This is a genomic window from Kineococcus aurantiacus, assembly GCF_013409345.1.
Classification (GTDB): Bacteria; Actinomycetota; Actinomycetes; order Actinomycetales; family Kineococcaceae; genus Kineococcus; species Kineococcus aurantiacus.
Genome location: NZ_JACCBB010000001.1, coordinates 1,091,241 through 1,204,619, shown reverse-complemented (window position 1 = coordinate 1,204,619; position 113,379 = coordinate 1,091,241). Strand labels below are relative to the sequence as shown.

Annotated in this window: 109 protein-coding genes, 5 tRNA genes, 1 pseudogene and 1 riboswitch (1 of these 116 cut by a window edge); of the genes and pseudogenes, 59 read left to right on the top strand and 56 right to left on the bottom strand. The window is 75.8% G+C overall.

Going from position 1 to position 113,379, the window contains the following annotated elements; all coding sequences use genetic code 11:
* The first annotated feature begins 10 nt into the window (after positions 1-10).
* Positions 11-247, top strand: coding sequence for a hypothetical protein (locus tag BJ968_RS05730; protein ID WP_179750006.1), 237 nt, complete (start codon positions 11-13; stop codon positions 245-247).
* Complete coding sequence (locus tag BJ968_RS05725) at positions 196-1,050, top strand: diguanylate cyclase domain-containing protein (protein ID WP_179750004.1); 855 nt, start codon at positions 196-198, stop codon at positions 1,048-1,050. The genes BJ968_RS05730 and BJ968_RS05725 overlap by 52 nt, the downstream gene beginning before the upstream one ends.
* 60 nt (positions 1,051-1,110) lie before the next feature.
* Here the strand turns inward: BJ968_RS05725 and BJ968_RS05720 are convergent.
* Positions 1,111-1,183 (bottom strand) — tRNA-Lys (locus BJ968_RS05720).
* 190 nt (positions 1,184-1,373) lie between these two features.
* Between BJ968_RS05720 and BJ968_RS05715 the strand changes: the two genes are divergently transcribed.
* Positions 1,374-1,619, top strand: coding sequence for a hypothetical protein (locus BJ968_RS05715; protein WP_179750002.1), 246 nt, complete (start codon positions 1,374-1,376; stop codon positions 1,617-1,619).
* A 110-nt stretch (positions 1,620-1,729) separates the two neighbouring features.
* The gene (locus BJ968_RS05710) at positions 1,730-3,325 is read left to right on the top strand and encodes a methyl-accepting chemotaxis protein (RefSeq protein ID WP_179750000.1); all 1,596 of its coding nucleotides are present in this window, start codon (positions 1,730-1,732) and stop codon (positions 3,323-3,325) included.
* Between the two features lie 167 nt (positions 3,326-3,492).
* On the opposite strand, the gene BJ968_RS05705 is transcribed toward BJ968_RS05710, so the two are convergent.
* The 3 genes from BJ968_RS05705 to BJ968_RS05695 all read right to left on the bottom strand — a co-directional run bounded on the left by BJ968_RS05705 (position 3,493) and on the right by BJ968_RS05695 (position 4,180).
* Positions 3,493-3,565, bottom strand: a tRNA-Lys gene (locus BJ968_RS05705).
* Between the two features lie 124 nt (positions 3,566-3,689).
* Positions 3,690-3,866 (bottom strand): hypothetical protein, encoded by a 177-nt coding sequence (locus tag BJ968_RS05700; protein ID WP_179749998.1) that lies wholly within the window; start codon positions 3,864-3,866, stop codon positions 3,690-3,692.
* A 134-nt stretch (positions 3,867-4,000) separates the two neighbouring features.
* Positions 4,001-4,180 carry a hypothetical protein gene (locus tag BJ968_RS05695; protein WP_179749996.1) on the bottom strand — a complete coding sequence of 60 codons (180 nt, stop codon included), beginning with the start codon at positions 4,178-4,180 and terminating at the stop codon, positions 4,001-4,003.
* Between the two features lie 159 nt (positions 4,181-4,339).
* Between BJ968_RS05695 and BJ968_RS05690 the strand changes: the two genes are divergently transcribed.
* Positions 4,340-4,972 carry a hypothetical protein gene (locus tag BJ968_RS05690; RefSeq protein ID WP_179749994.1) on the top strand — a complete coding sequence of 211 codons (633 nt, stop codon included), beginning with the start codon at positions 4,340-4,342 and terminating at the stop codon, positions 4,970-4,972.
* A gap of 101 nt (positions 4,973-5,073) precedes the next feature.
* Positions 5,074-6,111 (top strand): acyltransferase family protein, encoded by a 1,038-nt coding sequence (locus BJ968_RS05685; protein WP_179749993.1) that lies wholly within the window; start codon positions 5,074-5,076, stop codon positions 6,109-6,111.
* An 88-nt stretch (positions 6,112-6,199) separates the two neighbouring features.
* Here the strand turns inward: BJ968_RS05685 and BJ968_RS05680 are convergent.
* Together BJ968_RS05680 and orn are read right to left on the bottom strand one after the other, a co-directional pair.
* Positions 6,200-6,272 (bottom strand) — tRNA-His (locus BJ968_RS05680).
* 100 nt (positions 6,273-6,372) lie between these two features.
* Entirely contained in the window at positions 6,373-7,002 is a 630-nt protein-coding gene (gene orn / locus BJ968_RS05675) for an oligoribonuclease (RefSeq protein WP_179749991.1), read from the bottom strand.
* Between the two features lie 66 nt (positions 7,003-7,068).
* Between orn and BJ968_RS05670 the strand changes: the two genes are divergently transcribed.
* The 4 genes from BJ968_RS05670 (at position 7,069) to BJ968_RS05655 (ending at position 12,375) form a co-directional block, all read left to right on the top strand.
* A complete protein-coding gene (locus tag BJ968_RS05670) occupies positions 7,069-8,163 on the top strand; it encodes a PrsW family intramembrane metalloprotease (protein ID WP_179749989.1) in 1,095 nt (364 codons plus the stop codon).
* Between the two features lie 149 nt (positions 8,164-8,312).
* The gene (locus BJ968_RS05665; protein ID WP_179749987.1) at positions 8,313-10,337 is read left to right on the top strand and encodes a glycosyltransferase family 39 protein; all 2,025 of its coding nucleotides are present in this window, start codon (positions 8,313-8,315) and stop codon (positions 10,335-10,337) included.
* Positions 10,338-10,442: 105 nt separating this feature from the next.
* The gene (locus tag BJ968_RS05660; protein ID WP_179749985.1) at positions 10,443-11,915 is read left to right on the top strand and encodes a malate:quinone oxidoreductase; all 1,473 of its coding nucleotides are present in this window, start codon (positions 10,443-10,445) and stop codon (positions 11,913-11,915) included.
* 19 nt (positions 11,916-11,934) lie between these two features.
* Positions 11,935-12,375: a DUF1905 domain-containing protein gene (locus tag BJ968_RS05655; protein ID WP_179749983.1), complete on the top strand. Its 441-nt coding sequence runs from the start codon at positions 11,935-11,937 to the stop codon at positions 12,373-12,375.
* 4 nt (positions 12,376-12,379) lie between these two features.
* On the opposite strand, the gene BJ968_RS05650 is transcribed toward BJ968_RS05655, so the two are convergent.
* Complete coding sequence (locus BJ968_RS05650; RefSeq protein WP_179749981.1) at positions 12,380-12,784, bottom strand: TIGR03618 family F420-dependent PPOX class oxidoreductase; 405 nt, start codon at positions 12,782-12,784, stop codon at positions 12,380-12,382.
* Between the two features lie 54 nt (positions 12,785-12,838).
* Between BJ968_RS05650 and BJ968_RS05645 the strand changes: the two genes are divergently transcribed.
* Complete coding sequence (locus BJ968_RS05645; RefSeq protein WP_179749979.1) at positions 12,839-13,330, top strand: methylated-DNA--[protein]-cysteine S-methyltransferase; 492 nt, start codon at positions 12,839-12,841, stop codon at positions 13,328-13,330.
* A 9-nt stretch (positions 13,331-13,339) separates the two neighbouring features.
* Here the strand turns inward: BJ968_RS05645 and BJ968_RS05640 are convergent, their stop codons facing one another.
* The 5 genes from BJ968_RS05640 to BJ968_RS05620 all read right to left on the bottom strand — a co-directional run bounded on the left by BJ968_RS05640 (position 13,340) and on the right by BJ968_RS05620 (position 19,789).
* Positions 13,340-13,831 (bottom strand): low molecular weight protein-tyrosine-phosphatase, encoded by a 492-nt coding sequence (locus tag BJ968_RS05640; protein WP_179756263.1) that lies wholly within the window; start codon positions 13,829-13,831, stop codon positions 13,340-13,342.
* Positions 13,832-13,875: 44 nt separating this feature from the next.
* Entirely contained in the window at positions 13,876-15,555 is a 1,680-nt protein-coding gene (locus BJ968_RS05635) for a sodium:solute symporter family transporter (protein WP_179749976.1), read from the bottom strand.
* Positions 15,552-15,827, bottom strand: a complete 276-nt coding sequence (locus BJ968_RS05630; protein WP_179749975.1) for a hypothetical protein — start codon at positions 15,825-15,827, stop codon at positions 15,552-15,554. Before BJ968_RS05630 ends, BJ968_RS05635 begins: the two co-directional genes overlap by 4 nt.
* A 197-nt stretch (positions 15,828-16,024) precedes the next feature.
* Positions 16,025-18,418 carry a hypothetical protein gene (locus BJ968_RS05625; RefSeq protein ID WP_179749973.1) on the bottom strand — a complete coding sequence of 798 codons (2,394 nt, stop codon included), beginning with the start codon at positions 18,416-18,418 and terminating at the stop codon, positions 16,025-16,027.
* 333 nt (positions 18,419-18,751) lie between these two features.
* A complete protein-coding gene (locus BJ968_RS05620) occupies positions 18,752-19,789 on the bottom strand; it encodes a cell wall-binding repeat-containing protein (protein WP_179749971.1) in 1,038 nt (345 codons plus the stop codon).
* 302 nt (positions 19,790-20,091) lie between these two features.
* On the opposite strand from BJ968_RS05620, the gene BJ968_RS05615 reads away from it, so the two are divergent.
* The gene (locus BJ968_RS05615; protein ID WP_179749969.1) at positions 20,092-20,715 is read left to right on the top strand and encodes an adenylate kinase; all 624 of its coding nucleotides are present in this window, start codon (positions 20,092-20,094) and stop codon (positions 20,713-20,715) included.
* Positions 20,716-20,803: 88 nt separating this feature from the next.
* Here BJ968_RS05615 and BJ968_RS05610 read toward each other — a convergent pair.
* Positions 20,804-20,876: transfer RNA gene (locus tag BJ968_RS05610), tRNA-Arg, on the bottom strand.
* Positions 20,877-21,139: 263 nt separating this feature from the next.
* Between BJ968_RS05610 and BJ968_RS05605 the strand changes: the two genes are divergently transcribed.
* Positions 21,140-21,553: a hypothetical protein gene (locus tag BJ968_RS05605; RefSeq protein ID WP_179749967.1), complete on the top strand. Its 414-nt coding sequence runs from the start codon at positions 21,140-21,142 to the stop codon at positions 21,551-21,553.
* A 26-nt stretch (positions 21,554-21,579) separates the two neighbouring features.
* Here BJ968_RS05605 and BJ968_RS05600 read toward each other — a convergent pair whose 3' ends face one another.
* Both BJ968_RS05600 and BJ968_RS05595 read right to left on the bottom strand, forming a co-directional pair.
* Entirely contained in the window at positions 21,580-22,473 is an 894-nt protein-coding gene (locus tag BJ968_RS05600; RefSeq protein WP_179749965.1) for an NAD(P)H-hydrate dehydratase, read from the bottom strand.
* Entirely contained in the window at positions 22,470-23,237 is a 768-nt protein-coding gene (locus BJ968_RS05595; protein WP_179749963.1) for a histidine phosphatase family protein, read from the bottom strand. Before BJ968_RS05595 ends, BJ968_RS05600 begins: the two co-directional genes overlap by 4 nt.
* Positions 23,238-23,386: 149 nt before the next feature.
* On the opposite strand from BJ968_RS05595, the gene BJ968_RS05590 reads away from it, so the two are divergent.
* From BJ968_RS05590 to BJ968_RS26370, 4 genes are all read left to right on the top strand, one after another.
* Complete coding sequence (locus tag BJ968_RS05590) at positions 23,387-25,045, top strand: SpoIIE family protein phosphatase (RefSeq protein WP_179749961.1); 1,659 nt, start codon at positions 23,387-23,389, stop codon at positions 25,043-25,045.
* A 35-nt stretch (positions 25,046-25,080) separates the two neighbouring features.
* Positions 25,081-28,788 (top strand): hypothetical protein, encoded by a 3,708-nt coding sequence (locus tag BJ968_RS05585; RefSeq protein WP_179749959.1) that lies wholly within the window; start codon positions 25,081-25,083, stop codon positions 28,786-28,788.
* The gene (locus BJ968_RS05580) at positions 28,785-28,949 is read left to right on the top strand and encodes a hypothetical protein (RefSeq protein ID WP_179749957.1); all 165 of its coding nucleotides are present in this window, start codon (positions 28,785-28,787) and stop codon (positions 28,947-28,949) included. Before BJ968_RS05585 ends, BJ968_RS05580 begins: the two co-directional genes overlap by 4 nt.
* A 244-nt stretch (positions 28,950-29,193) precedes the next feature.
* Positions 29,194-31,305 carry an EAL domain-containing protein gene (locus BJ968_RS26370; RefSeq protein WP_179749956.1) on the top strand — a complete coding sequence of 704 codons (2,112 nt, stop codon included), beginning with the start codon at positions 29,194-29,196 and terminating at the stop codon, positions 31,303-31,305.
* Here the strand turns inward: BJ968_RS26370 and BJ968_RS05570 are convergent.
* The 6 genes from BJ968_RS05570 to BJ968_RS05545 form a co-directional block, all read right to left on the bottom strand.
* Positions 31,278-31,949, bottom strand: a complete 672-nt coding sequence (locus BJ968_RS05570) for an SAF domain-containing protein (protein ID WP_179749954.1) — start codon at positions 31,947-31,949, stop codon at positions 31,278-31,280. The two genes, BJ968_RS26370 and BJ968_RS05570, sit on opposite strands and share 28 nt — an antisense overlap.
* Before the next feature lie 104 nt (positions 31,950-32,053).
* Complete coding sequence (locus BJ968_RS05565) at positions 32,054-32,380, bottom strand: FmdB family zinc ribbon protein (protein ID WP_179749952.1); 327 nt, start codon at positions 32,378-32,380, stop codon at positions 32,054-32,056.
* Positions 32,381-32,464: 84 nt separating this feature from the next.
* Positions 32,465-34,618: a phosphodiester glycosidase family protein gene (locus tag BJ968_RS05560; RefSeq protein ID WP_179749950.1), complete on the bottom strand. Its 2,154-nt coding sequence runs from the start codon at positions 34,616-34,618 to the stop codon at positions 32,465-32,467.
* 29 nt (positions 34,619-34,647) lie between these two features.
* Complete coding sequence (locus BJ968_RS05555; RefSeq protein WP_179749949.1) at positions 34,648-36,138, bottom strand: potassium/proton antiporter; 1,491 nt, start codon at positions 36,136-36,138, stop codon at positions 34,648-34,650.
* 99 nt (positions 36,139-36,237) lie between these two features.
* Complete coding sequence (locus BJ968_RS05550; RefSeq protein ID WP_179749947.1) at positions 36,238-37,200, bottom strand: glycosyltransferase family 2 protein; 963 nt, start codon at positions 37,198-37,200, stop codon at positions 36,238-36,240.
* A 109-nt stretch (positions 37,201-37,309) separates the two neighbouring features.
* On the bottom strand, positions 37,310-37,933 hold the full coding sequence (locus tag BJ968_RS05545) for a 5-formyltetrahydrofolate cyclo-ligase (RefSeq protein ID WP_218884834.1): 624 nt from the start codon (positions 37,931-37,933) through the stop codon (positions 37,310-37,312).
* A gap of 161 nt (positions 37,934-38,094) precedes the next feature.
* On the opposite strand from BJ968_RS05545, the gene galU reads away from it, so the two are divergent.
* From galU to BJ968_RS05505, 8 genes are all read left to right on the top strand, one after another.
* Positions 38,095-39,033, top strand: coding sequence for a UTP--glucose-1-phosphate uridylyltransferase GalU (galU, locus tag BJ968_RS05540; RefSeq protein WP_179749945.1), 939 nt, complete (start codon positions 38,095-38,097; stop codon positions 39,031-39,033).
* Positions 39,034-39,052: 19 nt separating this feature from the next.
* Positions 39,053-40,333 carry a molybdotransferase-like divisome protein Glp gene (gene glp / locus BJ968_RS05535; RefSeq protein ID WP_343077848.1) on the top strand — a complete coding sequence of 427 codons (1,281 nt, stop codon included), beginning with the start codon at positions 39,053-39,055 and terminating at the stop codon, positions 40,331-40,333.
* On the top strand, positions 40,330-40,821 hold the full coding sequence (moaC, locus tag BJ968_RS05530) for a cyclic pyranopterin monophosphate synthase MoaC (protein ID WP_179749942.1): 492 nt from the start codon (positions 40,330-40,332) through the stop codon (positions 40,819-40,821). Before glp ends, moaC begins: the two co-directional genes overlap by 4 nt.
* Positions 40,811-41,311 carry a MogA/MoaB family molybdenum cofactor biosynthesis protein gene (locus BJ968_RS05525; protein WP_179749940.1) on the top strand — a complete coding sequence of 167 codons (501 nt, stop codon included), beginning with the start codon at positions 40,811-40,813 and terminating at the stop codon, positions 41,309-41,311. Before moaC ends, BJ968_RS05525 begins: the two co-directional genes overlap by 11 nt.
* The gene (locus BJ968_RS05520; RefSeq protein WP_179749938.1) at positions 41,308-41,907 is read left to right on the top strand and encodes a GNAT family N-acetyltransferase; all 600 of its coding nucleotides are present in this window, start codon (positions 41,308-41,310) and stop codon (positions 41,905-41,907) included. The genes BJ968_RS05525 and BJ968_RS05520 overlap by 4 nt, the downstream gene beginning before the upstream one ends.
* A gap of 67 nt (positions 41,908-41,974) precedes the next feature.
* A complete protein-coding gene (locus tag BJ968_RS05515; protein ID WP_179749936.1) occupies positions 41,975-42,727 on the top strand; it encodes a hypothetical protein in 753 nt (250 codons plus the stop codon).
* 81 nt (positions 42,728-42,808) lie between these two features.
* Positions 42,809-42,881 (top strand) — tRNA-Ala (locus BJ968_RS05510).
* A gap of 217 nt (positions 42,882-43,098) precedes the next feature.
* Positions 43,099-44,652 (top strand): sugar transferase, encoded by a 1,554-nt coding sequence (locus BJ968_RS05505; protein ID WP_179749934.1) that lies wholly within the window; start codon positions 43,099-43,101, stop codon positions 44,650-44,652.
* A gap of 15 nt (positions 44,653-44,667) precedes the next feature.
* On the opposite strand, the gene BJ968_RS05500 is transcribed toward BJ968_RS05505, so the two are convergent.
* The 4 genes from BJ968_RS05500 to BJ968_RS05485 form a co-directional block, all read right to left on the bottom strand.
* The gene (locus tag BJ968_RS05500; protein WP_179749932.1) at positions 44,668-45,888 is read right to left on the bottom strand and encodes a right-handed parallel beta-helix repeat-containing protein; all 1,221 of its coding nucleotides are present in this window, start codon (positions 45,886-45,888) and stop codon (positions 44,668-44,670) included.
* Between the two features lie 124 nt (positions 45,889-46,012).
* On the bottom strand, positions 46,013-46,513 hold the full coding sequence (locus BJ968_RS25485; RefSeq protein ID WP_343077845.1) for an acyltransferase: 501 nt from the start codon (positions 46,511-46,513) through the stop codon (positions 46,013-46,015).
* Between the two features lie 39 nt (positions 46,514-46,552).
* Entirely contained in the window at positions 46,553-47,407 is an 855-nt protein-coding gene (locus tag BJ968_RS05490) for a glycosyltransferase (RefSeq protein ID WP_179749930.1), read from the bottom strand.
* Between the two features lie 44 nt (positions 47,408-47,451).
* On the bottom strand, positions 47,452-48,375 hold the full coding sequence (locus BJ968_RS05485; protein WP_179749928.1) for a right-handed parallel beta-helix repeat-containing protein: 924 nt from the start codon (positions 48,373-48,375) through the stop codon (positions 47,452-47,454).
* 246 nt (positions 48,376-48,621) lie between these two features.
* Between BJ968_RS05485 and BJ968_RS05480 the strand changes: the two genes are divergently transcribed.
* The 5 genes from BJ968_RS05480 to BJ968_RS05460 are packed head-to-tail and all read left to right on the top strand — an operon-like array spanning position 48,622 to position 54,392.
* Complete coding sequence (locus BJ968_RS05480; protein WP_179749926.1) at positions 48,622-49,491, top strand: hypothetical protein; 870 nt, start codon at positions 48,622-48,624, stop codon at positions 49,489-49,491.
* A gap of 7 nt (positions 49,492-49,498) precedes the next feature.
* The gene (locus BJ968_RS05475) at positions 49,499-50,896 is read left to right on the top strand and encodes an O-antigen ligase family protein (RefSeq protein ID WP_179749924.1); all 1,398 of its coding nucleotides are present in this window, start codon (positions 49,499-49,501) and stop codon (positions 50,894-50,896) included.
* Positions 50,893-51,900, top strand: a complete 1,008-nt coding sequence (locus BJ968_RS05470; RefSeq protein ID WP_179749922.1) for a polysaccharide pyruvyl transferase family protein — start codon at positions 50,893-50,895, stop codon at positions 51,898-51,900. The genes BJ968_RS05475 and BJ968_RS05470 overlap by 4 nt, the downstream gene beginning before the upstream one ends.
* Positions 51,901-51,933: 33 nt before the next feature.
* Entirely contained in the window at positions 51,934-53,499 is a 1,566-nt protein-coding gene (locus tag BJ968_RS05465) for an oligosaccharide flippase family protein (protein WP_179749920.1), read from the top strand.
* The gene (locus tag BJ968_RS05460) at positions 53,496-54,392 is read left to right on the top strand and encodes a glycosyltransferase family 2 protein (RefSeq protein WP_218884831.1); all 897 of its coding nucleotides are present in this window, start codon (positions 53,496-53,498) and stop codon (positions 54,390-54,392) included. The genes BJ968_RS05465 and BJ968_RS05460 overlap by 4 nt, the downstream gene beginning before the upstream one ends.
* Here BJ968_RS05460 and BJ968_RS05455 read toward each other — a convergent pair.
* The 3 genes from BJ968_RS05455 to BJ968_RS05445 are packed head-to-tail and all read right to left on the bottom strand — an operon-like array spanning position 54,374 to position 55,933.
* A complete protein-coding gene (locus BJ968_RS05455) occupies positions 54,374-55,561 on the bottom strand; it encodes a nucleotidyltransferase family protein (protein WP_179749916.1) in 1,188 nt (395 codons plus the stop codon). The genes BJ968_RS05460 and BJ968_RS05455 overlap by 19 nt on opposite strands.
* Complete coding sequence (locus BJ968_RS05450) at positions 55,540-55,701, bottom strand: hypothetical protein (RefSeq protein ID WP_179749914.1); 162 nt, start codon at positions 55,699-55,701, stop codon at positions 55,540-55,542. Before BJ968_RS05450 ends, BJ968_RS05455 begins: the two co-directional genes overlap by 22 nt.
* A 22-nt stretch (positions 55,702-55,723) precedes the next feature.
* Positions 55,724-55,933, bottom strand: a complete 210-nt coding sequence (locus BJ968_RS05445) for a lasso RiPP family leader peptide-containing protein (RefSeq protein ID WP_179749912.1) — start codon at positions 55,931-55,933, stop codon at positions 55,724-55,726.
* 124 nt (positions 55,934-56,057) lie between these two features.
* Between BJ968_RS05445 and BJ968_RS05440 the strand changes: the two genes are divergently transcribed.
* The gene (locus BJ968_RS05440) at positions 56,058-56,933 is read left to right on the top strand and encodes a phosphoenolpyruvate carboxykinase (ATP) (RefSeq protein WP_179749910.1); all 876 of its coding nucleotides are present in this window, start codon (positions 56,058-56,060) and stop codon (positions 56,931-56,933) included.
* Between the two features lie 51 nt (positions 56,934-56,984).
* Here the strand turns inward: BJ968_RS05440 and BJ968_RS05435 are convergent, their stop codons facing one another.
* On the bottom strand, positions 56,985-57,485 hold the full coding sequence (locus tag BJ968_RS05435; RefSeq protein ID WP_179749908.1) for a winged helix-turn-helix transcriptional regulator: 501 nt from the start codon (positions 57,483-57,485) through the stop codon (positions 56,985-56,987).
* Between the two features lie 168 nt (positions 57,486-57,653).
* Here BJ968_RS05435 and BJ968_RS05430 point away from each other — a divergent pair, with 168 nt between their 5' ends.
* Positions 57,654-58,553, top strand: coding sequence for an oxidoreductase (locus BJ968_RS05430; protein ID WP_343077843.1), 900 nt, complete (start codon positions 57,654-57,656; stop codon positions 58,551-58,553).
* Positions 58,554-58,559: 6 nt separating this feature from the next.
* On the opposite strand, the gene BJ968_RS05425 is transcribed toward BJ968_RS05430, so the two are convergent.
* From BJ968_RS05425 to BJ968_RS05405, 5 genes are read right to left on the bottom strand one after another with little or no spacing between them, the layout of a single operon-like run.
* Entirely contained in the window at positions 58,560-59,741 is a 1,182-nt protein-coding gene (locus BJ968_RS05425; RefSeq protein ID WP_179749906.1) for an asparagine synthase-related protein, read from the bottom strand.
* Positions 59,738-60,154 carry a transglutaminase-like domain-containing protein gene (locus tag BJ968_RS24155; RefSeq protein WP_179749904.1) on the bottom strand — a complete coding sequence of 139 codons (417 nt, stop codon included), beginning with the start codon at positions 60,152-60,154 and terminating at the stop codon, positions 59,738-59,740. Before BJ968_RS24155 ends, BJ968_RS05425 begins: the two co-directional genes overlap by 4 nt.
* Position 60,155: 1 nt before the next feature.
* Positions 60,156-60,425 carry a PqqD family peptide modification chaperone gene (locus BJ968_RS25480; RefSeq protein WP_179749902.1) on the bottom strand — a complete coding sequence of 90 codons (270 nt, stop codon included), beginning with the start codon at positions 60,423-60,425 and terminating at the stop codon, positions 60,156-60,158.
* 49 nt (positions 60,426-60,474) lie between these two features.
* The gene (locus tag BJ968_RS26365) at positions 60,475-62,439 is read right to left on the bottom strand and encodes an ATP-binding cassette domain-containing protein (protein WP_179749900.1); all 1,965 of its coding nucleotides are present in this window, start codon (positions 62,437-62,439) and stop codon (positions 60,475-60,477) included.
* A 26-nt stretch (positions 62,440-62,465) separates the two neighbouring features.
* Positions 62,466-63,377 (bottom strand): glycosyltransferase, encoded by a 912-nt coding sequence (locus BJ968_RS05405; RefSeq protein ID WP_179749898.1) that lies wholly within the window; start codon positions 63,375-63,377, stop codon positions 62,466-62,468.
* Positions 63,378-63,505: 128 nt separating this feature from the next.
* Between BJ968_RS05405 and BJ968_RS05400 the strand changes: the two genes are divergently transcribed.
* Genes BJ968_RS05400 through BJ968_RS26355 form a run of 4 tightly spaced genes read left to right on the top strand, consistent with a single transcriptional unit; the run spans position 63,506 to position 67,732 of the window.
* On the top strand, positions 63,506-64,492 hold the full coding sequence (locus BJ968_RS05400) for a glycosyltransferase (protein ID WP_179749896.1): 987 nt from the start codon (positions 63,506-63,508) through the stop codon (positions 64,490-64,492).
* Positions 64,489-65,541 (top strand): polysaccharide pyruvyl transferase family protein, encoded by a 1,053-nt coding sequence (locus BJ968_RS05395; protein ID WP_179749894.1) that lies wholly within the window; start codon positions 64,489-64,491, stop codon positions 65,539-65,541. The genes BJ968_RS05400 and BJ968_RS05395 overlap by 4 nt, the downstream gene beginning before the upstream one ends.
* Positions 65,538-66,605, top strand: coding sequence for a glycosyltransferase (locus tag BJ968_RS26360; RefSeq protein ID WP_179749893.1), 1,068 nt, complete (start codon positions 65,538-65,540; stop codon positions 66,603-66,605). Before BJ968_RS05395 ends, BJ968_RS26360 begins: the two co-directional genes overlap by 4 nt.
* Complete coding sequence (locus BJ968_RS26355) at positions 66,602-67,732, top strand: glycosyltransferase (RefSeq protein WP_179749892.1); 1,131 nt, start codon at positions 66,602-66,604, stop codon at positions 67,730-67,732. Before BJ968_RS26360 ends, BJ968_RS26355 begins: the two co-directional genes overlap by 4 nt.
* Here the strand turns inward: BJ968_RS26355 and BJ968_RS05380 are convergent.
* Positions 67,725-68,345, bottom strand: coding sequence for a dTDP-4-dehydrorhamnose 3,5-epimerase family protein (locus BJ968_RS05380; RefSeq protein WP_179749891.1), 621 nt, complete (start codon positions 68,343-68,345; stop codon positions 67,725-67,727). The two genes, BJ968_RS26355 and BJ968_RS05380, sit on opposite strands and share 8 nt — an antisense overlap.
* Positions 68,346-68,438: 93 nt before the next feature.
* Between BJ968_RS05380 and rfbD the strand changes: the two genes are divergently transcribed.
* The 4 genes from rfbD to BJ968_RS05360 all read left to right on the top strand — a co-directional run bounded on the left by rfbD (position 68,439) and on the right by BJ968_RS05360 (position 72,519).
* Positions 68,439-69,296: a dTDP-4-dehydrorhamnose reductase gene (rfbD, locus tag BJ968_RS05375; protein WP_179749890.1), complete on the top strand. Its 858-nt coding sequence runs from the start codon at positions 68,439-68,441 to the stop codon at positions 69,294-69,296.
* Between the two features lie 264 nt (positions 69,297-69,560).
* The gene (locus BJ968_RS05370; protein WP_179749889.1) at positions 69,561-69,980 is read left to right on the top strand and encodes a hypothetical protein; all 420 of its coding nucleotides are present in this window, start codon (positions 69,561-69,563) and stop codon (positions 69,978-69,980) included.
* Positions 69,977-71,071, top strand: coding sequence for an HTTM domain-containing protein (locus tag BJ968_RS24130; RefSeq protein WP_179749888.1), 1,095 nt, complete (start codon positions 69,977-69,979; stop codon positions 71,069-71,071). Before BJ968_RS05370 ends, BJ968_RS24130 begins: the two co-directional genes overlap by 4 nt.
* A complete protein-coding gene (locus BJ968_RS05360) occupies positions 71,068-72,519 on the top strand; it encodes an FAD-dependent oxidoreductase (RefSeq protein ID WP_179749886.1) in 1,452 nt (483 codons plus the stop codon). Before BJ968_RS24130 ends, BJ968_RS05360 begins: the two co-directional genes overlap by 4 nt.
* Positions 72,520-72,561: 42 nt before the next feature.
* On the opposite strand, the gene rfbA is transcribed toward BJ968_RS05360, so the two are convergent.
* Entirely contained in the window at positions 72,562-73,437 is an 876-nt protein-coding gene (rfbA, locus tag BJ968_RS05355; protein WP_179749884.1) for a glucose-1-phosphate thymidylyltransferase RfbA, read from the bottom strand.
* 21 nt (positions 73,438-73,458) lie between these two features.
* Between rfbA and rfbB the strand changes: the two genes are divergently transcribed.
* Entirely contained in the window at positions 73,459-74,448 is a 990-nt protein-coding gene (gene rfbB / locus BJ968_RS05350; protein ID WP_179749882.1) for a dTDP-glucose 4,6-dehydratase, read from the top strand.
* A 104-nt stretch (positions 74,449-74,552) separates the two neighbouring features.
* Here the strand turns inward: rfbB and BJ968_RS05345 are convergent, their stop codons facing one another.
* Together BJ968_RS05345 and BJ968_RS05340 are read right to left on the bottom strand one after the other, a co-directional pair.
* Positions 74,553-75,494, bottom strand: a complete 942-nt coding sequence (locus BJ968_RS05345; protein WP_179749880.1) for a glycosyltransferase — start codon at positions 75,492-75,494, stop codon at positions 74,553-74,555.
* 220 nt (positions 75,495-75,714) lie between these two features.
* Complete coding sequence (locus tag BJ968_RS05340) at positions 75,715-77,340, bottom strand: dolichyl-phosphate-mannose--protein mannosyltransferase (protein WP_343077841.1); 1,626 nt, start codon at positions 77,338-77,340, stop codon at positions 75,715-75,717.
* A 106-nt stretch (positions 77,341-77,446) separates the two neighbouring features.
* Here BJ968_RS05340 and rsmI point away from each other — a divergent pair, with 106 nt between their 5' ends.
* The 4 genes from rsmI to BJ968_RS05320 all read left to right on the top strand — a co-directional run bounded on the left by rsmI (position 77,447) and on the right by BJ968_RS05320 (position 82,155).
* Positions 77,447-78,325, top strand: a complete 879-nt coding sequence (gene rsmI / locus BJ968_RS05335; RefSeq protein ID WP_343077840.1) for a 16S rRNA (cytidine(1402)-2'-O)-methyltransferase — start codon at positions 77,447-77,449, stop codon at positions 78,323-78,325.
* 117 nt (positions 78,326-78,442) lie between these two features.
* Complete coding sequence (locus tag BJ968_RS05330) at positions 78,443-79,651, top strand: right-handed parallel beta-helix repeat-containing protein (RefSeq protein ID WP_179749876.1); 1,209 nt, start codon at positions 78,443-78,445, stop codon at positions 79,649-79,651.
* A 56-nt stretch (positions 79,652-79,707) separates the two neighbouring features.
* Entirely contained in the window at positions 79,708-80,895 is a 1,188-nt protein-coding gene (locus BJ968_RS05325; protein WP_179749874.1) for a glycosyltransferase 61 family protein, read from the top strand.
* 93 nt (positions 80,896-80,988) lie between these two features.
* A complete protein-coding gene (locus BJ968_RS05320; RefSeq protein ID WP_218885521.1) occupies positions 80,989-82,155 on the top strand; it encodes an amidohydrolase in 1,167 nt (388 codons plus the stop codon).
* Between the two features lie 15 nt (positions 82,156-82,170).
* Here BJ968_RS05320 and BJ968_RS05315 read toward each other — a convergent pair whose 3' ends face one another.
* Together BJ968_RS05315 and BJ968_RS05310 are read right to left on the bottom strand one after the other, a co-directional pair.
* Positions 82,171-83,790: a sodium:solute symporter family transporter gene (locus BJ968_RS05315; protein WP_179749870.1), complete on the bottom strand. Its 1,620-nt coding sequence runs from the start codon at positions 83,788-83,790 to the stop codon at positions 82,171-82,173.
* The gene (locus BJ968_RS05310; RefSeq protein WP_179749868.1) at positions 83,787-84,140 is read right to left on the bottom strand and encodes a DUF485 domain-containing protein; all 354 of its coding nucleotides are present in this window, start codon (positions 84,138-84,140) and stop codon (positions 83,787-83,789) included. Before BJ968_RS05310 ends, BJ968_RS05315 begins: the two co-directional genes overlap by 4 nt.
* Before the next feature lie 202 nt (positions 84,141-84,342).
* Between BJ968_RS05310 and BJ968_RS05305 the strand changes: the two genes are divergently transcribed.
* A complete protein-coding gene (locus tag BJ968_RS05305; protein WP_179749866.1) occupies positions 84,343-85,242 on the top strand; it encodes a diacylglycerol kinase family protein in 900 nt (299 codons plus the stop codon).
* Positions 85,243-85,255: 13 nt separating this feature from the next.
* On the opposite strand, the gene BJ968_RS05300 is transcribed toward BJ968_RS05305, so the two are convergent.
* The 5 genes from BJ968_RS05300 to BJ968_RS05280 all read right to left on the bottom strand — a co-directional run bounded on the left by BJ968_RS05300 (position 85,256) and on the right by BJ968_RS05280 (position 88,952).
* Complete coding sequence (locus BJ968_RS05300; RefSeq protein WP_179749863.1) at positions 85,256-85,921, bottom strand: methionine ABC transporter permease; 666 nt, start codon at positions 85,919-85,921, stop codon at positions 85,256-85,258.
* Between the two features lie 2 nt (positions 85,922-85,923).
* Positions 85,924-86,943, bottom strand: a complete 1,020-nt coding sequence (locus tag BJ968_RS05295) for an ATP-binding cassette domain-containing protein (RefSeq protein ID WP_179749861.1) — start codon at positions 86,941-86,943, stop codon at positions 85,924-85,926.
* Complete coding sequence (locus tag BJ968_RS05290; protein ID WP_179749859.1) at positions 86,940-87,887, bottom strand: MetQ/NlpA family ABC transporter substrate-binding protein; 948 nt, start codon at positions 87,885-87,887, stop codon at positions 86,940-86,942. Before BJ968_RS05290 ends, BJ968_RS05295 begins: the two co-directional genes overlap by 4 nt.
* Before the next feature lie 67 nt (positions 87,888-87,954).
* A riboswitch (SAM riboswitch) is annotated at positions 87,955-88,065 on the bottom strand.
* Between the two features lie 84 nt (positions 88,066-88,149).
* Entirely contained in the window at positions 88,150-88,341 is a 192-nt protein-coding gene (locus BJ968_RS05285; protein WP_179749857.1) for a DUF1737 domain-containing protein, read from the bottom strand.
* A complete protein-coding gene (locus BJ968_RS05280) occupies positions 88,338-88,952 on the bottom strand; it encodes a DUF7711 family protein (protein WP_179749855.1) in 615 nt (204 codons plus the stop codon). The genes BJ968_RS05285 and BJ968_RS05280 overlap by 4 nt, the downstream gene beginning before the upstream one ends.
* 56 nt (positions 88,953-89,008) lie before the next feature.
* On the opposite strand from BJ968_RS05280, the gene BJ968_RS05275 reads away from it, so the two are divergent.
* Positions 89,009-89,512 carry an OsmC family protein gene (locus BJ968_RS05275; RefSeq protein WP_179749853.1) on the top strand — a complete coding sequence of 168 codons (504 nt, stop codon included), beginning with the start codon at positions 89,009-89,011 and terminating at the stop codon, positions 89,510-89,512.
* Between the two features lie 4 nt (positions 89,513-89,516).
* On the opposite strand, the gene BJ968_RS05270 is transcribed toward BJ968_RS05275, so the two are convergent.
* The 3 genes from BJ968_RS05270 to add are packed head-to-tail and all read right to left on the bottom strand — an operon-like array spanning position 89,517 to position 93,414.
* Positions 89,517-91,028, bottom strand: coding sequence for a cytosine permease (locus BJ968_RS05270; protein WP_179749850.1), 1,512 nt, complete (start codon positions 91,026-91,028; stop codon positions 89,517-89,519).
* The gene (locus BJ968_RS05265) at positions 91,025-92,410 is read right to left on the bottom strand and encodes an NtaA/DmoA family FMN-dependent monooxygenase (protein ID WP_179749848.1); all 1,386 of its coding nucleotides are present in this window, start codon (positions 92,408-92,410) and stop codon (positions 91,025-91,027) included. The genes BJ968_RS05270 and BJ968_RS05265 overlap by 4 nt, the downstream gene beginning before the upstream one ends.
* On the bottom strand, positions 92,407-93,414 hold the full coding sequence (gene add / locus BJ968_RS05260; protein WP_179749846.1) for an adenosine deaminase: 1,008 nt from the start codon (positions 93,412-93,414) through the stop codon (positions 92,407-92,409). Before add ends, BJ968_RS05265 begins: the two co-directional genes overlap by 4 nt.
* A gap of 90 nt (positions 93,415-93,504) precedes the next feature.
* Here add and BJ968_RS05255 point away from each other — a divergent pair, with 90 nt between their 5' ends.
* The 4 genes from BJ968_RS05255 to BJ968_RS05240 all read left to right on the top strand — a co-directional run bounded on the left by BJ968_RS05255 (position 93,505) and on the right by BJ968_RS05240 (position 97,445).
* Positions 93,505-94,392 carry a LysR family transcriptional regulator gene (locus BJ968_RS05255; RefSeq protein WP_179749844.1) on the top strand — a complete coding sequence of 296 codons (888 nt, stop codon included), beginning with the start codon at positions 93,505-93,507 and terminating at the stop codon, positions 94,390-94,392.
* A 41-nt stretch (positions 94,393-94,433) separates the two neighbouring features.
* Positions 94,434-95,141 carry an FCD domain-containing protein gene (locus BJ968_RS05250; RefSeq protein ID WP_179749842.1) on the top strand — a complete coding sequence of 236 codons (708 nt, stop codon included), beginning with the start codon at positions 94,434-94,436 and terminating at the stop codon, positions 95,139-95,141.
* 163 nt (positions 95,142-95,304) lie between these two features.
* Positions 95,305-96,642 (top strand): MFS transporter, encoded by a 1,338-nt coding sequence (locus BJ968_RS05245; RefSeq protein ID WP_179749839.1) that lies wholly within the window; start codon positions 95,305-95,307, stop codon positions 96,640-96,642.
* A 41-nt stretch (positions 96,643-96,683) separates the two neighbouring features.
* Positions 96,684-97,445: an SDR family NAD(P)-dependent oxidoreductase gene (locus BJ968_RS05240; protein WP_179749837.1), complete on the top strand. Its 762-nt coding sequence runs from the start codon at positions 96,684-96,686 to the stop codon at positions 97,443-97,445.
* Between the two features lie 75 nt (positions 97,446-97,520).
* On the opposite strand, the gene BJ968_RS05235 is transcribed toward BJ968_RS05240, so the two are convergent.
* Together BJ968_RS05235 and BJ968_RS05230 are read right to left on the bottom strand one after the other, a co-directional pair.
* Positions 97,521-98,591 (bottom strand): aldose epimerase family protein, encoded by a 1,071-nt coding sequence (locus BJ968_RS05235; RefSeq protein ID WP_179749835.1) that lies wholly within the window; start codon positions 98,589-98,591, stop codon positions 97,521-97,523.
* A gap of 64 nt (positions 98,592-98,655) precedes the next feature.
* The gene (locus BJ968_RS05230) at positions 98,656-99,312 is read right to left on the bottom strand and encodes a uracil-DNA glycosylase (protein ID WP_218885515.1); all 657 of its coding nucleotides are present in this window, start codon (positions 99,310-99,312) and stop codon (positions 98,656-98,658) included.
* A 245-nt stretch (positions 99,313-99,557) separates the two neighbouring features.
* On the opposite strand from BJ968_RS05230, the gene BJ968_RS05225 reads away from it, so the two are divergent.
* Positions 99,558-99,815 carry a DUF3263 domain-containing protein gene (locus BJ968_RS05225; RefSeq protein ID WP_179756251.1) on the top strand — a complete coding sequence of 86 codons (258 nt, stop codon included), beginning with the start codon at positions 99,558-99,560 and terminating at the stop codon, positions 99,813-99,815.
* A 415-nt stretch (positions 99,816-100,230) separates the two neighbouring features.
* Positions 100,231-100,434, top strand: a complete 204-nt coding sequence (locus tag BJ968_RS05220; protein WP_179749831.1) for a cold-shock protein — start codon at positions 100,231-100,233, stop codon at positions 100,432-100,434.
* 54 nt (positions 100,435-100,488) lie between these two features.
* Here BJ968_RS05220 and BJ968_RS05215 read toward each other — a convergent pair whose 3' ends face one another.
* On the bottom strand, positions 100,489-102,282 hold the full coding sequence (locus tag BJ968_RS05215; protein ID WP_179749829.1) for a hypothetical protein: 1,794 nt from the start codon (positions 102,280-102,282) through the stop codon (positions 100,489-100,491).
* 835 nt (positions 102,283-103,117) lie between these two features.
* Between BJ968_RS05215 and groL the strand changes: the two genes are divergently transcribed.
* A complete protein-coding gene (gene groL, locus BJ968_RS05210) occupies positions 103,118-104,743 on the top strand; it encodes a chaperonin GroEL (RefSeq protein WP_179749827.1) in 1,626 nt (541 codons plus the stop codon).
* Between the two features lie 193 nt (positions 104,744-104,936).
* Here groL and BJ968_RS05205 read toward each other — a convergent pair whose 3' ends face one another.
* The 3 genes and pseudogenes from BJ968_RS05205 to cofC all read right to left on the bottom strand — a co-directional run bounded on the left by BJ968_RS05205 (position 104,937) and on the right by cofC (position 107,480).
* Positions 104,937-105,527, bottom strand: coding sequence for a suppressor of fused domain protein (locus BJ968_RS05205; protein WP_179749825.1), 591 nt, complete (start codon positions 105,525-105,527; stop codon positions 104,937-104,939).
* A gap of 14 nt (positions 105,528-105,541) precedes the next feature.
* A pseudogene (cofG, locus tag BJ968_RS05200) lies at positions 105,542-106,807 on the bottom strand (7,8-didemethyl-8-hydroxy-5-deazariboflavin synthase CofG); the annotation flags it as partial.
* A 31-nt stretch (positions 106,808-106,838) separates the two neighbouring features.
* On the bottom strand, positions 106,839-107,480 hold the full coding sequence (cofC, locus tag BJ968_RS05195) for a 2-phospho-L-lactate guanylyltransferase (RefSeq protein WP_179749822.1): 642 nt from the start codon (positions 107,478-107,480) through the stop codon (positions 106,839-106,841).
* Between the two features lie 51 nt (positions 107,481-107,531).
* Here cofC and BJ968_RS05190 point away from each other — a divergent pair, with 51 nt between their 5' ends.
* From BJ968_RS05190 to BJ968_RS05170, 5 genes are read left to right on the top strand one after another with little or no spacing between them, the layout of a single operon-like run.
* Entirely contained in the window at positions 107,532-107,996 is a 465-nt protein-coding gene (locus BJ968_RS05190; protein WP_343077834.1) for a molybdenum cofactor biosynthesis protein MoaE, read from the top strand.
* Between the two features lie 16 nt (positions 107,997-108,012).
* On the top strand, positions 108,013-109,020 hold the full coding sequence (locus BJ968_RS05185; RefSeq protein WP_343077832.1) for an FO synthase: 1,008 nt from the start codon (positions 108,013-108,015) through the stop codon (positions 109,018-109,020).
* Entirely contained in the window at positions 109,017-110,477 is a 1,461-nt protein-coding gene (locus BJ968_RS25475; RefSeq protein WP_179749820.1) for an FAD-dependent oxidoreductase, read from the top strand. Before BJ968_RS05185 ends, BJ968_RS25475 begins: the two co-directional genes overlap by 4 nt.
* 22 nt (positions 110,478-110,499) lie before the next feature.
* Positions 110,500-111,630, top strand: a complete 1,131-nt coding sequence (locus BJ968_RS05175; protein WP_179749818.1) for an L-talarate/galactarate dehydratase — start codon at positions 110,500-110,502, stop codon at positions 111,628-111,630.
* Positions 111,627-112,304: an FCD domain-containing protein gene (locus BJ968_RS05170; RefSeq protein ID WP_179749816.1), complete on the top strand. Its 678-nt coding sequence runs from the start codon at positions 111,627-111,629 to the stop codon at positions 112,302-112,304. Before BJ968_RS05175 ends, BJ968_RS05170 begins: the two co-directional genes overlap by 4 nt.
* Before the next feature lie 7 nt (positions 112,305-112,311).
* Here BJ968_RS05170 and BJ968_RS05165 read toward each other — a convergent pair whose 3' ends face one another.
* Entirely contained in the window at positions 112,312-112,596 is a 285-nt protein-coding gene (locus tag BJ968_RS05165) for a MoaD/ThiS family protein (RefSeq protein WP_179749814.1), read from the bottom strand.
* Positions 112,593-113,379, bottom strand: partial view of a GTP 3',8-cyclase MoaA gene (moaA, locus tag BJ968_RS05160; RefSeq protein WP_179749812.1) — the 3' portion only. Its footprint extends 311 nt past the window's final position; the window shows 787 of its 1,098 coding nt (coding positions 312-1,098); its start codon lies beyond the right edge, outside the window — the gene reads right to left on this strand; it ends in the stop codon at positions 112,593-112,595. Before moaA ends, BJ968_RS05165 begins: the two co-directional genes overlap by 4 nt.

Here is a 113,379-nt window from a genome sequence, read left to right as displayed (position 1 = left end):
GGAGGGCCCTGTGACGTCCGTGAACGAGGGCGTCCCGGACGGCGTGCCCCCGCAGCGCCGGGCCCCGGGAGCCGACGTGCCCGCGGGTGAGGACCTCGCCGACGACGAGCGCCTGGCGGCCCTGGCCCGTCACGGCATCACCGCCCGCCCCCTGGGGGAGGACTTCGACGACGTCGTCGGGGCCGCCGCGGCCCTGTGCCGGACCCCCTGGCGGCGATCAACGTGCTGGGCCGGCACCACCAGGTGACCCTGGCCACCGTCGGGGGTGACCTCGGGCCCGGGCCCGGGCTCGAGGAGTCCTGGTGCGCCCGGGTCGTCGCGACGGGCCGCGAGGTGCTCGTGCCGGACGTGGGGCACGACCCCGAGTTCAGCCGCAGCCGGGCCCACCTCGACGCCGGGCTGTCCTTCTACCTCGGGGTCCCGGTCGTCGCGGCCGACGGCGTGGGCGTCGGGTCCCTGTGCGTGGCCGACCGCCACCCCCGGTCGCTGCTGCCCGAGCAGGTGCGCGGCGTGGCGATGCTGGGGCGCGTGGTGGGCAGGCTGCTCGACGCCCGCCGGCAGCTCCTGGCGCTCGCGGCGGTCTCCAGCCAGTTCGAGCGGGCGGCCGTCACCGACCCGCTGACGGGGCTGCCGAACCGGCGCGGGATGCGGTCGCTGCTGGTCGCCGTCCCGCCGGGCACGGCGGTGGCGCTGCTCGACCTCGACGGGTTCAAGGGCGTCAACGACCAGCGCGGTCACGCCGCCGGGGACGAGCTGCTGCGCGGGTTCGCCGGGGTGCTGCGACGCGCGTGCCGGCACACCGACCGCCCGGCGCGCTGGGGAGGGGAGGAGTTCCTCCTGCTGCTGCCGGGCACCGACGCCGAGCGGGCCGCCGTGGTGCTCGAGCACGTGCGGGCGACGTGGGCGCAGGTCTCGGACGTGACGTTCTCGGCGGGGATCGCCTGCGTGCGGGAGTGGGAGAGCGCCGAGGAGGTGCTGGACCGGGCCGACGCGGCGCTGTACGCCGCCAAGCGCGGGGGCCGGGACCAGGTCGTCGTCGCCGCCGGGTGAGCCGGCCGGGGAACGAGGAGACCCCCGGACCAGGACTGGCCGGGGGTCTGCTCGATCGGGTGCGCCACCATGGACTCGAACCATGAACCCGCTGATTAAGAGTCAGCTGCTCTGCCAATTGAGCTAGTAGCGCTTGTGAGGACAACGGTAGCAGAGCTGGGGTGCCGTCCCGACCACCGCGAGCGGCGGGCGGCCGCGGCTGGGGGGTGTGGTGTCGGTCACCCCGGGCACCCACGGGTTGAGCCCGCGCCCGCGCGGGACGATAATTAGTGGGCGAAGTGTTGGTGAACGAAGTGAGTGGTGGAGTGAACAGGAGCAGCACCATGGCCCTCGACGTCACGCGCGGCCTGCCGAAGAACCTGCAACGGCCCCGGTCCCGCAACCGGTTCCTCGACCTCTTCCTGGACGCCGCGTTCTCCTTCACCGGCCCGGCCCAGGTCGGCGCGTACGAGGGCCCCCAGCGGGGCCCGCGCACCCCCGAGGAGGCCAGCACCGGGTACGGCCAGTGGGAACGGGTGACCGTCGGCGGGCACACGTACCTCGTGGAGAAGCGCGCCGAGCAGCAGTAGGCCCCGGATCCCCGGACCGCGCGGGCTCAAGCCGGGCGGCCCCGGAGCCGAACTCCCCGGCGAGTGCGGCGCGTGCGGCACACGAGGGGAGAACACCGATGGTGGCACTGGTGCGCCGCGCCCGTGTCGGGGCACGGCTGGCGATGGCTTTCGGGGTGGTGCTCGCGCTGCTCGTCGGCACGGGCGTCACCGCGCTGCTCGGTGGGCGGGAGCAGTCCCGGGCCCTGGAACGGGCCGAGGACCTGGCCGTCCTGTCCCGGTACGTCGCCGACCAGCGCTACTACGACGCCGACGTCAGCGGGTGGCAGGCCGCCTACGCCTGGGACACCTACCGCGTCGGGCCCGTCGCCGCCGTCCAGCCCGACTCGGCGAACCGGGCGGGTTTCCTCGCCGACCAGGAGGCGCTGCGCGCGTTGCTGGCCGCCGCCCCCGTGCACCTCATGACCGCCGAGGAACGCCGGCTCGACGACACCATCGGCGCCCAGTGGGCCGAGTACTTCGCCGACGACGAGGAGGCCGTGGCGCGCTACCGGGCCGGTGACGTCGCCGGCGCCGAGGACGCCATCGAGAACGGCAGCTGGGTCACCTACGCGAAGATCCTCGACAGCACCCAGCAGCTCGCGGAGTCCGTGCAGGCGCGCTCGGCCGCCGCCGCCGTGGACGCCCGGCGCGACGCCCGGCGCACCCGCACCGTCGTCGTGGCCGTGCTGGTCGGCGCCGCGCTCCTCGTCGTGCTGCTCCTGGTCGTCCTGACCCGCAGCATCGTCGTCCCGCTGCGGCGCGCCGTCGGGGACCTCGACCGCATCGCCGCCGGCGACCTCACGGTCGACCCCGTCGTCGACGGCCGCGACGAGTTCCGCGAGATGGCCGGTTCGCTGCGCGAGGCGGCCGGGGCGACCCGGCGCACCGTCGAGAGCGTCTCCGAGCTGGCCCGCACCGTGCGCGCCATGTCCGACGAGCTCGCCGCCCGCGCCGAGGCCCTGTCGCGGGCCAACGCGCACACCAGCGGGGAGACCGTCCGCGCGGCCTCGGCCGCCGACACGATCTCCGCGGACGTCGCGACCCTCGCCGCGGGCGCCGAGGAGCTCGGCGCCTCCATCGCCGAGATCTCCCAGGGCATGCAGGCCTCGGCCTCGGTGGCCCGTGAAGCGGTGGAGGTGGCCGAGTCCACCGGGCGCGCGGTCGCGGCCCTGGGCGAGGCGACGCAGGCCATCGCGACCGTCGTGGGCACCATCACGTCCATCGCCGAGCAGACGAACCTGCTGGCCCTCAACGCGACCATCGAGGCCGCCCGCGCCGGCGACGCCGGCAAGGGCTTCGCCGTCGTGGCCGGGGAGGTCAAGGAGCTGGCCCACGAGACGGGGACGGCCACCGAGGACATCACCCGCAAGGTGGCGGCCATCCAGCACGGCAGCACCGAGGCGGCCACCGCCATCTCCCGGATCGCCGAGGTCATCGGGCGCATCGACGACTACCAGGCCTCGATCTCCGCGGCGGTCGAGGAGCAGACCGCGACGACCGGCGAACTGGCCCGCACCGTCGCCGGGGCCGCGGCCGGGGCCGACGACATCTCCACCACCCTGTCGGCCGTGTCCGCGGCCAGCGTCAGCGACCGCGACAGCCTGTCCCAGGTGACCGCGTCCGTCGACGCCCTGCAGCGGACCGCCGCGGAGCTGCAGGAGAGCGTCAGCCGCTTCCGCGTCTGAACCGGGGCCGGGTCGTCACCGGTGCGGGCCCCCACCCGGGGGCCCGCACCGGTGCGGTGCGACCACGGCGGCTGGGTCGAGGGGGATCAGCGACGTCGGGGAGCGCACGTCGTCGTGCGGCGGGGACGTCGGACCCCGACGCCGGGACGACGCCGGGGGAGTGAGGGTGCGCCACCATGGACTCGAACCATGAACCCGCTGATTAAGAGTCAGCTGCTCTGCCAATTGAGCTAGTAGCGCGGAACGGGAAGAACCGTAGCAGACCTGTGCTGTCGTGCAGAAATCCGGCCCCGCGGACGACGGGGAGTCGTCCGCGGGGCCGGATGCGCGCAGGTCGTGCGAGGTGCCGCGGTCGCCGGGCGGGTCAGCCCTGCTTCCACCACTCCTGGTCCGGCAGCCCCTCGGCCGCCAGCAGCTCCGCCGAGTGCGGCCCGTCGGGGGACACCATGTCCATGATCAGCGACAGCGGGATGTGCTCCGAGAGCATCTCCATCACCGGCTCGTGGGCGGTGTCGGCCGGCAGGGACCCTTCGTGCGTCATGCTTCCTCCGAGGTGGTGACAGCCCCCGCGACCGGGGGATGCACAAGTCGTCGTCCGCCGCGCGGTCGTCCTTGAGACGCCGCCCGGGGGAGGACCCGTCCGGACCACCGCCACCGCCGCAGCGCCCGCGACCCTCACCCGGCGTGGTCGTCGGCACCCCGGCGGGCGCCGCCCGTCCGGTCCTGCGCGCGGGCGGCCCCGCCCGCGCGGGAGGACTGCTCCCGGCGCGCGGCCACCACGACCGCGATCCGCCGGCGCCGGCGACGGGCGGCCGAGACGTCGAGCGGGTAGCGGGTGAGCACCGGAGCGGTCATGACCCGACCGTAGGGACGCGCCCCGGCCGGCGCATCGGTCACGCGCCGTACCCGCGCATCACCCCTGGGGATGACGACCCGGACCGCGACCCACGCCCCCGGACCCACCGGCGGCCCCCACCGGTGGACGAGCGGTCCGCGGCCGAGCACAGTGGACGCGTGCGTGACGTCGGGCGGTGGGGGATCGACCTCACCATGCCCCAGTCCCTGCTGCTGGCGCTGCACCTGCGCGACGCGGCCGGCCTGACCCCGCCCACCTCGCCGATCCTGCCCGACCTGCCCCCGCTGGACCCGCCCGCCCGGTCCCTGCGCGCCGCCGGGGCCGACGTCGCCGGCCTCGAGGTCGCCGCGCGGCAGTGGGCCGCCTGGTGGGTCGAGCACTTCCCCGGCGGCCCCGACGCGCTCACCTCGATCCTGCCCCCGCGCTACCCCGGGCTGACCGGCCGCCCCGAGCTGCGGGGGCTCGCCGAGCTCGGCATGGACGACGCCGTCACCTGGTGCGCGCGGGCCCGCGAGGTCGAGAGGCGCGTCGTCGCCCGCGCCCCCAGCGCGCTGTTCGAGACCAACCTCGTCACGGCCGTCGAGCGCGAGCTCGGCTGGCGCATCCGCCCGTTCTCCCTGCGCGTCGTCGTGCTGCCCGTCGCCGGGCTCCACCACTGGGACGTCGTGGGGCAGGCCGTCATCTCCCTGGGGCTGCGGGCCGACCGCGACGCCTACCTGCTCTGGCTGCGCGAGCAGCTCCTGGCCATCGGCCGCACCCGGATCACCCGCAGCGAGGAGCAGCACGGCTGAACACCGCCCCGGGTGGCGATGATCACACCCTGGCGACGAAGCGTCACCGTCTGGCAAGCTCCCGGGTCGTTCGTGCGGATGACCTGGACAGGGAGTGGACGTTGACCGAGCAGACCGTGCAGGCCCCCACCCCGACACGCGCCAGGCTCCTGTGGGTCGACGTCGCCAAGGCGTTCGCCATCACCCTCGTCGTCGTCCACCACGTCGTCACGTTCGCCAAGGCGCCCGGCTGGCTGCCGGACGCGGTGGTCACCCTGAACGACCAGGCCGCCACCGTGCGGATGCCCCTGTTCTTCCTCGCCTCCGGCCTGTTCGCCGCCGGGGCCCTGAGCCGGCCCTGGGGGGTCGTCGCCCGCAAGCGCGTCCTGTTCTTCGCCTACCTGTTCCTGCTCTGGACCGTGCTGCGGTTCGCCCTGTTCCAGGTCGTCCCCGACGTGCGCCCCCACGGGCTCGACGGGGACCTGCCGGCCCTGCTCCGGTCGCCGCTGCTGCCCGGCACGGGGCTGTGGTTCATCTACGCCCTGGCCGTGTTCTCCGTGCTCGCCAAGGCGACCCTGCGGGTCTCCGTCGCCGTCCAGCTCGCCGTGGCCGCCGCCGCGTCCGCGGTCGTCGGGTCCGAGCGCCTCTGGATCGACAACCTGGCCTGGCGCAACATGGCCACCTACTACGTCTTCTTCCTCGTCGGCACCCACCTGCGCCGCCACGTCGAGGCCTTCGCCGCCCGCGTCACCGCGGCCGCCACGGCCGGGCTCGCGGTCGCGGTCGCGGCCGGCAGCGCCGTCGTCCTGCGCGCCGACCTCGAGACCGTCCCCGGCGTCCGGCTGGCGCTGTCCTGCGTGGCCGTCGCCTTCGGCGTCGCCCTCGCGGTCCAGGTGGCCAGGGTCCCCGGGCTCAACGGCGTCGTCGCCGGGCTCGGTGAGCGCACCCTGCCCGTCTACCTCCTCCACGTGCCGTTCGTCGCGGCCGCCGTCGCCCTCCTCGAAGCCGTCCTCGCCCCCCGCGGCACCGCCGGGCTGCTCCTCGTGCCCGTCCTCACCGTCCTCGCCGGGGCGGCGAGCCTGGCCCTGCACGGACCCGCCCGGCGGAGGCTGCCCTGGCTCTTCGCGCTCCCGGGGCGGCGGCGGGTGGTCCTGCTCTGAGGGACCCGGCGGGCGCCGGTGCGCTCGCGGTGGCGGCAGACGCAGGAGGGCCCCCGACCGGTGTCCCGGTCGGGGGCCCTCTGAGCGGGGTGAGTGACGGGACTTGAACCCGCGACTTCCTGGACCACAACCAGGTGCTCTACCAGCTGAGCTACACCCACCACGACCGCCCGCACCGCCGGAGCAGCGCACGCGTTCGGGACGAGGATACACGCGCGCCGGGCTGCTCCAGGACACGTCCCACCCGGGTGGCGGCCCCGGTCAGGCCTGCGGCGCGTCCGGCTTCAGCTCGTACTTCGCGCCCGCGGCCTTCGCGGTGTCCGAGTCCGGCCCGGGGTCGGGCACGAACAGCACCTCGCGGTAGTACTTCAGCTCCTGGATGCTCTCGCGGATGTCCGCCAGCGCCCGGTGCCCGCCGTGCTTCCTCGGGGTGTGGAAGTACACCCGCGGGAACCAGCGCCGGGCCAGCTCCTTCAGCGACGACACGTCGATCAGCCGGTAGTGCAGGTGGGCGGTCAGCTCGGGCATGTCCCGGGCCAGGAACGCCCGGTCGGTGTGCACGGAACTGCCGGCCAGCGGGGCCTTGCGGGGTTCGGGGACCCACGTGCGCACGTACTCCAGCACGGCCTGCTCGGCCTCGGCGAGGGTCACCCCGCCGGGGATCTCCTCCAGCAGGCCGGACGCGGTGTGCATGTCCACGACGACCCGGTCCATGCCCGCGAGCGCCTCGGCCGGCGGCTTGACGACCACGTCGACGCCGTCGCCGAGGACGTTGAGGTCGGCGTCGGTGACCAGGACGGCCACCTCCACCAGCGCGTCACCGGTCAGGCTCAGCCCGGTCATCTCGCAGTCGATCCAGACGATGCGATCGGTGACCTTGTCGTTGCTCACCGGCTCAGAGTAGAGGGGCCGCCGCGGTCGCCGGGCGCCCGGCGCGTCAGCCCGTAGGCTCGGACCATGCCGGCGCCGCGTTCCCGCGCGTCCGCGCTCGCCCCGCTGACGGTCCTCGTCCTCCTCGTCTGCGGGTTCCTCAGCCTGGCCGCGGTGACCGCTGAGGTCGGCTGGGACGGGCTGCTGCCCGGTCTGGCCCTGGCGGCCGTGCCCGTCGGTCCGGTCCTGGCCACCGTCCTCTGGCTCGACCGCCACGAGGCCGAGCCCCCGCACCTGCTGGCGTTCGCCTTCGGCTGGGGCGCGTGCGTCGCGAGCCTGGGCGCGCTCGTGCTGAACACCGGCGCCTCCCGGCTGCTGGCCGGCTCCGTCGGCGACGTCACGAACACGTCGGTCCTCGTCGCCCCGCTGGTGGAGGAGGGGCTGAAGGGCCTGGGCGTCCTGCTCCTCCTGCTCAAGCAGCGCCGGCAGTTCGACGGGATCGTCGACGGCATCGTCTACGCCGCGTTCGTGGGGGTCGGGTTCGCCTACCTGGAGAACGTCCTCTACCTGGGCCGGGCCCTGGGCGACGACCAGCCCGCCTCGCTCGTCGCCGTCTTCGTGCTGCGCTGCCTCGTCTCACCCTTCGCCCACCCGCTGTTCACGATGGCCGTGGGCGTCGGCCTGGGCGTGGCCGCCCGCAGCCGCCGGCCCGCCACCCGCGTCGGGGCGCCCCTGCTGGGGCTGGGGGTCGCCGTCGTCCTGCACGCGCTGTGGAACGCCTCGGCCAGCTCGGGCGTCACGACGTTCTTCGAGCTCTTCCTGCTGCTGCAGGTGCCCGTCTTCGCCGCCGCGGTCGCCGTGGCGCTCGCCGCCCGGGCCCGCGAGGCCCGGCTCATCGGCCGCCACCTGCAGGTCTACGCGCGCACCGGCTGGCTGGGGGAGGCCGAGGTCGAGGTCCTCGCCTCCGCCCGCGGCCGCCGCCGGGTGCGGGCCGCGGCGTCCGCGCGCGGGGGCCGGGCGGCCGCCCGCGCCGTCCGCGACTTCCAGGAGACCGCCACCGAGCTGGCGTTCCGCCGCGACCGGCTGCGGCGCGGGACGGTGGAGTCGGGGCCGGAGGAGGAGGTGGCGCTGCTGCAGCAGCTGGCCGCGCAGCGGCGCGAGGTGCTCGCCCACCTGCCGTGAGGGGGTACGGGTCCGGATCGTTGTGACAACGCTCGCGATCACCGCGAGCGTTGTCACAACGATCCGGACCCCGGCGAGGGGGTCGAGGTCATGGCCGGCTCACAGGCGGTCCTGGGCCGGACGGCAAGGTCGGGGCCGACCGTAGGACCATGACCATGACCACGACCACGGCCGCACGAGCGGCGGACACGGGGCCGACGGCCCCCGCCGGGTGGACCCGGCACCCGCACCGGGTGCGCTGGGCGACCCTCGCGCTGCTGGTGGCGACCGGCGTCCTGTACGTCGTCGACCTGTCCGCCTCCGGCTACGCCAACAGCTTCTACGCCGCGGCCGTGCAGGCCGGCTCGCAGAGCTGGAAGGCGTGGTTCTTCGGCTCCCTCGACGCCCAGAGCTTCATCACCGTCGACAAGCCGCCGGCGTCCCTGTGGGTCGGCGGCCTGGCCGCGCGCCTCTTCGGGTTCAGCTCCTGGACGCTGCTGGTCCCGCAGGCCCTGGAGGGCGTCGGCGCGGTGTGGCTGCTCACCGCCACCGTCCGCCGCTGGCACGGGCCCGTCGCGGGCCTCGTCGCGGGGGCGGCGCTCGCGCTCACCCCGGCCGCCGCGCTGATCTTCCGGTTCGACAACCCCGACGCCCTCCTCGTGCTCCTCATGACGGCCGCGGCGTACTGCACCGTCCGCGCCACCGAGGTGGCGTCGTGGAAGTGGCTGGCGTGGGCCGGGGTCGCCATCGGGTTCGCCTTCCTCACCAAGATGCTGCAGGGCTTCCTCGTCCTGCCCGGCCTCGCCCTGGTCCACCTGTGGGCCGCCCCGACCGGTCTGGGCAAGCGGGTCCTGCACCTGCTCGGCGCCGGGGTCGCGGTCGTCGTCTCGGCCGGCTGGTGGGTCCTGGCCGTCACCCTCTGGCCCGGCGAGAAGCCCTACACCGGCGGCTCCACCGACGGCACCGTCATGGACCTCGTCCTGGGCTACAACGGCCTGGGCCGCATCTTCGGCTCCGACGGTGGCGGGGGCGGCGGGATGTCCGGCGGCACGCCCGGCTCCAGCTTCGGCGGCACCGCGACCTGGCAGCGGCTGTTCTCCTCCGAGATGGGCAACGAGATCTCCTGGCTGCTGCCCGCGGCCCTGCTCGCCCTCGTCCTCGGGGTCGTCGCCCGCGGCCGGGCCCCGCGCACCGACCGCGCCCGCGCCTCCCTGGTCCTGTGGGGCGGCTGGCTGGTCGTCTCGGGCCTGACGTTCTCCTACATGGAGGGCACCGTCCACCCGTACTACACGGTCGCCCTCGCCCCGGCCGTCGCGGCGCTCGCCGCGGGCGGGGGGCAGGTGCTGTGGGCGCAGCGGCACCACGTCCTGGGCCGGCTCGGCCTCGCCACGGTGCTCGCCTCGGCGGGGACCTGGGCCTTCGTCCTGCTGCACCGCAACGGCACGTGGGTCTGGGCCGGCTGGGTGCTGATGCTCGCCTCGGTGGCCCTGGCGACCGGTTTCGTCGTCACCCCGGTGCGGCTGCGCCGGCTCGCGATCGTCCTGGTGCTCTCGGGCACCGTCGTCGGGCTCGGCGGGACGGCCTCGTACGCCGTGGCGACGGCCGCGACCCCGCACACCGGGTCGATCCCGACCGTCGGCCCCTCCGGCGCCGCGGCCGGCAGCGCCACGGGCGGCGGGTTCGGCGGGTTCGGCGGGACGCGCGGGACGACCGGCGGGACGACCGACGGGACCCGGCAGGCCTTCCCGGGCGGGACGGGGACGGCGCCGGGCGGCGACGCGACGGCCCCGGCGACCACGGGCGGCTCGGGCGGCGGCTTCGGCGGCGAGGGCGCCAGCACGAACACCGAGCTGGTGCAGCTGCTGCAGGACGCCGGCACCAGGTGGGCCGCGGCCGTCTCCGGGTCCCAGTCCGCGGCGTCCTACGAGCTCGCGAGCAGCACGGCGGTCATGGCGATGGGCGGCTGGAGCGACGACCCCACGCCCACGCTGGCCCAGTTCCAGCAGTACGTCGCCGACGGCGAGGTCCACTACCTCGTCAGCGGCGGCGGGCTGGGAGGCGGCCGGGGCGGCGACTCCGACGCCACGAAGATCCAGGAGTGGGTCGCGGCGAACTACACGGAGCTGACCGTGGGCGGCACCACCGTCCACGACCTCACCCAGCCGCTCAGCTCCGGCACGACGGCCACCAGCTGAGACGCAGCTCACGTGTGAGGTGGGGCACCGTCCGGCCTCCCGGGCGGTGCCCCGACGCGTCCAGGTCGTAACCTTCCAGGGTCCGCAGATCAACGACGAACGAGGGTGAGTCCGGTGCCCGCAGCGAACCGCTACGACGCAGTTCTCATCGGGGGCGGCGTCATGAGCGCCACGCTCGCGGCCATGCTCGCCGAGCTGGAGCCGGACTGGTCCATCCTGGTCCTGGAGAAGCTCGACACCGTGGGTGCCGAGAGCTCGGACATGTGGAACAACGCCGGGACGGGCCACTCCGCCCTGTGCGAGCTGAACTACACCCCCGCGCGCGCCGACGGCACGGTCGACATCGCCAAGGCCGTCGCGATCAACGAGCAGTTCCAGGCCAGCCGGCAGTTCTGGGCGCACCAGGTGGAGAAGGGCGTCCTGGCCTCGCCGGGGGACTTCATCAACGCCGTCCCGCACATGAGCTTCGTCCGCGGCGGGGACGTGGAGTTCCTCCGCGCCCGCTTCGAGGCGCTGTCGCAGCACCCCCTGTTCTCCGAGATGGAGTGGGCCGACGACCACGCGCGGATCGCGGACTGGGCCCCGCTGCTGGAGGCCGGGCGCGACCGGTCGGAGAAGGCCGCGGCGACGCGCTCGCTCAACGGCACCGACGTCGACTTCGGCTCCCTCACCCGGCAGCTGTTCGCGGGCGCGGCCGGGAACGGCGTCGAGCTGCTCACCGGCCACACCGTCAAGGACCTGCGCCGCCGCGGGTCGGGCTGGACGGTCGTGGGGGAGAGCTCCGGGGGCGACTTCGCCGTCGCGACGCCCTTCGTCTTCGTGGGCTCCGGGGGCGGTGCCCTGCACCTGCTGCAGCGCAGCGGCATCCCCGAGGGTGAGGGCTTCGGCGGTTTCCCCGTGAGCGGGCAGTGGCTGCGCTGCACCAACCCCGAGGTCGTCGAGCGGCACGCCGCGAAGGTCTACGGCCAGGCCGAGGTCGGTGCGCCGCCGATGTCCGTCCCGCACCTGGACACCCGGTACTCGCACGGCACGAAGGCGCTGATGTTCGGGCCCTACGCCGGGTTCTCGCCGAAGTTCCTCAAGCAGGGCTCGTTCCTGGACCTGCCGCTGTCGGTGCGGCCGCACAACCTGCTGCCGATGCTGGCCGTCGCCCGGGACAACGTCTCCCTCATGACGTACCTGGGCAAGCAGATCGTCCAGTCGATGGACCAGCGCCTGGAGGCGCTGCGGGTGTTCTACCCCGACGCCCGCGCGCAGGACTGGGAGCTGCTCACCGCCGGGCAGCGCGTGCAGGTCATCAAGAAGGGCCCGCGCGGCGGCGTGCTGCAGTTCGGCACCGAGCTCGTGCACGCCGCGGACGGTTCCGTCGCGGCCCTGCTGGGGGCCTCGCCGGGGGCCTCGACGGCCGTCGACGTCATGCTGCGCCTCCTCGCGCAGTGCTTCCCGGCCCACCAGGACGCCTGGGGCGACCGCCTGAGGACCATGGTCCCCTCGTACGGGACGAAGCTGTCGGACGACCCGGAGCTGCTGCGGTCGACGCTGGACCGAACCGCCGGCGTCCTGAAGCTGGCGGCCTGAGGCACGGGGGGCGGGTCCGGTGGCGGTCGAGTTCACGGCCACCCTGGAGCTGCACGGCAGGACGGCCACGGGACTGGAGCTGCCGGCGGACGTGCTGGAACGGCTCGGCGGCGGCAAGCGGCCCGCCGTGACCGTGACCTTCGCCGGGCACACCTACCGCACGACGGTGGGGGCGGTGGGCGGCCGGGCGCTCGTCCCGGTCAGCGCCGAGGTGCGGGCCGCGTCTGGTGTCGCCGCGGGCGACGAGCTGGTCGTCGTCCTCGACCTCGACACGGCCCCGCGGGAGGTCGAGGTGTCCGCCGACCTGGCGTCCGCGCTGGAGACGGCGGGCCTGCGGGCGCGCTTCGACGCGCTGGCGCCCTCGCGCCGCAAGGCGCACGTGAGCGCTGTCGAGGGCGCCAAGGCCGAGGCGACCCGCGCCCGGCGCGTCGCGGGGGTCGTCGAGGACCTGGCGCCCTGAGGTCCTACCGGGAGACCGCGCCCCAGCCGTGCCAGTGCTCGACCTCCACGACGACCGTCACGCGGGGCGACTCGCGGTTGGGGTAGGGCTTCCCCGTGTAGTGCCGGGAGACGCGGTCGATGTCGGCCAGCCCCTCGTCGTCGCGGATCTCCACGACTCGGCCCTGCACGCTGACGTGCGTGTACCAGTCGCCCTCGGCCAGCGCGGTGAGGGAGACGGCCGGGTTGGCGCGCAGGTGGCGCAGCCGGGCCCGCGTCGCGTCGAGGTTCAGCACCAGCCGGCCCTCCTCGAACAGGTACCACGTCGCGACCGTCACGGGGTGGCCGTCGGGGTGGATCGTCGCCATGACGGCCGGGTTCGGCTTCGCGAGCAGCTCGGCGGCGTCGGGGGTCAGCGGGGGCTTGGGCACGGGTGTCCTCCTGGTGGGTGCGATCCTGGGCACCGTACCGAGAGGGGGTCCGTCGTGCGCTGGACGGTCGTGCCGTCACCGGTGGGGGACCTGACGGTCGCCCGCACCGACGCCGGGATCGCGGGTCTGTGGTTCGCCGACCACCGCGGTGGGCCGGGCGAGACCCTCACCGACCGCGACGACGCCGCCTTCGACGACGTCCGCGAGCAGCTGGGGGAGTACTTCGCGGGACGGCGCACCCGCTTCGACCTGCCGCTGGCCCCGCGCGGTGACGCCTTCGCCCGGCGGGTGTGGGACGCCCTGACCCGCATCCCCTGCGGGGCGACGTCGACGTACGGCGACATCGCGCGGGCCCTCGGCGGGGTGGGGTACTCCCAGGCCGTCGGGGTCGCCAACGGCCGGAACCCGATCTCCATCGTGGTGCCCTGCCACCGCGTCGTCGGGCACGACGGCGCGCTCGTGGGGTACGCGGGCGGGTTGTGGCGCAAGCGCTTCCTGCTGGACCTGGAGACGCCCGACGCCGAGGGCGCCGGCCGCCTCTTCTGACCCGCGGGGTCAGGCCCCGGCCGCGGGGGAGGCCAGGCGGGTGCGCAGGTGGTCCACGACCGCGTCGGCGGCGGCCTCGACCTGCTCCAGGGTCCGCTCGAAGTCGGAGCGGTCCCCGTACCAGGGGTCGTCGATGTCGAGGTCGGACTCGCGCCCGGCGGCGGGGGCTTCGGGGTCGAACGAGCGGTACATGCGGACGTCCGCCGAGGCGGGGGCCTGCGCGCGCAGCCACTGCGCGTGCCGGGAGGTCATGGCCAGCAGCAGGTCGCGCCCGGCGAGCTCCTGGCGGGTGGCGCGGTGCGCCGAGTGCGCCGGCACGTCGTAGCCGTGCTCGCGCAGCACGGACGCGGCGCGCGGGTCGACCGGGTTGCCGTGCTCCTCGTCGGAGATCCCCGAGGAGTCCACGACGACCCGGTCGGCCAGCCCCACCCGGTCGAGGCGGTCCCGCAGGACCACCTCGGCCATCGGGGACCGGCAGATGTTGCCGGTGCAGACGGTCATGACGCGCAGCGGTTCGGTGCTCACGGCGCCATCCTGCCGAACGGTCAGACGACCGCGAACAGCACGTACCCGGCCACGGCGAGCACCAGGACGATCACGGACAGCACCGCGGGGGAGCGGTACCAGCCGGCTTCGCGGGGCACGGCCCGCACCTCGGCCGGGGTGAGCGACCAGACCAGGCCGCGCAGGTCGGCCTCCGGCCGCGGGGTGCCGGCGCGGGAGACCATCCAGCCGATGAGGACCGCGACGACCGTCGCGACGCCGCCGCCGAGAAAGCTGGACCCCTGGCCGGACAGGGAGATCACGCCGACCTGGTTCAGGACGAACACGAACACCGCGCTGACGGTCCCGGACAGCAGCCCCCAGAACCCGCCGGACCCGGTGAGCTTCTTCCAGAACAGTCCGAACGCGAACACCGCGAACAGCGGGACGTTGAAGAACGAGAACAGCGTCTGGATGTAGTCCATGATGTTCGAGAAGCCCGCGGCGATGAAGGCGGTGCCGATGGCCAGCGCGGTTCCGATGACGGTGACCAGGCGGCCGACCTTCAGGTAGTGGGCGTCGTCGCGGCCCGGGCGCAGCCAGTCCTGCCACAGGTCGTACGTGAACACCGTGTTGAAGGAGCTGACGTTGGCGGCCATGCCCGCCATGAACGCGGCCAGCAGCCCGGCGAGGGCGACCCCGAGGAAACCGCTGGGCAGCAGTTCGCGCAGCAGCAGCGGGACGGCGTCGTTGTAGGTCACGTCGCTCGGCAGCCCCCGCTTGAGGTTCTCGATGCCGGGGATGAGGACCGCGGCGATCATGCCGGGCACGATGATGACGAGCGCGATGAGGACCTTCGGGACGGCCGCGATGAGCGGGGTCCGCTGCGCCGCAGCGGCGTTGCGGGCCGAGAACGCGCGCTGGACCTCGGTGAAGTTGGTCGTCCAGTAGCCGAAGCTGGTGACGAACCCGAGGCCGAGGACCACCCCGAACGTCGACCCGATGGAGGAGCCGATGCCCGTGAGGTCGCTGCCGGGGAAGGCCTGCAGCATGTTCGTGTCACCGTTCGCGGTGAGCTTGGAGACCAGCCCGTCCCAGCCGCCGACGCGGTGCAGGCCCACGAGGGTGATCGGGACCATGGTCACGACGATGACGAAGAACTGCAGGACCTCGTTGTAGATCGCCGCGGACAGGCCGCCCAGGAACGTGTAGGCCAGGACGATGACACCGGCGACGACGATCGCCAGCCACGTCGGCCAGCCCAGCAGGGCGTTGACGACGATGGCCATGGCGTAGAGGTTCACCCCGGCCAGCAGGACCGAGGCGATGGCGAACAGCAGGCCCTGCAGGCGCTGGGTCTTGGCGTCGAACCGGCGGCCCAGGAACTCCGGCACCGAGCGCACCTTGGAGCCGTAGTAGAACGGCATCATCACCAGGGCGAGGAACACCATCGCGGGGATGGCGCCGATCCAGTAGTAGTGGAACGCCTGCTCACCGAACTGCGCCCCGTTGGCGGCCTGGCCGAGGAGCTCGGTGGCGCCGAGGTTGGCCGAGACGAACGCGAGCCCGGTGACCCACGCCGGCAGGCTGCGGCCGGACAGCAGGAAGTCCAGGCTGGAGGAGACGCTGCGGCGGGCGATGAGGCCGATGCCCAGGACGATGAGGAAGTAGAACGCGACGAGCAGGTAGTCGACGAGGTGGGCGTCGATCCGCTGCGGTGCGGCGGCGGCGAGGGCGATCACGCGTCCTCCTCCGGCTGCTCGGCGGGGTGCAGCGGGCGCAGCAGCGTCCAGCCGATGAAGACCGCGGCCAGCGCGAGCATGCCGATGCCGGTCCAGAGGTTGAGGTTGACGCCACCGGTCTTGGCGCGGTCGGCCGCGGTGAACGAGACGAGGCCCCAGACGAGGCAGACGATCCCGTAGACGGCGAAGAGGCCACCGATGACGGTGCGGATGTCGAAGAGGACGTCGCTGCGACGGGACGTGTCGGGCGACGAGTGGGGTCGTGCGGACAAGGGTCAGCTCCAGGTGACGGTACGTGCGCCGGTCACCATTGCATGAGGCAAATTGTTTGGCTAATCCAGGGGGTGCCCCTCACCCGTCCGGCGGGACCGGACGTCGCGGCGCCCCCGCAGCGCCCGGGACCGCAGCGTGACCACCCCGCTGCGGACGGCGATCGGACCGCGGTGCCGGGCCGGCGCGCCCCTGCGCCTCAGGGCACCTTGACCCCGGCGCCGCGCATCTTCTTCTTGCTGCGCTGCACCGACTCCTTGAACGCGCGCAGCACCTTCGCCCCCCGCCGCCGGTACGTCAGCAACGTCATGGCCGCGTCCAGCACCTCGGCGTCCGGGGCCTGCACCCCCAGGTCCGCGTAGGCCAGGGCGACCGCCGCGTCGACCGTCGCCGGCGGCGTCTGGTCGATGTTCGGGTTCCCCCCGGCCAGGGCGGTCACGAACTCCGCCACCGTCCGGTGCGCGTCCTCGGCCGAGCCCAGACCCCGCGGGAACGAGTCCACCGGCGGGGGCGCGACGACCGCGACGGGCACCGGCGGCGCGACCGGCTCCAGCGCGCGGACCTCCTCCAGCACCCGCCGCGTCGCCCCCCGGTGGTCGGTGAACCACTCCGCCGCGCGCAGCACCCGGTGCGGCCCGGCGGCGCGCCGCCGCGCGGGCAGCGCGACCTCGCGGTCCTGCACCCGCCACGGCGCCAGCGCGTCCTCGAGGTCCAGCTGCAGGCGGGCCCCGCCGACGGAGACGACGAGCTCGGCGCCCTCGCTGCCCGCCCCGCCAGCCGCCCTGCCAGCCGCTTCACCAGCCGCCGAGACGTCCGCCCCGCCGGCCCGCAGCGCCTCCACCACCGCCTCGCGCAGGGCCGAACGCCCCCGCGGCAGGGTCAGGTCCACCGGGGTCACCAGCCCCCGCGCCCGGAGCCAGGCCGAGTCCGCCGCACCACCTTCCAGCGCACCACCCTCCAGCGCCCCGCCGTCCCCCGCGCCGCCCAGCAGCACGACCTGGCGCACCCCCGCGGCCAGCTCGGCCACCCGGGACGCCGGCAGCCGGTGAGCGTCGTCCACCACCAGCACGTCCACCACCAGCACGTCCACCACGGGCGCGTCCGCCGCACCGGCGGTCCCGCCCACCACGACGGGGTGGGCCCGGGCCCCGGACAGCGCCAGCTGCAGCTCGCGCACCGCACGGGCCCGCCGCAGGTCGTCCAGGCGGCCGAACTCCTCGGCCAGGACGTCGACGGGCACACCGCCCGGGTCCGGGGCCTGGCCCACGGCCCGCCACGTCGTGGCCTCCACCAGCCGCACGACCTCCTCCCGGCCGGCCCCGGCCGGCACGGCGGCCACCAGGTCCTCCAGGCCCTCGGCGGACACCGCCGCGCGCTCGCGGCGCGCGTGCGCGGCCCGCGCCGCCCGCCGGACCCGCTCGGCCACCGGCCCCAGGTCGGCCACCGCCAGCGCGGAGGCGTCGGCCGGCAGGCCCGCCAGGACCGCCGCGACCCGCGGCACCGCGCCGTGCAGCGACTCCAGCAGACCGGCCAGCTCCGCGCGCTCCGGCAGCACCGCCGGGGCCCCGCCCGCGTGCTGCGCCCACGCGCGCTGCACCGCCTCCAGCGCCTCCACGTCGGCCGCGCCGAAGGACCCCCCGTCGCGGCGCAGGGCCGACAGCCGCTTCAGCTCGCGCCGGCGCTCGCGCTCCTCCGCCGACAGCAGCGACCGGGGCTGGCGCGCCAGGACCGCGCGGGCCTGGTCGAGGTCGGTGACCAGCGCCGCCGGGACGTAGGTGCGCTGGGCCTCCTCCACGCGGGCCAGCAGCGCGGGCGCCGGGACGAGGTCGCCCACGGTCGCGGGCGCGCGCCAGCCCAGCCCGACGAGCCGGTCGGCGAACCCGGCGGTCCGCTCCAGCAGGCCCGGCAGGGTCTCCAGGTCCCCTGCGGCCGCCGCCACCTCCTCGTCGCCCGCACCGGCCAGGGGGTCCTCCCCGCCGGCGGGGGCGCCGCCCAGGAGGAGGTCGACGACGCGGTCGCGGTCGGCGGCCGTCCACGCCGCGGCCGCCGGTACCAGCGGGGGGTGGACGTGCCCGGCGCGCGCGGTGGCCAGGCCTGTCAGGGCGTCGAACCGGCTGGGGACCTGACCGTCGGAGGAGAACCACGCGCGGTTGCGGGTGTCGAGGTCGCGCAGCAGGGTCAGCCAGCGGTTGGGGTCCGCGGGCGGCAGGTCCGCCCCGCGGCGGGCGACGTCCTCGGGGGTGTCGGCCAGCAGGTGCCCCAGCCCGAGCCCGGTGAGCTCGTCGCGGGCCCCGGCCGTGCAGCCGCCGGGCAGCAGGGCCACGCGCCGGCCCGTCGCCGCGAGCGCGGCCAGCAGACCGGCGAGCAGGACCGGGCCCTCCCCGCCGGCGCCGGTGTCCACGAGGACGGGACCGCCGGCCAGGGCCGCGTCCACGGCCGCCTGGTGCCGCGAGGTGGCCGTGCGGGTCACGAGGGTCACCGTCGCCGGCGCGGGGCCGGGCGCCGGGAGCGCCGCGCCGGCCGGGGCTCCCCGGAGCGCGGCCAGCAGGCTCTGGTGCTGGTCCGGGTGCTGGTCGGCCGGGTCGTTGCTCACGCGGCGAAGGTACCGGCTGGGCCCCGCGCGGGCCGCCGGTCGCCCCGCGCGGGTGGCCCCGTGCGGGTGGTCGTGCGCGCGGTCGCGCGGGTGGTCGTGCAGGTCGTGTGGAACCGTCCGGAGGTGGTGTGAGGGCTCCGCGCGTCGCGGGGGGAGCGCCGGGTCGCGGTGCGACGATGGATGTCGTGACTGAGAGCGACGTTCAAGAGCGCACCGCCACGACGAGTCGGGCGAGTCAGCAGGTCAGCCAGGTGTGCGGCGACGACTGCGCCTACTGCCGGGGTCCCGAGACCGACTGAGGACACCCCAGCGGCGGGACCCCGGCGCGGGCGCTCAGGCGCAGGCCACGCTCAGCGCCTCCGGCGTCACCGCCGTCGGGCCGCCGAGGACGATCTCGCTGACCCCCTCGGGGAACGTGCCGAGGTAGGCGAGCGTCGACGCCGGGGAGCAGCTCTTCGGGAGCAGCAGGATCGGCGCGGCGTTCACGGCCGCGGCCGGGACACCCGCGAGGGCGTCCGGGAAGTCGTCGCCCGTGGCCAGCAGGACCGTCGTCGTCGTGGCCGCCGGGAACACCTGCGCCGCGACGGCGGCGGAGGTGTCGTACCGGTCGGCGCCGGCGAGGCGGACCGGGGCCGCGCCGCCGCTGCGGGCCGCCAGCGCCGCCGCGACGTCCTCGCTGACCGAGGCCGGGCCGCCGACGACCAGGCTCTGCTCGAACGTGTGCGCGGCCATCCACTCCGCCACCGGCGCGGGCACCTGCGTCGGCTCGGTGATCATCACGGGGACGCCGGCGACCGCCGCGGCCGCCCCGCCGGACAGGGCGTCGGGGAAGGTGTCGCCCCGCGTCAGGACGACCCCGGCCGGGTCCGGGAAGAATCTCTCGGCCACCTCGACGGCGGTCTCCCAGCGCGTGTCGCCCGCGATGCGCGTGACGGTCGCCCCCGGGGCGGCCGCGGAGATCTCGGCCACGGTGGCCTCGGAGACGCGGTCGGCCCCGCCCACCACGTACACCGTCGCCGGCGCGAGCCGGTCCAGCTCCTCGGCGGTAGCGGCCGGCAGCTCACCGGGGCGGGTCAGCAGCAGCGGCGCGTCCAGCGAGGCCGCCGCCGGGCCCGCGGTCAGCGCGTCCGCCGGGGCCTCCCCGCTGGTGACGAACACCGACGACCCCGCCGACGGCTGGAAGGAGCCCCGCGAGACGACCGCGGCCGTCTCGTACCGGTCCTCGCCCGCGGCGCGGACCAGGCCCACGTACGGGAACGGCGTGCCGACCTTCGGCACGGGGGTCGCGGCGTGGGCCGCCGTCGTGCCGGCCATGGCCAGCAGGGTCGCGGCGGCGAGCGTGGACAGGGCGGTGCGACGGGCCGGGCGCATGGCGGTTCCCTCGGGTCGTGGGGTCCGGGGCGTCCTCGCACCGGTGGCGCGACGCTAGGTGCGGGGATTCCGGACCGCGCGCCGGAACGCGCGGGTTCACCCGGTCGGCCCAACCGCCGCGCACCGCCGCCGTCGCGCGGCGCCCCACCCCCTCCCGGCCGCCGCCGACTCCTCCGCACGGGTGACGGACGACGGGTCCCCGCGACCGGCCGTGTTGTGCTGGGAGCACCCGACAGGGGACAGTGAGTGCCCCTGTGCGGTCGCTCGCACACGACCTGCACGTCACCACGAAGGGTTCATCGATGACGCGTCTCGTCCTCCTCGGTCCGCCGGGAGCCGGCAAGGGCACCCAGGCCGCGCTGCTGGCCGCCCGCCTGCAGGTCCCGGCGATCTCCACCGGCGACATCTTCCGCGCCAACGTCGCGGGACGGACCGAGCTAGGGCTGACCGTCGAGCGCTACCTCGACGCGGGGGAGTACGTGCCCGACTCGGTGACCAACGCCATGGTCCGCGACCGGCTGGCCCAGCCCGACGCCGCCGACGGCTTCATCCTCGACGGGTACCCGCGCACCACCGAGCAGGTGCGCGAGCTGGACGGCATGCTCGCCGAGGCCGGTGCGCAGCTCGAGCACGTCCTGGAGATCACCGCCGACACCGACGAGCTGGTGCGCCGGCTGGTGGCGCGCGGCCGCGCGCAGGGGCGCTCGGACGACACCGAGGACGTCATCCGCAACCGGCAGCGGGTCTACGCCGAGCAGACCGCGCCGCTGGTGCAGGTCTACGCCGAGCGCGGGCTGCTGCGGTCGGTGGACGGCCTCGGCGAGGTCGCCGAGGTCACCGCGCGCCTGGTCGCCGCCCTCGAGCACGTCGTGGACCTGCGCGAGGTCCAGCTGCCCCGGACCGCGCAGGACGCCGTCTCCGGCTGAGGCTCGTCCCGAGCTCGTCCCGACGCCGCCGCGACCTGGTCGCGGCGGCGTCCGTGCGTCCGGGGGAGGGTGGTGCGAGGCTGCGGGGTGCCCCCAGCAGGATTCGAACCTGCGACACACGGTTTAGGAAACCGATGCTCTATCCCCTGAGCTATGGAGGCGCTTCCAGCACCATACCGGGCGGGCCCCCGGCCCCGGTGCGCGGTGCCGCCCGTCGTTCGGCATCGCCGAACTACGACGCACTGTCGTTGGAAAGGTGCTGCGCCCCAAGCGAACAGACGGGGGGTGTGGTCGGGATCACGCCGTCCGGGTGCCTACACTCAAGCGGCACAGAACACCGACCGATGGCTTGTGCGGGTGTCGGGACACAGTCGACGGGGACTCCGACACCCACCCGCTGCCGTCACTCGAGGAGTAGTCCCGAATGTCCGTCACGACCACCCGCACCGCCGGCTCCACCCGGGTACCCGCCCAGCGTCGCGCTCCCCGTCAGCAGGCCGCCGTCGCGGCCCTGGACGCGGCGCTGCAGGAGTCCGGCTGCATCCTCGTCTCGACGTCCGTCGTCGAGACCGGCTGCACCATCGCCTTCTACGACGCCCGCTCCCTGGGCCGCGCGGTCGACGTCCTCGCCGACGCCGCCACCCGCGCCGGTGACGACCAGCTCGCCGCCCGCGCCCGCCAGCGCGGCAGCGCCGCCTGGAAGGTCACGGCCCGCCCGCAGACCTGGGCCGGCGCCGCCGGTGACCCCGACGCCTGCGACAACCGCTCCGCGACGACCTGGCACCTGGACATCCCGGCCGCCGACATCGTCCCCAGCGCCGCCGCCCTGCTCGCCTGACCCTCCCCGCCCGGGACCGGCCCGCCTCAGACCTCGATCTCGGCGAGGACGGCCGGCACCTGGGCCGGCAGCTCCCGGGCCAGGAAGCCGAGCCGGCCCACCGAGCTGGCCAGGCGGTCCCCGGCCCGGCCGTGCAGGTGCGAGGCCCACACCGCGGCCTGCGTGGGGTCCGCGCCCCGCGCGCACAGGCCGGTGACGATGCCCGAGAGCACGTCACCGGACCCCGACACCCCCAGGCCCACCCCGCCGGAGGCGTCCCGCCAGCACCGCCCGTCGGGAGCCGCGATCCACGACTCACCGCCGCCGGCCGCGACGGTGCACCGGGCCCGGCGGGCCAGCTCGCGGGCGGCTGCGCCGACGTCCGACTCCACCTCCGACGGCTCGGCGTCCAGCACGATGGCCAGCTCGCTGAGGTTGGGCGTCAGCACCGCACGGCCCTGGAGCGCGTGCAGGAACGTGACGTCGGCCGTCACCGGGGCCAGCCCGAGGGCGTCCAGCACGACGACGCCGTCACCGATCCGCGGGACCAGCGCCTCCAGCAGCGCGCGCACGTCCTGCTCACCGATCGCGCCGACGCCCAGCAGCGCCGCGTGCGCCCCGTCCACCAGCGCGACCAGCTCCTCGTCCCCGCCGCAGACGGGGTCGATCCCGCCACCGGCCGTCTCGGGCAGCGGCAGGACCAGCGCCTCCGGCAGCGCCACGCCCAGCGCCGTCGCGGTGCTGCGCGTCGTGGCGACCTGCAGCTTGCCCGCCCCGGCGCGCACCGCGGCCTCGGCCGCCAGCAGCACGGCCCCCGGGGTCCGGGTGCTGCCGCCGACCACCACGGTGCGCCCGCGGGACTCCTTGCCGACGCCCGGCGCGGGCAGCGGCCAGTCGCGCAGGACCGCCGAGGTGACGGTGACGGCGTCCTCGGCGCTCACCGGGCCACCGCCCCGTCCGGCTCGTCGTCCACCGGGTCGTCGGTGACGCGGACGCCCCCGGCGGCGGTGACGTCCCCGGCCCGCTCCAGGACCGGCCGCTCCCGCCCGTCGCCCAGGTAGTGCGTCACCGAGCAGTTGGCGAGGGGCTCCTCGGCGTCCAGGCGCAGCAGCGACTCCTCGTCCAGGTCCTCCAGGACCAGCCGGAAGTTCATGATCACCGCCTGGTGGGAGACGACGAGGACCCGCTGCCCGGGGTGGTCCTCGCGCAGCGTCGACAGCACGCTGCGCACCCGCAGCGCCACGTCGCACCAGCTCTCCCCGCCCGGCGGGCGGTAGTAGAACTTCCCGATGCGCTGCCGGCGGGCGGCCTCGTCGGGGAAGCGGGCCCGCACCCCCAGGCCCGTCAGCCCGTCCCACCAGCCCAGGTCGCGCTCCCGGAGCCGTTCGTCGGTGCGCATCGGCGCGTCCACCCCCTTGCGCCGCAGCTCCTCCCGGATGGCCAGGGCCGTGTCGCGCGCGCGGGCGTAGGGGGAGACGACGAGCACCTCCGGCGTCGCCGGGGCCTGCGGGTCGTCGGCCAGCCAGCGCGCCACCGCCTGCGCCTGGGCGCGGCCGGTGGGGGACAGGGGCACGTCGGCGTCGCGCTCGGCGACGTCGACGACCTCGGCGTGCGTCGACCGCGCGCGGGCGTCGGCGAGGTTCCCCGTGGACTGCCCGTGCCGCACGAGGACCAGGCCGCTGGGCCAGTGGAAGGTGCTGCTCACCCCCCAACCCCTACCGCGTCCGGGGCCGCGGCGCGCGTCCGGGAACCACCCGGACGGCGAGGACGTGTGACAGCGCACAGGGTCGAGGTGACAAGGTGTGATCGATCCGTCGGTGATCGCCACCGGCGCGCGCGGAGGAGGGGGGCGGCGTGAGCGCCGTGACGAGGGCGTGGCACCGCCTCATGACCCGCACCTCCCTGCAGCGGCGCGTCTCGGTGATGGGCCTGACGTTCCTGCTCATCGTCCTCGTGCTCAGCCTCGTTCTGCTGCGCAGCGCCATCCCGTTCCTGCGCCCCAGCGTGCCGCCGGACACCAGCGCGGCCACGAGGACGGCCCAGCAGGTCGACGCGCTCCAGCGCGTCGTGGTGGAGGCGCAGGTCGCCCACCAGCTCTACATCACCGCCTCGGACCTGGCGCGGCTGCGGGCCGAGGGCGCGGCCCGCGAGGCGAAGATGGCCGCCTACGACGACGCCCGGGCCCCCCTGGTCACGGTCGCGCTGCAGGAGCGGAGCCCGACGCTGCGGCGGCAGCTGAACCGGGTCCTGCAGGACGCCGCGCAGTGGCGCACCACCGTCGACGAGCAGGCGGCCTACAAGCAGCAGGCCGACCAGGCCCGGCTCAGCGCGTCCATCGCCAACGCCCCCGCCGCCGCGGCCTTCCTGACCTTCTACCAGGACCTCGCGCCCCTGCAGATGACCCTCGACCGCCTGCAGACCGCCGAGCGCGACGCCCTCCTGGCCGAGCGCGAGCGCTCGCGCCCCCTGCAGTTCATCGTCGCCGCCATCGCCCTCCTCCTCGTCCCGGTCGCCCTCCACCTGGTGCGGCGCTGGGTGGTCCGGCCGCTGGACTCGCTGTCCGAGCAGCTCCTGCGCGTCGGCGGCGGGGACCTGCAGACCCCCGTCTCGCTGCCCGGGCCACCGGAGCTGGCGGCCGTGGCGGCCTCCGCCGAGACCATGCGCCGGCGCATCCTCGACGAGCTCGCCGACGCCGTCTCGGCGCGCGAGGCCCTGCAGCAGGGGCAGCCGCTGGTGGCCGAGGTGCGCGACCAGCTCACCGCCCACGACCTGCCCGTCGTCCCCGGCTGGTCCTCGGCGGCGGCCCTGCGCCCGGCGGAGGGCCTGCTGGCGGGGGACTGGTACGACGTCCTGCCGCTGCGCGACGGGCGGTTCGCCGTCGTGGTGGCCGACGTCTCCGGTCACGGCGCCCGCGCCGGGATCGTGGCCATCCAGCTCAAGCGGCTCCTGGAGGCCTCGCTGCACCTGGCCCCCGAACCGGACCTGGCGCTGGCGATGGCCGCGCGGGTCTTCGCCGACGAGGTCGAGCGCTTCGCCAGCTGCGTCGTCGTGGTCGTCGACCCCGACTCCGGCACCGTCACGTACGCCAACGCCGGGCACCCGGCCCCGTTGGTGCTGCGCGCCGACGACGACAGGGGCGTCCGCGTCGTCTCCGAGCTGGAGCCCACGGGCCCGCTGCTGTCCTGGCTGCACCTCGACGTCCCCGGCAGCTGGCAGACCCGCAGCGCCTCGATGGCGCCCGGTTCGCTGCTCGTCGTCTTCACCGACGGGCTCACCGAGGCCCGCCCCACCGGCACCACCGACGAGCTCGGCATCGAGGGCGTCCTCGCCGCGCTGGGCGGGCTGGCGGAGCTCACGCCGCAGGCGCTGGTCGACGAGGCGCTCGACGTCGCGCGCCGGCACAGCGGCGGCCGGGCCCGCGACGACGTGACGCTCGTGGCCCTGGCCCGCTCCGCCTCCCCGGCCCGCGTGGTGCCCGTCGCGCGCGACGGCGCGCAGGAGCCCCGCGCCTGACCGGATCACCCGTCCCCGACGCCTAACCTGGGGAGGTGACGTCTACTGCCGCGACCGGTCCCGACTCCACGCGTCGGCGCTGGTGGGCGGAGGCGGAGGCCCTGGGCGGCACGTCCGCGCTGCTGGACTGCCCGGTCGGCACCGACGCCGTCCTCGACCTGACCACGGCCCACCCCTCCGGGCTCGCCCAGCTCCTGGCCGGTGGCCCCGCGCCCCTGACGAGCCTGGTCCGCGAGGCCGGTGCCTTCGCCGAGGCCCGCCGCCGGGCCCGCACCACCCACCGCCTGGCCGGTGCCCTGCTGGCCCAGCGCGGGACGCGGTCCCTGGCCGTCGCCGTCGGCACCGCCGGCTGGTCGCTGGCCGCGGACGTCGACGCGCGGGACCTGGCCGAGGCCGCGGCCCCGCCGGCGCTGCGCCCGCCGCGCCGCACCCCCGTCCTGCTGCGCCGGTGCACCCTGACGCCGGCGACCGAGGCCCTGGACGACTTCGTCGTCCAGCTGGCCCCGGAGGTCGTCGTCAACCCGGTGCTGGTGCGCACCGCCCGCACCGAGCTCGGCGTCGCGCTCGACACCCGGCGCATCGCCGCCGCCGTCGGCGCGCACTGGGGCTTCGACCCGAACCCGGCGATGGACGAGCTGCGCCGCCAGCTGGCCGGTGTGCGGGGCCTGCGCGTCGAGCGCCGGCTGCTGCTGGGCACCTTCGCCGACCCCGGCGCCGACCTGCTGGCCGACCTGCGCCGCCGCGGCGCCCTGGTGCGCGACCACCGGGTGGTGGCGGCCCTGGCCGAGCAGCGCCCCGTCGAGCCCCGCCCGGCCGGTGACGCACCGGTCCCGCCGGTCGCGGGGGGCTTCCCCCTCGACCCCGCCCAGCGGCAGGCCGTCGAGGCCGTCCTGGCCGGTGGGGACCTGCGGCTGCACGCCCCCACCGGCACCGGGGCGACGCAGGTCGCGGCCGCCGTCATCGCCTCCGAGGTCGCCGCCGGGCGCAGCGTGCTGCTCGTGGCCGACTCCGCCGCCGACCGCCGCGCCGTCGACGAGCGGCTGCGCGACCACGGGTACGGCCGCCTGCTGCTGCACCTGGTCGGCGACCTGGACACCTCCGCCGACGACGCCGGGGTGCAGCGCGCCGCCGCCCGCCGCGAGCTGCAGGCCCGCTCCGGCGCCGGCCGCGACGTCCCCGCCGACCCCGACGTGGACGGCCCGGGCACCGCGCTGGACGAGCACGCCCGGGCGCTGCACCGGCTGCGCGAGCCGTGGGCCGTCAGCGCGGCCGAGGCCGTGGAGGCGCTGCTGACGCTCGCCGAGCGGCCGGTGCCGCCCACCACGAGCCGCCGGCTGCGCGGGGAGGCCCTGTCGGGGTGCTCGCGCGCCGACGTCGCGCACTGGCAGGCCGTCCTCGTCGAGGCCGTGGAGCTCGGCGCCTTCGACGTGGACCCGGGCACCAGCGCCTGGGCCGGGGCGTCGCTGCGCACGCCCGAGGCGGCGGCCCAGGCGCTCGGCCGCGTCGAGGAGCTGCTCGACCGGCTGCTGCCCGCGGCCCGCGCCCTGCTCGCGACCGTCTGCGACGCGGCGGGCCTGCGCGGCGCGGCCTCGGTGGCCGACGCCGTCGAGCGCGCCGAGCTGCTCGACGGGGTCCGCACGACCGTCGAGCACTTCGGGACGGAGGTCTTCGCCCGGTCCCTGGGCGACGTGGCGGCGGCCACGGCCACGCCGCAGTGGCGTCGCGACCACGAGGTGCGCCAGGGGTGGGTGCGTCGCTGGAAGCTGCGCCGGGAGGCCCGCGCGCTGCTGCGCGCCGACGCCACCACCGGGGACCTGCCGACGCTGCACGACTGGCTGCAGGCTGCCCGCGCGCAGCGGCTGCGCTGGCAGCGCGTCTCGGTGCGGGACAACGTGCCCGGTGTCCCCGAGGACCTCGACGAGCTCATCACGGCCGTCGGCGCCGTGCGGCACGAGCTGACCGAGCTGACCGCCGTGCTGCCCGAGCGGTCCTGGACGGAGCTGGGCGCGCAGTCGCTGCTGGACGTCCAGCTGCCCGAGCTGACCGCTCTGCTGCGCCGGCTGGCGGCCGACGCCGGGGCGCTGCGGACGCTGCCGCGGCGCACGGTCCTGCTCGACGAGCTCGAGGCCGCCGGCTGGGGCGGGCTGCTGGAGGACCTGCGGGCCCGCTGGACGGGTCCGGGCAGCCTGGACCTGCCCTCGGAGGTCGAGTCCGCGTGGTGGGCCGGTGTCCTCGACGCCATCTCGATGGTCGACCCGCTCGTGGGCACGGGGGAGGCCGCGTCCCTGCGCTCGGCCCGCCACGAGCTGCAGCTGGCCGTGGCGGCCCGCCGGCGCCGTCGTGCGGCGGCCGTGCGGGCCGACCTGGACGCGCGCGCCGGGTCCTCCGACGAGCACCTGCTGCCGGTCCCGGCCCTGTCCGCGGCGGGCGTCGCCGCGCTGGCCACCGCGGTGCCCGACGCGGACCTGCTCGTCGTGCTCGGCGCCCAGGCCACCACGACGGCCTCGGCGCTGCCGGCGCTGTCCCGCGGCCGGCGCGTCCTCGTCGTCGGCGACCCCGACCTGCCGGGCCCGGCCGACGTGGCGACCGCCCGCGACGAGCAGTCCGTCTCGCGGCCCGTGGCCGAGAGCCTGTTCGCCGACGCCGGGGCCGCCCTGCCGACGCTGCGCCTGGACCGCCAGCACGCCCTGCTCGACGACACCCTGCTGACGGCCGTGCCGGTCCCGGTGGCCGGGACGTCGCTGCCCGGGCCCGGGCACGACGGCCGGGCGACCGCCCGCACGTCCGACCGGCCGCCGGGGGCCCGCCGCGGCCCGGACGCGCTCGTGGACCTGGTCCTCGACACGGCCGTCGCCGCGCTGCGGGCCCACCCCGAGGAGTCCCTGGGGATCGTGGTGCCCGACGCCGCGGGGGCCGAGCTGCTCGCCGACACCGTGCGCCGGCGCGCCCTGGACCTGGGGCTGCCGCTGGCGGTGGGCCGCGAGCCGCTGCTCGTGGGCACGCCCGTGCGCTGGACCGGCGAGCGCCGCGACCACGTCCTCGTCGTGACGGACGCCGTGCTCAACGGGCCGGCCCTGGGGGCGGCCGGGGAGGGCGGCGAGGGCGTCCCGACCGGGCGCGCCGAGGCGTGGATGGCGCTGACCCGCAGCCGTCTGCGCACGACGCTCGTGCTCGACGACTCCGGCTGGAGCGCGGACCGGGAGGGCCGAGGGGACGTCGCCGACGGCCGGGCCCTGCTGGCCGGCACGGCCGAGGCGTGGGAGCGCGACGAGCTGCTGGCGCAGGAGCCGGGCCGGGGCGTGGAGGTGCGCCGCGGTGCCGACGCCGTGGTGCGGGCGCTGGCGGCGGCCTGCCGCCGCGCGGGCCTGCCCGTGGAGTGCGAGGTCGGCACGTCCCGGCGCCTGGCGCTGGTGGTGCGCGACGAGCGGGCCCGGGCCGGGGTGGGGCCGGCGCTGGCCGTCGAGCTCGACAGCGCGTCGTGGGCGGCGGCGGACGTGGTGGACCGCGAGGTCGACGGCCCGGCCGAGCTGGAGCGGCGCGGCTGGCGCTACGTGCGGGTGCTGACCGCCGACGTCTTCGCCGACGCCGACGCCGAGGCCGAGCGGATCGCGGCGGTGTGGCGCGACGCGCTGGCCGACGCGGGGTTCGACCTGCCGTGGGTCGTGGACCTGACCGCGGCCGGGCGCGAGGAGGTCGTGGACCTCGCGGTCGAGCGGCTGGACGCCGGGGCGGAGGTCTCGTGACGGAGCGGGAGCCGGTGGCGCCGGAGCCGGAGGACGAGCGCGAGGTGCCGCTGCAGGACGAGCGGTCGGCCGACGACCGGGACGAGGGCTGGGGGGAGCGGACGTCGTCCGGTTTCGACGACGAGTGGTACCTGGAGCAGCGGCCGCCGCACTGGGACTGAGCGCGGAGCCCCTCCACCCACCGGGTGTGACCGGCGAGTCGCTCTCCGGCAGATTTTCATGACGGATCGTCCAGAGTGGATGACTCTGGGTCGATAGTCCGGATTCCGCCCCCCGCAAGCCTTCTGCCTCGTCCGGCTGACCCCCATGATGGGCCAGGAACCACGGCCGGTGTCCCCCGTCCGGGGGGCACACCGTGGAGCTCACGGGAACCCTCGGAGACGGCAACGGGACGGGAGGTGGAGGGTGCAGCACCCGGCGGCCACGCTCGTGGCCCCCCGACCCCGCACCCGGCCGCGCACCCGGCGGCCGGGCGTCCAGCGGCTGCGGGACGCGCTCGTCACCGCCGTCGCCCTCGTCCTGGCCACCACCCTCCTCGTCGCCGGCACCCTCCTCGGCCTCGACGGTCCCGCCCCCTGGCAGGCCTCCGCCTCCACCCTCGTGCTCGCCGTCGTCGTCCTGGTCGCCGAGTCCCGCCCCCTCAGCGCCCGCGGGCAGGCCCTGCCCGTCTCGTGGGGGTTCCTCGTCGCGCTCGTGGCCCTCGGGCCGGTCGGGCTCGCCCTGGCCGTCCGGGCCGTGCCCACCCTGGTGCGCGACCTGCGCCGCGGAGCCGGCCCCCTCGCGCTCGTCGTCGACGGCGGCGCCGCCCTGTCCGGGGTGTTCACCTGCGCCGTCGTCCTCGACGCCCTCCTGGCGACCGGCGCACCCGACGGCCCCGCCCTCAGCGACCCCCGCCAGTGGCCCGCCGTGCTGCTCGCCGGGGCGACCGGCCTGCTCGTCCAGTGGTGCTGCGACGCCGCCGCGCGCCGCGTCGTGGACCGGCGCCCCCGCGACCTCGTGCGCACCGGGTCCACCTCCGGGTTCCTGCTCACCCTGGCCGTGATCGCCTCCGCACCCGTGGTCGTCGTCAGCGCCGAGGGCGGCCCGTGGCTGCTGCTGCTCGTGTGCGTGCCGCTCGGCGTCGTCCTCGTCAGCTCGGTCATCGCCCGCCGCCACGAACGCCGCGCCATGGTCGACGACCTCACCGGCCTGCCCAACCGCGACGCCCTCCTCGGCGCCACCACCCGGGCGCTGCGGGGAGCCGGCAGCGGCGCCACCGCGGGCCCGGGCCTGCTCGTGGTGGACCTCGACCACTTCAAGGACGTCAACGACACCCTCGGCCACCCCGTCGGCGACGCCCTGCTGCGCGAGGTCGCCGGCCGCCTCGCCGCCCAGGCGCCGCCGGGGGCCGTCGTCGCCCGCCTGGGCGGGGACGAGTTCGGCCTGCTCGTCCCCGACGGCCTGGACGCGGAGTCCCTGGCGCTCGCGGTCGTCGAGGAGATGTCCCGGCCCCTGCGGGTCGGGGAGCTGCAGGTGCTGCTGCCGGCCAGCGTCGGGGTCGCCCGCGCCCCCGAGCACGGCACGAGCGCGCCCTCGCTGCTCAAGAGCGCCGACGTGGCGCTCTACCACGCCAAGGAGGTGCGCGGCCGGGCCTGCACCTACGCCGACCGCCGCGACGTCAACAGCATCGAGCGGCTGCGGCTGCTCGGTGACCTGGGGCGGGCCGTCGAGCGCGGGGAGCTGTTCGTCCGCTACCAGCCGCAGGTCGACCCCCGCACCGGCGTCGTCGCCGGCGTCGAGGCCCTCGTCCGCTGGCACCACCCCGAGCTGGGCGCGGTCGGGCCGGACCGCTTCATCCCGCTGGCCGAGCAGTCCGGGCTCGTCGCGGGGGTGACGGCCGTCGTCCTCGACCGCGCCCTGGCCGACGCGGCCCGCTGGCGCGCCGAGGGCCACCGCCCCACCGTCTCGGTGAACCTCTCCGCGCGCCTGCTGACCGACCACGACCTGCCGTCCATGGTCGCCGAGGGCCTGCGCCGGCACCGGGTCGAGGCGTCCGCCCTCGTCCTGGAGGTCACCGAGACGGGCATCGTCTCCGACGCCGAACGGGCCGGGTCGGTCGTGCGGCGGTTGCGGGCCCTGGGGTGCGGCGTCGCCGTCGACGACTACGGCACGGGCCAGTGCTCGCTGACGTACCTCACGGACCTGGAGGTCGACGAGCTGAAGATCGACCGCAGCTTCGTCACCGGCATGACCGGGGACCGCGCCCGCGCGGTCATCGTCCGCTCGACCATCCAGATGGCCCGCGAGCTCGGGCTGCGCGTCGTGGCCGAGGGCGTCGCCGACGCCGCCACCCTGCAGGTGCTCGCCACCCTCGGCTGCCACCTGGCCCAGGGGGAGCACGTGGGCGACCCCATGTCGGCCGACGCGGTCACCGACCTGCTGCGCTCCCGGGGCGGGCGCCGCGCGGCCGCGGTGCCCGGGCAGTCCGCGCCCGCCCTGGAGGACCGCCCTCACGAGCGCACCGTCAAGACGGTCTGACCGCTCGCGGCGGCCAGCCGGGCGGCCGTCGCGGCGTCGACGGCCACCAGGACGCTGGTCGCCGCCGCGCCCGGCCCGCCGAGCAGCCCGCCGCCGGTGGGAGTCGGCACCCGCAGGACGACGACGTCGGCCGCGACGCGGTCGGCGCCCGTGGCCGCCCCCGTGACGGGGTCCTGCGTGCGGGCCAGGACGTCGACGCGCGTGCCGGGGGCCAGGGACGGCAGCAGGGCGGGGTCGCCGACGTCGACCGTGGTGGCGACCGTGCCGGCGGGCTGGCCCGTCAGCAGCGGCCCCGCCGTGGTCCGGGCGTCGGTGAGGACCTCCCCGCGGCGCACGGGGGAGGCCAGCACGGCACCCACCGCCTCCCCGGGCCCCAGGAGCCCGGCGGGCAGCGTCCCGGCGTCGCGCTCGGCGCGCTGGACGTCGGAGGCGGTCAGGACGGCCCCCGTGGGCAGGTCGCGCACCGCCACCAGGGCGGGGGCCAGCGACGGCGCGGGCGGGGCCAGGACCGACACCCCGGCACCACCGGCCGCGGCGACGAGCCCGGCCGACAGCCACCGGCGGGTCAGCCGCCGCCGGCGGCGGGCCCGCGGACCCAGCGGGACGGGTGGGGCGGGCGGGGTGGCGACAGCGGTCTCGGGCACAGCCGGACGCTAGGTCGCGGGGCCCCGTCCCCGCCGGACCCGGATCCCCACCTGTGGACGGCGCGCCGTCCCCGCGTCCTGTGGACACGGGGACGGGCCCGGGTTCAGGCCGCGGAGGTGGAGCCGCTCGCGCTGCCGGAGGAGCTGGAGCTCGACGAGGGGGTCGACGAGGAGCTGGACGAGGAGCTCGACGAGCCGGACTCCTTGGCCGCGGGGGTCGAGGACGTCGAGCCGCCGGTGGACGACCCGCTCGAGCTGCGCGAGTCGTTGCGGTAGAACCCCGAGCCCTTGAACACGATGCCGACGTTGTTGAACAGCTTGCGCAGCTGCCCCGAGCACTCCGGGCAGACGGTCAGGGCGTCGTCGCTGAAGGACTGGCGGACCTCGAAGGAGTGTCCGCAGGTCTGGCAGGCGTAGGCGTAGGTGGGCACCTGTTCTCCGCAATCTCCTGGACCCCGTCTGGCACTCGGGGCGTTCGAGTGCCAATGGTACTCGGGGACGGCGACCTGTGGGGCTCAGCGCACCGGCCGCCGGCGCCGGGGGAGGACGACCGGCAGCGGCGGGACCTGCGCCTGCAGCCGGGCGAGGTCGACGGCCCCGGCGCGGCGGGCCGCGACCGACGTCTGTGCCAGGTACACGCGCTCCAGCCGCACGTCGGCGTCCGGCGGGACCGGGACCGCCACGCGCCGCCACCCCGTCCAGTCCACGCGGGCGGCGAAGGTCACCGGCCGGCTCGCCCCGGCCACCCGCAGCGTCGCGCGCAGCCAGCCCCCGGCCCCGTCGCCGCGCACCTGCAGCGCCACGGCCGTGCTGCCCGCCGGCAGCGGCACGGGGACGGGCGCGACGACGGCGGCCGTCGTGGTGCCCGCCGGCTGCCCGGTGAAGTCGTAGGTCAGCCGCACCGCGCCCGACCCGGCCGACGGGCCCTCGACGCGGCTGAGCGAGGCCGTCGCGCGGGTCGTCGCGACCGTCCACGCGCCGGGGTCGTCCAGCGGGTCGAGCGTCACCGGCCGCGACCCGACGGCGGCCGGGACGTCGGCGGAGGCGCCCGCCGCGCTCAGCCGCAGCGTCGTGGGGACGGGCCCGGGGGTCAGGGCGGTCAGGCGCAACCGGCCGTCCGGCAGCGGCTCGGCCCGCAGCACCGCGGGGTCGACCCCCGCGACGACGTCCGCCGCGGCCACCGCCGCGGACCGCCCCGCGGCGTCGGTGCCGGTGACCGTCACCTCCAGGACCGACCCGGCGGCCGGCAGCGCCAGGACGGTGCCCACCGACAGCCGGGTGAGCGGCCCGAGGACCTCGACGTCGAGCCGGCCCGTCGCGGCCCCCGCACCGGCCAGCACCGCGGCGCGCCCGGGCGCCACGCCGCGCACGGCACCACCGGCCACCGCCAGGACCCCCGGGTCGCTCGACGACAGCACCGGCGCGCCGTCCGCGGGCGCCCCGGACGCGGTCACGGGCACCACCCGCAGGGGCAGGGACAGGCCCGGGAACACCTGCGCCGCACCGAGCGCCGGACGCAGGACGACGGCCGCGGGGAGGGGCCCGGCCGGTGCGGGGACGAGCCCGACGGCGTTGGCCACCGGCCGCGGCGCCCCGTCGGAGGGCACGACGACGTCGCTCACCGCGGCGTCGCCGGGGCGGCGGGCCACCAGCTGCGCCGACCCGCCGCCGTCGAGCACGACGGCCCCGACCGCTCCGGCGGCCACCAGGCGGCGTGCGGTCTCGGTGGCCGTGACCCCCACCGAGAGCGCCGTCCCGCCCTCGACGGTGAGCAGCAGCAGGTCGCCGTCGGCGGTCCAGCCGACCGCGGTCCGGGCCCGCAGCGCCGCCCACGTCGGGTCCGCGGTGTCGAAGAGCGCGACGGCGCCGTCGCGGACCAGCTCCAGCCGGGCCCCGAGGGCGAACCCCGTCGAGCCCGGGGCGAGGGCGTCGTCGCGGAACTGGACGTCGCGGGTGGCGGGACTGCCGAGAGGGGTGCCGGCCAGGGCCGCGGCGACCGCCCCGGACGCGACGAGGACGAAGCCGTCGGCGGGGACCGCGCCGCCGCCGGGGGGCCGCACGGCCGTCACGACGCCGGCGCGGACCTCCAGCTCCACGCCCGAGGTGACGGTCAGGGCCCGGTCACCGGCGCCCCAGGCCGGGCCGAACAGCGCCAGCGCGTCCTCGGGCACCGTCCGGGTGCCCAGCGCGGCCAGCGGGAAGGTCCGGCCGGCGACGGTGGCCGAGCCCTGCAGCTGGACCTGCCCGAGCCGGCCGGTCCAGCGCGGGCCCCCGTCGAAGCCCACGGCCCCCTGGGCCTGGCCGGAGGCCTTGAGCACCTGCCCGTCCCGGACGACAGGACCGTCGGGGGTGCCGGTGCGGTCGATGTCGAAGAAGTCGCCGTTGACGGCGGCGACGGCGCCGGCCGCGGTGGCGAGGTCGGTGGGGGTGCGGGGGGAGCTGAGGTCGGCCTGCAGCAGGACCGGCCGGGTGGTGGAGCCGGCGGCCAGCCGCAGCAGCGCCTGGCGGACGGGACCGGCCGGGGTGGACCCGGTGGACCGTTCGAGGGTCAGGCCGGGGGCGACGACCTCGACGACGTCCGGGTCGGTCGCCGCGGCGGCGAAGGCACGGGGGGTGGCCGGGCCGGCGGCGACCAGCGCGAACATTGTGAGCACAGTGCGACGCAGCACCTACTCACCGTAGTCGGCCGGGGAGCGCCTCAGGTCTCGCGCCACCCGGCGAGCTTCCCGTCGCGGCTGATCGCCTGCAGCCGTTCCTCCACCCCCTCCCGCTCGGCCGTCGACGTCACGACGAGCAGGTCGTCGCCGCGGCGCAGGACCGTGCGCGGTTGCGGCACGAACGTCGCGCCGTCCCGCGCCACGAGGCTCACGTTGGCGCCCCGCGGCAGGCGCAGCTCGAACACCTCCACGCCGTGCAGCCGCGAGGACGGGCCGACCCGCACCCGCACGACGTCCGCCGACAGGGCCCCCAGCGGCGACACCTCCACGTCCAGGTCCCGGGTCGGGGCCGAGGAGGTGAGCCCCAGGCGGCGGGCCAGCGGCGCCAGCGTCGGCGCCTGGACGAGGGTGAAGACGACGACGAGCACCAGCACGAGGTCGAACAACCGGTCCGCCCCGGCGATCCCGGCGACGACGGGGACGGTGGCCAGCACCACGGGGACCGCCCCGCGCAGACCCGCCCACGACAGGAACAGCAGGTCCGGGCGCGGCAGCCGGAACCACACCAGCGAGGCCAGCACCGACAGCGGGCGCGCGAACAGCGTCAGGACGACCCCGACGAGCAGGGCGTCCAGCACCGCGGCCGGCAGCCGGGAGGGGTCCGCCAGCAGCCCCAGCATCACGAACAGGCCGATCTGGGCCAGCCACCCGAACGCCTCGGCGAAGCCCCGGGTCGCCTGCCGGTGCGGCAGCCGGGCGTTGCCCAGGACCAGCCCGCACAGGTACGTCGCCAGGAACCCCGAGGCGTGCAGCACGTCGGCGACCGCGAAGGCCCCCACCGCCAGCGCCAGCACCGCGACGGGGTACAGACCCGAGCTCGGCAACGCGCTGCGCCGCAGCAGGAAGGCCCCCACCGCACCGACCCCCACGCCGACGACCGTGCCCAGCCCCAGCTCGAGCACCGCCTCGGCGGCGTAGAACCACCACGCGTGCTCGGAGTGCCCGGTCGCGACCTCGGTCAGGGCCAGGACGGCGATGACGACGGGCGCGTCGTTCAGCCCCGACTCCGCCTCCAGCAGCCCCGAGAGCCGGTGCGGCAGGGGGACCGAGCGCAGCACGGAGAAGACCGCGGCCGCGTCGGTGGACGACACGACCGCCCCGACGAGGAAGGAGACGGGCCAGGAGGTGCCCAGCAGCAGGTGGGCGCCGACCCCCACGACGCCGATCGAGACGGCCGTCCCCGCCGTGGCCAGGGCGCCCGCCGGCGCCAGGACCCCCCGGACGGCGTCCCACCGCGTCGTCAGCCCGCCCTCGGCGAGGATGAGGACGAGGGCGGCGTACCCCAGGACCTGCGCGATCTCGGCGTCGGTGAAGGGGATGCCCAGGCCGTCCTCGCCGAGCACCAGCCCCAGGGCCAGGTAGAGCAGCAGCGAGGGCAGGCCGGTGCGGGCGGAGAGCCGGACGGCCAGCACGGCCAGCAGCAGGACGCCGGAGGCGAGCAGCAGGACGCGGCTGAACTCCTCCAGGGTCATGCCGCACCGTAGCGTGACGGGTCGTCCCGGGCGCGCTTGGTCACCGGAGTGCTCGACCACCGCAGGGGTCGGGCGGTGCGGTGGTCGAGCGCCGGCGGCTCAGCTCGTGAGGGTGCGTTCCCCGCGCAGGTCCGGGCGCGCGGGCCACCCCCGGCCCCAGTCGGCCCGCTCGTCCCACAGCGGCCGCCAGGTCCGCCCGCGCCGCAGCACGGTCTCGCCCACGGTCCGCAGCGCGACGCCGGTCGCGAGGAGCCCGACCCCGGCCCGGGCCCGGGCCGGGGACCAGTGCTTGCGGGCGTACTCGGCCTTGCCGCGCAGCAGGAGCCGCTGCTTGGCGGTCTTGGTGGCCGACGACTTCCCGCCGGCGTGCACGACGACCGCCTCGGGGGTGACCGCGGGGTGGTAGCCGGCGTCGGCGGCCCGCCGGTTCAGGTCGGCGTCCTCGCCGTACATGAAGAACTTCTCGTCGAACCCGCCGAGCTCGCGCCAGGTGCGGGTGGTCGCCAGCAGGAAGGCGCCGCTGACGATGTCGACGTCGCGGACGCTGTCGCGGTCCCAGCGGCCCAGGGACTCGGGGTCGAAGACGGGGCTGCGCTTGAAGGCCGTCGACAGGCCCGTGGCGTAGCAGAACCAGCTCCACAGGGTGGGCGCGGCGAAGCAGCTGGTGAGGGAGACGGTGCCGTCGGGGTAGAGCACGCGCCCGCCGACGATGCCGCGCGTGGGGTCCTGCGCGAGGAAGGCCAGGAGCTGGTCGACCGCCCCGGGCAGGACGACGGCGTCGGGGTTGACCAGCAGCACGTGGTCGCCCTCGGCCAGCTCCACGGCGCGGTTGACCCCGGCGGCGAAGCCGAGGTTGTCGGGGGAGAAGTGCACGCGCAGCTCAGGGGTCGTGGCGGCGCGCTCGCGCAGCAGCGCCTTCGTCTCCTCACCGGAGGCGTTGTCGTAGGCGACGACCTCGAAGGAGGCCCGCGGCCGCGCGTCGCCGGTCAGGGAGTCCAGGCACTGCGCGATCCACTCGGGGGCGTTGTAGGTGACGATGACGATCGACACGTCGACACTCATGCCCGGGGTCCTCCACACGTTCGTCCTCAACCGTCCGCACCAGGGTCGTCACCGGCGACGCGGGCACAGTGAACCACGGAACGTGAGCGGGCCAGAACGCTCAGCCAGCTCAGGCGGACAGCCACAACCAGCGCGTCGGGGTCACGACGGCCTGCACCAGCCGGTCGTGCGGCAGCGTCGGCAGCGGGCTGACCGCGGCGTCGAGCAGCTCCTCGTCGTGCACGACGGCGACGACGGGCACCCGGGCCGGGACCCGGCGCAGCGCCCGGTCGTAGCTGCCGCCGCCCTGCCCCAGGCGCCGGCCCGCCGTGTCCACGGCCAGCGCCGGGACGACGACGAGGTCGACCGAGGAGATGGCGTGGACGCCCAGCGGGCCGGGGGCGTGCGGCCGGGCCGGCCGCAGGGACCAGTCGAGGTCGTCGTCGGGCAGCCGCGCGGGCAGCAGCACCTCGACGTCGTGGCGGCGCAGCTCGGCCAGCAGCGTCCGGGTGCCCGGCTCGCCCGGCAGCGAGGAGTAGGCGGCGACGCGGCGGGCCCCGGCCAGCAGCGGGGAGGAGACCAGGACGCGGGCGACGGCGGTGTCGACGTCGGCCGCGGCCCGCTCGTCGCGCTCGCCGCGGCGGGCGCGGACGCCGCGGCGCAGCGCGTGCTTGCGGGCCTCGACCTCGAGGACGTCGGCGTGCACGCTCAGCGTGTCCGCCACGACGTCGTGGACGGTGTCTTCAGCGGGCACGGCGGCTCCCGGGGTGCTGGACGCGGGACGAGGGTTTCGGCGCGTCCTCACCTCGAGTGTGCCTCCTGGTCAGCCGGGGCGGAAGGGTCCTGCGTCCCCCGCGCGGCGCAGTCCCGGCAGCGCGCGGTGCCCGGTCCAGCCCGGGCGGTAACCTCCGGCGCATGACTGAACGTGATGAGCGTCCGGCCCGCACGGTGCGCAAGGCCGTGATCCCCGCCGCCGGCCAGGGAACGCGGTTCCTGCCGGCCACCAAGGCGATGCCCAAGGAGATGCTGCCGGTCGTCGACACCCCGGCCATCCAGTACATCGTCGAGGAGGCCGTGCGCGCCGGGCTCACCGACGTCCTCATGATCACCGGTCGCAACAAGCGGTCCCTGGAGGACCACTTCGACCGCAACGTCGAGCTCGAGGTCGGGCTGGAGGCCAAGGGCGACCGGGCCAAGCTCGCCCGCGTCCAGGAGTCCACCGACCTCGCCCAGGTCCACTACGTGCGCCAGGGCGACCCCAAGGGCCTGGGGCACGCCGTGGCCGTGGCCGAGCAGCACGTCGGGGATGAGCCGTTCGTCGTCCTGCTCGGCGACGACATCGTCGACTCCCGCGACCCGCTGCTGGACACCATGATCAAGGTGCGCGAGGAGCACGGCGGCAGCGTCGTGGCCTTCATGGAGGTCCCGCGCGACCAGATCCACCTCTACGGCTGCGCCGTGGCCGAGCCCACCGGCCAGGAGGACGTCGTCAAGGTCTCCGGCCTGGTCGAGAAGCCCAAGACCGAGGAGGCCCCCAGCAACCTGGCCATCATCGGCCGCTACCTGCTGGACCCGGCCGTCTTCGCCGTCCTGCGCGAGACCCCGCCCGGCAAGGGCGGGGAGATCCAGCTCACCGACGCCCTGCAGGTCCTGGCCCGGGGCGAGGGCCCCGGCTACGGCGTCCACGGCGTCGTCTTCCGCGGCCGCCGCTACGACACCGGCGACAAGCTCGACTACATTAAGGCCGTCGTGCGGCTGGCCGCCGAGCGCGAGGACATCGGCGGGGACCTGCGCGAGTGGCTGGGCGGCTTCGTGCAGGAGTTCCCGGCGCCGGGTGCGGGCGCGCAGGCCTGAACGTGGCAGTGTTCTGGGGGTGAGCCCCGCTGGTGACACCCTGACCACCGTGGCCGAGCACCGGCAGGCCTGCCTGGACCTGGTGCGGCCGCTGCCGCCCCTCGACCTCGCCCTGCGCGACGCCCTCGGCTGCGTGCTCGCCGAGGACGTCGTGAGCCCACGGCCGCTGCCCGCCTTCGACAACTCGGCGATGGACGGGTACGCGGTCCGGGTGCGCGACGTGGCCGGGGCCAGCGAGGAGCACCCCGTCGGGCTGCCCGTCGTCGGCGACATCGCCGCCGGGCGGCCCGACGCGCTGCGCCTGGTGGGCGGGACCACGGCGCGGATCATGACGGGGGCCCCGGTGCCGCAGGGCACCGAGGCCGTCGTGCCCGTGGAGTGGACCGACCGCGGCGTCTCGCACGTCACCATCACCCGCGCGCCCACCCCGGGGCAGCACGTCCGCCGCGCCGGGGAGGACGTCCAGGCCGGCGTGCTCGTCCTGGAGGCGGGCACGCGGCTCGAACCCCGCCACGTCGGCGTCCTGGCCGCCATCGGCCGGGCCCGGGTGCGCGTGCGCCCCCGCCCGCGCGTCGTCGTGGTCTCCACCGGCACCGAGGTCGTCGAACCGGGGGTGACCCTGGCCCGCGGGCAGCTGCACGACGCCAACGGGTACCTGCTGACCGCCGCCGTCGAGGACGTCGGCGCGCTGGCGTACCGGGTGGGGGTCGTCGCCGACGACGCCCACGAGCTCGCCGGGGTGCTGGACGACCAGCTCGTGCGCGCCGACGTCGTCATCACCTCCGGCGGGGTCAGCGAGGGCGCCTACGACACCGTCAAGGAGGTGCTGTCCGCCCCCGGCCAGCACTCCGTGCGCTTCGACCGCGTCGCCGTGCAGCCCGGCATGCCGCAGGGCTGCGGGACGCTGGGGGAGCAGGCCGTCCCCGTGTTCACGCTGCCGGGCAACCCGGTGAGCTCCTTCGTCTCCTTCGAGGTGTTCGTCCGGCCCGCGCTGCGGCGCATGCTGGGCGACCCCGGGCCGGACCCGCAGCGGCCCCGGGTCAGGGCCGTGGCCGGGACCGGCTGGACGTCCCCGCCGGCCAAGGAGCAGTACGTGCGCGCGGCCTGGACGCGCGACGAGCGGGGCCGCTTCGTCGTCGAGCCCGTCTCCGGGCACGGCTCGCACCTGGTCACGGCGCTGGCCCGCGCGACGTGCCTGGTCGTGGTGCCGGTCGGGGTGGGCGCCGTCGAGCCCGGGGACGAGGTCGAGGCCGTCCTCCTGGGCCCCCTGCCGGCCCCCGAGGCCCGGGACGCGCCGTGAACGACCGCCTCACGCACCTCGACGCCGCCGGCCGCGCCCGGGTGGTCGACGTCTCCGCCAAGCCCGTCACCGCCCGCGAGGCCCGCGCCGAGGGGTACGTGCGCTGCTCCCCGGCGGTGCTGGACCTCATCGCCGAGGGCGGCCTGCCCAAGGGCGACGCCCTGGCCGTGGCCCGGGTCGCGGGGCTGCAGGCGGCCAAACGCACCCCGGACCTGGTCCCGCTGGCGCATCCTGTGGCGGTGCACGCCGTCGAGGTCGACATCGTCCCCGTCAGCACCCCCGACCTCGTCGGGGTGCACATCACGGCGGCCGTGCGCACGGCCGACCGCACGGGGATCGAGATGGAGGCGCTGACGTGCGTCGTGGTCGCGGGGCTGACCTTCGTCGACATGGTCAAGGCCGTCGACAAGCGCACCGTCCTGGACGGGGTGCGGGTGACGGCCAAGAGCGGTGGGCGCTCGGGGGACTGGAGCGTCGATGACGTCTGAGCCCTCGGCCCTGGTGGTGACCGTCTCCAACCGGGCCTCCGCCGGCGTGTACGCCGACACCTCCGGCCCGATCGTCGTCGCGGGCCTGCGCGAGCTGGGGTTCGCCGTCGACGGCCCGGTCGTCGTGCCCGACGGCGACCCCGTCGAGGAGGCCCTGCGCGACGCCGTGGCGGCCGACTACGACGTCGTCGTCACCAACGGCGGCACGGGCCTGAGCCCGCTGGACCTGACGCCCGAGCGGACCCGCCGCGTCCTGGACTACGAGGTGCCGGGGGTGGCCGAGGCGGTCCGGGCCGCCGGTGCCGCCGCGGGCGTGGCGACGGCGGTGCTCTCGCGCGGGGTCGCGGGCGTGGCGGGGCGGACGTTCGTGGTGAACCTGCCGGGTTCCAGCGGCGGCGCGCGCGACGGCGTCGCCGTCCTGGCCGGGTTCCTGCGGCACGCCGTCGACCAGGTCCACGGCGGCGACCACACCCGGACGGCCGGGCCGTGACGGTGGGCTGGCCCGCGGAACTGCGGGACGGGGCGGTGCGGCTGCGCCCGCTGCGGCGGCGCGACGCGACGGCGTGGCGCGCGGTGCGGGCCGCGAACGCCTCGTGGCTGCGGCCGTGGGAGGCGACGTCGCCCGAGGGCAGCGGGCCGGCGCCGAGTTTCCCGCAGATGGTGCGGGGTTTCTCCCGCGAGGCCCGCGCGGGACGGATGCTGCCGTTCGTCGTGGAACTCGACGGCACCCTCGTGGGGCAGATCACGGTGTCCGGGATCACCTGGGGTTCGCTGCGCTCGGCGCACGTCGGGTACTGGGTGGACCGCCGCGTCGCCGGCCGCGGGACGATCCCGCTGGCGCTGGCCCTGGTGGCCGACCACTGCTTCGGAGTCCTTCGGCTGCACCGCATCGAGGTGAACATCCGGCCCGAGAACGCGGCGTCGCTGCGGGTCGCGGAGAAGCTGGGGATGCGGGACGAGGGGCTGCGCAAGGCCTACCTGCACATCGACGGTTCGTGGCGCGACCACCGCACGTTCGCGCTGACCGCCGGGGAGGTCCCCGAGGGGCTGCTGACGCGGTACAAGGCGTCCCGCGCGAGGAGCTGAGAACGCGCGGCGCGACACACCGCCACGGTCCGCGACCAGGCCCCTCCGGGCCCCTACCGTTGCGCCCGTGCCCGCCAGCAGCCTCATCTTCCTCGTCATCATCGCCTTGTGGGCCGCCTACCTCGTCCCGAACCAGATCCGCAAGCACCGGCGGACGGCGTCGGCGCGGCAGGCCGACCGCGACTCCGACGCCCTGCGCGTCGTGGTGCGCCGGGGTTCGGCCCCGGTCGGGCAGGCGCTGGCGGCGGCCGCGGTCACCGCGGCCGTGGCGGGCTCGTCGTCGCGACCGGTGCTCGGCCGGGTCCCCGGACCCGTTGCGCCGCAGGCCCTCACCGCCGCTCCGGCGCGGGAGTCGTTGCGCCGCAGCACCTCGGCGGTCGTGACCCGGCGTCGCCGGCTGGTGGGCACGGTGGCGGCGCTGACGGTCGTGGGCTGGGTCGTCGTCGCGGCGGGGCTGGCCCCGTGGTGGTCCGGTGCCGGGCCGAGCGCCGGGCTGCTGCTCGTCGTGGCGGCGCTGACCCGGCACGGGGCGAGCGCGCCCGACCGGGCGGCCGCGGCCCCGGCGACGGTGGTGCTGCCCACCGTGCGCGCACCGCGGACGGTGTCCCTGCCGGTCCAGCGCGACGACCGCCCCTCGCCGCTGGCCGGCGACCGCGGCTGGGAGCCGGTGCCCGTGCCGCTGCCGACCTACCTGCTCAAGGACCGCGCGCGGACGTGGGACCCGGTCTCGCCGGCCGTCGCGGCGGCCGAGCGGGTCGCCGTGGCCGAGGAGCCGCGCGTCGTGGACCTGCGTGAGCACGCGCGGGTGGTCAACCAGTAGCGGTGGTCCGGGACCTCCGCCGGGGCTGGTAACCTCTTCCTCATCGCCCTGAGTGATCGGGGCGGTGACGACGGTCGGCAAGGGGCTGTGGCGCAGCTGGTAGCGCACCTCGTTCGCAACGAGGGGGTCAGGGGTTCGAGTCCCCTCAGCTCCACCCGAGCAGGAAGGCCCCCACCGGGATCCCGGTGGGGGCCTTCCTCTTTCCACGACCACCCTGGTCCCCGTTCGTGTGCGGGCTGTGAGGAGCTTGCGCTGAACGGGTGAGCGGTGACTACGATGCGTGCTGTCAGGTCTCTCTCCAGGGGTGTGAGGAGAGCACTGACGCCCACACCGCCGTGGGGGACGGAGCGACCGACCGACGGGGGACTGGGATGGCCACGGACGACGCACGGCTGCTGCCGGCACAGCGCAGGCGACTCATCGACGCCGACGCGCGACGGGTGCGGCTCCTGCCGGGCGCCCCGCCCGCCGCCCGCCCGCGCCCGGCCCCCGGGGCCGCCGGCCGCCGCGCCAGCTGGCAGCGGCGGTACGTGCGCACCATCACCGCCGCCGACGCCGCCGCCGCGCTGGTCGGCGCGCTGCTCGGCTGGGCCGTGCGCTTCGGCGGCGACGCCCCGTTGCGCACCGGCGCCGTGCCCGGCCTGTCCGTGGCCTGGACGATGGTCCTCCTGCCGCCCGTGTGGGTCCTGGCGATGCTGCTGTTCCGCGCCTACGAGCCGCGCTTCCTGGGCATCGGACCGGAGGAGTTCCAGCGCGTCCTGCTCGCCGGGACGACCGTCGTCGCGCTCGTGGGGACTGCCAGCTGGGCCTTCCAGCTCGACGTGGCCCGCGGCTTCGTCGTCGTCGCCCTGCCCGTGGCCGGGCTGCTGACCGTCCTGGGCCGGCTCGTGGTCCGCGGGCTGCTGCACCGTCGCCGGGCCGTGGGGGAGTGCGTGCAGTCCACGGTCGTCGCCGGTCACCCCCACGCCGTGGCGGCGCTGATCCGCCAGGTGCGGCGCGACACCGACCACGGCCTGCGCGTCGACGCCGTCTGCACCCCCGACGGGCGCACCACTCCCGAGCTGGAGGGGCTGGGCGTGCCCGTCCTGGGCGACCTCGGGCAGATCGCCGCCGTCACCGCCGAGCTCGACGCCGACGTCGTCGCCGCCCTGACCTCCCCCGAGCTGGACGGCCCCACGCTGCGCCGCCTCGGGTGGGAGCTGGAGGACACCCGCGCCGACCTCATCGTCGCCCCGACCCTCACCGACGTCGTCGGGCCCCGCGTCGTCATCCGGCCGGTGTCCGGGCTGCCCCTGCTGCACGTCGAGCGTCCCGAGCTGCGGGGGGTCCGGCACGCCGGCAAGGCCCTGTTCGACCGGGGCAGCGCGCTGCTCGGGCTGCTGCTGCTGGCTCCGCTGTTCACGGTCCTCGCGGTGCTCGTCAAGCTCGACTCCCCGGGCCCGGTCTTCTTCCGGCAGACCCGGGTGGGCCGTGACGGCCGGGAGTTCTCCATGGTCAAGTTCCGGTCCATGGTCGTCGACGCCGAGAAGCTGCTCATCGACCTGCGCACCGAGTCCGACGGCAACGGCCTGCTGTTCAAGATGCGCCGCGACCCGCGCGTCACGCGCGTCGGCGCCTTCCTGCGCCGCTACTCCATCGACGAGCTGCCGCAGCTGTTCAACGTCCTCGGCGGCAGCATGTCCCTCGTCGGGCCCCGCCCGCCGCTGCCCGCGGAGGTCGCCGAGTACGGCGAGGACCTGCGGCGGCGGCTGCTGGTCAAGCCCGGCCTCACGGGCCTGTGGCAGGTCTCGGGCCGGTCCGACCTCAGCCTCGACGAGTCGACGCGGCTGGACCTGCAGTACGTCGAGAACTGGTCCCCGGCCTTCGACGTCATGATCCTGGCCAAGACCGCCCACGCCGTCGTGGGCGGCCGCGGGGCCTACTGACCCCGCCCCGGCGGCTCACCAGCGGTCGACGCCGACCTCCTTGCCGGTCCAGCCCAGCTTGTTGCCGGTCAGGGTGATGTCCTTGCCGTTCGGGACGATGACCGCGCCGTAGCGGCTGTTGTCGTCGAAGGTGTTGTCGCGGACGACCAGGCCGCTGATGTTCGCGTCGCCGCGCACGTTGACGGTGTAGGAGCCGCCGCCGAGGAAGTTGCGCTCGATGAGGACGTTCTTCAGCGACCGCTGCCCCGTCTCGGTGCCGATCATGACCGCCGAGTTCAGCGGGTCGCCGTTGCTCGAGGGGTCGAGGGTGTTGTGCCGGATGACGACGTCGCGGGCGGAGGTGGTCTGCACCGCGTCGGAGTGCAGGCCGTCCTCGCGCGACATGTCGTGGATCCAGGAGTCCTCGATCGTCACGTTGGTGCCCCAGCGGGCCCCGTCGGCCGAGCCGTGCAGGTTCACCCGGCGCAGCGTGTAGTTGCCCCAGCCGACGCCGACGTCGGTGCCGGTGGCGTCGATCTCGGTGTCCTCGACCACGAAGCCCGTGACGCCCTCGCCCACGGCGACGGCGAGCTGGCGGCCCTTGGCCCGGCACACGACCTTGCTGTTGCGCACCGTGACGCCGCTGGCCTTGACCACGAGGCAGCCCTTGACGGTGACGCCGTCCAGGACGGTGCCGGGGGTGGTGATGACCTGGTCGCCGACCAGGACCCGGGCCGGGTCGGCCCCGCCGCGCAGGCCCGTGGTGAAGGCGTTGGGGCGGCCGTCGGTGTGCTGGGTGCGGGCGGCACGGGTCGGGCGCAGCGACGTGCCCGTGGTGCCGGAGCCGAGGGTGGTGCCGGGGTCGACGACGCGCACCGTCTTGGCGACGCTGCTGCTCGTCCGGCCGCGCGTCAGCTTCGCGGTGACGCTGATCCGGCCGGAGTACCCGGACAGGTTCGCGTCGGCCGTGGCGGTCCAGTCGCCGTCGGCACCGGCGGTGGCGGTGCCCGCGCCGCTGACGACCTTGCCGTCGACCAGGAACGTCACCGCGTCGAAGGGCTGCGGGGAGCGGACCGTCAGGGCGACCGTGCTCGCGGGGACCCGGGCGTTGTTCACCGACGTCCCCGCGTAGGCGATCCACGTGCTGGCGCTGGCGGCGTCGGCCGGCAGCGCGGCCGAGCCGATGACGGCGGCGGCGCCCAGGACGGCCAGGCCGGTCCGCACGGTGGCGCGCAGGGAGCGTCGGGGGGTGAGCACGGGGTGCCTCCGCAGGGGTGCTGTCTCGAAGAACGCGTTGTCCTTCAAGGCATCGGGTCGCGGGACCCGTCACCGCCATCCCCTCCCCGGGTGAGGCGTCAGGGGGACGCCGGAGGCCGTTTCGTCACCCTTCGTGCACTGCTTCGGCCGACGGTGGAGCCGTCGTCACCGTGCGTCCAGCGTCCGGGGCGGGTTGCTCCGTCCGGAGGCGTCCGTAGGGGCCGACGGTGATGCCCGAACGGATCACCACGGCCGGCGAGCCCGCGACGATGGACGCCGGCGGGACGTCCTTCGTCACCACCGCGCCCGCCGCGACGATCGACCCGTCACCGATCGTCACCCCCGGCAGGACGATGGCGCCGGCCCCGACGAAGCAGTGCCGGCCGATGCGGGTGTGCGTCTTCTTGGCCCGCGTCATGTCGTGGGCCAGCACGATGGCCTCCAGCGCGACGTAGCTGCGCTCGCCGACGTGCACCCCCTGCGGGTACGTCTTGTCGAAGCGCGCCGAGAGGCTGAACGTCGCGGTGGGGTGGATGTCCATGCCCCACACCCGGGTGTAGGTGAGGCGCTTGAGGCCGACCGCCACCTTGCGCAGGGCGCGGAGCCGGTTGAGGGAGGGAGCCACGGTGTCTCCTGGGGTCCGGGTCGGTTCAGTCGTCTCGGTTCAGTCGTCGACGGCGACGCGGGAGGTCGTGTCGCGGTCCCAGGCCACGTCGGCGCCCGCGGCCAGCCGGCGGCGGGCGCGCACGCGCGTCAGCAGCCCGACGGCGGCGTAGACGGGCAGCGCCGGCCACAGGTCGGGGCGGCTCAGCAGCCGCCGGCCCGCCGAGGCGGGTGCCGCCGAGGCCTGCCCGGTGGTGGCGGCGTGCTCGGCGACGCTGAAGCGGGCCCGGGTCTTGATGGCCAGCAGCGCCCCGAGCGTGCGGGGCGGGTGGACGGTGAAGCGGGTCCCGGGGACGCTGACGCGCTCGCCGGGGCGGAACAGGGACCGCACGAACGTGTCGTCGCCGGTCGCGGCGGGGAAGGTGCCGAAGCGGTCCCGGCCCCGCCGGGACAGGACGTACAGCCCGGACCCGACGAGGTCGTCGGTCACGTAGGGCAGGGCGGTCCACACCCGGTAGTAGGCGCGCACGGGCCAGGAGGAGCGCGAGGTGTCCACGTGCAGGGCGGGGGCGGCGGCCTGGGCCGGGCCCGTGCGCAGCACCTCCAGCACCCGGCGCAGGTCCTCCCCGCCGACGGTGACGTCGGCGTCGAGGTAGGCGCGGGGGAAGGCCGTGGCGTGCTGGTCGCCCAGGTCCAGGGCGTGGGCCTTGCCCGGCACGGACGTCTCCACGACGTGGACCCCGTGGGCCCGGGCGCGGGCGGCGGTGTCGTCGCGGCACGCGTTGGCCACCACGACGACCTCCAGGTCGCCGCGGTCGAGGTCGAGGGCGGCCAGGCAGCGGTCGATCACCGGGCCCTCGTCGTGGGCGGGGATGACGACGCTGCCGGCGACCGGGGAGGGCTCGGCGCGGTGCACGCGCGCACCGTAGCAGCCGGCTACCGAGCGTAGGTAGGACCGCGTCAGGGTTCGACGGTCTCGACCTTCGTCGTCGCGCCCCGGGTGGTGTTGGAGTCCTCCACGGTGACCTTGCCCTCGGGGGCGATGACCGGGCCGTACCGGGACGAGGTGCCGAAGACGTTGCCGCGCAGCACGACGCCGGAGATGCCGTCGTCGTCGCGCACGTTGACGCTGTAGTTGCCGTCGTCGAGGTAGTTGTCCTCGATCGTCACGTCCGACAGCGTGCCGCTGTCGTTCTCCGCGCCGAGCTGGATCGCCGAGTTCAGCACGTCGCCCGTGGACGTGTCCTTCGGCATGAGGGTGTTGTGGCGCACGACGATGCCCTTGCCGCCGTTGGACTGCAGGGCGTCGGAGTGGAAGCCGTCCTCGCGGACCATGTCGTGGACCCAGCTGTCCTCCACCGTCGTCCCGCTGCCCAGCCGCGGGCCGTCGAGGACGCCGTGCACGTCCACCCGGCGCAGCGTGTACCCGCCCCACCCGATCGCGACCTGGGTGGAACCGGCCCCGTCGATCTCGGAGTCCTCCACGACGATGCCCGTGCGCGACCCCTCGATCGTGATGGCGCGCTGCTGGTGCGGGCACGTGATGCGCACGTTGCGCACCACGACGTCGTCGGCCTTGATGGACAGGCAGCCGTCGATGTCGAGGTTCTCCACGACCTGCCCCTTCTTCGTCACCGACAGCGACCCCGACTCCCGCAGCGCCGTGCCCAGCGGGACGCCGGTGGTGTCCGGGCCGGGGTAGCCGGCGGGGATGCCCAGGGCCCGCGCCTGCTGGGTGAGCCGGGCCCGCTGGTCGGCGTGCGGGTCCTCCGGCTCCTGCGCGCCGCCCGAGCACCCGGCCAGCAGGGCCAGCGCGGTGACCAGCGCGGTGGGCAGGGCCGGGACCGGCAGCCGGGACGGGCGGGACGGGCGGGCGGCGGGCACGGGTCACCTCTCGATGTGCGTCCGGCGTGCTCGTCGTCGAGGACACCGCGGGCCGGGCGGTCGGGAGGCCAGCCCGCGGCTGGCTCGCCGCCATCGTAGGCGTCCCCCGAACGGCTCGACAGCGCACGTATTCGCTACGGAAAGGTGATTGTGCAATGCTCTCCGCGTCCAGCGGGGGGTCGACGGGTGGTGCCCGCACGGGTCACCTGCGGCCGGTCCGCTCTTTCCCGGGACGAGGAGACTGCCGTGACGATCGGATCGCTGACCAGGACGCTGCTGCACCGCTGGTACCTGACCGTGGTGGTGCTGGCCCTGGTCGCGTACCTCGCCCGCGGCGCCTGGGACCGGGCCGAGCCCGAGTACCAGACCTCCGCCACCTTCCTCGTGACCCCCAGCGTGGCGCTGTCGACCCCGCTGCCGGAGGCCGTGCCCGGCACCCAGCCCGGCAGCCGCAACCCCTTCTCCCTCTCCGGCGGCGCCAGCACGCTGGCCGCCACCGTCTCCACGGCGCTGAACACCGGCACCGTGCAGGCCGGGTTCATGGCGCCCTTCCCCGGAGCGCAGTTCGCCGCCGCCGAGGCCTCCGGCACCACCGGCAACCGCACCTACTTCACGGTCACCGCCGCGACCGACACGCCCGAGGAGGGGGCCGCCGTCATCGACGCCGCCCTCCGGGCCGCCGCGCAGCAGCTGCTGGACGTCCAGCGCGCCGTGCAGGCCCCCGACAACGGGCTGTTCGTCGTGATCCAGTCCACGCCCACCGACGGCCCCGTGGAGTCCTACCCCGACCGGGCCCGCGCCGTGGGCACCATCGGGCTCGGCGGCCTCGCCGCCGGCGTCGTGCTCATCGTCGCGCTCGACGCGCTGCTGAGCGCCCTGGGCCGCGGCCTGTCCGCGCGCCGCACCCGGCGCCGGGGCGCGACGGGCACCCCGGCCGGTGCCGCGACCACCACCGGCGCGGGAACCACCACCGGGACCACCACCGGGACCACCGGCACCGGCGCCGGGACCGACGCGTTGCCGTCGGCGACCCGGGCGGGGGACCTGGACGTGCGGGGCACCTCCGCCGAGCGACACCACCAGCACGCCGGCAGCAGCCGCTCGCGGCAGCCGTGAGGACACCGTGAGCCTGCTGCCCGCGGTCGCCCGGACCGTCGCGGACCCCACCCGGCACACCCCGCACCGCGCCCGGCCGCTGCCCGTGTCCTGGCTGCCGATCGCCGTGGTCGTCTGCGCGTTCCTCTTCCCCGGCAACTTCGTCCTCCCCGGCCCGCTGAACTCCAACGGCAGCCCCGCCCGCCTGTTCTCCCTCCTGTGCCTCGGCCTGGCCGTCCTGACCCTGGTCACCTCCCGGCGGCGGCGCAGCGACGAGGACGAACCCCGGTGGTCGCTCGTGGGCGGCGCCCTCGTCCTGTACCTGGCCGGCGCCACCTGGAGCTACGGCGTCGCCGTCTCCCGCCCCCTCGACGCCGCGCAGAGCGCCGGTGCGCTGCGTTCCCTCGTGGGGGCGCTGGGCATCACCGGCGTCGCCCTCTACACGTGGTTCGTCGTCACGCAGCGGCGCGACGTCGACCGCGTCGTCGGCTGGATCGTCGCGTGCGCCACCTTCTCCGTCCTCGTCGCGGCCGCCTCCTGGCTGGGCGTCGTGAACTGGGCCTCCCTGGTCCGCGCCACCCCGCTGGTCGAGAACACCCCCACCCTGGGGACCGTGAGCCGGCTGGACTTCCTGCGCGCCCGCGGCACCGGTGAGCACCCCCTGGAGTTCTCCCTCGCCACGACGGCCGCCCTGCCGCTGGCCGTGCACCTGGCCCGCCACGCCGCGACCGCCGGCCGCCGGTGGGCCGCCGGGTTCGCCAGCCTCGTGCTGGTGGTGGGGGTCCCGCTGGCGGTCTCCCGCACCGCGGTCCTCGGGCTGGCCGTCGGCGGCGTCATCGCGGTTTCCATCTGGCCGCTGGCGCAGAAGGCCGCCGCCGTCGCGGTGGCCGGGCTCGGCGTGCTGCTGATGTTCGTCCTCGTGCCCACCCTCACCAGCTCGCTGGCCCTGATCTTCAGCGACGCGGAGCAGGACAACAGCGTCACCGGGCGGCTGTCCGACTACGCCCTCGTGGAGCAGCTGTTCCGGGAGAACCCCGTCCTGGGCCTGGGCTCGGGGGTCTACCGCCCCGAGACCGGCGGGGTGTACCTGGACAACACGTGGCTGGGGACCCTCATCGGCGGCGGCGCCGTGGGCGTCGCCCTCCTGGCCCTGCTCTTCCTCGTCGCCGGCGGCGTCGCCTGGGACCGCAGCGTCCTGGCCGCCGACGCGGCCGACCGCAGCCTCAACCGCGCCCTGCTGGCCGTCCTGGCCGTCGTGCTCATGGGCGCCTTCACCAGCGACCTCACCTCCTTCCCGCAGCCGACGCTCGTGTTCACGATCGTCCTGGGCCTGCTCGCCTCGCGGGCCGGCGCGCGCACGCGACCGTCCACCCTCGAGGCCACCGCTCGACCGCACGTCCGCCCTGCACCTGGGAGCCACCCGTGACCGAAGCAGTCCCCGACTCGGCGCGTTCGCACGCCTCCGTGGTCCCCGCCCTGCGGGACCGGTTGCTCGCCGACCTGGCCCGCACCCTGCCCCAGGGGTACGGCAGCTGGACGGCGCTGGACTTCCCCCTGCACTTCAACTGCGGCGACTCGGCGCTGCACCTCGGGCTGGAGGCCGCGGCGCGCTCGGCCGGGGTTCGCGTCGACCGCATCCTGGACCGGCGTTCCTACGACCCCCGCCTCCTGTCCCCGGACTCCCTGCCGGTGTCGATGGCCGGGGGCACGTGGGGTGGGCTCTACCCGACGCACCACGAGCACCGGCTGCGGTTCCTGCAGGACACCAAGGGACGCCCGGCCGTGCAGCTGCCGCAGTCCATCGAGCACGTCGACGAGCAGCACCGCGAGGAACTGCGGCGCGCCGTCGGTGAGCACGGGGCTTTCGTCCTCCTCGTGCGGGACGCGCGCAGCTTCGAGATCGCCCAGCGCGACTACGACTGCGAGGTGCACCTGGTGCCGGACCTGGCGTTCGCCCTCGGGCCGCTGCCGCGCGCGCGGGCCGTCGAGCCCCTCGTCGTGCAGGCGCGGACCGACCGGGAAGCCGGCGGCGTCGAGGGGTTCGGGGAGACGTTCGACTGGGTGCAGGCACCGCCCCGCTCCCGTTCGGCGACGGCCCTGCGGGTGGCCCGCAAGCTCAACTCCCTCCAGCGCCGCCACCCCTCGCGGGCGAGCGCGGTCACCGCGCGCACGGCGTTGCGGGTGCTCGCCCGGGCCAACCTCCAGCGGGCGACGGCACTGCTGTCCCGCGGCGAGCGCGTGGTGACCGACCGGTTGCACGGCCACGTGATCTCCACCCTCCTGGGCATCCCGCACGTCGTGGTGAACGACCGCTTCGGCAAGGTGCGGGCCCTGCACGAGACCTGGCTGGGCGAGGACCCGCACAGCGTCTTCGCCGCCTCGTGGAAGGAGGTCCCGCGTGCTCTGGACGCACTCGACGCGCGGAACTGACGAGACCGCCGCCCGCGGGGGGAGGCCGGTCCCGTGAGCGGGAGCTCGCTGCGGCGCCGGGCCACCTCCGGCGTCCTGTGGACGGCGGCGCAGATGTGGTTCGTGCGGGCGACGACGGCCGCCGCCTTCATCGTCATCGGCCGGCAGCTGCAGCCGTCGGAGTTCGGGCTGGTCGCCCTGGCGATGTCCGTCATCGCCGTCCTGCAGCTCCTGAGCGACACGGGCATGGCGAACTACCTCGTCCGTTCGCAGCACGTCGACGAGCGCCACCGCAGCACGGCGTTCTGGACCAGCCTCGTCCTGGCCGGTGCGCTCGCCGGTCTGCTCGCGCTCCTGGCCGGTGCCCTGGCCCACCTGTTCCACGAGGACGACCTCGCCCCCGTCCTGCGCTGGCTGGCCCTGACGATGGTGCTGACCGGTCTGGGCAGCGTGCCGAACGCCTTGCTGCGCCGGGACATGCAGTTCAAGTCCCTGGCCGTGCGCGGAGCCGTCGCCACGGTCGTCGGGTCGGTCGTGGCGATCGTCCTGGCCCTGGCTGGAGCCGGGGTCTGGGCCCTGGTGGCGCAGAACCTGGTGCGGGGCGCGGTCACGGTCGTCATCACCTGGACCGTCGTGCGCTGGCGGCCGCACTTCGTGCTCGACCGTTCCGAGGCGCGCAGCATGCTCTCCTTCGGGACCAAGCTCATGGGGATGGACCTGCTGCTCAACGCCCGCTCGCGGGGCACGGACTTCGTCCTCGCGGGGATGGGGTCCTCGGTGCTGCTGGGGTACTGGTCGATCGCCAACCGGCTCGTCAAGATCATCCAGGACACGGGCAGCTCGGTCGTGAGCACGGTGGCCACCCCGGCGTTCGCCAAGCTCCAGGGGGACCGGGAGCGGCTGGCGCGGGCCTACTCGACGGCCATGTACTCCGCGGGGCTGGTGATGTTCCCGGCCACCCTCTTCCTCACTGTCACCAGCCCGGACCTGGTGCCGCTGCTGCTCGGGCAGCAGTGGGCGGACGCGGCGCAGGTCGCCCAGATCGTCGCCGCGACCGCCGCCCTGGCGGTCTTCAGCCAGTTCGACCGCTCGATCTTCATCGCCGTCGACCGCCTGCGGCCGGAGATGGTCATGGTGGCGGGCATCGTGGTGTCCCACGTCGTCATCGTGGTCCTCCTCGTCCCGCACGGGCTGACCTGGGTCGCCCTCGGGTTGCTCGCGCGGCAGGTGCTGTCGCTGCCCGTGCGGCAGCTGGTCATCCGCCGCGAAGCCGGGATCCCGCTGCGCAGCACGGTCCCGGCGCTGCGCGTCCTGCTCGCCTCGCTCGTCATGGCGGGCGCGCTGGTCGGCGCCGGCGCCCTCGCCCACGGGGTCGACACCTGGGTGCGCGTCGTCGTGCAGGTCCTCGTGGCCGCCCTCGTCTACCCGCCCGCCCTGTGGCTGGTGGCCCGTCCCGTCTTCCGCCGGGCGCTGGTCGACGTCCGCGCGCTGCGCGGCGGCCGCCGCGCGGCCGACGTCACCGGACCCGCCGCGCCCGGCGCCACCACGCCCGACGACGTCGTGACGGTCGGCGCCGGCGGGGACCCGTCGATCGAAGCCGCACCGGAAGGACGCCGATGAGCCAGCCGACGAGGTCCGACGTGCCGGACGTCCCGGACGTCACGGTGGTCGTCCCCTGCTGGAACGTGGTCGGCGTCGTCGAGAACCAGCTCGCCGCGCTCGCCGCGCAGGACTTCGAGGGGACCTTCGAGGTCGTGCTGTCGGACAACGGCAGCACCGACGGCCTGCCCGGGCACGTGCCCGGGTGGGCCGCGCGGTACGGCCTGGACCTGCGGTGCGTGGACTCCAGCGGGGTCCAGGGCGTCAGCCGGGCGCGCAACGTCGGGCTGCGGGCCGCGCGCGCGGACGTCGTCGCCGTGTGCGACGCCGACGACGTCGTCGTGCCCGGGTGGCTGAGCAGCCTGGTGCGGGCGATGGAGGGGGCCGACCTCGTCGGCGGGACCATGGACGTGGTCACGCCCAACGACGCCGTCCGGCGTGCGTGGCGGCCGGGGCCCACCCCCGGTGCGCTGCAGACGCGCTTCGGCTTCCTGCCGTTCGCGATGGGGTGCAACCTCGCGGTGCGGCGGGACGTGGCCCTCGCCGTCGGCGGCTGGGACGAGTCCTACGTGGCCGGCGGTGACGACGTCGACTTCAGCTGGCGGGTCCAGCTGGCCGGCCACCGCATCGGGCTGGCCGAGGGCGCCGTCGTGCAGTACCGCTACCGCTCGGACCTGCGGGGCACGGCGCGCCAGTTCCGCGACTACGCGCGCAACGAGGCGAGGCTGCTGGCCCAGTACCGCCCCCACGGGGCACGGGCTCCCGAGGGCGTGTCCCGCGCGGACGCCCGCTGGCTGCTGCGGCACGGGTACCACCTCGTGCAGGGGCCCGGCCGGCGCGGCCGGTGGGTCTGCCGGGCCGCCCGCCTCATCGGGCGGGAGCAGGGGCGCCGGACCTACTCCAGCGCGGGCTGAGGCTCCGGGGCTGCCAGGGCGCTGCCTGACTCCCGGGACACGTCGACCAGGTACGCCTCCCGCGCCGTGTCCGCCGGTCCGGGGTCCACGGGGCCCGGGGCGTCGGTGCGGCGTTCGCGCACGGCGCGGACCAGCGCGGCGGCGCTGGCCGGCCCGCTGCTGGAAGCGCTGGTGAAGAGGATCGCCCCGTGCCGCCGCGGGGCGGTCAGGGCGTGCGGGGGCCGCGCGAGGGTCGTCGCCGACTGCAGCGCCAGCCACGCCGGGTCGCCCAGGGCCCGCAGCACGCGCCCGGGCACGGGGGCGTCGAGGACCTGCCGCGCGCGGGCCAGGGCCAGGGCGACGGGGAGCCCGGTGCCGGCGGCGCGGGCGCGCGCGACGAGCTCGTCCCAGTCGTCCGTGGCGGCGGCGGCCAGGCGCAGGTCGTGCGACCACAGCAGCCGCCAGGCGCCGGACAGGCAGGCGTGCAGGGCGAGGTGGTGCAGCTGGTCGGTGGCGTCGAAGACGGGCACGCGGGTGCCGAGCAGGACGTCGTGGCGGACGCGGTCGAGCATGGCGTCGACGTCGACGGCGAAGCGGGCGCGCCGGTGGGGCCGGTTGACCAGGTGCCAGTGCAGGTCCAGGAAGGTGCCGTGGGGCAGGGCCACGGCGATCTCGCCGGCGCGGGCGGCGCGGATGCCGGCCCAGTCGGGGTCCATGGCGCGGGCGCCGGCGGCTTCGAGGCGGCGCAGGGCCTCGCCGAAGGAGGCCGGGGACACGACGACGTCGAGGTCGTGGAACTCGCGGGGGGTCCCCGCGTACAGGGTGCGGGCGACGGCCGGGCCCTTCACGACCGCCCACGCCAGGCCGCGCAGGGCGCTCTCGACGGTGCGCAGGTCCAGCTGGACCGGCAGCTGCCGGGCGGTCTGCGCCACGAGGGCCGGGCGGGTGCCGGCCCGCAGCGGGGCGAGGGCGGCGGCGTCGGGGGCGGTGCGCAGCAGGTGGTCGACGGTGGGGCCGACGCGGTGCAGGTGCACGACGCGGCCCAGGGCCTCGGGCGTCACCCCGCGGGCGGGCGCGGGCGCGCCGCGCAGCAGCGAGCGCACGAAGGTCCCCGCGGCGCGGTGGGCGCGGCGGGGACCTCCGGCGGTGCGTCCGTCCAGGGCGGGGCTCAGCTGATGCCGGTCGTGCACCCGCAGGAGACCGTGTAGACGGCCTGGCCGTTGAGGAAGTCGCCGTCGCTGGTGGCGCCGAACTGCTTCCCGGTCTGCAGGGTGAGGTCGGCCAGGGAGCCGAGCGTCGTGAGGGTCGGGGCCACGTAGGGCTGGGTCACGGGAGTCCTCCTCGGGGTCGGGTCAGGAGACGGTGTAGAGCGGCGTGCTGCCGTCGTCCTCGCAGAAGAAGTCACCGTCGCTCTTGGTGCCGAACTTCTTGTTCCGCAGGGTCAGCTCGGCCAGCGAGCCGAGCGTGGTCAGGCGCGGAGCGGAGTAGTGCTCGGCCACGGGTACCTCCAGGGCGTCGGCGTCTTCGATCGGCGGTGCGGCGGTGCTCAGCCAGGGAGTCACTCCCGGTGCGTGTGAGATTACTGCACGGTCACCCACTTCGCGTACTGTCCGTGGAACTCCGTTCGACGGTACGTAGGTGCGAGCCGCTGCGGGCGACGGGGGAGGGGGCTGCTTCCCTTCTCCCATGACCACCGCCCCGGTCGCCTACGGCCTGGCCCTGCCCGACCTCACCGGCGCCGCCCACCTGCTGCACCCCGCGCGCGGCGGGGAGACGCCGTGGACCGTGCGGCGGGTCGCGCTCGACCACGTCCCGCCGCCGGTGCGGACCGCCGTCGGACCCGACCGGGCCGTCCTGCCGATGGGCGAGGGCAACGTGGAGGTCGACCGGCTCACCGCCACGACCACGTTCACGGCCTGCCCCCCGCCCGACGACGCGGCCGTCGTCCACCCCTACCTCGCGGCCACGGCCGCCACCGTCGCGTGGTGGCAGGGCCGGGTCGCCCTGCACGCCGGCGCGGTCGTCGTCGGTGGCCGCGTCTGGGCGGTGCTGGGCGACCGCGGCGCGGGCAAGAGCACGGCCATGTACTCCCTGGTGCGCGCCGGGCTCGACCTGGTCGCCGACGACGTCCTCGTCCTCGACGGCCTGCGGGTGCTGCCCGGCCCCCGCTGCGTGGACCTGCGCCGCGAGAGCGCCGAGCACTACGGCGCCGGGCAGGACATCGGGGTCGTGGGGCGGCGGCGGCGCTGGCGCGTCGAGGTCCCCGTCCAGCTGCCGCCGGGGGACCTGGAGCTGGCGGGCCTGGTCCACCTCGGCTGGGCCGACGCCCCGGCCGTGCAGGACGTGCCGCTGCCGCAGCGCTGGCCGGCCCTGACCCAGGCGCTGGCCCTGCGCCTGCCCCCCGCGGACGAGCGCGCCCCGCTGCGCCTGCTCAGCCTGCCGACGGTGCGCCTGCTGCGGCCCCGGCGCCTGGAGGTCGCCGACGACGCGGCCCGGCTGCTCGCGGAGCACCTGCTGACCCTCGCCGGGCGCGGGGCGCCCCGGGACGCCGGTGAGGGTTGAGGGCCGGCGCTCCTGGGTGGACGTGGGCCGGGTGGTGGAGCCCGGCGCACGTCATTCGGCCGGGTCCGCCGGTCCCTCGCCGTGACCGGCCCGGTGGGCGGTGACGGCGTCCATGTTGTCCTGCGCCCACGCGCGGAGCAGGCCCACCACCCGGTGCAGCGACGCGCCGAGGTCGGTGAGCTCGTAGGTGACCGTCACCGGCACCGTCGGGACCACGCTGCGCGTCACCAGGCCGTCGGCCTCCAGGGACCGCAGCGTCTGGGTCAGCATCTTCTGACTGACCCCCACCAGCAGCCGGGACAGCTGGGAGTAGCGCAGCGCCCGGGGCCCGGCCGGCGCGTCGTCCCCGGCCGGGGGTGCGGCCTCCCCGGCCAGGGCGCACAGGACCAGGGTGACCCACTTGTCCGAGATCCGGGCCAGCAGCTGCCGGCTCGGGCAGACCGCCAGGAAGGCGTCGTACCGCTGCGCGGCGGTCCGCTCGGTCCCCGCTGCCGGCGGCGTGGCCCGCTTCCCCGCCCGGGGGGTCGAGGGGTGCGGTGGCGTCGTGGTCACGGCGGCTCCCGTCTCGAAGGTGCGCAACGCACTCGAAAGTGCCTGCTTCCCGTCGGAGAGCAGGGGTGCCAGTCTCGTCCACGCCGCACCGGCGGCGCCAGCACCGCGACCGCGGTCATCGGGACGAGCACCCGGTCCGACGCGACCGGCGACGGGAAGGGCCCCACCGTGAGCACCACCTCCACCGACGACACCACCAGCTCCACCCCGACCGCCCTGCCCGGCGGCACCTGGACCCTGGGCGACCGTCAGGTCACCCGCTTCGGCTACGGCGCGATGCAGCTGGCCGGCCCCGGGGTCCTGGGCCCTCCGGCCGACCACGACGGCGCCCTGGCCGTCCTGCGCGCCGCCGTGCGGGCCGGCATCACCCACGTCGACACCTCCGGCGCCTACGGCCCCCGCGTCACCAACGAGCTGATCCGCGAAGCCCTGCACCCCTACCCGCAGCCGCTGCTCATCGCCACCAAGGTCGGCGCCGACCGCGACGCCCGGGGCGGCTGGCCCACCGCCCGCCGTCCCGAGGACCTGCGCCGGCAGGTCCAGGACAACCTGCACGCCCTGGGCGTGGAGACCCTGGACCTGGTGAACCTGCGCGCGGGCGACGCCACCGGCCCGCAGGCGGGCTCGATCGCCGAGGCCTTCGAGACCCTCGCCCAGCTGCAGCAGGACGGCCTGATCGCCCACCTGGGGGTCAGCAACGTCACCGCCGAGCAGGTCGCCGAGGCGCGGGCCGTCGCCCCGGTCGTGTGCGTGCAGAACCTGTACAACCTCGCCGTCCGCCACGACGACGACCTGCTCGACGACCTGGCCCGCGACGGCATCGCCTACGTCCCGTTCTTCCCCCTGGGCGGGTTCACCCCGCTGCAGTCGCAGGCGCTGTCGGCGGTGGCGCAGCGGCTGGCGGTCACGCCCACGGCGGTGGCGCTGAGCTGGCTGCTGCAGCGTTCGGCGAACGTGCTGCTCATCCCGGGGACGAGGTCGGTGACGCACCTGCGCGAGAACGTCGCCGGCGCCGGCACCGTCCTGTCCGAGCAGGACCTGGCCGAGCTGGACGCCATCGGGGGCTGAGGGTCCTCAGCGGGCGGGCCGGCCCTCCTGCGCCAGCCACGCGTGCTGCAGCAGGGTGATCGAGTGCAGGTCGGGGTCGGGGGCGGCCCACTCGGCGCGCAGCGCCTCCGGGTCCACCAGGTCGGTGTCGACGCCCACCCCGGTCCAGCGGGCCGCGAAGGAGGCGGCCGTCGCCGTCCAGAAGGCGCCGTTGAAACCGGCCTTGGTCCCGCGCTCGCACAGCGCGCGCGGCAGCAGGTCCCCGACGTGGCGCAGCAGTTCCCCGGTCCGCCCGCGCGGCCCGGCCCAGCCGAAGGCGACGGCCGCCGCGCGCAGCGTGGCGGGGCGGGAGAAGGGGTGGGTGACGTGGACGTCGTGGGCGGCGGCCGTGCGCTCCTTGGCGGCCCCGGCCACGTGCAGGAGCCGGCTGGTCCACAGCCACCGCCGGGCGGCCCGGTCCCAGCGCAGCGGTTCGGCGGCCGTGTGCCGGGCCACGGCCGCCCGCAGCTCCCGGGCCGCGTCCGGGCGCAGCCACCCGAAGGCCATCGGCAGGTGCCGCCCCAGCCGCCGGGCCCGCAGCGGGGCGGGGGCCAGCACGGAGAACGCGGTGCGCGGCAGGGCCCGCGCGGTCAGCGGCGCGCGCCGGGCCAGCAGCCGCACCGCGGGGTAGCGGGAGACCTGCGAGAACAGCTCGTCGCCGCCGATGCCGGTCAGCACCGAGCCGCCGCGGGCGGCGGCGAAGACGGGTTCGTGCAGGTGCCCGTTGAAGGGCGGCAGCACGCCGTCGCGCAGCAGGACGGTGCGGGCGAAGGGGCCCAGGACGTCCATCTCGTCGCCCCAGGCGGGCCGTTCCCACTCGCGCAGGCCCAGGTGCCGGACGACCAGCTCGGCCCACTCGTCCTCGTGGGAGTCCGGCACGTGCGGGAAGCGGTGGGTGTAGGGGACGGGGTCGGGCAGGCCCTCGCGGCGGGCCACCGACGTCGCCACGGCCAGGACCGTCGAGGAGTCCCGCCCGCCGGAGAAGCTCACGACGCACGGCCCGCGCCGCAGCGCCGGGAGCACGGCCTCCTCCAGCGCGGCCCGCAGCGTCAGCCCCGACCCCGGCGGCAGCGGCCGCACCCCCGGCTGGGCGCCGACCGGCATGCCCCACACCGTCTCCAGCGGGCCCAGCCGGTCCAGGGGGACGTCAGCGCCCGCCCCGGCGGTCACCGCAGCGCCGGGACGCGGGTCAGCTCGCGGTAGGTCGAGCTCTCGTCCTCGTCGTGGCCGTCGAGCCAGGCGTGCGCGGCGAACCCGTCGGCGACCGAGGCGGCGACGACGACCTCGCGCGGCTGCCCGTGCGCCAGCAGCCAGGCCTGCACGACGAGGCAGCGCTGCAGGCACGTCGCGCCCCGGCGGCGCAGCACGGCCTCCACGGCCCCCAGCCCGGCCGCCGGCAGGTCCGGCGGCGGGCCGACGCGGGTGCGCAGGCCGTCGGCGGGCAGGTCCCGGCGCACGGTCCGCAGCGAGCGGTCGGCCCAGCGGGCCGCGGCCAGCCCGCCGTGCCGGACCAGGCCCAGGCGGCGGCGCAGCCGGCGCACCGCCCGCCGCCGGACGCGGCGCAGGTGGGCTCCCGGCCGCACCTCAGGCCGTCCGCAGCAGCGGGCCGCAGTCGGCGAGGAAGGCGTCGAGGTCGGCCTCGGCCCGGTCCCCGGGGATGTCGTAGGTGCGCCGCAGCGCCTCCAGCAGGTCCGCGCGCGTGGTGCCCGCGACGAGCAGCGGCCACAGGGCGACGCCCGCGCCGGAGACCGCGTGGTAGGTCGAGGTGGTGGTGTCGAGGACCACGATCTGGTCGTCGACCTCGTTCCAGGCCAGTTCCTCGGACCGCACCGCCACCTGCTGCGCCTCGCTCACGCGCACAGCGTAAGGGCACGCACACGCTGCGGACACGCTGCGGGAGGGCTCACCCGCGGGCCACGTGCCGGCCGGTGGGGGTCCCGCCCCGGCCCGCCACCTCCTCGTCGAGGTAGGCCTGGGCCTGCAGCGCGTACAGCTCCGCGTACAGCCCGCCGCGGCCCACGAGCTCCTCGTGGGTGCCGGTGTCGTCGACCCCGCCGTCGCGCAGCACCACGATCCGGTCGGCCTCGCGCACGCTGGAGAACCGGTGCGAGACCAGGACCACCGTCCGGCCCGCGGCGAGGTCGCGGATCCCCGCGAACAGCTCCGCCTCCGCGCGCGCGTCCAGCGCCGCGGTCGGCTCGTCCAGGATCACCAGGTCCGCCGCGCGGTAGAACGCGCGGGCCAGGGCGACGCGCTGCCACTGCCCCAGCGACAGGTCCACCCCGCCGGGCAGCTCCGCGCTCAGCGGCGTCGCGTACCCCTGCGGCAGCCCGCGCAGCAGCGCGTCCGCCCCCGCCTGCACCGCCGCGGCCGGGACCGCGGCCGCCTCGTCGGGGCGCCCGGCCCGGCCCACCGCGATGTTGTCGTGCGCCGAGAACTGCCACTGCACGAAGTCCTGGAACACGACCGCGACGTGCTCGCGCACCGCGGCCGGGTCCAGCTCGGCGACGTCCGTCCCGTTCCAGCGGACCGTGCCCCCCGCGGCCGGCAGCAGCCCCGCCAGGAGCTTCGACAGCGTCGTCTTGCCCGAGCCGTTCTCCCCGACCAGGGCCACCACCTCGCCCCGGCGCACGGTCAGCGACACCCCCCGCAGCGCCGGCCGGCCCCCCTGCGGGTAGCGGTACCCCACGTCCTGCACCTGCAGCTCCACCAGGGGCCCGACCGCCCCCGGCCGCGCGACCGGGCCCGCCGCCGCGGCACCCCCCAGCGTGAGGAAGCCCCGCAGGTCGTCCAGGAACAGGCCCGCCTCCAGCACGGTGCCGACCCCGCCGGCCAGGGCCTGCAGGCGCGAGGCCAGCAGCGGGGCCGCCGCCCCGGCCGCCCCGGCGTCGGCCAGCGACATCCGCCCCGAGTCCACCATCCACAGCAGCAGCACGACCGTGCCCACGACGCTGGCGGCCGTCACCAGCTGCGACAGCAGCGTCAGGCGCATGCGCCGGCCCACGTGCGCCGTCAGCGCGCGCTGGTACTCCTCCAGCAGCTGCTCGTAGCGCGCCAGCAGCGGCGCGGCCAGGCCGTAGGCCCGCACCTCCTTGGCCTCGCGCCGCCCCGTGAGGGCCGAGCGCAGGTACGTGCGCACCCGGTAGGGCCCCGACTGGGCCACCGCGAAGTCGAACTCCAGCCGGCCGCCGCGCCGGGAGACGAGCAGCACCGGGACCGCGGCCAGCGCCAGCAGCGGCAGCAGCAGCGGCTCGATGGTCCACAGGGCGAGGACCAGCCCCACCGCCCCGACGACCCCGCCGAGGATCGAGACCAGACCCTGGGCGACCCCGACCGGCCGGGACACGGCGTTGGTGGCGACGCGCTGGAGGCGGTCGTGGAACTGCGGGTCGTCGAAGCGCTCCAGGGGGACGGCCGTGGTGGTGTCCACGACGCGCCGCCACACGGCGCGCTGCACCGCCTCGGACAGCAGCCGGACCCGCTGGCCGCGGACCGCGCCGGCCAGACCGGCGAGCACGCTCAGGCCCGCCAGCGCCAGCAGCGGCCCGCCGACGGCCCGCAGCAGGTCCCCGTCCGCGCCGGCGCCGGAACCGGTGAACACCCGGGCCAGGGCCTCGCGCCCCACCAGGACCTGCACGCCCAGCAGCGCCGAGCCCAGCAGCTGCACCCCGAACACCAGCACGAGGTCGCGCCGGCGCGCGCTCCAGCACAGCCGCAGCGCCTCGACGACCAGCGCGGGCAGGGACCGCAGCCGGCGGCGGCGCGCGCGGCGCTCGCGGGCGATGCTCAGGCCGTCGACGCGGGGCGGCGGGGTGGGGCCGGGCGCGTCCGGCGTCCCGGCCGCGGCGCCGGCGGGTGCGGTGGTCACGGGTCGTCCCGGGCTTCCCGGCGGTCTCAGCGGTACTTCACGGCCGCGGCGGCGCGCCCGTAGCGCATGTAGAACGCGCCGACGACGTACGCGGCCCGCGCGCGGGCGCCGGTCAGCTCGCGGGCCCGCACGGCGCGCACCAGCGAGCCCAGGGGCGGGGCGAAGGCCTTGAGCGTCAGGGCGCCGGGCGGGTCCTCCCCGGCCCGGACCCGCAGCTGCCGCCCGAGCTGGACCCGGCACAGCTTCTTCCACGCCTCGGCGTAGGAGTCCCGGGCGGGGTGGGCCACGACGGCGTCCTCGACGTAGGTGAGCCGGTACCCGGCGGCCACGGCCCGGCCGCACCACTCCGCGTCCCCGCCTGAGGGCAGCGCGTCGTTGAAGGGGCCGACGGCGTCGAACACCTCCCGGCGCACCACGACGTTGGCCGTCACGGCGAAACCGCGCGGCACGGTGCGGTCCTGCCGGAAGGCGTTGACGACCTCGAAGGCCTCCACGGGGTGGGGGCGGGCGGGGTCGCGCGGGTAGACCCGGACCCGCCCGGCGACGATGTCGGCGCCCGAGCGCAGGGCGCGCACGGCCCCGGACAGCCACGCCGGGTCCGGGACGGTGTCGGAGTCGGTGAAGGCCAGGACGTCGCCGCGGGCCAGCCGGACCGCGGCGTTGCGCGCGGCGTAGGAGCCGGGGCGGGGTTCGACGACGACGCTGACGCGCGGGTCGAGGTCGGCCAGGTCCAGGCGGGGGTCGGCGGAGCCGTTGTCGGCGACGATGACCCGGAACCGGTCGGCGGGGTGGTCCTGGGCCAGCAGGGCCCGCACGCAGCCCTCCAGCCGCGGGTCGTCCTTGACGGGGACGACCACGTCGACGAAGGGGGCCGTGGCGGCGGGCGCGGGGGCCTGCGTCGTGCTCGTGGCGTGCGGCGCCGACTCGGGCGTCGACATGTGTCTCCCTCCGTCGGCGGCGGTGCGCGCATCGTCGCACACCGGTCGCTCTCGGTCATCGAGGTCGGTGGACCCCCGACCGACGCTGCGTTGCACGGCGGCGACGAGGCGTAGCAGGATCCGCCCCCGTGACCACCTCCTCCACCTGGCCCGCCGTGGCCGTCGTCGTGCCCGCGCACGCCTCCGGGCCGGCCGGGGTGGCCGAGCTGGGACGCTGCCTGCGGGCCCTGCGCGACCAGGACTACCCCGGCCCGGTGCGGGTCCTCGTGGTCGACAACGCCTCCACGGCGGACCTGGCCCCCGCGCTGCCCGACGACGCCCGCTTCGCCCTGCTGTCCGAACCGGTCCCCGGCTCCTACCGCGCCCGCAACCGCGCCCTGGCCGCGCTGGAGGACGACCCCACCGCCGGGCCCACCGCCGGACCCGTCGAGGTGGTCGCCTTCACCGACGCCGACTGCACGCCCGAGCCGGACTGGCTCACGCGCGGGGTGGAGGCGCTGCGGCGCACCGGGACCGGCGTCGCCATGGTCGGGGGAGCGGTGGAGCTGACCTTCGCCGGCGGCACGCCGCGGACCGCGTGGGAGCTGTACGAGGCGGCCCACGCCTTCCCGCAGCAGGAGTACCTGGCCAAGCAGCACTTCGCCGTGACCGCCAACCTCCTCACCTGGCGCTCGACGCTGGCCGAGGTGGGCCCGTTCGACGCCTCCCTGACCTCGCGCGGGGACGCCGAGTGGGGGCAGCGGGTGCGGGCGCACGGCGGGGCGCAGGGCTACGCCGCGGACGCCGTGGTGCACCACCCGGCCCGCTCGACCTGGCCGGCGATGGTGTCCAAGACGCTGCGGGTGGCCCGGGGCCGGTGCGACGTCGACACCGCCCGCGGCCGCGGGCGCCGCCACTTCGCGGGGGTGGCCGCCGCGCACGTGCGGCTGGCCGGGCAGGCGGTCGTGCGGCCGCCCGTCCGCGACGGGGTCCTCACCTCCCCGGGGCGCCGCGCCCGGTACCTGCTGGCGCACACCACGGCCCGGGTGCTGTTCGTGGGCGTGAACCTGCGCAGCGCGCTGCGCAGCGGCAGGCCGGTGACCGGCAGTGGTCGTCCCCCTACACTCCCGGCATGACCGTCACCCGTCCGGATGCGGCCCTCGTCCACCGCCTCGGCACCCGCTGGCAGGAGTCCGTCAGCGCGGCCCTCGGCTCCGACCGCGCCGCGCTCCTGGACTTCCCCGGGCACAAGAACGTCGGGGACTCCCTCATCTGGCTCGGTGAGCGGGCTCTGCTGGAGCGGGCCGGGACCCGCGTCGACTACGCCTGCGAGCACCACTCCCTCGTCCCGGGCGCCCTGCGCGCCCGCAACGGCGCGCACCCGGTCCTGCTGCACGGCGGCGGGAACTTCGGCGACGTCTGGCCGGACTACCAGCGGTTCCGCGAGGACGTCGCCCGCCGCTTCCCCGACCAGCGCATCGTGCAGCTGCCGCAGTCGATCTGGTACTCCGACCCGGCCGGGGCCGCCGCCGGTTCGGCCGCCCTGCGCGCCCACCGCGACCTGCACCTCATGGTCCGCGACCGCCGGTCGCTGGCCGAGGCCGAGCGGATGTTCCCCGACGCCGCCGTCAGCCTCGTGCCCGACGCCGCCTTCGGCCTGGGGCCGCTGGCGCGCACCGGTCCCGCCGAGGTCGACGTCCTGTGCCTCATGCGCGACGACCGCGAGGGCGTCGGGCACGCCGCGACGTTCCGCGCCGCCGGGATGACCGTCACCGACTGGGGGACGCACGCCTTCGACCACCGCGCCTGGACGCTCAAGCGCCGCACGGTCGGCGCGGTCCGCCGGGTGGAGAGCGCCGCCACGTCCCGGCTGACGCAGCCGGTGCTGCGCGCCACCTACGACGCGATGGCCCGGCAGAACCTGCAGGCGGGCGTGCGCACCTTCAGCCGCGGCCGGGTCGTCATCACCGACCGCCTGCACGGGCACATCCTGTGCCTGCTGCTGGGGATCCCGCACGTGGTCCTGGACAACTCCTACGGCAAGATCGCCGACTTCCGCGAGGCCTGGACCGCCGACAGCGTCCTGACCCGCACGGCGACGACGGCCGACGAGGCGGTCGAGGCCGCGCGCGGGCTGCTGCGCGAGTTCCCCGCCGCCGCCGAGCAGGTCCGGGCCGCCGGGTGAGCGCGCAGCCCGACACCGCCGGGACCCGCGCGCGCACCGGCGGGCCCCGCGCCGTCGACGTGGCCGTCGCCTCGGCCCACACGCGCGGCTGGCCGCAGCGGCACGCCGCCGGGCTCGTGCCGGACCGCTTCCCCTACGGCCTGGACCGGCTGGCCGCCCACGACCTGGCGCCGAACCTGCTCGACGTGGGCGTCCCGCGCCCGCTGGAGCGGGTGTCCGGCAAGCTGCTGGACGGCCTGCGGTTCGGCGGCCCCTCCTGGCGCGGGTCGGACCCGCTGCTGACGTGGGAGGAACGCCTCGGCGTCCCCGCCCTGGCCGCGGTGGGCCGCTCCCGGCCGGTGGTCTCCGGCGTCGTCTGGGCCACCGACGGGGGATCGGCTGCGGCGCAGGCGGTCACCCGGCGCTACCTGCCGCGGGCGGGACGGTTGTTCGTGCTGTCCTCGGCCCAGCTGCCGGTGCTGGAGCGCTGGGGGCTGCGCGCCCCGCAGGTCCAGCTCGTGCCGCAGGGCGTCGATACCGACTTCTGGACCGAGCGCGACGAGCCGCCCGCGGGGGAGCTGGTGGCCTCGGTCGGCAACGACCGGCACCGCGACTACGCGACGCTGGCCGCCGCGTGGCCGCGGGTCCTGCGCGCGGTCCCGGGCGCGGAGCTGACCGCCGCCACCAGCCGGCCGGTCCCGGCGGGCCCGCGCAGCCGCACCGTCCAGCTCGACCACGTCGCGCTGCGCGAGCAGGTGTACCGGCGCGCCCGGGTCGTCGTCGTGCCGCTCGTGCCGAACGTGCACTGCTCGGGCCTGACGGCCTCACTGGAGGCCATGGCCTGCGGCGTTCCCGTCGTCGTCACCGGCACGCCCGGCATGGCGGACTACGTCGCCGACGGCGAGACGGGGCTGCTCGTCCCGCCCGGGGACGCCGACGCGCTGGCCGAGGCCGTCACGGGCCTGCTGGCCGACCCCGAGCGCGCCGCGGCGATGGGACGTGCCGCGGCGCAGCGGGTCCGCGAGCGCTTCTCGACGGCGCGGATGGCCGCCGACCTGGCCCGGCTGGTCCGGGAGGCGGCGTGAGCGGCCGGCCCCTGGTCGTCGTCCTGTCCAGCACGGCCTTCGAGGGGCACCGGCTGTACGAGCAGCGCCTGGCCGGGGAACTGGCCCGCACCCACGACGTGCTGTTCGTCCAGCCGCCCACGGCCGTGTGGACGAAGGGCGACGGGCTGCGACTGCCCGCGCGCCGGGTGCCGGCCCCCGGCGGCGTGCGCGTCGTGACGCCCTGGGTGCTGCCCGCCAGCCGCCGCCGGGGGCTGCACCACCTCAACGCGCCGGTCGTCGCGGCGACGGTCCTGGCGGCCGCGGTGCGCGAGCGCCGCCGCCCGCGGGCGCTGGCCTCGGCGCAGAACGTGGGCCGGCCGCTGCGGGCGCTGGCGCGGGCGTTCGGGGCCCGCACGGCGTTCCTCGTCAAGGACGACTACGTCGCCGGGGCCGGGCTCGTCGGGGTCCCCGCCGAGCGGCTGCGGCGCGGCCGCGACCGCAGCCTGGCCCTGGCCGACGAGGTGGTCGTCGTCTCGCCCCGGCTGCAGCGGCTGTGCGCCGCGCAGGGGCGCCAGGCCCACCTCGTGCCCGCGGGGGCCGAGCTCACGGCGCCGGCCACCGCCCCGCTGGACCTGCCCGCGGGCCCGTTCGCGGTGTTCCTGGGCATGGTGTCCGACCGGATCGACCTCGGGGGTTTCCGCGCGGTGGTCGCCGCCGGGCTCGACCTCGTCGTCGTCGGCCCCCGCCAGCCCACCTTCACCCAGGACGGCGCCTGGCGCGAACTGCTCGGCCACCCGCGGGTCCACTGGCTGGGACCCCGTGCGCCGCAGGAGGTCTCGCAGGTGCTGGCGCGCGCGTCGGTGGGGCTGATGCCGTACACGCTCTCGGAGTTCAACCAGGCCAGCTTCCCGCTGAAGGTGCTGGAGTACCTCGCGGCGGGGCTGCCCGTCGTCTCGACCCGGCTGGAGGCGCTGGACTGGCTGGACGCCCCCGGCGTGAGCGTCGTCGACGACCTGGCCGCCGACCCGGCGAAGTTCGGCGAGGCCGCCGTCGCGGCGGCCGCCGGGGACGACCCGTCCGCCGCGGACGCCCGGCGGGAGTTCGCCGGGCGCCACACGTGGGCCGCGCGCGGGGACCGCTGGCGCGACCTGCTCGGGCTCAGCTGACGCGCAGCCCCGCGACGAACCGCGCGACCTCGTCGGCGCGCGGCAGCGCCCCGGCCTCCAGGGCCTGCTGCAGCGTGGGGGCCTGCTCGTCCTTGCCGGACAGCGTGAACTCCAGCGGCTGCCCGTCGCGGCCGGTGGTGGGCCAGTCGATGCCCAGTTCCGGGTCGAGCGGGTGCACGCCGTGCTCGCGGTCGGGGGCGTACCCCTGCGAGCACAGGTAGACGACGGTGGACCCGTCGGCCAGCGACAGGAACGCGTGGCCCAGGCCCTCGGACAGGTACACCGCGCGGCGGTCGACGTCGTCGAGCAGCACCGAGTCCCAGCGCCCGAACGTGGGCGAGCCGACGCGCAGGTCCACGACGACGTCGAGCACCGCCCCGGCCGCGCAGAACACGTACTTCGCCTGCCCCGGCGGCACGTCGGCGTAGTGGACGCCGCGCAGGACCCCCGCGGCCGAGACCGAGCAGTTCGCCTGGGCCAGCGCGAGGTCGTGGCCGGTCCGCCCGGTGAAGGCGTCGGTGGTGAACCACTCCATGAACGTCCCGCGGTCGTCGCCGAACTGGCGCGGGGTGAACTCCCAGGCACCGGGGACGGTGAGTTCTCGTGTCTGCACGCGCCGGAGACTACCCAGCGCGGTGGGGGCTGTCCGTGCTCGGGCGGTCACCGTAGGCTGCGCCCGGACGGTCGGACACCGGGAGGGACGCACGTGCGCTGGGTCGTGGCAGGAGCGGGCGGGATGCTCGGGACGGACGTCGTGGACGTCCTCGGCGGGGCGGGGCACGAGGTGGTCGCCCTCACGCGGGCGCAGCTCGACGTCACCGACGCGGCCGCCGCGCGGGCGGTCGTGCGCGAGGCCGCCGCCGACGTCGTCCTCAACGCCACGGCGTACACGGCCGTCGACGCCGCCGAGACCGACGAGGCGACCGCGTTCGCCGTCAACGCCGTCGGGGCCCGCAACCTGGCCGACGCGGCCCGGGCCGCCGGGGCGCGGTACGTGCACGTCTCCACCGACTACGTCTTCGACGGCACCGCCACCGAGCCGTACGCCGAGGACGCCCCCGTCGCGCCCCGCAGCGCGTACGGGCGCACCAAGGCCGCGGGGGAGTGGGCCGTGCGGGCCGGCGGGGCCGACGCCCTCGTCCTGCGCACCGCCTGGCTGTACGGGGCCCACGGCGGCTGCTTCCCCAAGACGATGGTGCGGTTCGGCCGCGAGCGCGGCGCGCTGTCCGTCGTCGACGACCAGGTCGGCCAGCCCACCTGGACCCGCGACGTGGCGGACCTGGCGCTGCGGCTGGTCGAGGCCGCGGCCCCGGCGGGCACCTACCACGCGGTGTCGGCGGGGCGCTGCTCCTGGTTCGAGTTCGCGCGCACGGTCGTGGCCTCGGCGGGGCTGGGCGACGTCGAGGTGAAACCCGTCACGAGCGCCGAGTTCGTCCGCCCCGCGCCGCGGCCGGCGTTCTCGGTGCTGGGCACGGCGGCGCTCGCCGCGGCCGGGGTCGAGCCGATCGGGGACTGGGAGGACCGGTGGCGCGTCGCGGCCGGTGAGGTGCTGGGGCGCGCGTAGGGCCCGTCCCGCGCCGTTGGGCGATCCGACGGACGGCGGTACCGCTCCGCCTCGACACCTGGACCGGGTCGACTCGGCGGGCCGGGACGCACCACCCGGGGTGGGGGCCTGCGCCGCGGTCGTCGACCGCTCGTCCCCGTCCCGGACCCGGTTCCCGCAACCCCCAGACAACAACCCTGCGTGAGGCCTAAGGTGCGCAGCGTGGTGACTTGGGGGAGTCCTACCATCCGACGCCGTGCGGTCCGGGGGGTCTTCGCGCTGGCCGTGCTCGCGCTGCCGGTGCAGGTGGCCGTGCGCGAACTGGCCGGGGAGCCCTACCCGGGGCTGTACCAGCCCTCCTTCGGGGGCGTGCCCTTGACGGGCGGGCGGGCCACGACGACCGAGGCCGTGATCCACCTCGGCTACGCCGACGGCCACACGCGCAGGATCCCCGTCGAGGAGGCGCTGCCGCCCACGGGGATCCTGCCCCGGTACGTCCTGCTGCGCGGGTTCCGCGACCAGCGCACCGCCGAGGACCCGCGCACCGTCGCCTGGTTGCGGCAGCGGTGGGCCGACGACCCGGAGGGCACCGTCACGGCCTTCGACGTGCAGTGGCAGCAGGTGGGGTACTCCGTGCAGGACGGCAGCCGCACCGTGCTGCGCGAGGGCCGGCACGTCCACGTCGACCTCGGGGGCGCCTCGTGAACCGGCTCGCCGCCCGGTTCGACGCCTGGGCCGGCCGCGGCGACCTGACCGCCGTCGACCTGGGCCGCTACCGGGTCCTGTTCGCCCTCGTCCTGCTCCTGTCGCCCCGCGACTTCGCGTGGGTCAGCGCGTTCCCCGACTCCTTCGTCGACGGCCCGCCCGGCCCCTTCGCCCTGCTGCACGCCGTCCCGCCGGCCGCCGTCCTGCACGGCCTCGAGGTCGTCGTGGGCGTCGCCGCCGCGTTCCTGCTCGTGGGGTTCGCCACCCGAACGGCCTCGGTCGTCCTGGCCTGCGCGCTGCTGCTGGGCTACGGCACCGGCTACAGCCTCGGGAAGATCGACCACACGATCTTCACGCTGCTCGTGCCCGTCGTCATGGCCTTCGCCCGCTGGGGCGACGCGGTGTCGGTCGACGCGCTGCGCCGCCGCGGCCCGGCCCCGGCGACACCGCAGTGGCCGCTGCGGCTGCTGGCCCTGCTCGTCGGCCTGGGGTTCCTCACCGCGGCCGTGCCGAAGCTGCTGTCCGGGTGGCTCTCACCCGCGACGCAGGCCGTCCAGGGCGTCATGTTCAACCAGTACTACGCCAACGACCGCACCGAACTGCTGGCCCGCTCCTTCGTGCACCTGGACAGCCGGTGGTTCTGGGAGTCCCTCGACGTCGCCACCGTGCTGCTCGAGGGGCTGCTCGTGCTCGCCGTCCTGAACTGGTGGTGGTGGCGCGCCGGGATCGCCGTCGCCGCCCTGTTCCACCTGGGCGTGCTCCTCATGATGAACATCGGGTTCTCGGGGAACGTCCTCACCTACGCGGCGTTCGTGCCGTGGTCGCGCGTGCGGCTGCCGCACGTCGCGTGGAGCGCCCGGACCCTGCGCGCCTGGCGGGTCGCCGGCCCGCCCGCGGCCCTCGTCCTGGGGGTGTTCGCCGCCACCCGCCCGCAGGAGTGGACGTTCGAGCGGTTCAACCAGGTCCTCGTCGTGCTCGGCGCCCTCGTCGCGGCCCGGCACCTGCTGCACGTGGCCCGCGACCTGCTGCGGCGCAAGGGACGGCGTACGGTACGGGTCGTGGACGAGACGACCTTCAGCAGTCGCCCGTGATCGGCCGCGCCACCGTCGTCGGCGCCGGCCCCAACGGGCTGTCCGCGGCGGTGCTGCTGGCCCGCGCCGGTCTGGAGGTCACCGTCCTGGAGGCCACGGCCCACCTCGGCGGGGCCTCGCGCAGCGCCGAGCTGCTGGGGCCCGGCGTGGTCACCGACGTCGGCTCGGCGGTGCAGCCGTTCGGCGTCGCCAGCCCGTTCTTCGCCACCCTGCCCCTGGAGAAGCACGGGCTGCGCTGGCGGCACGGGCGCTACCCGCTGGGGCACCCCCTCGACGGCCGGCCCGCGGCGCTCCTGCCCGGCGACCTCGGCGAGGCCGTCGCCGAGCTCGGCGTCGACGGCCCGGCGTGGCGGGCGCTGTTCACCGGCCCGGTCCGCGACTGGGAGTCGCTCGTGCCGGCCGTGCTCGGCCCGCTGCTGCGCGTCCCCACCTCCCCGCTGGCCCTGGCCGGGTTCGGGCTGCGGGCCGCGTGGCCGGCGTCGGCGCTGGTGCGCGCGGTGTTCCGCGACGAGCCGGCCCGGGCGCTGTTCGCGGGCATGGCCGCGCACGCCCTCCAGCCGCACACGCAGCTGCTCACCGCGGCCTTCGGGATGCTGTTCGGCACGGCGGCGCACACCACCGGCTGGCCCGTCCCCGAGGGCGGGACGGGGGCGCTGACGCGGGCGCTGGCCGCCGAGCTGGCCGACCACGGCGGCCGGGTCCTGCTGGAGCACCCCGTGCGGGCCCTGGGGGACCTGGCCGCGGCGGGCCCGGCCGACGTGACGCTGCTGGACCTGACGCCCCGGCAGTTCCTGGCCGTCGCCGGGGACGACCTGCCGCCGCGCTACGCGGCCGCCATGCGGCGCTGGACGTACGGCCCGGCCGCGCACAAGGTCGACTACCTGCTCGACGGGCCCGTCCCGTGGCGCGACCCGCGGCTGGCCGAGGCCGTCACCGTGCACGTGGGCGGCACCGCCGCGCAGGTCGCCGAGGCCGAGGCCGACGTCGTCCGCGGCCGCCACCCCGAGCGCCCGTTCGTCCTCGTGGCCCAGCAGGACGTCGCCGACCCCGGCCGCGCGCCCGGGGGGCAGCGCGTCCTGTGGGCGTACGCCCACGCGCCGCACGGTTCGGCCGACCCCGGCACCGGTGAGCGCGTCGACCGGCAGATCGAGCGTTTCGCGCCGGGTTTCCGCGACCGGGTCGTGGCCCGCGTCGAGACGTCCCCGGCGGCGCTGGAGGCGGGCAACGAGAACCTCGTCGGCGGCGACGTCGGCGGGGGCGCGCTGACGATCCGCCAGCAGGTGTTCCGCCCCGTCGTCGGGCTGGACCCGTACTCCACGCCGCTGGAGGGCGTCTACCTGTGCTCGGCGGCGACCCCGCCGGGCGGGGGCGTGCACGGGATGTGCGGGTACCACGCCGCGTCCCGGGCCCTCACCGACCTGGCCCGGCGCCGCCGCGCCCGGGGCTGACGGCCCCCGCGCCGTCGCGGTCCGGGTCGGGGGCGGGGTCGGTCAGGCGTGCCGGCCGCGGGCCAGCAGTTCCAGCAGGTAGGCGCCGTAACCGCTCTTGACCACGGCGCGGCCGCGGTCGGCCAGTTCGTCGTCGGTGAGCCACCCGTTGCGCCAGGCGACCTCCTCGGGGCAGCCGATCTTCAGCCCCTGCCGCGCCTCGAGGGTGCTCACGTAGTTCCCGGCCGCCAGCATCTGGTCGAAGGTCCCGGTGTCCAGCCACGCCGTCCCGCGGGGCAGGACCTCCACCGCGAGTTCCCCGCGGTCGAGGTAGGTGCGGTTCACGTCGGTGATCTCGAGTTCCCCGCGCGCGGAGGGTTCCAGCGACTCCGCGATCGCGACGACGTCGTTGTCGTAGAAGTACAGGCCGGGGACGGCGAAGTTGCTGCGGGGGTCCTGGGGTTTCTCCTCCAGGGACAGCGCGTTCCCCGCGTCGTCGAACTCCACGACGCCGTAGGCGGTGGGGTCGCTGACCCAGTACGCGAAGATCGCGCCACCGGTCAGGCCGTCGAACCGGCGGAGCTGGTTGCCCAGGCCGGGGCCGTAGAAGATGTTGTCCCCCAGCACCAGTCCGACGCTGTCCCCGCCGATGAACTCCCGGCCGATGACGAAGGCCTGCGCCAGGCCGTCGGGGGAGGGCTGGACGGCCCACTGCAGGTTCACGCCGAACTGCGAACCGTCGCCCAGCAGCCGCCGGAAACCCTCGGCGTCGTGGGGCGTGGTGATGACCAGCACGTCGCGGATCCCCGCCAGCATCAGGGTGGACAGCGGGTAGTAGATCATCGGTTTGTCGTAGACCGGGACGAGCTGCTTGCTGATGCCCCGGGTGATCGGGTGCAGCCGGGTGCCGGATCCACCGGCGAGGATGATTCCGCGCATGACACCGTAGTATGTCGCCCCATGAGACTCCTGGTCACGGGTGGTGCAGGTTTCATCGGCAGTCACTACGTCCGCTCGGCCCTGACGGGGGTGCACGGGGCCACGGGGATCGATTCGCTCGTGGTGCTCGACAAGCTCACCTACGCCGGGAACCCGCGGAACCTGGACCCGGTGGCGGACGACCCGCGGTTGCGGCTGGTCGAGGCGGACATCACCGACGCCCCCGCGGTGGACGCGCTGGTGGCCGAGGCCGACGTCGTGGTGCACTTCGCGGCCGAGAGCCACGTCGACCGCTCCATCGACGGCGCGGCGGGTTTCGTGCGCACGAACGTCGTGGGGACGCAGGTCCTGCTCGACGCGGCCGTGCGGCACGGCGTGACCAAGTTCGTGCACGTCTCCACCGACGAGGTGTACGGCACGATCCCGGAGGGTTCCTGGCCCGAGGACCACCCGCTGGAGCCGAACAGCCCCTACTCGGCCTCGAAGGCCGCCAGCGACCTGCTCGTGCGCTCGTTCCACCGCACGCACGGGTTGCCGGCGTGCATCACGCGCTGCTCGAACAACTACGGCCCGTACCAGTTCCCCGAGAAGGTCATCCCGCTGTTCGTCACGAACCTCATGCGCGGGGGGACGGTCCCGCTGTACGGGGACGGCCTCAACGTGCGCGACTGGCTGCACGTCGACGACCACTGCCGCGGCATCCAGCTCGTCGTGGACGGCGGCCGCCCCGGTGAGGTCTACAACATCGGCGGCGGCACGGAGCTGACGAACAAGGAGCTCACCGGCCGCATCCTGGAGGCGTTCGGCGTCGGCTGGGAGAGGGTCCGCGAGGTCGAGGACCGCAAGGGGCACGACCGCCGCTACTCCGTCGACATCTCGAAGATCTCCCGCGAGCTCGGCTACGCCCCGCAGCACTCCTTCGACGAGGGCCTGGCCGAGACCGTCCAGTGGTACCGCGACCACGAGGACTGGTGGCAGCCGCTGCTGAAGCGCGTCGCGACCGCCCGCTGAGGGAGCCCGCCACGGCGCCGGCCCGCACGTCGGTTCCCCCCCGGGGGACCGACGTGCGGGCCGGCGTCGTCACGGCCCCGCTCACAGCGCCGGCGGCCGGGCGCTCACAGCGCCAGCGGGCGAGCGTCCTCGCGCAGGCAGACGCTGCTGCCCGCCGCCAGGTCCAGGTCGTCGAGGCGGACCTCGTCGGCCTCCCGGACCACCGCCAGCCCGCGGGTGCGCAGCATGCCCGCGATCTGCTCCTGGTGGTCGTCGACGTGCTCGGCGAACTCGGCGCGGCGGGGGATGAGGACGGGCAGCTTGCCGGCCTGCAGGGCCTCCAGCGCCACCCCCGTCCCGGCGTGCGCGATGACGAGGTCGGCCTCGCGCATCGCGGCCGACAGCTCCTGGGCGGGGACCGAGGGGCGGGCGTCGAGCACGGGCAGCCCGGTGGTGTCGGTGGTCCCGGTCTGCCACAGGACCTCCGCGCCGAGGTCCTGCAGGATCGGCGCGACGTGCTCCACGAGGCGGCGGAAGCCGTAGGTCCGCGACGTGCCCAGCGACACGACCACCTTGGAGACCTTGCGGCCCTCGGGCAGGCGGACGGGCTCCCAGCCGTCGAAGACCGAGCCGGCGTACTTCCACTTCTTGGAGGCCCAGGAGGCGTTCTGCGTGTAGAGCTCCACCCCGGGGATCTTCGACAGCAGGCGGCCGGACAGGCTGGGCCCGTGGGTGCGGGTGGCGCTCTCGATGTAGTAGCTGGGCTTGCCGTGCAGGCGCGCCTGCGGGAGCACCGAGACCGCGAGGCTGGAGCCGGTGCTGACCACGGCCGAGACGCGGTTGCGGCGGAACAGCGGGGAGGTGAGCACCGCGTTCTGCACCGCGGCCTTGAGGTCGCGCGTCGGCCCGGGCTTGACCCACGTCACGTCCTCGCCCTCGAGGAGCGACTCCGACTGGGGGGTCGGGACCGTGACCCACCGGAAGGTGTCGGCGATGGGCAGCCGCTTGGCGAGCGACTTCAGCTGGGCCAGGTGTCCGCCGTCATTGGCTACCAGGAGTGCAGTCATGGGGCGTCCTCAGGCTCGCGGCCGCCCGGATGGGCGAACCTGTAACGTGCCGCACCCTAGCGACTGCGGTCGGTGACCGCCAAGAGGAGTCCGTCACACTTCCGCCGTACCCGCCTCACCGAAACGGCTCCGTCACGAGACCGGAGCGTGATCCACAGCGTGGTCCAGGTGTGGTCCAGGGCGTGCCCGACGGGGTGTCCCGGGGCCTGCCGCGGGACCCTCAGACCCAGCTCGGCAGCCACATCCGCCGGCTCCAGGACTCGTACGGGATGACCTGCGCCGTGTACACCGGCCAGAAGAAGGCGAAGCACGCCACGCACAGCACGACGACGGTCCCGGCCACCGCGGCGCCCACGCGGCGCCGCAGCAGGGCCGACTCGACGCTCACCCCGCGCTGGAGCACCGCCGTGCTCGGGTCCGGCCCCAGCACCAGCCCCAGCAGGTGCACCACGGCCAGCACGACGAACGGGACGAGGACGACGGCGTAGAACGTGAAGATCGTCCGGTGCTGGTACTGGAACCACGGCAGGTACGCCCCGGCGTACCCGGCCAGGACCGCCCCGGCCCGCCAGTCGCGGGCGAAGGCCCAGCGCAGCAGCAGCACGGCCAGGGCCACCAGCCCCACCCACCACAGCACGGGGGTCCCCAGCGACGTGATCGCCTTGGAGCAGTTGTCGACCGGGCAGCCCTCCACCCCCTGGGCCTTGGCCTCGTAGAAGAAGGACGTCGGCCGGCCCTGCACCAGCCACGACCACGGGTTGGCCATGTACGGGTGCGGGGTGTCGAGCCCGACGTGGAAGGTGTACGCCTGCTGGTGGTAGTGCCACAGGCTGCGCAGGGCGTCGGGGACGACCGCGCCGACGCCGCGGGAGGGGTGCTGCGCCCCCCACTGCCGGTCCCAGCCGGCCTCGCTCGCGAACCAGCCCGCCCACGTCGCCACGTAGGTCACCACCGCCACCGGCACCAGCGCCGCGAAGGCGCCGATCCCGTCGCGCCAGACCGCCGCCGCGAACCACGGCCGCACCCCCACCGCCCGGCGCGCGCCCGCGTCCCACAGGAAGGTCATCAGCCCGAAGACGGCCAGCACGTAGACGCCCGACCACTTCACCCCGCAGGCCAGGCCCAGGCTGACCCCGGCCGCCAGCCGCCAGCCGCGGAAGCCGGTCCGCGGGCCCAGCCCCGCCGTGCCGTGGCGCGCCACGGCCACCGCCAGCCGTTCCCGGGCGTGGTCGCGGTCCACCAGCAGCAGCGCGAAGGCCACCAGCACCCACCACATGAGGAAGACGTCGAGCAGGCTCGTGCGGCTCTCGACGAAGTGCTGGCCCTCGAAGGCCAGCAGGACCGCGGCGGTGACCCCCAGCAGCGTGGAGCGGAACAGGCGCCGGGCCACGCGGCCGATGAGCAGGATCGACAGCGTCCCGACCAGGGCCGCCGAGAAGCGCCAGCCGAAGGAGGAGTCGGCCCCGAACAGCCACTCGCCGACGGCGATCATCCACTTGCCGACCGGGGGGTGGACGACGAAGTCGCCCGTGGTGCCGAACACGTCCGGCGTGCCCGCGGTGAACAACGCGTCCGGCTCGCTGATCGCGCCGTCGTTGCGCAGCTCCACGCCGTGCCGCAGCAGCGAGTACGCCTGCTTGACGTAGTAGGTCTCGTCGAAGACGAGCTGGTGGGGCCGCCCGAGGCCGAGGAAGCGCAGGAACCCGCCGATCGCGGTCACGACGAGCAGCGGGATCCAGCCGCGCCGCCAGGACTCCCCGGTGATCTCCGAGCTGCCGCCCAGCAACCGTTCCCGCACGTCCGCGACCCGGGTGGCCGGCGCCGCGGGCGTGCCCAGCGCGCTCACCCGGCGTTCCCCCGCGACAGCGCTCCGTACCCGGCCGGCTGGTCAGCGATCACCGCGCCATCGTAGGCGCGGCGGTCCGCCGCGGGCGTGCGGCACGATGACGCGCGTGGACCCCACGCGCGCGACCGGCCGGCTGGTGCTCGCCGGCACCCCCATCGGCAACGCCGGCGACGCCACCCGGCGGCTCCTGGACCTCCTGGAGACCGCCGACGTCGTCGCGGCCGAGGACACCCGGCGGCTGCACCGCCTCGCCGCCGCCCTGGAGGTCAGCCCCCGCGGGAAGGTCCTCAGCTACCACGAGCACAACGAGGCCGAGCGCACCCCCGAGCTCGTGGCGGCCGTCCGCGGCGGCGCGACCGTGGCGCTGGTCACCGACGCCGGCATGCCGTCGGTGTCCGACCCGGGGTACCGGCTCGTGCGCGGCTGCGTCGAGGCCGGCCTGCCCGTGACGGTCGTCCCCGGGCCCTCGGCGGTGCTGGCCGCGCTCGCGGTCTCGGGCCTGCCCAGCGACCGGTTCTCCTTCGAGGGGTTCGCCCCGCGCCGGCCGGGGGAGCGGCAGCGGGTGTTCGCCGCCCTCGCCGGGGACGCCCGCACGCTGATCTTCTTCGAGTCCCCCCACCGCACGGCCGCGACCCTGGAGGCCATGGCGCAGGCCTTCGGCGCGGACCGGCCGGCGGCGGTGTGCCGGGAGCTGACCAAGACCTACGAGGAGGTCGTGCGCGGCCCGCTGGGGGACCTGGTGGCCTGGGCCGGTGCCGGGGAGGTGCGCGGGGAGGTGTGCCTCGTGGTGCAGGGGTCCTCCGGGCGCCCGGCCCGCTCGACGGCCGAGCTCGTCGAGGAGGTCGCCGGCCTCGTCCGCGACGGGCACCGCATGAAGGACGCCGTGCGCGAGGTCGCCGGGCGCGAGGGCGTCCCGTCACGCGAGTTGTACGACGCCGTCACCCTGCGGCGCAACGGAGGGGATTCTGACGCCTCCCGCCGGTGACGGAGGGTAGCGTCACGGGGTTTCACCCGTTCGCCGTACCGGACCGGACGACACAGGTGACAGCGGCCCCCGACGAGACATCGAGGACACACCCGTCGTCGATGCCCGGAGGTCACCGTGAACCCCTCACGCACCCCCCGCTCCCAGCGCAGCACCGGTCCCGCCGCCCGCCTGACCGCCCGCCTGACCGCCCACCTGACCGCCACAGTGCTGGCCGTCGCGACCGTCGCGGCCGGCACGGTCGCGGCGTCCGCCCCGGCACAGGCCGCGTTCAACCCGTTCATGACCTACCAGGGCACCTCCGTCAACAACGCGCGCATCCCCGCGACCGTCGTGGACATCGCCACGAACACGAACGTGAAGTTCGACCGCGGCACGTACTACGTCGACGACGTCCTCAACGGGACCCTCGGGGCGGTCACGACCACCGGCGGCGTCTACACCGGCGACGGGGACGTCGACCTCACGGGCCACCTCGGCACCGTCAAGGTCGTCGCCAAGCTGTACAGCGGCAAGTACATGGTCCAGTCGGTCGTGAAGTACCTGCGCGCGGTCCCGCTGGAGACGACCGGGATCCCCGCCGGTTTCCCCACCGCGGACACCACCGGGGTCCCCGACGGCACGGTCCTGCAGCCCTCGACCGACCTCGACATCTGGGAACCCGGCGCGGTGCTGGACGGCCTGGACGTCCAGGGGTGCCTGACCGTGCACGTCCCCGGCGTGACCGTCCGCAACTCCCGGATCACCTGCCAGGACGCGACGCTGCGCGCGGTCGCCCTCACCGACGCCCCCGGTTTCGTCATGGAGGACTCCGAGATCGTCAGCGACGGGTCGGCCGAGGTGGCGATCGGCTGGAGCGGGTACACCCTGCGCCGGGTCGAGGTCCGCGGCACGCAGGACGGCCCCCGCCTGGGTGACGACGTGACGATCACCGACAGCTACGTGCACGACCTCGTGCGCGACCCCGCCGTCCACACCGACGCGCTGCAGTCGACCTCGGGTGCGCGGATCCTGGTGCGGCACAACACCCTCGACCCGCGCGTGCAGGGGTCGGAGGACTTCCTGAACTCCGCGGTCCAGCTCGGCACCGAGACCGGGGCCAAGCGGCTGGAGAGCGTGCGGTTCGAGCAGAACTTCTTCAACGGCGGCAGCTACTCCGTCAACGTGTCCTGCGCGGCCAACGTCCAGGACGTGGTCTTCGCCGACAACCAGTTCGGGCACGGGAACCGCTACGGGGCCGCGACGGCGCCGGCCGGGGTCACCTTCACGGGCAACCGGTGGTTCGACACCCAGCACGAGATCGCGGTGGCGCCCGCCGTCTGCTGAGCCGGGGCGGGACACCGCGGTGGTTGAGACCGGCAGGAGGTGGCACTGTCTCCCCCGTGGACGAACGGGTCGGGTGGCGGTACCTGGCCGCGAGCGCGGCGGGGTACCGCCTGGAGGCGCTGCGGTCGGCCGGGCGCGGCGTGCGCGCGGTGGTGGTGCCGGGGGTCCGGCCCCGCGACCTCGCCGGGCCCGGGGTCCGCTACCACCTCGTGGAACCGGCCCGGCGCGTGCGCCTGGCCGTCCCGGCCGAGTTCGACGTCGCCGACCGGTGGGCCGTCCGGCAGCGCGACGTCGGCGTCGTCCCCGAGCAGTTCGTCGCGGAGTTGCCCGGAGCAACTCTCACCGGACGTGAGGGTTGGGTGTTCCACCGCGGCCGGCTCGTCGAGGACCTGTGGCAGGAGGCGGGTTTCCCGGCGCGCACGATGCTGCCGGACCCCCGGTCCCTGCGGCCCCCCGAGCACCTGCCCGGCACGACCGTCACGCTGCTGTCGCCGTGGTCGCCGAACTACTACCACTGGACGGTCCAGGTCGTGCCCCGCGCGCTCGCCGCTCTGCGGGCCCTGCCCGGCGGCGTCCACGAGGTCGACCACTGGCTCGTCCCGGGCCGGGCCCCGGCGTTCGTGCCGCAGTGGCTCGACGCGCTGGGCGTCCCCCCCGACCGCCGGGTCGAGGTCACCGACCCCGGCGCGCACTTCGCCACCGACCGGCTCGTCGCCGCGAGCGTCCCCGGACGCAACCGGTGGGTCTCCCCGCAGGCCGTCGACCACGTGCGGGCCGCCGCGCCGGCCGTCGCGGTCCCCGCGACCGGCCGCCGGCTCGTCGTCCACCGCACCGGGGGGGAGCGCCGGGTCCTGCTCAACGCCGACGCCGTCCTCGCCGGCCTGGAGCAGCACGGGTTCGAGGTCGTCGACCCCGCCACCCTCACCCTCGCCGAGGAGGTCGAGACGTTCGCCGCGGCCGACGTCGTCGTGGGCGTCCACGGGGCGGGCCTGACGAACCTCGTCTTCACCCGCCCCGGCGCCGCCGTGGTCGAGCTGACGCCCCGAGCCCTGGTGTACCCGACGTTCGTCAAGCTGGCCCGGGCGGCGCGGGTGCGCCACCGGGCCGTGGTGGGCTCCGAACCGCGGCTGCCGTGGCCGCTGCGCTTCCCCGACGCGCGCGCCGACCTCGTCGTCGACGTGCCCCGGCTGCTGGACGTCGTGGGGGAGGAGCTGGACCGCTCGGCCGCCGGGCTGGCCGGCTGATCCGCCCGGGCGGCGCGGCGCGACGGTCGCTGCGACAGTGGGCGCGTGAGCACCCCCCCACCCGCCCGGGACGTCGCGGTCGTCGGCGGCACCCTGCTGCGCCTGACCCCGGACTGGGTCGGTCAGCGCGAGCACGGCACCGTCGTCGTGCGCGACGGCCGGATCGCCGCCGTCGGCGACGTCCCCGTCCCCGCCGGGATCCCCGTCCTCGACGCCACGGGCTGCCTCGTGCTGCCCGGGTTCGTCGACCCGCACACCCACCTCGGCGTCCACGCCGAGGGCGAGGGCTGGCACGGCGCCGACGTCAACGAGAAGGGCGAGCCCCGCGGGGCCCGGCTGCGCAGCTGGGACGGTGTCGACCCCTCCGACCGCGGCTTCGCCGACGCCCTGAGCACCGGGGTCACCACCGTCGCCGTGCTGCCCGGCTCGGCCAACGTCGTCGGCGGCCAGACGGCGGCGCTGAAGACGTGGGGGACGACGGTGGACGACATGCTCCTGCGGGCCCCGGTCGGGGTGAAGAGCGCGCTGGGGGAGAACCCGAAGAAGAACGCCGGCGGGCCCACGACGCGCATGGGCACGGCCGCCGCGCTGCGCGACGCCTTCGCCGCCGCGCAGCGGTTCGCGGCCCGCCCGCACGACGACGGGCTGCCGGCCGCGGGCGACGACCGCGACGCCGAGGTGCTGGCCCGCGTCCTGGCCGGTGAGCTCGTGTGGCACCAGCACGCCCACCGCGCCGACGACATCGCCACCGCCGTCCGCCTCGCCGACGAGTTCGGCTACCGGCTCGTCCTCAACCACGTCACCGAGGGCCACCTCGTCCTGGACCTGCTGCGGGAGCGGGGGCTGCCGGCCGTCGTCGGGCCGCTGCTGACCTCCCGCTCCAAGGTGGAGCTGCGCCACCGCTCCCTGGCCGTCCCCGGCCTGCTCGCCGGGGCCGGGCTGCGGGTCGCCCTCACCACCGACCACCCCGTCGTGCCGATCCAGTACCTGCCCGTCTCGGCGGCCTTCGCCGTCAAGGAGGGGCTCGACCGCGACGAGGCCCTGCGCGCCCTGACCCTCAACCCGGCCCGGATCCTCGGCCTGGACGACCGCGTCGGGTCGCTGGCCCCCGGCCTCGACGGCGACGTCGTGGTGTGGTCCGGGGACCCGCTCGACCTCATGTCCCGCGCGCTGCACGTCGTCCTGGACGGGCGGCCGGTGTACCGGTGGGACGCCGGCGGGGAGGTCGCCCGCCCCGACGGGTCCTGGGCGCCCCTGTGAGCCCGGCGGCGACCCTCAGTGCTCCACGGCCTTCTCCGCGCCGGCCCCGGTGAGGCTGCGCACCTCCATCTGCGCCGCGCGCCGCTCGCCGCCGCGCTCGCGGCCGGTGACCGAACCCAGCCACCCGAGCAGGAAGGCCAGCGGGATCGTCACCAGCCCGGGGTTCTCCAGCGGGAACCAGGAGAAGTCCACCGACGTGTCGCGGATCATCGACAGCGACGCGCCCGTCACCGGGTCGACCTTCCCGGACACCACGGGGGAGGAGGCGATGAGCACCAGGCAGGAGATCAGCCCGCCGTACATGCTCCACAGCGCCCCGCGGGTGGTGAACCGCGGCCAGAACAGCGAGTACAGGATCGTCGGCAGGTTCGCGCTGGCGGCCACGGCGAAGGCCAGGGCCACCAGGAACGCGACGTTCTGCCCGTTGGCGAAGATCCCCCCGACGATCGCCACGGCGCCGATGACGACGACGGTCAGGCGCGCCACCCGCACCTCCGAGGCCGGGTCGGCCTTGCCGCGCTTGATCACCGAGGCGTACACGTCGTGGGCGAAGGAGGCGCTGGCGGTGATGGCCAGCCCCGCCACGACGGCGAGGATGGTGGCGAAGGCGACGGCCGCGATGACCCCCAGCAGGACCGTCCCGCCCAGCTCGTACGCCAGCAGCGGGGCCGCGGAGTTCACCTTCCCGGGGGCGGCGAGGATGGCCTCCTTGCCCACCAGGGCGCCGGCGCCGTAGCCCAGCACCAGGGTGAACAGGTAGAAGAACCCGATGATCCAGATGGCCCACACGACGCTGCGGCGCGCCTCCCGGGACGAGGGCACCGTGTAGAAGCGCATGAGCACGTGCGGCAGGCCCGCCGTCCCCAGCACCAGGGCCAGCGACAGCGACAGGAAGTTCAGCCGCGACGTGCCGGTCGCGCCGTACTGCGCCCCCGGCCCCAGCAGCGCCTCACCGGCCGACCCGGGGGCGGCCACGGCCGCGCCGAGCAGGTCGGACAGGTTGAACCCGTACCGGGCCAGCACCCACACCGTCATGACCCCGGCCCCGGCGACGAGCAGGCACGCCTTGATGATCTGCACCCACGTGGTGCCCTTCATGCCGCCGACCAGGACGTACAGGATCATCAGCGTCCCCACGACCGCGATGACGACGTTCTGCCCCGCGGCGGAGTCGATCCCCAGCAGCAGCGCCACCAGCCCGCCGGCCCCGGCCATCTGGGCGAGCAGGTAGAAGAACGAGACGGCCAGCGTCGAGATCGCCGCGGCCAGCCGCACCGGCCGCTCGGCCAGCCGGAAGCTGAGGACGTCGGCCATGGTGAAGCGGCCGGTGTTGCGCAGCAGTTCGGCGACCAGCAGCAGCGCCACCAGCCAGGCCACGAGGAACCCGATGGAGTAGAGGAACCCGTCGTAGCCGTAGACCGCGATCGCCCCGGCGATGCCGAGGAAGCTCGCCGCCGACAGGTAGTCCCCGGCGATCGCGATGCCGTTCTGCGGCCCGGTGAAGGAGCGGCCCCCGGCGTAGAAGTCGGCGGCGGTGCGGTTGCCGCGGCTGGCGCGCAGCACGACCACCAGCGTCACCGCGACGAACACGACGAAGATGGCGATGTTGACGAGGGGTTCGCCGATGTCGGTCACCGCTGCACCTCCGTGCCGCGCGCGACGCGCTGCTCGACCTCGTGCCGCAGCGCGTCCGCGGCCGGGTCGAAGCGCCGGTTCGCCCACCGCACGTACACGGTGGTGATGGCGAAGGTGGAGACGAACTGGCCGAGGCCGAACAGCAGGCCCACGGTGATGTTGGAGCCGCCGACCCGGGTGCTCATGAACCCGTGCGCGTAGTCGGCGAGCAGGACGTAGACGGCGTACCAGACCAGGAACAGCGCGGCCAGGGGCAGGACGAACCGGCGGAACCGCCGGCGCAGGGCCTGGAACTCCGGGGAGGAGCGGACCTCTTCGTACGGGTCGTCCCCGGGAGCGGGAGCGGGCATCGGTGACCTCCTCGTCAGCGTGGTCCGAGGCTAACCCGCTTCCCGGTCCGCTTCCAGACACCGCACAGGCGCGTCGGGCCCGGACCGCAGGACGGCCCGGCGGTGGGCCCGGCGGTGGGCCCGGTGCTGGTCCCGGCGGTGAGTCGGCTGTGAGCCGGGCCACGCCCGGCACCCGCCGGGGTGCTGGTCCGTTGGGCAGCGCGTGAGCGAGAACGAGTTCCTGGCCGTCGTCAACGCCGGTGCGGGGTCCGCGCGCGCCAACGCCGTCGAGGCCGTCGTCGGTGAGCTGGGCCGCGCCGGGGACGTCGAGCTGCGCCGCACCCGCGGCACCGACGACCTGCGGGACGCGCTGCTGGGCGCCGACGGCCGCCGCCTCGTCCTGCTCGGCGGGGACGGGTCGCTGCACGCCGCCCTGCAGGTGCTGTGGGACGCCGGGAGGACCTGGGACGTGGGGCCGCTGGGCATCGTCCCCCTGGGGACCGGCAACGACCTGGCCCGTTCCCTGCGGCTGCCGCTGGACCCCGTCGCCGCCGCCCGCGTCGTCACCACCGGGCGCCCCCGCGGGCTGGAACTGCTCGTCGACTCCCACGGGCGCATCACCGTCAACACCGTCCACGCCGGCATCGGGGCCTCGGCCACGGCCAAGGCCCAGCGGCTGAAGAAGGGGCTGGGGGCGGGGGCCTACCCCGTCGGCGCGGTGTGGGCCGGCATCAGCGCCGGCCGGGGCTTCGCCCTGCGCGTCGAGGTCGACGGCCAGGTCGTGAACCCCGGCGACCGGCCCGTGCTCCTGGTCGGCATCGGCATCGGCGGCACCATCGGCGGGGGAGCGCCCCTCGTGCCCGGCGCCGACCCGCACGACGGCGTCGCCGACGTCGTCGTCAGCACCTCCACCGGCCCGCTGGCCCGCCTCGGGTTCGCCGCGGGCCTGCGCCGCGGCGTGCACGTCGAGCGCCAGGACGTCACGACCGCCACCGGGAAGGTCGTCGAGGTCCACGCCGAGCAGGGCACGTTCCGGCTGAACTCCGACGGGGAGGTCACCGGACCCCAGACGTCTGAGCGCTTCGAGATGCACCCGGACGTCTGGCAGGCCCTGTGCCCCTGACCGGGGCGGTGCGCTACCTCCGCATGACCCCGCGGGCCAGGCGGTTCCCGACGACCTGCCCCACCTGCACGATGACGATGATCGCGGCCACGGCGACGTAGATGATCCCGTAGTCGTACCGCTGCTTGCCGTACGTGATGGCGTAGTCGCCCAGCCCGCCGCCGCCGACCAGACCGGCCTGCGCCGTCATGTCGACGATCCCGACGAAGATGAACGTGTACCCCAGGATCAGCGGGCCCAGGCCCTCGGGGATCACGACGCCGACGAGGATCGCGATCCGCGAGGCCCCCACGGCGCGGGCCGCCTCGACGACACCGGGGTCCACGCTCACGAGCGACTGCTCGACGATGCGGGACACCGCGAACGCCGCCGCCAGCGAGATGGCGAACGTCACCGCCGTCGTCCCGATCGTCGTGCCCACCACCGCGATCTGCAGCGGCGTGATGGCGGCCAGGAAGATGATGAACGGGATGGGGCGCACCACGTTCACGACGAACCCGAGCAACCCGAACACGAACCGGTTGCCGAACAGGTTGCCCGGCCGGGTCGCGTACAGCGCCACCCCCAGGACCAGCCCCAGCACGCCGGAGCAGATCAGGGAGACGACCGCCATGAGCAGCGTCTGCCAGATGGCGTCGCGGAAGACGCCGAACGTCTCGAGGAAACCGCTGAAGTCCATCCTCAGTCCTCCTCGTCGGCGTGGACGCCGTCGGCCCGCAGCGCCTCGAGGGCGGCGTCGACGTTCCCCGTCAGCTCGTACGTCAGCGACCCGGTGCGGCGTTCGCGGATCTCCGACACCCCGCCGTAGACGAGTTCGGCCGTCGTGCCCGTGGTGCGGAACGCGGTGTCGATGCGCTGCTGCAGACCGGGTTCGTCGGTGATGCGGACGCTGACGATCCGGCCCGGGTGCTGGTGGCGCAACCGCGCCAGGGTGTCGGCCGACGGGCGGTCGTGGGTGGCGCTGCGCACGAACCGCTGCGCCGCCGCCGTCCGCGGGTCCGAGAACACGTCGTAGACGTCGCCGATCTCGACGAGCCTGCCGTCCTCCATGACCGCGACGCGGTCGGCGATCTGGCGCACGGCGTCCATCTCATGGGTGATGACGACGATCGTCACGCCCAGTTCGGCGTTGACCCGGCGCAGCAGCGACAGCACCTCGGTCGTGGTCTCGGGGTCCAGCGCGCTGGTGGCCTCGTCGGCCAGCAGCAGCGGGGGGTTCGTGGCCAGCGCCCGGGCGATGCCGACGCGCTGCTTCTGCCCGCCGGACAGCTGCTCGGGGTAGGAGTGCGCGCGGTCGAGCAGCCCGACGAAGTCGAGGAGCTCGGCGGTGCGCCGGTCGCGCTCGGCCTTGCCCACGCCCGCGACCTTCAGCGGGTAGGCGACGTTCCCGGCGACGGTCCGGGACCGGAAGAGGTTGAACTGCTGGAAGATCATCCCGATCTTCGAGCGGGCCGCCCGCAGTTCCCCCTCGGACAGCTTCGTCAGGTCCTGGCCGCCGACGAGGACGCTGCCCGACGTCGGCTTCTCCAGGGCGTTGAGCAGCCGGACCAGGGTGGACTTGCCGGCACCGGAGTACCCGATGACCGCGAGCACCTCACCGGTCCGCACCTCCAGCGAAACGGCGTCGACCGCCGCGACGGAGGACCCGTCGCGGCGGTCGAAGCGCTTGGAGACGTTCTCCAGGGTGATGAGCGCGGTCACTTGCCCTGGGCGGCCTTCGCGTCGGCCTCGACCTTCACCGTCTCCGCCTGCAGGTCCGCGGCGGGGGTGTCCTGCACGACCGCGCTGGGGTTGTCCTGCAGGAAGACCTCCTGCACGGCCGGGTCGTGCCACAGCGCGGCCAGGTCGAGGTAGGTCTCGTCGTCCACGTCGGCCTTGCGGGCGGCGAAGATGTTGACGTACGGCGCGGCCGCGGCGGCGGTCGGGTCGTCCTTGACGATGATGTTCTCGTCGGACAGCTTCGCGGCGGTCGCGTAGTTGTTGTTGACGATGGCGGCGGCGACCGACCCGGACTGCAGGGCGCTGGCGGTCTGGTCGGCGGCGACGGTGGTGACCTTCACCTTCGAGGACTCGATGTCGTTCGTCGTGGAGAACGCGGTGCCGCCGTCCTTCAGCGTGACCAGGCCGGCCTGCTGCAGCACGAGGAGGCCGCGGGCCTCGTTGATGGCGTCGTTGGGGATCGCGACCTGCGCGTCGGCGGGCAGCTCGGCGGCGGACTTCGCGGTGAGGGAGTACAGCGGCAGCGGGTACACGGCGGTCGCGCCGATGGGCTGCAGGTCGTCGTCCGCGGTGGCGTTGTAGTTCGCCAGGTACTGGATGTGCTGGAACTGGTTCAGGTCCAGCTCCCCCTGCGACAGCGCCGGGTTCGGCAGCGTGTAGTCGGAGAAGTTCACCAGCTCGACCGTCACGCCGAGCTTGGACTCGGCGAGCTCGGTGTAGGTCGTCCAGTACGGCAGCGACTTGTCGGCGACGCCGATCTTCACCGTCCTGGCCTCACCGCCGGAGGCCGAGGTGCTGGTGGAGTCGTCGCGGGTGCCCAGGACGATCGCGACGATCACGACGGCGATGACGACGACGGCGGCGATCAGGCCGTAGAGCAGGCCGCGGCGCTTGGGCTTGTCGGGCAGGGCGGGGGCGGTGGACACGAGGACACTCCGGTTGTCGTGCGGGCGGGCGCGCGGCTCGCAGCTGCCGTGATCGACGACGTCCGGCGATCCGCGCTTGCCGGACGGGATCGTCCGGCCAGGTCCTCACCTGGGGCACCCCGCCGCGGGGGAGGGTTGCCGGACAGCCAGCCAGGGCTTCTCGCTGTCACTCATGACCTGCCCGCACCTTAACACCGCCTGTCAGACAGCGGTAACGGTCACGGGTGCCGCAACGGGCCCCCGCCCGGGGGCCGCCGGGCGCTCAGCCCAGGACGTGGGGGAGGACGACGGCCTGGGCGGCGACGGTGCGCCCGTCGGTCGTCGTCACCGACGGGCTGCCGTGCAGCACGTACCCGTCGGCCAGGGCCGCGCTGACCTTCTCGCAGAAGGACCGGTCGTCGGGCCCGGTGAGGAGGCGGTAGGCGAGCTTGTCCGGGACGGTCTCGTCGCTCATGGCCGGAGGGTACCCCTGGCCGTCCGCAGGTCCAGGTACCCCAGCGCGGCGTCGGCCAGGGCGTCGCCGCGCCGTTCCGGCGAACCCGGTGACCACCGCTTCGCGTCGTACTCCGAGGCCGTGCGGCGCAACGCCTCCAGGCTCACGGCGAGCTCGGCGTCCAGGCGGGCGGCCAGCTCGGCCGGCGTCGGCGGCTCGCCCCGCAGCGCGGCCCCCTCCCCGGCGCGCAGCCGCTCCAGCACGTCCGCGTCGAGACCCTCCTCGCGCGTCCAGAACCGCACCGGGCGGTCGACGACGTGGTTCCACACGGGCACCTCGCCGGACCGGAAGAACAGCTGGGCCGGTCTCGTCGCCAGCCCCGAGGCGGCGAGCCAGTGCCCGGCCGCGGGCGGGCGGGTGCCGAAGGCGCACTCGCCCTCGCGGGCGTTGGTCACGAGGGCGACCCGGACCCCGGTGGCGTCGTCGACGTCGTCGGTCCGGGGCCCCAGCAGGGTCCCGAAGACCCACGCCTGGAAGACCCTCAGCCGGACGATCCCCTCGGGCTGGCGGCCCACGTGCGCGCAGCCGTCGGCGACGTCCTGCAGGGTCTTCAGGGCGGTGCTCCACTTCACAGGGGCAGTCTCGCGGAAGTTGCGACGGCAACGGCAGCGGGGCCTAAGCTTCCCCGGTGGATTCGACCGAACTGAGGGCCCTGCAGAAGCCGTTGAAGGACGCCTACCGGGAGGACCCCGCGCAGGCGCTGGTCCCGGCCCGGGCCGTGGCGGTGCTGGACGGCCAGTCCATCGGCGTCTCGGTCGACGGCTTCGCGGGCACCACCCGCGCCGGGCTGCACCCCGCCGCCGGCGGTGACGGCACCGAGGCGTGCTCGGCGGACATGCTGTGCGAGGCCGTGGCGGCCTGCGCCGGGGTGACGCTGCGCAGCGTCGCCACGGCGATGGGCGTGGAGCTGCGCAACGCCTCCGTCACGGTCGACGCGCACTGGGACGCCCGCGGCACCCTGGGCGTCGCGCGCGAGGTCCCCGTCGGCATCACCGACGTGACCATCACCTTCGACTTCTCCTCCGACGCCGACGAGGCGACCGAGGCCAAGATGGTCTCCCTGGCCGAGCGCTACTGCGTCATCGCCCAGACGCTGCAGACGCCGCCGAAGGTCAGCGTCCAGCGCGCCTGAACCCTCACGCCCGGGAGTCGTGCGACCGCGACTCCTGGGCGCGGACGGCGCCCCGGCCGAACACGGCCACGACGACGAAGCCGAGGGCGAAGGCCAGCAGCACGCCCAGGCCCGCGTACCCCCAGTCGCCGTCCCAGTACCCCGCGTCCTGCCCCGACGGCGGCACCCACGTCGCCAGCCCCAGCGGCTCGAAGAAGTACCCCTGCCAGGCCAGCCACGAGGCGTTGGCGTTCGACACCAGCCCCCAGCCGATCGCCGTCGCCCCGGCCATCGTCAGGACCGGCAGCCAGCGCACCGACCCGTAGCGGCCCCGCGCGTCGAGCAGCTCGTCCTCGGCGTAGCCGGCGCGCCGCGTCGCGAGGTCGGCCAGGAAGATGCCGGCCCACGCCGCGATCGGCACGCCCAGGGTGATGAGGAACCCCTGGAACGGGGTGAGGAAGTCCACCGAGAAGAACGCGATGTAGATCGCGCCGGCGACCATGAGGCACGCGTCGACGAGCACCGCCACCGGCCGGGGCACCCGCAGGCCCACGTTGAGCAGGGCCAGCCCCGAGGAGTAGATGTCCATGACCGCCCCGCCGACCAGGCCCAGGACGGCCACGACCGCGAACGGCACGAGGAACCACGTCGGCAGGATGTCGGTCAGCGCCCCCACCGGGTCGGCCGCCACGCGCGCGCTCAGGTCCGGCTGCGAGCCCACGACGAGCGCCCCGAAGACCAGCAGCACCGCCGGCCCCAGCGAGGACCCCAGCGTCGTCCACAGCACCACCCCGCCGCTGGAGGCGTCCCGCGGCAGGTAGCGGGAGTAGTCGGCCGCGGCGTTGGCCCAGCCCAGCCCGAACCCCGTCATGACCATGGTGAACGCGCCCACGACGGCCGCGGTGTCGCCGGCCGGGATCGCCGAGACCGTCCCCCAGTCGACCGAGCCGGCCGCGAAGGCGATGTACAGCACCGTCAGGACGGCGGTGACCACGGTGATCCAGCGCTGCATGCGCATGATGACCCGGAACCCCAGCGTGCCGCCCAGGACGATGAGCCCGACGACGATCACGAGGGCGACGAGCTTGGTGCCCGTGCCGCCGCCGGCGCCGAGCCGGCCCAGGACGGTGGCGGTGGCCAGGACGGCCACGGCGGCCAGGGACGTCTCCCAGCCCAGCGTCAGCAGCCACGACACCAGCGAGGGCAGCCGGTTCCCGTCCACCCCGAAGGCGGCGCGCGACAACGTCATCGTCGGCGCCGACCCGCGCTTGCCGGCGATGGCGACGAGCCCGACGACGACGTAGGACACGACGACACCGGCCACCGAGACGAGCGTCGCCTGCCAGAAGGAGATGCCGAAACCCAGCACGAAGGAGCCGTAGCTGACGGCCAGGACGGAGACGTTGGCGGCGAACCACGGCCAGAACAGGTCCCGGGGCCGGCCGTGCCGTTCGGCCTCGCTGACGGCGTTGACGCCGTTCAGCTCGACGTCGACACCGCCGACGCGCGTCCGGGGTGTCGTGGGGACCTCGCTCACGCCTGCTCCTCGGGGACGTGGCGGAACCGGGCCGCCGGGTGGTCGGCGGGCAGCCGGCGGCGGCCCGCACCGAAGATCGCTTCCCGCAGCGTAGAGCCTGCCGGGACGCTGCCGGGCTCACGCGCCAGACCGCGCCGGCGCAGCTCGGGCACGACGTGCTCGCAGAACTCCGCGTAGGAGCCGGGCACGACGAACGGGGTGAGGTTGAACCCGTCGACGCCGGTCCGCGCGGCGAGCTGCTCGACCTGGTCGGCGACGTCCACCGGGGAGCCGGTCAGGACGAACTCGCGCATCCCGAACCGCAGGAAGTCGGCCCGCGCCCGGGCCACCGTCTCCCCGGCGTAGCGCTCGACCTGCGTGCGCCCGCCCTCGGTGCGCAGGTCCGCGAAGCGGCCCGCGGGGTCCAGCGCGGCGAGGTCGATCCCCGTCATGGAGGCGAAGTAGGCGCGGGCGGCGTCCTCGTCGACCCACGACAGGTACTCCTCCAGGCGGCGCCGGGCGTGGTCGCGGTCGCGGCCGACGACGACGGTCAGCCCGGCCAGCGTCCGCAGCGAGGACGGGTCGCGCCCGTGGGCGGCGGCCCGGGCCCGCAGGTCCAGCACCTGGGCGTGCAGGGTGCCCGCGTCGCGGCCCTGCAGGAACACGACCTCGGCGTGGGTGGCGGCGAACTCCCGGCCCCGCGCGGAGGACCCGGCCTGGAAGAGGACCGGCGTGCGCTGCGGGGACGGCTCGACCTTGAAGTAGCCGTGCGAGGTGAACCAGCGCCCGTCGTGGTGCACGGGGTGGACGCGGGCGGGGTCGGCGTACCGGCGGGCGGCCTTGTCGGCCAGCACCGCACCGTCCTCCCAGCCGCCCTCGAACAGCCGGTAGCTCAGCTCCAGGTGCTCGTCGGCGACGTCGTAGCGCACGTCGTGCGGGGGCAGCCGCTCGCGGCCGTGCAGGTCGCTGACCACCGGTGAGCTCGTCGTCACCACGTTCCAGCCGATGCGCCCGCGCGTGAGGTGGTCCAGCGTCGCGAAGCGGCGCGCGTTGGGGTAGGGGCCCTCGAACGTCGTCGAGGACGTCACGGCGAAGCCCAGCCGCCGCGTCACCGTCGCCATCGCCGGGACCAGCAGCAGCGGGTCGTTCGTCGGCATCTCGACGGCCTGCTCGAACACGACGTCCGGCGTGCGGCCGCCCAGCACGGGGTAGCCGGGGGAGTCGGCGAGGAAGAGGACGTCGAAACCCCCCTCCTCCAGGAGGGTCGCCAGGCGCAGCCAGTGGTCGAGGTCCTTGTAGCGCAGCGTCTCCTGCTCGGGGTGCGCCCACAGGCCCTGGCTGGTCAGGTTCGGGCCGCTGACCTCGAACGCGGACAGCAGCAGCGGCCGGGGCGGGTCGCTCACGGCGCCGCCAGCCAGGCGGCCAGGGCGGTGCCGAACCGCTGCCGCGTCGCCGCGCTCACCCCCTCCACCCGCAGCCCGTTGCCGGCCAGCGCGGCGAGCTCGGTGTCGGGCAGCCCCCACACGTGCCGGGCCACGGCGTACTGGTCGGTCACGCCGCGGCCGAACCACAGCTGGTCGTCGGCGTTGAGGGTCACCCCGACGCCGGCGGCGTGCAGCTGCGGCGCCGGGTGCGAGGCCAGGTCCGGCACGATCCCCAGGGCGACGTTGGAGACCGGCGCGACGTCCAGCACGACGCCGGTCTCGACGAGCCGCTGCACGAACGCCGGGTCCTCCACCGAGCGGACGCCGTGCGCGATGCGGGTGGCCCCCAGGACGTCGACGGCCTCGGCGACGCACTCCCACCCGCCCGTCTGGCCCGCGTGCGCGACCACCGGCAGCCCCGCGGCCCGGGCGGTCGCGGCGCACGCGGCGAACCGCTCCAGCCCGGAGGGCTCGACGAAGCCCGCCGTCCCGAACGCGGTGACGCCGGCCCCGGCGAACTCGGCGGCGAGCGCGGCCAGCTGCGCCGCGACGGGCTCGTCCTGGTCGGTGTTGACGGTGACCAGGGCCCCCACCTCGACGCCGTGCCGGCGGCCCGCGGTGGTCAGGGCGTCCAGGACGACGCGCGTCACGTCGCGCAGCGTGCCCAGCCGGGGGGCGTACAGCTGCGGCTCGACGGCGGGCTCGAAGTAGAGGACGCCCTCGGCGGCCTCCTGCTCGACGAGGGCCTCGCACAGCCCCGCCAGGTCGTCCAGGTCGGACACCAGCGCCGGCACCCGGCCGTAGGCGTCGAAGAACTCCCAGACGTCGCGCCAGCCGTCCGGGCCCCCGGCCGCGCCCGGGCGCACGGGCAGGTCGACCTGCACCCCCCGGCGCCGGGCCAGGTCCAGCACGGCCCGGCGCGGGTACGAACCGTCGAGGTGCGCGTGCACGTGGGCCTTGGGCAGCTGGGCGAGGGGACGCACGCCGTCAACGTAGGCAGCACCGGCCCTCCCTGTCGCACAGGAGTCCCCTCTGAGAGCATCCACGGTGTGGATGGGCGCAACGGGCGGGGCGTGGGCGAGCTCGACGTGAGGTCGCTGCGCTACCTCCAGGCCGTCGCGCGCGACCGCAGCTTCACGACCGCCGCCGCCTCGCTGCAGATGTCGCAGCCGGCGCTGAGCCAGGCCGTGGCCCGGCTGGAGTCCCTCGTCGGCGGCCGCCTCGTGGTGCGCGACGCCCGCGGGGTCGCGCGCGAGGGCTCGGCGCTGACCCCCGCGGGGCAGGCGCTGCTCGCCGACGCCGGGCGCATCACCGAGCTGCTCGACCGGGCCCTGGTGCGGGCCCGGCGCGTCGCGGCCTCGGGGGAGCGGGAGCGGCTGACCGTCGGCATCGGCACCTCGACGCCGCGCTGGGTCTCCACGCGGCTGGTGGCCGACGCCCAGGAGAGCCCCGGGCTCGACGTCGTGCTGCGGCACGTGCGGTGGGGGCAGGAGGTCGCCGACCTCGTCGACGGCACCGTGGACGTCGTCTTCCTCCAGGTCCCGGCCGGGGCCGGGGCCGACCCGCGGGTGCGGGCCGTCGACGTGGCGCGGGTGCGGCGCGTGGCCGTCTTCGCCAGCGGCCACCGGCTGGCCCGGGAGCCGTCCCTGTCCATCGCCGACCTCGACGACGAGCCGATCGTCGACGCCGGCAGCGACCGGGAGGTGTGGCTGGTCGACCCGCGCCCGTCGGGGGCCGCGCCGCGGGCGGTGGGGCCGGCCGCGCGGACGGTGGAGGAGATGCTGGCGGTCGTGGCGACCGGCCGGGCGATGGCCATCACGTCCGAGGCCGTCGCCGCGGCGCACCGCTCCGACGACCTGGCCTACGTCGAGCTGCGCGACCTCGAACCGCTGCGCCTGCTGCTGGCCGGCCTGGCCGACGACGAGCGGCCGTCGGTGGCGGCGCTGCTCGAGTCGTTCTGAGCGGTCCGGGCCCGCACGGGGTCGGTGGGTACGATCGCGCGGTGCCAGCCCGCCCCGCGCCGCCGTCCACCCCCGCGCGCGCGTCGCTCGCCGACTCGGTGCACGCCTCGCTGCTGGCCTGGCTCATGGACGGCAACGCCGAGCCGGGGGAGTCGCTGAGCATCGACGGCCTGGCCCGGCTGCTGGGGGTGTCCCCGACCCCGGTGCGCGAGGCGATGGCGCGGATCGAGTCGACGGGCCTGGTGGAGCGGGTCGCCATGCGCGGCTACCGGGTGGCGGGCCTGCTCTCGCGCAGCGAGGTCGACCAGCTGATGGACGCGCGCGTGCTCCTGGAGTGCCACAACGTCTCCGCGGCGGCCGCGCACGCCGGGGACGACCTGCTGGACCGGCTGGCCGGGACGATGGAGCGCATGGCGCGGGCCCCCAAGGGGCCCTCGTTCCTCGACTACCAGGACTACCACCGGGCCGACAACGAGTTCCACCGGCTCGTCAACCACGCCGGCGGCAACCGCTTCCTGGCCGACGCCTTCGAGGGCCTGAACGGCCAGCTGCAGCGCTTCCGGCTCCGGCTCGTCCAGCGCGGGGTGACCGACGCGCAGCCGGCCATCACCGAGCACGGGGCCGTCGTGGACGCGCTGCGCGCGCGGGACGGGGCGGCGGCGGCCGCGCGCATGCGCGAGCACCTGGAGGCGGTGCGGCGCCGGGCCCTGGAGGACCGCGCCGCGGTGGGGCTCGACACCCCCGCCTGAGTTCCCCGCCGGAGCCGCCGGCCCGCCCGGTGGGGCCGGGGCCGGATCAGGTCGCCTTGACGCCAATATCCTATTGGATGTTAGGTTGCGCCCGCGGCGACGCCAGCCGCCCTCCCGTCCACGCGGACGGTCTCTGTGAACGACGACGTTGTCTGGAGAGCACGTGAGCAACCCCGCCCCGCCGGAAGCCGACCGCCTCGTCGACTCCGCCGTCCGCCGCACGGCCAAGCGGCTCATCCCGTTCCTGCTGCTGATGTACGTCATCGCGTTCCTCGACCGCAGCAACGTCGGGTTCGCCAAGGAGGAGCTCGAGGTCAGCATCGGCCTGTCGGCCGCCGCCTACGCCTTCGGCGCCGGGCTGTTCTTCGTGGGCTACGCCGTCTTCGAGGTGCCCAGCAACCTGATCATGCACAAGGTCGGCGCCCGCTGGTGGATGGCCCGGATCATGGTCACCTGGGGCCTCATCGCCACGGCCTTCATGTTCGTCCAGGGCGAGACGATGTTCTACGTCCTGCGGTTCCTGCTCGGCGTGGCCGAGGCCGGGTTCTTCCCCGGCGTCCTGCTCTACCTCACCTACTGGTTCCCCGAGAGCCGCCGCGCCTTCGCCACCGGGCTGTTCCAGATGGGCCTGCCCCTGGCCAACATCGTCGGCGGGCCCCTGTCCGGCGGGCTGCTGGAGATGGACGGGCTCGCGGGCCTGGCCGGGTACCAGTGGCTGTTCATGGTCGAGGGCCTGTTCGCCGTCGTCGTCGGCGTCGTCGCCGTGTTCGTCCTCACCGACCGCCCCGAGAAGGCCCGGTGGATGCCGGCCGAGGAGAAGGCCGCGCTCGCGGACCGCCTCGCCGCCGACGACGCCGCCCGCGGCGAGACCGGCGGCCACCTGGGCTGGGGCAAGGCGCTGCTCAACCCCCGCGTCCTGTACTTCTGCCTCGTCTGCCTGTGCATCCAGGCCGCCGTCTACGGGCTCACGTTCTTCCTGCCCACCCAGGTCTCGGCCATCACCGGCCGCGAGGTCGGGTTCACGGTGGGTCTGCTGACCTCCATCCCGTGGGCCTGCGCCCTGGTCACCATCGCGGTCGTGCCCCGCATCGTCGACCGCCACCGCCGCCACCGCGAGGTCGGCGCGGCGCTGCTCGTCCTGTCCGGCGCCGGGATCGCCGTCTCGGCCGTGGCCGGCAACGCCGTGCTCGCCATCGTGGCCCTGTGCGTGGCCGCCATCGGCTTCGTCACCTGCCAGCCGCTGTTCTGGACCCTGCCGACGCGCTACCTCAGCGGTGCCGCGCTGGCCGCCGGGTTCGGCCTCATCAACGGCCTCGGCAACCTCGGCGGCTTCATCGCCCCCAACATCCGCGTCTGGGCCGAGGAGACGTTCGACTCCACCACCGCCGGCCTGTTCGTCCTCGGCGGGATCGCCGTGCTCGGCGCGCTGCTGCTGCTGGGCACCAAGCTCATGAGCACCGCCCCGCAGGACGAGACCCGCCCCGCCGCGGCCGCCCGCTGACACCCCACCGCCCGCACCCGCCCGCACCCCAGGAGACCAGCATGGAGTTCCCCGCCCGCCGCACCGCCGTCGTCACCGGGGTCGGCGCCCCGCGAGGCATCGGCCGGGTCGTCGCCCGCCGCCTGGCGCGGGACGGCTGGAGCCTGGGCCTCGTCGACATCTCCGCCGACGGCGTGGCGGAGATCTCGCAGGAGCTGCGCGAGGCCGGGGCCGACGTCCACGGCGTCACCACCGACATCTCCTCCCCGGACTCGGTGGCGGCGGCGTTCGCCGAGTTCGACACCGCCCTGCCGCCCGTCGTGGGCCTGGTGAACCTCGCCGGGATCGCCAACCCGACGCCCCTGCTCGAGATCACCCTCGCCGAGTGGGACCGCACGATGGCCGTCAACGCCACCGGGTCGCTGCTCATGGTCCAGGCCGCCGCGCGCCGGATGGTCGAGGTCGGGGTGGGGCGCATCGTCAACACCTCCTCCATCACCGCCGTCGACGGCGGCGGGACGTTCTCCAAGACCGCCTACGCCGCGGCCAAGGCCGCCGTCCTGGGCCTGACCCGCGGCGCGGCGCGCGAGCTGGGTCCGCACGGCATCACCGCCAACGCGATCCTGCCCGGGCCGATCGACACCGACATCATGGGCGGCAAGCTCACCGACGAGCGCAAGGCGCAGATGTCGGAGGGCATCCCCGTGGGCCGCGTCGGCACCCCGGGCGACATCGCCGCGGTGGTCGCGTTCCTGCTGTCCGAGGAGGCCGGTTTCGTCAACGGCGTCAGCTACCAGGTCGACGGCGGCAAGCACATCAACTGAGGCCCCGCCCCGCCCGCGCGCCCGCGTCCCCCAGGGGGGCGCGGGCGTCGTGCTGCCACCGGGGCGCGCCGGGGCTCAGGCGGAGAACACGTACTCCGTCGTCGTGCGGAACTCCCCGCCCGGCCGCAGCACCGAGTCGCCCAGCTCCGCGAAGGACGGCTGGTTCACCGCGTCGGGCAGCAGCTGCGTCTCCAGGCACAGGGCGTCGCCCTGGCGGACGGGCCGGCCCTCCACGGTCCGCCAGGACCCGTCGAGGAAGTTGCCGGAGTACAGCTGCAGACCCGGCAGGTCCGTGCGCACCGTGACGGTCCGCCCCGAGCGGGGCCCGGTGACCGAGCCGACCTCCCGCAGCATCCCCGGCCCGTCCAGCACCAGGCAGTGGTCGTAGCCGCCGGCCCGCAGCAGCTGCTCGTCGGCCTCGCGCAGCCGGTCGCCGATCCGGGTGGGGGCCGAGAAGTCGAACGGGGTGCCGGCCGTCGCGGCGAGCTCCCCGGTGGGGATGAGGTCCGCGTCGACCGGCAGGTACCGGGAGGCGGCCAGCCGCACGACGTGGTCCTCCACGGACCCGGCCCCGTCGAGGGCGAAGTACGCGTGGTTCGTGAGGTTCACCGGGGTGGGGGCGTCGGTCGTCGCCGAGTGGTCCAGGCGCAGGACCACCGCGGAGCCCTCCGCGCGCAGCGAGTACGTGACGGCCGCCTCGAGCGTGCCGGGGAACCCCATGTCGCCGTCGGGGGAGCGCAGGGCGAACCGGACCCCCGGGACCCCGTCGACGTCCACCTCCGAGGCCGACCACACGCGCTGGTCGAAACCCTCCACCCCGCCGTGCAGCGCGTTGACGCCGTCGTTGAGCGGCACCCGGTGCTCGACCCCGTCGAGGGTGAACCGCCCGCCCGCGACGCGGTTCGCGACGCGGCCGACGACCGCCCCGGGGTAACCGGAGGCGTTCTCGTAGGCCGCGACGTCCGGCAGCGCGACGACCGCGTCGCCCAGGGCCCCCGCGGCGTCCGGCACGCGGACCTGCTGCAGCGTCGCCCCGCGGGTCAGCACGGCCGCGCTCGCGCCCGAGGGCAGCCGCAGCTCCCAGCGTTCCACCGGTTCCCCGCGGCGGGTCCGGCCGAAGGGGGAGCTGTGCACCGTCGCCGTCATGGGGCCGATCGTGCCCTACCCCTGCCCGCCGCCGACGCCAGGGGCACCCCGGCCCGGCCGGCCCTCAGGCCAGGCGCCAGTCGATCCCGTCCCCGCCGGCCTCGCGCAGCAGCGCGTCGACGCGGCTGAACGGGCGCGAGCCGAAGAACCCCCGCGAGGCCGACAGGGGGCTGGGGTGGACGCCGGCCACGACGGGCACCCCCTCCAGCAGCGGGGTGACCTGCTGGGCGTCCTTGCCCCACAGCAGCGCCACGAGGGGACCGCCGCGGGCCGCGAGCGCCCGCACGGCCGCGTCGGTCACGGCCTGCCACCCCAGCCGGCGGTGCGAGCCGGAGGCCCCGGCGCGCACGGTGAGGACGCGGTTGAGCAGCAGGACCCCCGCCTCGGTCCACGCCGTCAGGTCCCCGTGCGCGGGGGGCGCGACCCCGACGTCCTCGCGCAGCTCGCGGCCGATGTTCACCAGGCTGCGCGGCAGCGGCCGCACGTGCGGCTCGACGGCGAAGCTCAGCCCGATCGGGTGACCGGGGGTGGGGTAGGGGTCCTGGCCCACGAGCAGGACGCGGACCGCCTCGAAGGGCTGGCGGAAGGCGCGCAGGACCGCCTCCGGCGCGGGCAGCCACGGCTCGGTCTCCGCGGCCAGCGCGGCGGACAGCTGCTCCAGCTGCGCGCGCACCGGCAGCAGGGCCCGCGCCCACCCCGGGTCCAGGTCGTCCAGGCCCAGACCGGCCGGGTCCTGCGGGGTCTGCGGGAACCGTGGGGAGGGTGCGTCGGGAGTCACGCACGGGACGCTACCCAGCTCCCGAACGCCCCGCGACGCGCGGCGCGGGGTCGCCGGGAGTGTCGGTGGGCCCTCCTAGACTCGCCACGCAGCGGCCGGACGGGGCCGCGCCGAGAGGGGTGGGAGACGTGGAGCGGTCCGAGGCGACGGCGCGCACCGAGCGCGACCAGCACGGACGGGCGGGGGAGCTGCCCGAGGGGCTGAGCCGCCGGGACGCCGAGATCCTCGCCTTCGAGCGCCAGTGGTGGAAGTACGCCGGGGCCAAGGAGCAGGCCGTGCGGGAGCTGTTCGACCTCTCGCCCACGCGCTACTACCAGCTGCTCAACGCGCTCATCGACTCCCCGGCCGCCCTGGCCCACGACCCGATGCTCGTCAAGCGGCTGCGCCGGATGCGCTCCAGCCGGCAGCGGGCCCGCTCGGCCCGGCGCCTGGGCGTGCAGCCCTGAGCCGGGCCCGCCAGCTGGCCCCGCGCCGGGGCGCGCACCGCACCCGCCGCGGTCCGGCCGGCGTCGTGCTGGTCGTGCTGGCCTGGCTGCTGCTCGCGGCCGTGGTCGGCGCGGGGCTGGTCGTGGGTCTGCGCTCGCTGCTGGGCCCGCTCCTGGAGACGGTCCGCGGCGTCCTGTGAGCGTCCCGGGGCGCCCGCGTCGTGACCGTTTCGTGAAGACGCTGTTGGTCGAACCCTGTCCCACCAGCCCCTCCCCGCACTAACGTGGGCCCCGGTCGATCAGTTCGATGAGCACGTCCTCTGCTCGGGGAGCGCACGTCGGGCGTCGCTCACGGCCGCGTGGCCGCGGGCAGCGTGAGACCCGTGTCCGGCGCGCGCCGGAGGCGTCTTCCGCTCGCTGCACCACAGGAGAAGCAATGGCTCAGGGCACCGTGAAGTGGTTCAACGCCGAGAAGGGGTACGGGTTCATCACCGTCGACGACGGTGGCGCGGACGTGTTCGTGCACTACTCGGCCATCGTCGCGGACGGTTACCGCTCCCTCGAAGAGGGTCAGCGCGTCGAGTTCGAGGTGGGGCAGGGCCAGAAGGGCCCCCAGGCCGAGAGCGTGCGCGGCCTCTGACCGCCGGCCCGGGGTGGCGCCGCCGCCCCGGGCTCCCCGCCGCCCGCCCCGGGCCTACGCCGTCGAGCGCCCGCGCACGCGCAGGTGCCGGACCCCCGGGGTGCGGCCCGTGACGAGGACGACCTCGCCGGTCGCGGCGTCGTCGGCGCCCAGGTAGGTGTACTGCTCGCCGGGGTCGAAGCGCGCCGGCTGGTCGTGGCCGTCGCCCCCGCCGGGGCCCACGGCCGGCTGGTCGGTGCCCACGACGAGCTCGTCGGTGCCCACGGTGCAGCGCAGCTGCGCGCCGGTCAGCCGCCGGGTGCCGTCGGGTCCCTCCTGCACCCCCTCGAAGGTGCCGCCGGGGCGGAAGGTCAGTTCCAGGGCGAAGGACGTCGCCGCGCCGGTCGAGCGGATCGTCAGGTCCGCGCCGTCCGGCACGAGGCCGACCGTGATCTCGGTGGTGAGCTCCACCTCGTCGACGGCGCGGCGCTCGAAGGCCATGGCGGCGTGGAACCGGCCCTCGTCGCCGAGCGGGTAGGCCCCGTCCGGGGCCCGGTCGGCGGCCGCGAGCGGCTGGTAGTAGCCCGCGCGCAGGGACTGGCGCAGCACCAGGACGCCGCCGGGCCCGTGCTCCAGGACGGCGCTGCGGAAGGGGCCGAGGCCGAAGAACTCCGTCGACAGCCGCACGGACCGCAGCAGGGCCTCGCCGTGGCGCACCCGCAGGAACGTCGCCGAGTTCGCGGTGCCGGAGCGGACCGCGCGCACCGCGGGCTGGTCGCTGCCGCCGAAGACCGTCGTGCGGGTCCGTCCCCGGGCGCTGACGACCAGACCGGACGCGGGGTACGCGGCGGTGCCCTCCCACGCGAGCGCCGGCCCCGGCGGCAGGGGGGCGGCCAGACCCGGCCGCACCACCACCTCGGGCAGGTCCCGGCGGCCGTCCACGCCCCGCGACCGCAGCGTCCGCGCCGCGGCCGCGAAGTCGGGGCGGTCCTCCTCCAGGGCGAGCCGCCGGTAGTGCAGCAGGAACGGGCCGCCGGGGTGGCCGGGGGTGCGCTGGTCCTGGCGGCGGGAGTGCACCGACTCGACGTCCCCGTCGGGGTCCAGCAGGGGCAGGAACGCCTCGAGGTTGCGGCGCACCGGGTCCAGCAGGTCGGGGCGGTCCAGCACGTCGGCCAGGACCAGGAGCGAGGGGTTGGTGACGGCGGCGGCGTACAGGGGGCTGCGCTCGGAGTACATGCCGTCCGGCTGGAGGTCGACGCCCTCGGCCAGCCACTGCTCGACGCGGGGGCGGACGGCCTCGGGCGTCCCGAGCAGGGCGCCGAGCCGGGCCAGGGCGCTGGACAGCTCCCAGCGGTGGTTGGGCGTGTGCACCCCGCCGGTCAGCAGCGGCGGCAGGGCCCGCTCGCCGACGGCGCGCAACCCCGCGACGACGTCCGCGAGCGCCGGTTCGCGGGCCGCGACCTGCGCGGTCAGGCACAGGTCGTTCACGGTGAAGGCGGTGTCCGGCGGGGAGGCCAGGTTGGTGCTGTCGAACAGGCCGGTCGCGGTCTGCGCCGCGGCGAGCTGGGCCAGCACTCGGTCCGCGACCTCGAGCAGCGCCAGGTCGTGGTGGTGGGCCGAGGCGGGGTGGTGGAAGGCGGTGACGAGCGCCTTCAGGCGCGCGGTCGTCTCCCGGTGCGCGAGGGGGCTGAGCGCCGGGGCCCGGCCGGCCAGCAGGACCGCCACGCCGCGGTCCAGGTCGGCGGCGAGGGCGCGGGTGAAGGGCTCGTCCACGGCGTCGGCGGCGGAGGGGTGCACGGCTGCGTCCTGGGGGAGGGAGGGGGCGCCGGCGGGGGCGGGCACCTGCTCGGCGGGGCGACGGTGCGCCACCAGCGGCGACGCTAGCGTGCGGTTGACCTGACGTGAAGCCGTCCGGTCCGCGACGGCTCGGCGCCTCGACCGGTGAACCCCCACCGGACACCTCCCGCGAACTGCCGGCCCGACGACGGGTGGGGGACGGCTGAGGACCGGGGGACGAGGACGTCGACACCTGAGCCCCACCCGCACGAGCCGGCGTCCCGTCCTCCGCGGCCCCCTCGCCGCGGCCACCGCCGGTACCACCCGGACCGCCTGCGAGGTAGAGGGATCGGCCGCCGGTGGCGAGGGCGCGACGAGGAGCACCTCCCGGCTGTCGGCGCCACCCCGGCCGCGCTGCAGGAGTTCGTCGACCTCGACGACGACGTCGTCACGCCCGGGTCGGTGTGGACCTCCGGCGCCGACCCGGACGCGCCGCTCGAGAGCGGCCACGTCGTGGCCTTCGACGACGGCGACCCCGAGGACGCGGCGCGGCCGCCTGCCTCGACGGGTCGAGGGGGAGCTGTCGACCTTCGTCCGGTCGTCCTGCTGGTGGTCGTCCAGCCGGTCCTCCAGCGCTGCGTCGTGGACGCCGACCTCGACGCCGGGCTCGAGGACCGAGCCGCCGGCGGGGGTCCGCCGCGGGCGAACGGCCCCGGCGGGGGGTTTGCACTCGTGGGGGGAGAGTGCCAACATTGGCGTTGGCACTCTCGAGTCGAGAGTGACAGCACCTCGACCCGGGAGCGAAGCTCCTAGGCCGGTGCGGTGAGGTCCGCAGGTGCCGGGGGACGTGACCCCGGGGCCCGGGGACCGTCCGTCGCGGGCGCCGCGCCAGCCACCCACGCCCGTTCTTCTGGGAGGAACACCAGGCATGAGCAAGATCATCGCCTTCGACGAAGAGGCTCGTCGCGGCCTCGAGCGCGGGATGAACCAGCTCGCTGACGCCGTCAAGGTGACGCTGGGGCCCAAGGGCCGCAACGTCGTCCTGGAGAAGAAGTGGGGCGCCCCCACGATCACCAACGACGGTGTCTCCATCGCCAAGGAGATCGAGCTCGAGGACCCCTACGAGAAGATCGGGGCCGAGCTCGTCAAGGAAGTCGCGAAGAAGACGGACGACGTGGCCGGCGACGGCACCACGACCGCCACCGTCCTGGCCCAGGCGCTGGTGCGCGAGGGTCTGCGCAACGTGGCCGCGGGTGCGAACCCGATGGGCCTCAAGCGCGGCATCGAGAAGGCCGTCGAGGCCGTGACCGAGCAGCTGCTCGGCGCCGCCAAGGAGGTCACCACCAAGGAGCAGATCGCGGCCACCGCCGGGATCTCCGCCGGTGACGCCTCCATCGGCGAGCTCATCGCCGAGGCGCTCGACAAGGTCGGCAAGGAAGGTGTCATCACCGTCGAGGAGAGCAACACCTTCGGGCTCGAGCTCGAGCTCACCGAGGGCATGCGCTTCGACAAGGGCTACATCTCCCCCTACTTCGTCACCGACGCCGAGCGTCAGGAGACGGAGCTCGAGGACCCGTACATCCTCATCCTCAACTCCAAGATCTCCACGGTGAAGGACCTGCTCCCGCTGTTGGAGAAGGTCATGCAGTCGGGCAAGCCGCTCGTCATCGTCGCCGAGGACGTCGAGGGCGAAGCCCTCGCGACCCTGGTCGTCAACAAGATCCGCGGCACCTTCAAGTCCGTCGCCGTCAAGGCCCCGGGCTTCGGCGACCGCCGCAAGGCCATGCTCGGCGACATCGCCATCCTCACCGGTGGCCAGGTCATCTCCGAGGAGGTCGGCCTCAAGCTCGACACCGCTGACCTCGACCTGCTGGGCCGCGCCCGCAAGGTCGTCGTCACCAAGGACGAGACCACGATCGTCGAGGGTGCCGGCGACGCCGACGCCATCGCCGGCCGCGTGGGCCAGATCCGCGCCGAGATCGAGCGCAGCGACTCCGACTACGACCGCGAGAAGCTCCAGGAGCGCCTCGCCAAGCTCGCCGGCGGCGTGGCCGTCATCAAGGCGGGTGCGGCGACCGAGGTCGAGCTGAAGGAGCGCAAGCACCGCATCGAGGACGCCGTCCGCAACGCGAAGGCCGCCGTCGAGGAGGGCATCGTCGCCGGTGGTGGCGTCGCCCTCATCCAGGCCGGCGTGCTCGCCTTCGAGAAGCTCGACCTGACCGGTGACGAGGCCACGGGCGCGAACATCGTCAAGGTCGCCGTCGAGGCCCCGCTCAAGCAGATCGCGGTCAACGCCGGTCTCGAGGGTGGCGTCGTGGCGGAGAAGGTCCGCAACCTGCCCACCGGTCACGGCCTCAACGCCGCCACCGGCGAGTACGTGGACCTGCTCGACGCGGGCATCAACGACCCGGTCAAGGTGACGCGCTCCGCGCTGCAGAACGCCGCCTCCATCGCGGCGCTGTTCCTCACCACCGAGGCCGTCATCGCCGACAAGCCGGAGAAGGCCGCTGCGGCCCCGGCCGGCGACGGCGGCATGGGCGGCATGGACTTCTGATCCACGCCTGACCCGCACCACCGCACCACCCGCGAGGGCGGTCCTCCCCGGAGGGCCGCCCTCGTGGCGTTCGGCGCCCCGTTCCGCGCTCCCGTTCCCCGCTCCCGTTCCCCGCTCGAAGCACGGTTCGGGCCCTCCCGAGCGCGTCGGGAGGGCCCGAACCGTGCTTCGAGCGGGGAACGGCGGCGGGGCCTCAGACGACGGCGTCGCGCCGCACGTCGAGGAAGGGCACCTCGGCGTCCTCGAACCGCCGCTCCAGGGCGTCCAGGCCGTGCTCCAGCAGGAACCCGCGCTCGCTCTCGTGCACCGGGACGGCCTGCAGCCAGTGCACGTCCAGCCCCGGCTCCAGGGGGTACCGCGACAGGTGCGCGAAGTTGCCCGGGGCGGTGAACAGCAGGTGCTCGGTGCGCCCGCCGAGCAGGTCCGCGACGATCCCGGGGAAGACCGTCCCCGGCGACAGCGCCCACGGCTCGCCGATCGCGGCGAACGCCGACGCCACGAGCAGGCCCGTGGCCAGCCGCCGCTCGACGTCCTGCAGCACCGTCACCAGCTCCACGCGCACGTCGGTACCGGCCACGACGTTGGGGTAGCGGTGCATCGACAGCGTCGAGACGGACGTGCACCCCGGCGCCGGGGCGTCCTCGGCGGTCAGGACGTCCAGCAGCAGCGTCTCGTCGCGGCTGAGGAAGTCCTCGATCTCGGGCCGGCCGTCGGGCACGAGCTGCTCGCCGACGAACCGGGCCATGCGGACCTCGGCGTCGGTGGGCGGGTCGAACGCCCCCATCAGGCGGCCACCCGCCCCACGGGCACCGCGGACTCCCGCGCCAGCCCCGTCACCGGGTCCGCGAGCGCCGCGACGGCCCCGTGCAGCTCCGGGGCGATCCACGTGTCGCGGCCCGCGAGGGCGTCGAGCACGAACCGGGGGTGGGCGGTGAGGCGCTCGGCGAGGTGGAACCCGGCCTCGCGGGTCGTCTCGGCGAGGTCGTCGATCTGCGGCCAGGGGCGCTCGGGGTTGACGTGGTCGGGGGTCAGCGGCGAGACCCCGCCCCAGTCGTCGACGCCGGCGTCGAGCAGCTGACGGCGCTGGGCGGCGTCGGACAGGTTGGGCGGGGCCTGCAGCGAGACCCCCGGGCCCAGCAGCAGCCGGGCCACGGCCAGGGTGGCGACGTACTCGGGGTGCTCGAGGTCGGCCTCGCCGCGCATCGCGGTGTCGTCCTTGGCGCGGAAGTTCTGCACGATGACCTCCTGCACGCCGCCGGACTCGGCCGCCACGTCCCGGATCGCCAGGAGGGAGTCGACGCGCTCGGCGTACGTCTCGCCGATGCCGACGAGGACCCCGGTCGTGAAGGGGACCCGGGCGCGGCCGGCGTCGCGCAGCACCTGCAGCCGCAGGTCGGGGTCCTTGTCGGGGGAGCCGTGGTGGACCTGGCCCGGTTCGAGCCACAGCCGCTTCGACGTGGTCTCCAGCATCATCCCCATCGAGGGGGCCAGGGGCCGGGAGGTGAGCAGCGCCTCGTGCGACATGACCCCGGGGTTCAGGTGCGGCAGCAGGCCGGTCTCGTCCAGGACGCGGCGGGCCAGGTGCTGGACGTAGTCCAGGGTCGAGGCGAAGCCCCGCTCGGTCAGCCAGGTGCGGGCCTGCGACCAGCGGTCCTCGGGGGCGTCGCCGAGGGTGAACAGGGCCTCCTTGCACCCGGCGGCGGCGCCGTCGCGGGCGATGGCCAGCACCTCGTCCTCGGACAGGTACGCCGCGGGCAGCCGGCCCGGGACGGTCGCGAACGTGCAGTAGTGGCAGCGGTCGCGGCACAGCCGAGTGATCGGGACGAACACCTTGCGCGAGTAGGTGATCACCCCCGGGTGCCCGGCCCGGGCCAGGGCCTGGTCGCGGACGGGGCGGGCCAGGGCGCACAGCTGCTCCAGGGCGTCCCCGCGGGCGTGCAGGAGCACCTCGGCGTCGCGGCGGCCCAGGTCGCCCGCGCGGGCCGCGGCCAGCGCCGCGGCGACCGCCTCCGGTCCCGGGGCGGTCTCGGCGGGCGCCGCGTGGCGGCGGCGGGGGGTCGGCAGGGTGGTGCTCACGTGCTCCTCCGGTGGGTGGTCAGCAGGGACGTCCGGCGCACGGCGCCAGCAGGTCCGGGGGCACGGCCTGGCGGGTGCGGGGCCCCACGCCCAGGCCGAGGGCGGCCGCCAGGTCGGCCAGGGTGTCGACGTCGCGGCGCAGCGAGGGCACCGGCGCGGTCAGCGCGCGGGCCCCGGCCTGCAGGTGGTGACGGGCCGAGTCGGGCCCGAAGCGGTGCGGGACGTCCCCGCCCACCTCGGCCAGCAGCACGCTGCCCGTCCCCTCGGTGTCGGTGACCAGCGCCGGGCCGGGCACGCCCAGCGCCTCCTCCAGCGCCGTCGCCAGGTCCCGCGGGCGCAGCGCCGGCACGTCGCCGAGCAGCACGGCCGTCGGGCCCCGCTCCAGGCTCGCCAGGCCCGCGTCGACGGCGCGGGCCAGCCCGGGGCGGCCGGGGGAGACCGTGACGGCCCCGGCGGCCCGGGCCGAGCGCAGCACGACGGGGTCGTCGCTGACGCACACCACGAGCCCGACCCCGGGCGTGGCCAGGCAGGCGGCCAGGCAGTCCAGGGCCATCGCCAGGGCCAGGCCCCGCCGCTGGTCCGGCGGCAGCGCCAGCCGCGTCTTCGCCTCGTCCCCGCCCTTGACCGGGACGACGATCCGCCAGCCGCTCACGTGCGTCACCGGGGGAGTCTCCCCCACGACCGCCGCGCCCGGAACACCTACCCTGCTCCCGTGCAGACCGGTGAGCAGGACCAGGGGCGCCTGACCGCGCCCGCCCGGCGCGTCGTGCGCACCGCGGTGGGCCCCGAGACTCTCGACGTCGCCGAGCACGCGCGGCTGGTCGGCGACGCCGCCGCGGGGGCGGTGGTGACGTTCGCCGGGGTGGTGCGCGACCACGACCACGGCCGGGGGGTGCGGGAGCTGGAGTACGTGGGGCACCCCGGCGCGGCCGGGGTCCTGGCCGCCGTGGTCGCCGAGGTGACCGCCGGGGCCGACGTCGACGCGGTCGCCGTCAGCCACCGGCTCGGGCACCTGGCGATCGGCGACGTGGCGCTCGCGGTGGCGGTCTCGGCCGCCCACCGCGGGGAGGCCTTCGCCGCGTGCGCCCGGCTCGTCGACGAGGTCAAGGACCGGCTGCCGGTGTGGAAGCACCAGCACTTCACCGACGGCACCTCCGAGTGGGTCGCCTGCCCCTGAGGGTTAGCCTCGGGCGGTGCCCGACGCTCTCCCCGAGGCCCTGGCCGTGGCCGCCTCGGACCCCCACCGGCTGACCGACGCGCAGGCGGTGAGCCTGCTGGCCGCCGACGGCGCGGACCTGGAGCGGCTCGCCGCGACCGCCGACGAGCTGCGCCGCGCCCGCACGGGGGACGACGTCACGTTCGTGGTGAACCGCAACCTCGACGGGACGCGCGTGGGCGCCGACCTCGCCCACGTCCGCGAGCTCGTCGCCGAGGCCGTCGCCCTGGGGGCCACCGAGGTCTGCGTGCAGGGCGAGCTGCCCGCCGCGGCCGGGCCCGAGGGCTACCTGGACCTGGTGCGGGCCGTCGCCTCCGCCGGGCCGGGGGTGCACCTGCACGCCTTCCGGGTGCCGGAGGTGCTCGACGCGGCGCGCCGGCGCGGGTCGGGCGTGCGCGAGTTCCTCGCCGCGGCCCGCGCGGCGGGGCTGGGGTCGGTCCCGGGCACCGCGGCCAAGGTCCTGGACGACGACGTGCGCACCGCGCTCAACGGCGGCGTCCCCGACCTGCCGGTCGCGCGGTGGGTGCAGGTGCTGCGCACGGCCCACGAGGTCGGGCTCACCTCCACCTCCACGCTCGTGCACGGCGGGCCGGAGACCCCCGCCCAGCAGGTCGCGCACCTGCGCCTCCTGGCCGCCCTCGCCCGCGAGACGGGCGGGATCACCGAGTTCATCGCGATGCCCTCGCCCCTGCGGGCCCCGTCCCCGCGCGCGACGCGGGCCCTGCACGCCGTGGCCCGGCTGCTGCTGGACGGCGCGGTCGACCACGTGCAGGCGGCCTGGCCCCGGCACGAGCCGGCCCTCGTGGCGCAGCTGCTGCGCGGCGGGGCCGACGACCTGGGCGGGCTGCTCCTGGACGGCGCCCTGGACCCGGCCGCGGGCCAGGAGGCCGGGAACACCCTGACCCCGCGGGCCGCGGCGGCGCTCGCGGGGGGCAGGCCGCTGCGGCAGCGCACGACCCGGTACGGCGTGCCGGCGCGGGCGTGAGCGCACCCGTCCCCGAGGCCGCGCCGGTCCTCGACGTCGCGGTCGTGGGCGCGGGGTTCGCCGGGCTCGGCGCGGCGATCCGGCTGCACCGCCGGGGCCGGGACAGCTTCGTCGTCCTGGAACGCGCCGGGGAGGTCGGCGGGACGTGGCGGGACAACACCTACCCGGGGGTGGCGTGCGACGTCCCCTCGCACCTGTACTCGTTCTCCTTCGCCCCCGACCCCGGCTGGTCGCGGGTCTTCGCCCCCGGGGCGGAGATCCAGCGGTACCTGCGCGGGTGCGCCCGCGAGGTCGCCGACCACCTGCGGCTGGGCTGCGAGGTGCTGCGGGCGCGGTGGTCGCCGGCGGGGTGGTGGGAGCTGGCGACGTCGACGGGGCCGGTGCGGGCGCGGGTCCTGGTCCTGGCCGCGGGCCGGCTCACCGAGCCGCGGGTGCCCGACGTGCCGGGGCTGGCCGACTTCGCCGGGCCGGTGCTCCACACCGCCCGCTGGGACCACGCGGTGGCGCTGGAGGGGTTACGGGTGGGGGTGGTCGGCACGGGGGCCTCGGCCGTGCAGGTCGTGCCCGAGCTGGCCGGCCGGGCCGCGCACGTCAGCGTGTTCCAGCGCAGCCCCGCGTGGGTCGTCCCGCGCGGGGACCGCGCCTTCAGCGCGGGCGAACGGGCCCGGCACGCCGGGGACCCCGCCGTGGTCGCGGCGTCGCGCTCGCGCACGTTCGCGGAGATGGAGCAGGGGCTGCGGGCCCGCCGGATGGACCGCGACGCGCTGGAGTCGTTGCGGCGCACGGCGCTGGACCACCTGGCGGCGCAGGTGCCCGACCCGGCTCTGCGGGCGGCGCTGACGCCGGACTACGAGATCGGCTGCAAGCGCGTGCTGCTGTCGGACACGTTCTACCCGGCGCTGCTCCGCCCCGACGTCCAGCTGGTGCCCTCGGCGGTGCGCAGCGCCGGGCCGGGGTCGGTGACGGCGCGGGACGGTTCGGTGCACCGGCTGGACGCCCTCGTGCTGGCCACGGGTTTCCACTCCACCGTCCAGCCGTACGCGGCGCGCGTGCACGGCCGCGACGGGACGACGCTGGCGCAGGCGTGGGCCGGGGGGATGGTGTCGCACGCCTCGACCGTCGTGCACGGTTTCCCGAACCTGTTCGTGCTCGACGGCCCGAACGCGAGCCTGGGGCACAACTCGGCGATCCACGTGATCGAGAGCCAGATCGGGTACCTGCTGGGGGCGCTGGACCACCTGGCGGGCGGGGTCGGTCCGCTGGAGGTGAGCGCGGCGGCGCAGCGGCGCTACACCGCTGAGATCGACGCCGCGGCGGGGGAGTCGGTGTGGCTGCGGGGCGGGTGCTCGAGCTGGTACGTGGACCGGCGCAGCGGGCGGCTGACGCTGCTGTGGCCCGATACGGCCACGGAGTTCCGCCGCCGCAACGGGACGTTCGACCCCGCGCCCTTCTTGTAGGACAAGTAACTCGACTCGTACGATGAGTGCCGTGGACAGCATCCGGTACGTGGAACTCTCGACCGCCACCCTGCCGCTGGCGACACCCGTCAGCGACGCCAAGGTGCTCACCGGCCGCCAGCGCCCGATGACCGAGATCGTGTTCCTCTTCGCCCGGATCCGCACCGAGCAGGGTTTCGAGGGGCTGGGTTTCAGCTACTCCAAGCGCGCCGGCGGACCCGCCCAGTACGCCCACGCCCGCGAGGTCGCCGCCGGCCTGCTGGGCGAGGACCCCAACGACATCGCGAAGGTCTACACCAAGCTGCTCTGGTCGGGGGCCTCCGTGGGCCGCAGCGGGGTGGCGACCCAGGCCCTCGCGGCCCTCGACATCGCCCTGTACGACCTGAAGGCCAAGCGCGCCGGGCTGCCGCTGGCCAAGCTCCTGGGCGCCCACCGCGACTCGGTGCGCACCTACAACACCTCCGGGGGTTTCCTGCACGCCCCGCTGGAGGAGGTGCTCGCCCGCGCCGACGAGTCCCTGGCCGCCGGCATCGGCGGCATCAAGGTCAAGGTGGGCCAGCCCGACCGGCGCGAGGACCTGCGCCGCGTCAGCGCCGTCCGCGAGCACCTCGGACCCGACGTCCCGCTCATGGTCGACGCCAACCAGCAGTGGGACCGCACCTCGGCGCTGCGGATGGGCCGCGCGTTCGAGGAGTTCGGCCTCGTCTGGATCGAGGAACCCCTCGACGCCTACGACGCCGTCGGGCACGCCGACCTCGCCCGCGCCCTCGACACCCCGATCGCGACGGGGGAGATGCTGTCCAGCGTCAGCGAGCACCTGGCCCTCGTCGAGCACCGCTCGGCCGACGTCATCCAGCCCGACGCCCCCCGCATCGGCGGCATCACCCCCTTCCTGCGGCTGGCCGCCATCGCCGACCAGGCCGGGCTGGACCTCGCCCCCCACTTCGCCATGGAGATCCACCTGCACCTGGCCGCGACCTACCCCCGCGAGCCGTGGGTCGAGCACTTCGAGTGGCTCAACCCGCTGTTCGAGGAACGCCTCGAGACGGTCGACGGCCGGATGGTCGTGCCCGACCGCCCCGGCCTGGGTTTCACCCTCACCGACCAGGCGCGCGCCTGGACCACCGACTCCGTCGCCTTCGGCGTCGCGTGAGCGCCCCGACCACCCGGACCCAGGCCCTCGTCGACGTCCTGCGCGCGCGGATCGTCGAGGGCGAGCTCGTCTCCGGCCAGGCCGTGCCGTCCGAGAGCGACCTCGTCGCCGAGTTCGGCGTCTCGCGCACCGTCGTGCGCGAGGCGATGTCCCGCCTGCAGGCCGCCGGGCTCGTGGAGACTTTGCGCGGCAAGGGGTCCTTCGTGCTGGCCCGGCCCAGCGACAGGACCTTCGACGTCGACGTCAGCGGCCTGCGCTCGGCGGCCGGGCGCACCGAGCTGCTGGAGTTCCGCCTGGCGGTGGAGACCGAGGCCGCGGCGCTGGCCGCGGCCCGGCACGACGACGCCCGGCTCGCGGCGCTGCACCGGGCCGCGGAGGGGTTCGCCGACGCCGCCGACCGCCCCACCGACGCCGTCGGGGCCGACTTCCGGTTCCACGTGGCGGTCGCGGCCGCCTCCGAGAACCGCTACCTGCTGGAGGTGTTGCAGACGCTGGGGGAGCCGATGATCGCGATGCCGGCGGGCCGGCTGCGCAGCGGGTCCGGCGGCGTGTCGGACGTCGTGGCCGAGCACCGGGCCGTCGTGGCGGCCGTCGCCCGCCGCGACGCCGAGACGGCGCGGGCCGCCATGCGGGTCCACCTGGCGAACTCCATCGCGCGGCTCGCCCGCCGCTGACCCCTCGCTAACCCCCCGCGAAGGGGGGCAGGACGTCGAGGGTCGTGCCGTCGGCGAGCCGGTCCTCGCGGCGGGCGGCGACCCCGTCGACGAGGAAGCTGCACGCGGTCAGGACGCGGGCCAGCGCCGGGTCGCGGGCGCCGAGCTCGTCGACGAGCTCGCCGAGGGTGCTCGCCGGGGCGACGAGGACCTGCTCGGACTCGTGACCGGCGGCCGCGGCGGCGCCGGCGAAGAACCGCACCGTCAGCTGCACGGGGACGTCCACCTCCTGTCCACTCCTGGGGGCGCTCATCCGCCGATGGCGCTCATGGGCCGGGTGGGGTGCAGGAACCCCGGGTCGTCGATGTCGTGGCCGGGCAGCTTGCCCCACATCGCCGCCCGCCACGTCGCGGCCAGGGTCGCGTCGTCGGCCCCGCCGCGCAGGGCCGTGCGCAGGTCGGTCTCCGAGGTGGAGAACAGGCAGGTGCGGACCTGGCCGTCGGCGGTCAGCCGGGTCCGGTCGCAGTCGCCGCAGAAGGGGCGCGTCACCGAGGCGATGATCCCCACGTCGCCCCGGCGCCCGCCCGCGGCGTCCAGCACGTCCCAGGTCTCCGCCGGCGCCGACCCGCGCGCCGTGCCCGGGCGCGGGACGAGGGTGAACTCCTCCTGCAGCGCGGCCAGGACCTCCTCGGCCGTCACCATCTGCGCGCGGTCCCACGTGCCGTGCGGGTCCAGCGGCATCTGCTCGATGAACCGCAGCCGGTACCCCGCCTCCAGGGCCCAGCGCAGCAGGTCGGCCGCCTCGTCGTCGTTCGTCCCGCGCAGCAGCACGGCGTTGACCTTCACCGGGGCCAGGCCGGCCGCGGTGGCCGCCGCCAGGCCGGCCAGGACGTCGGCGTGCCGGTCCCGGCGGGTGATGCCGGCGAAGCGGTCCGCGCGCAGCGTGTCCAGCGAGACGTTGACGCGGGTCAGACCCGCGGCGGCCAGGGCGGGCGCCCGCCGCTCCAGCCCGATGCCGTTGGTCGTCAGGGAGGTGCGCACGGGGTCGCCCCCGTCGGTCCGCAGCCGGGAGACCGCCGCCACGACGTCCTCCAGC

Bases quoted from the DNA above. Each gene is read 5' to 3' on its own strand.
- rfbB (WP_179749882.1), top strand. From the start codon at position 73,459: ATGAGACTCCTGGTCACGGGTGGTGCAGGTTTCATCGGCAGTCACTAC.
- BJ968_RS05440 (WP_179749910.1), top strand. From the start codon at position 56,058: ATGACCACCGCCCCGGTCGCCTACGGCCTGGCCCTGCCCGACCTCACC.
- BJ968_RS05285 (WP_179749857.1), bottom strand. From the start codon at position 88,341: ATGAGCGACGAGACCGTCCCGGACAAGCTCGCCTACCGCCTCCTCACC.
- BJ968_RS05205 (WP_179749825.1), bottom strand. From the start codon at position 105,527: ATGGGGGCGTTCGACCCGCCCACCGACGCCGAGGTCCGCATGGCCCGG.
- rfbA (WP_179749884.1), bottom strand. From the start codon at position 73,437: ATGCGCGGAATCATCCTCGCCGGTGGATCCGGCACCCGGCTGCACCCG.
- BJ968_RS05310 (WP_179749868.1), bottom strand. From the start codon at position 84,140: ATGCCCGCTCCCGCTCCCGGGGACGACCCGTACGAAGAGGTCCGCTCC.
- BJ968_RS05220 (WP_179749831.1), top strand. From the start codon at position 100,231: ATGGCTCAGGGCACCGTGAAGTGGTTCAACGCCGAGAAGGGGTACGGG.
- BJ968_RS05300 (WP_179749863.1), bottom strand. From the start codon at position 85,921: ATGGACTTCAGCGGTTTCCTCGAGACGTTCGGCGTCTTCCGCGACGCC.
- BJ968_RS05505 (WP_179749934.1), top strand. From the start codon at position 43,099: ATGGCCACGGACGACGCACGGCTGCTGCCGGCACAGCGCAGGCGACTC.
- galU (WP_179749945.1), top strand. From the start codon at position 38,095: ATGACTGAACGTGATGAGCGTCCGGCCCGCACGGTGCGCAAGGCCGTG.
- BJ968_RS05165 (WP_179749814.1), bottom strand. From the start codon at position 112,596: ATGAGCGCCCCCAGGAGTGGACAGGAGGTGGACGTCCCCGTGCAGCTG.
- BJ968_RS05235 (WP_179749835.1), bottom strand. From the start codon at position 98,591: ATGACGGCGACGGTGCACAGCTCCCCCTTCGGCCGGACCCGCCGCGGG.
- BJ968_RS05175 (WP_179749818.1), top strand. From the start codon at position 110,500: ATGAGTGCCGTGGACAGCATCCGGTACGTGGAACTCTCGACCGCCACC.
- BJ968_RS05615 (WP_179749969.1), top strand. From the start codon at position 20,092: ATGACGCGTCTCGTCCTCCTCGGTCCGCCGGGAGCCGGCAAGGGCACC.
- BJ968_RS05700 (WP_179749998.1), bottom strand. From the start codon at position 3,866: ATGACGCACGAAGGGTCCCTGCCGGCCGACACCGCCCACGAGCCGGTG.
- BJ968_RS05550 (WP_179749947.1), bottom strand. From the start codon at position 37,200: ATGAGTGTCGACGTGTCGATCGTCATCGTCACCTACAACGCCCCCGAG.
- BJ968_RS05715 (WP_179750002.1), top strand. From the start codon at position 1,374: ATGGCCCTCGACGTCACGCGCGGCCTGCCGAAGAACCTGCAACGGCCC.
- BJ968_RS05240 (WP_179749837.1), top strand. From the start codon at position 96,684: ATGGAGTTCCCCGCCCGCCGCACCGCCGTCGTCACCGGGGTCGGCGCC.
- BJ968_RS05695 (WP_179749996.1), bottom strand. From the start codon at position 4,180: ATGACCGCTCCGGTGCTCACCCGCTACCCGCTCGACGTCTCGGCCGCC.
- BJ968_RS05670 (WP_179749989.1), top strand. From the start codon at position 7,069: ATGCCGGCGCCGCGTTCCCGCGCGTCCGCGCTCGCCCCGCTGACGGTC.
- BJ968_RS05640 (WP_179756263.1), bottom strand. From the start codon at position 13,831: ATGACCGTCTGCACCGGCAACATCTGCCGGTCCCCGATGGCCGAGGTG.
- BJ968_RS05395 (WP_179749894.1), top strand. From the start codon at position 64,489: ATGACCGTCACCCGTCCGGATGCGGCCCTCGTCCACCGCCTCGGCACC.
- BJ968_RS05555 (WP_179749949.1), bottom strand. From the start codon at position 36,138: ATGACCCTGGAGGAGTTCAGCCGCGTCCTGCTGCTCGCCTCCGGCGTC.
- groL (WP_179749827.1), top strand. From the start codon at position 103,118: ATGAGCAAGATCATCGCCTTCGACGAAGAGGCTCGTCGCGGCCTCGAG.
- BJ968_RS05525 (WP_179749940.1), top strand. From the start codon at position 40,811: ATGACGTCTGAGCCCTCGGCCCTGGTGGTGACCGTCTCCAACCGGGCC.
- BJ968_RS05620 (WP_179749971.1), bottom strand. From the start codon at position 19,789: ATGCGCCCGGCCCGTCGCACCGCCCTGTCCACGCTCGCCGCCGCGACC.
- BJ968_RS05345 (WP_179749880.1), bottom strand. From the start codon at position 75,494: ATGACTGCACTCCTGGTAGCCAATGACGGCGGACACCTGGCCCAGCTG.
- BJ968_RS05665 (WP_179749987.1), top strand. From the start codon at position 8,313: ATGACCATGACCACGACCACGGCCGCACGAGCGGCGGACACGGGGCCG.
- BJ968_RS05405 (WP_179749898.1), bottom strand. From the start codon at position 63,377: ATGTCGACGCCCGAGTCGGCGCCGCACGCCACGAGCACGACGCAGGCC.
- BJ968_RS05460 (WP_218884831.1), top strand. From the start codon at position 53,496: ATGAGCCAGCCGACGAGGTCCGACGTGCCGGACGTCCCGGACGTCACG.
- BJ968_RS05605 (WP_179749967.1), top strand. From the start codon at position 21,140: ATGTCCGTCACGACCACCCGCACCGCCGGCTCCACCCGGGTACCCGCC.